The organism is Variovorax sp. WDL1, from assembly GCF_001541225.1.
Classification (GTDB): domain Bacteria; phylum Pseudomonadota; class Gammaproteobacteria; order Burkholderiales; family Burkholderiaceae_C; genus Variovorax.
In genome coordinates, this window is the sequence record NZ_LMTS01000148.1 from 1 (window position 1) to 81,674 (window position 81,674).

At 67.8% G+C, this 81,674-nt stretch carries 85 protein-coding genes; 32 read left to right on the forward strand and 53 right to left on the reverse strand.

What is annotated here, in order from left to right; genetic code table 11:
* Positions 1-88: 88 nt before the first annotated feature.
* Positions 89-1,258, reverse strand: coding sequence for a 5-(carboxyamino)imidazole ribonucleotide synthase (locus APY03_RS19525; protein WP_068679209.1), 1,170 nt, complete (start codon positions 1,256-1,258; stop codon positions 89-91).
* A 91-nt stretch (positions 1,259-1,349) separates the two neighbouring features.
* Positions 1,350-1,892, reverse strand: a complete 543-nt coding sequence (purE, locus tag APY03_RS19530) for a 5-(carboxyamino)imidazole ribonucleotide mutase (RefSeq protein ID WP_068679211.1) — start codon at positions 1,890-1,892, stop codon at positions 1,350-1,352.
* Between the two features lie 36 nt (positions 1,893-1,928).
* Between purE and APY03_RS19535 the strand changes: the two genes are divergently transcribed.
* Both APY03_RS19535 and APY03_RS19540 read left to right on the forward strand, forming a co-directional pair.
* The gene (locus APY03_RS19535) at positions 1,929-2,849 is read left to right on the forward strand and encodes a tetratricopeptide repeat protein (protein WP_068679213.1); all 921 of its coding nucleotides are present in this window, start codon (positions 1,929-1,931) and stop codon (positions 2,847-2,849) included.
* A 45-nt stretch (positions 2,850-2,894) separates the two neighbouring features.
* Positions 2,895-3,335 carry an META domain-containing protein gene (locus APY03_RS19540; protein ID WP_068679214.1) on the forward strand — a complete coding sequence of 147 codons (441 nt, stop codon included), beginning with the start codon at positions 2,895-2,897 and terminating at the stop codon, positions 3,333-3,335.
* A 13-nt stretch (positions 3,336-3,348) separates the two neighbouring features.
* Here the strand turns inward: APY03_RS19540 and APY03_RS19545 are convergent, their stop codons facing one another.
* The 7 genes from APY03_RS19545 to APY03_RS19575 all read right to left on the reverse strand — a co-directional run bounded on the left by APY03_RS19545 (position 3,349) and on the right by APY03_RS19575 (position 10,842).
* The gene (locus APY03_RS19545) at positions 3,349-4,002 is read right to left on the reverse strand and encodes a Crp/Fnr family transcriptional regulator (protein ID WP_068679216.1); all 654 of its coding nucleotides are present in this window, start codon (positions 4,000-4,002) and stop codon (positions 3,349-3,351) included.
* Positions 4,003-4,077: 75 nt separating this feature from the next.
* Positions 4,078-4,740: a helix-turn-helix transcriptional regulator gene (locus tag APY03_RS19550; protein ID WP_068679218.1), complete on the reverse strand. Its 663-nt coding sequence runs from the start codon at positions 4,738-4,740 to the stop codon at positions 4,078-4,080.
* A 124-nt stretch (positions 4,741-4,864) separates the two neighbouring features.
* Complete coding sequence (locus tag APY03_RS19555) at positions 4,865-5,770, reverse strand: phosphoribosylaminoimidazolesuccinocarboxamide synthase (RefSeq protein WP_068679220.1); 906 nt, start codon at positions 5,768-5,770, stop codon at positions 4,865-4,867.
* A gap of 171 nt (positions 5,771-5,941) precedes the next feature.
* A complete protein-coding gene (gene fba / locus APY03_RS19560) occupies positions 5,942-7,006 on the reverse strand; it encodes a class II fructose-bisphosphate aldolase (RefSeq protein WP_068679222.1) in 1,065 nt (354 codons plus the stop codon).
* A gap of 100 nt (positions 7,007-7,106) precedes the next feature.
* Entirely contained in the window at positions 7,107-8,555 is a 1,449-nt protein-coding gene (gene pyk, locus APY03_RS19565; protein ID WP_068679224.1) for a pyruvate kinase, read from the reverse strand.
* Positions 8,556-8,652: 97 nt separating this feature from the next.
* The gene (locus APY03_RS19570; RefSeq protein WP_068679226.1) at positions 8,653-9,846 is read right to left on the reverse strand and encodes a phosphoglycerate kinase; all 1,194 of its coding nucleotides are present in this window, start codon (positions 9,844-9,846) and stop codon (positions 8,653-8,655) included.
* A gap of 84 nt (positions 9,847-9,930) precedes the next feature.
* Positions 9,931-10,842 (reverse strand): LysR family transcriptional regulator, encoded by a 912-nt coding sequence (locus tag APY03_RS19575; RefSeq protein ID WP_068679229.1) that lies wholly within the window; start codon positions 10,840-10,842, stop codon positions 9,931-9,933.
* Positions 10,843-10,932: 90 nt separating this feature from the next.
* On the opposite strand from APY03_RS19575, the gene APY03_RS19580 reads away from it, so the two are divergent.
* The 3 genes from APY03_RS19580 to APY03_RS19590 are packed head-to-tail and all read left to right on the forward strand — an operon-like array spanning position 10,933 to position 14,254.
* Entirely contained in the window at positions 10,933-11,487 is a 555-nt protein-coding gene (locus APY03_RS19580; protein WP_068679231.1) for a VOC family protein, read from the forward strand.
* Positions 11,484-12,605, forward strand: a complete 1,122-nt coding sequence (locus tag APY03_RS19585) for an alpha/beta hydrolase family protein (RefSeq protein WP_068679233.1) — start codon at positions 11,484-11,486, stop codon at positions 12,603-12,605. The genes APY03_RS19580 and APY03_RS19585 overlap by 4 nt, the downstream gene beginning before the upstream one ends.
* Before the next feature lie 8 nt (positions 12,606-12,613).
* Positions 12,614-14,254, forward strand: coding sequence for an FAD-dependent oxidoreductase (locus APY03_RS19590; protein ID WP_068679235.1), 1,641 nt, complete (start codon positions 12,614-12,616; stop codon positions 14,252-14,254).
* A gap of 99 nt (positions 14,255-14,353) precedes the next feature.
* Here the strand turns inward: APY03_RS19590 and APY03_RS19595 are convergent, their stop codons facing one another.
* The 5 genes from APY03_RS19595 to def all read right to left on the reverse strand — a co-directional run bounded on the left by APY03_RS19595 (position 14,354) and on the right by def (position 17,527).
* Positions 14,354-14,704, reverse strand: coding sequence for an AzlD domain-containing protein (locus APY03_RS19595; protein WP_068679237.1), 351 nt, complete (start codon positions 14,702-14,704; stop codon positions 14,354-14,356).
* Positions 14,701-15,441 carry an AzlC family ABC transporter permease gene (locus APY03_RS19600; RefSeq protein WP_068679239.1) on the reverse strand — a complete coding sequence of 247 codons (741 nt, stop codon included), beginning with the start codon at positions 15,439-15,441 and terminating at the stop codon, positions 14,701-14,703. The genes APY03_RS19595 and APY03_RS19600 overlap by 4 nt, the downstream gene beginning before the upstream one ends.
* Before the next feature lie 88 nt (positions 15,442-15,529).
* Positions 15,530-16,483, reverse strand: coding sequence for a methionyl-tRNA formyltransferase (fmt, locus tag APY03_RS19605; RefSeq protein WP_068679241.1), 954 nt, complete (start codon positions 16,481-16,483; stop codon positions 15,530-15,532).
* Between the two features lie 7 nt (positions 16,484-16,490).
* Positions 16,491-16,997 (reverse strand): hypothetical protein, encoded by a 507-nt coding sequence (locus tag APY03_RS19610; RefSeq protein WP_068679243.1) that lies wholly within the window; start codon positions 16,995-16,997, stop codon positions 16,491-16,493.
* Positions 16,994-17,527, reverse strand: a complete 534-nt coding sequence (gene def / locus APY03_RS19615) for a peptide deformylase (RefSeq protein WP_068679245.1) — start codon at positions 17,525-17,527, stop codon at positions 16,994-16,996. The genes APY03_RS19610 and def overlap by 4 nt, the downstream gene beginning before the upstream one ends.
* A 161-nt stretch (positions 17,528-17,688) precedes the next feature.
* Between def and APY03_RS19620 the strand changes: the two genes are divergently transcribed.
* The 3 genes from APY03_RS19620 to APY03_RS19630 all read left to right on the forward strand — a co-directional run bounded on the left by APY03_RS19620 (position 17,689) and on the right by APY03_RS19630 (position 20,640).
* Positions 17,689-18,909 (forward strand): LysM peptidoglycan-binding domain-containing protein, encoded by a 1,221-nt coding sequence (locus tag APY03_RS19620; protein ID WP_068679247.1) that lies wholly within the window; start codon positions 17,689-17,691, stop codon positions 18,907-18,909.
* Between the two features lie 19 nt (positions 18,910-18,928).
* Positions 18,929-20,065, forward strand: coding sequence for a DNA-processing protein DprA (dprA, locus tag APY03_RS19625; protein WP_068679249.1), 1,137 nt, complete (start codon positions 18,929-18,931; stop codon positions 20,063-20,065).
* A gap of 65 nt (positions 20,066-20,130) precedes the next feature.
* Positions 20,131-20,640, forward strand: a complete 510-nt coding sequence (locus tag APY03_RS19630; RefSeq protein WP_068679251.1) for a DUF494 family protein — start codon at positions 20,131-20,133, stop codon at positions 20,638-20,640.
* 9 nt (positions 20,641-20,649) lie between these two features.
* On the opposite strand, the gene APY03_RS19635 is transcribed toward APY03_RS19630, so the two are convergent.
* The 5 genes from APY03_RS19635 to APY03_RS19655 all read right to left on the reverse strand — a co-directional run bounded on the left by APY03_RS19635 (position 20,650) and on the right by APY03_RS19655 (position 30,237).
* The gene (locus APY03_RS19635; RefSeq protein ID WP_068679253.1) at positions 20,650-23,058 is read right to left on the reverse strand and encodes a DUF1631 family protein; all 2,409 of its coding nucleotides are present in this window, start codon (positions 23,056-23,058) and stop codon (positions 20,650-20,652) included.
* 129 nt (positions 23,059-23,187) lie between these two features.
* Positions 23,188-24,138: a protein translocase subunit SecF gene (gene secF, locus APY03_RS19640; RefSeq protein ID WP_068679255.1), complete on the reverse strand. Its 951-nt coding sequence runs from the start codon at positions 24,136-24,138 to the stop codon at positions 23,188-23,190.
* Between the two features lie 15 nt (positions 24,139-24,153).
* Positions 24,154-26,034 (reverse strand): protein translocase subunit SecD, encoded by a 1,881-nt coding sequence (gene secD / locus APY03_RS19645; protein WP_068679257.1) that lies wholly within the window; start codon positions 26,032-26,034, stop codon positions 24,154-24,156.
* A gap of 46 nt (positions 26,035-26,080) precedes the next feature.
* Positions 26,081-26,413, reverse strand: coding sequence for a preprotein translocase subunit YajC (gene yajC / locus APY03_RS19650; protein WP_068679259.1), 333 nt, complete (start codon positions 26,411-26,413; stop codon positions 26,081-26,083).
* A gap of 218 nt (positions 26,414-26,631) precedes the next feature.
* The gene (locus APY03_RS19655; RefSeq protein WP_068679261.1) at positions 26,632-30,237 is read right to left on the reverse strand and encodes an indolepyruvate ferredoxin oxidoreductase family protein; all 3,606 of its coding nucleotides are present in this window, start codon (positions 30,235-30,237) and stop codon (positions 26,632-26,634) included.
* Between the two features lie 269 nt (positions 30,238-30,506).
* Here APY03_RS19655 and APY03_RS19660 point away from each other — a divergent pair, with 269 nt between their 5' ends.
* From APY03_RS19660 to APY03_RS19675, 4 genes are all read left to right on the forward strand, one after another.
* Positions 30,507-31,019 (forward strand): Lrp/AsnC family transcriptional regulator, encoded by a 513-nt coding sequence (locus APY03_RS19660; protein ID WP_068679263.1) that lies wholly within the window; start codon positions 30,507-30,509, stop codon positions 31,017-31,019.
* Between the two features lie 6 nt (positions 31,020-31,025).
* The gene (locus tag APY03_RS19665; protein ID WP_068679265.1) at positions 31,026-32,654 is read left to right on the forward strand and encodes an MFS transporter; all 1,629 of its coding nucleotides are present in this window, start codon (positions 31,026-31,028) and stop codon (positions 32,652-32,654) included.
* A gap of 302 nt (positions 32,655-32,956) precedes the next feature.
* Positions 32,957-33,484 carry an Rrf2 family transcriptional regulator gene (locus APY03_RS19670; protein WP_068679268.1) on the forward strand — a complete coding sequence of 176 codons (528 nt, stop codon included), beginning with the start codon at positions 32,957-32,959 and terminating at the stop codon, positions 33,482-33,484.
* 290 nt (positions 33,485-33,774) lie between these two features.
* Complete coding sequence (locus tag APY03_RS19675) at positions 33,775-34,200, forward strand: GAF domain-containing protein (protein ID WP_232324342.1); 426 nt, start codon at positions 33,775-33,777, stop codon at positions 34,198-34,200.
* A 25-nt stretch (positions 34,201-34,225) separates the two neighbouring features.
* Here the strand turns inward: APY03_RS19675 and APY03_RS19680 are convergent, their stop codons facing one another.
* Positions 34,226-35,008: a hypothetical protein gene (locus tag APY03_RS19680; protein WP_068679272.1), complete on the reverse strand. Its 783-nt coding sequence runs from the start codon at positions 35,006-35,008 to the stop codon at positions 34,226-34,228.
* Between the two features lie 305 nt (positions 35,009-35,313).
* Here APY03_RS19680 and APY03_RS19685 point away from each other — a divergent pair, with 305 nt between their 5' ends.
* From APY03_RS19685 to APY03_RS19715, 7 genes are all read left to right on the forward strand, one after another.
* Positions 35,314-36,135, forward strand: a complete 822-nt coding sequence (locus tag APY03_RS19685; RefSeq protein WP_068679274.1) for a creatininase family protein — start codon at positions 35,314-35,316, stop codon at positions 36,133-36,135.
* 2 nt (positions 36,136-36,137) lie between these two features.
* Positions 36,138-36,944 (forward strand): ABC transporter ATP-binding protein, encoded by an 807-nt coding sequence (locus APY03_RS19690; RefSeq protein WP_068679276.1) that lies wholly within the window; start codon positions 36,138-36,140, stop codon positions 36,942-36,944.
* On the forward strand, positions 36,922-37,806 hold the full coding sequence (locus APY03_RS19695) for an ABC transporter permease (protein ID WP_083944478.1): 885 nt from the start codon (positions 36,922-36,924) through the stop codon (positions 37,804-37,806). Before APY03_RS19690 ends, APY03_RS19695 begins: the two co-directional genes overlap by 23 nt.
* A complete protein-coding gene (locus APY03_RS19700) occupies positions 37,803-39,170 on the forward strand; it encodes an FAD-binding oxidoreductase (protein ID WP_068679278.1) in 1,368 nt (455 codons plus the stop codon). The genes APY03_RS19695 and APY03_RS19700 overlap by 4 nt, the downstream gene beginning before the upstream one ends.
* Before the next feature lie 27 nt (positions 39,171-39,197).
* Positions 39,198-40,217, forward strand: a complete 1,020-nt coding sequence (locus APY03_RS19705) for an ABC transporter substrate-binding protein (protein WP_068679280.1) — start codon at positions 39,198-39,200, stop codon at positions 40,215-40,217.
* Between the two features lie 2 nt (positions 40,218-40,219).
* A complete protein-coding gene (locus APY03_RS19710; protein WP_068679281.1) occupies positions 40,220-41,182 on the forward strand; it encodes a PDR/VanB family oxidoreductase in 963 nt (320 codons plus the stop codon).
* A 62-nt stretch (positions 41,183-41,244) separates the two neighbouring features.
* Positions 41,245-41,928 carry a TetR family transcriptional regulator C-terminal domain-containing protein gene (locus tag APY03_RS19715; RefSeq protein WP_102905012.1) on the forward strand — a complete coding sequence of 228 codons (684 nt, stop codon included), beginning with the start codon at positions 41,245-41,247 and terminating at the stop codon, positions 41,926-41,928.
* Between the two features lie 77 nt (positions 41,929-42,005).
* Here APY03_RS19715 and APY03_RS19720 read toward each other — a convergent pair whose 3' ends face one another.
* The 7 genes from APY03_RS19720 to ltnD form a co-directional block, all read right to left on the reverse strand.
* Positions 42,006-42,227, reverse strand: a complete 222-nt coding sequence (locus APY03_RS19720) for a hypothetical protein (RefSeq protein ID WP_068679283.1) — start codon at positions 42,225-42,227, stop codon at positions 42,006-42,008.
* 274 nt (positions 42,228-42,501) lie between these two features.
* Complete coding sequence (locus tag APY03_RS19725; protein WP_068679285.1) at positions 42,502-42,960, reverse strand: RidA family protein; 459 nt, start codon at positions 42,958-42,960, stop codon at positions 42,502-42,504.
* Positions 42,957-44,147 (reverse strand): amidohydrolase family protein, encoded by a 1,191-nt coding sequence (locus tag APY03_RS19730; RefSeq protein ID WP_068679287.1) that lies wholly within the window; start codon positions 44,145-44,147, stop codon positions 42,957-42,959. The genes APY03_RS19725 and APY03_RS19730 overlap by 4 nt, the downstream gene beginning before the upstream one ends.
* Positions 44,144-44,959, reverse strand: coding sequence for a 2-oxo-tetronate isomerase (gene otnI / locus APY03_RS19735; protein WP_068679289.1), 816 nt, complete (start codon positions 44,957-44,959; stop codon positions 44,144-44,146). Before otnI ends, APY03_RS19730 begins: the two co-directional genes overlap by 4 nt.
* A 20-nt stretch (positions 44,960-44,979) precedes the next feature.
* On the reverse strand, positions 44,980-45,642 hold the full coding sequence (locus APY03_RS19740) for a class II aldolase/adducin family protein (RefSeq protein WP_068679291.1): 663 nt from the start codon (positions 45,640-45,642) through the stop codon (positions 44,980-44,982).
* Positions 45,639-46,901: a 3-oxo-tetronate kinase gene (gene otnK, locus APY03_RS19745; RefSeq protein WP_068679293.1), complete on the reverse strand. Its 1,263-nt coding sequence runs from the start codon at positions 46,899-46,901 to the stop codon at positions 45,639-45,641. The genes APY03_RS19740 and otnK overlap by 4 nt, the downstream gene beginning before the upstream one ends.
* A complete protein-coding gene (gene ltnD / locus APY03_RS19750) occupies positions 46,898-47,806 on the reverse strand; it encodes an L-threonate dehydrogenase (protein ID WP_068679295.1) in 909 nt (302 codons plus the stop codon). Before ltnD ends, otnK begins: the two co-directional genes overlap by 4 nt.
* Positions 47,807-47,931: 125 nt before the next feature.
* Between ltnD and APY03_RS19755 the strand changes: the two genes are divergently transcribed.
* Positions 47,932-48,219 (forward strand): hypothetical protein, encoded by a 288-nt coding sequence (locus tag APY03_RS19755; RefSeq protein ID WP_068679297.1) that lies wholly within the window; start codon positions 47,932-47,934, stop codon positions 48,217-48,219.
* 55 nt (positions 48,220-48,274) lie between these two features.
* On the opposite strand, the gene APY03_RS19760 is transcribed toward APY03_RS19755, so the two are convergent.
* Positions 48,275-49,129: a LysR family transcriptional regulator gene (locus APY03_RS19760; RefSeq protein ID WP_068679299.1), complete on the reverse strand. Its 855-nt coding sequence runs from the start codon at positions 49,127-49,129 to the stop codon at positions 48,275-48,277.
* A 119-nt stretch (positions 49,130-49,248) separates the two neighbouring features.
* Between APY03_RS19760 and APY03_RS19765 the strand changes: the two genes are divergently transcribed.
* Entirely contained in the window at positions 49,249-49,488 is a 240-nt protein-coding gene (locus APY03_RS19765) for a hypothetical protein (protein ID WP_068679300.1), read from the forward strand.
* A 10-nt stretch (positions 49,489-49,498) separates the two neighbouring features.
* On the opposite strand, the gene APY03_RS19770 is transcribed toward APY03_RS19765, so the two are convergent.
* On the reverse strand, positions 49,499-50,428 hold the full coding sequence (locus APY03_RS19770; RefSeq protein ID WP_068679395.1) for a LysR family transcriptional regulator: 930 nt from the start codon (positions 50,426-50,428) through the stop codon (positions 49,499-49,501).
* Positions 50,429-50,505: 77 nt separating this feature from the next.
* On the opposite strand from APY03_RS19770, the gene APY03_RS19775 reads away from it, so the two are divergent.
* Positions 50,506-50,778 carry a YlcI/YnfO family protein gene (locus APY03_RS19775; RefSeq protein WP_068679397.1) on the forward strand — a complete coding sequence of 91 codons (273 nt, stop codon included), beginning with the start codon at positions 50,506-50,508 and terminating at the stop codon, positions 50,776-50,778.
* Positions 50,775-51,095 carry a type II toxin-antitoxin system RelE/ParE family toxin gene (locus tag APY03_RS19780; protein WP_068679302.1) on the forward strand — a complete coding sequence of 107 codons (321 nt, stop codon included), beginning with the start codon at positions 50,775-50,777 and terminating at the stop codon, positions 51,093-51,095. The genes APY03_RS19775 and APY03_RS19780 overlap by 4 nt, the downstream gene beginning before the upstream one ends.
* A 66-nt stretch (positions 51,096-51,161) precedes the next feature.
* On the opposite strand, the gene APY03_RS19785 is transcribed toward APY03_RS19780, so the two are convergent.
* The 9 genes from APY03_RS19785 to oxc form a co-directional block, all read right to left on the reverse strand.
* On the reverse strand, positions 51,162-52,172 hold the full coding sequence (locus tag APY03_RS19785; protein ID WP_068679304.1) for a 2-dehydropantoate 2-reductase: 1,011 nt from the start codon (positions 52,170-52,172) through the stop codon (positions 51,162-51,164).
* A gap of 34 nt (positions 52,173-52,206) precedes the next feature.
* Positions 52,207-52,989, reverse strand: a complete 783-nt coding sequence (locus APY03_RS19790; protein ID WP_068679306.1) for a fumarylacetoacetate hydrolase family protein — start codon at positions 52,987-52,989, stop codon at positions 52,207-52,209.
* Positions 52,990-52,996: 7 nt separating this feature from the next.
* Positions 52,997-53,896 carry a succinate--CoA ligase subunit alpha gene (gene sucD / locus APY03_RS19795; RefSeq protein WP_068679307.1) on the reverse strand — a complete coding sequence of 300 codons (900 nt, stop codon included), beginning with the start codon at positions 53,894-53,896 and terminating at the stop codon, positions 52,997-52,999.
* 1 nt (position 53,897) lies between these two features.
* Positions 53,898-55,064, reverse strand: a complete 1,167-nt coding sequence (gene sucC / locus APY03_RS19800; RefSeq protein WP_068679309.1) for an ADP-forming succinate--CoA ligase subunit beta — start codon at positions 55,062-55,064, stop codon at positions 53,898-53,900.
* A 35-nt stretch (positions 55,065-55,099) separates the two neighbouring features.
* Positions 55,100-55,420, reverse strand: a complete 321-nt coding sequence (locus APY03_RS19805) for a hypothetical protein (RefSeq protein WP_068679311.1) — start codon at positions 55,418-55,420, stop codon at positions 55,100-55,102.
* A gap of 184 nt (positions 55,421-55,604) precedes the next feature.
* Entirely contained in the window at positions 55,605-56,852 is a 1,248-nt protein-coding gene (frc, locus tag APY03_RS19810) for a formyl-CoA transferase (protein ID WP_068679313.1), read from the reverse strand.
* Positions 56,853-56,862: 10 nt separating this feature from the next.
* Positions 56,863-57,288, reverse strand: a complete 426-nt coding sequence (locus APY03_RS19815; protein ID WP_068679315.1) for a PAS domain-containing protein — start codon at positions 57,286-57,288, stop codon at positions 56,863-56,865.
* Positions 57,289-57,420: 132 nt separating this feature from the next.
* Positions 57,421-58,680 carry a formyl-CoA transferase gene (frc, locus tag APY03_RS19820; RefSeq protein ID WP_068679317.1) on the reverse strand — a complete coding sequence of 420 codons (1,260 nt, stop codon included), beginning with the start codon at positions 58,678-58,680 and terminating at the stop codon, positions 57,421-57,423.
* Positions 58,681-58,705: 25 nt separating this feature from the next.
* Positions 58,706-60,493, reverse strand: coding sequence for an oxalyl-CoA decarboxylase (oxc, locus tag APY03_RS19825; RefSeq protein ID WP_068679319.1), 1,788 nt, complete (start codon positions 60,491-60,493; stop codon positions 58,706-58,708).
* 153 nt (positions 60,494-60,646) lie between these two features.
* On the opposite strand from oxc, the gene APY03_RS19830 reads away from it, so the two are divergent.
* A complete protein-coding gene (locus APY03_RS19830; protein ID WP_068679321.1) occupies positions 60,647-61,255 on the forward strand; it encodes a Crp/Fnr family transcriptional regulator in 609 nt (202 codons plus the stop codon).
* A gap of 1 nt (position 61,256) precedes the next feature.
* On the opposite strand, the gene APY03_RS19835 is transcribed toward APY03_RS19830, so the two are convergent.
* The 4 genes from APY03_RS19835 to APY03_RS19850 all read right to left on the reverse strand — a co-directional run bounded on the left by APY03_RS19835 (position 61,257) and on the right by APY03_RS19850 (position 65,300).
* The gene (locus APY03_RS19835) at positions 61,257-62,093 is read right to left on the reverse strand and encodes a cytidylate kinase family protein (RefSeq protein ID WP_068679323.1); all 837 of its coding nucleotides are present in this window, start codon (positions 62,091-62,093) and stop codon (positions 61,257-61,259) included.
* Between the two features lie 13 nt (positions 62,094-62,106).
* Positions 62,107-63,636, reverse strand: a complete 1,530-nt coding sequence (locus APY03_RS19840; RefSeq protein ID WP_068679325.1) for a tripartite tricarboxylate transporter permease — start codon at positions 63,634-63,636, stop codon at positions 62,107-62,109.
* Positions 63,637-63,657: 21 nt separating this feature from the next.
* On the reverse strand, positions 63,658-64,179 hold the full coding sequence (locus tag APY03_RS19845) for a tripartite tricarboxylate transporter TctB family protein (protein WP_068679327.1): 522 nt from the start codon (positions 64,177-64,179) through the stop codon (positions 63,658-63,660).
* A gap of 95 nt (positions 64,180-64,274) precedes the next feature.
* Positions 64,275-65,300, reverse strand: a complete 1,026-nt coding sequence (locus APY03_RS19850) for a Bug family tripartite tricarboxylate transporter substrate binding protein (protein WP_068679329.1) — start codon at positions 65,298-65,300, stop codon at positions 64,275-64,277.
* 236 nt (positions 65,301-65,536) lie between these two features.
* Between APY03_RS19850 and APY03_RS19855 the strand changes: the two genes are divergently transcribed.
* Positions 65,537-65,773 carry a hypothetical protein gene (locus APY03_RS19855; RefSeq protein ID WP_068679331.1) on the forward strand — a complete coding sequence of 79 codons (237 nt, stop codon included), beginning with the start codon at positions 65,537-65,539 and terminating at the stop codon, positions 65,771-65,773.
* A gap of 2 nt (positions 65,774-65,775) precedes the next feature.
* On the opposite strand, the gene APY03_RS19860 is transcribed toward APY03_RS19855, so the two are convergent.
* The 4 genes from APY03_RS19860 to infA form a co-directional block, all read right to left on the reverse strand.
* Positions 65,776-66,102: a hypothetical protein gene (locus APY03_RS19860; RefSeq protein WP_068679399.1), complete on the reverse strand. Its 327-nt coding sequence runs from the start codon at positions 66,100-66,102 to the stop codon at positions 65,776-65,778.
* Between the two features lie 69 nt (positions 66,103-66,171).
* The gene (locus APY03_RS42580; RefSeq protein WP_174262774.1) at positions 66,172-66,342 is read right to left on the reverse strand and encodes a hypothetical protein; all 171 of its coding nucleotides are present in this window, start codon (positions 66,340-66,342) and stop codon (positions 66,172-66,174) included.
* A 34-nt stretch (positions 66,343-66,376) separates the two neighbouring features.
* Complete coding sequence (gene dbpA, locus APY03_RS19865) at positions 66,377-67,798, reverse strand: ATP-dependent RNA helicase DbpA (protein WP_068679403.1); 1,422 nt, start codon at positions 67,796-67,798, stop codon at positions 66,377-66,379.
* Positions 67,795-68,061 carry a translation initiation factor IF-1 gene (infA, locus tag APY03_RS19870; RefSeq protein WP_068679401.1) on the reverse strand — a complete coding sequence of 89 codons (267 nt, stop codon included), beginning with the start codon at positions 68,059-68,061 and terminating at the stop codon, positions 67,795-67,797. Before infA ends, dbpA begins: the two co-directional genes overlap by 4 nt.
* 436 nt (positions 68,062-68,497) lie before the next feature.
* Here infA and APY03_RS19875 point away from each other — a divergent pair, with 436 nt between their 5' ends.
* On the forward strand, positions 68,498-69,556 hold the full coding sequence (locus tag APY03_RS19875; RefSeq protein ID WP_083944479.1) for a S1C family serine protease: 1,059 nt from the start codon (positions 68,498-68,500) through the stop codon (positions 69,554-69,556).
* 1 nt (position 69,557) lies between these two features.
* Here the strand turns inward: APY03_RS19875 and APY03_RS19880 are convergent, their stop codons facing one another.
* Positions 69,558-70,616: a sugar phosphate isomerase/epimerase family protein gene (locus APY03_RS19880; RefSeq protein ID WP_068679333.1), complete on the reverse strand. Its 1,059-nt coding sequence runs from the start codon at positions 70,614-70,616 to the stop codon at positions 69,558-69,560.
* Positions 70,617-70,786: 170 nt separating this feature from the next.
* Between APY03_RS19880 and APY03_RS19885 the strand changes: the two genes are divergently transcribed.
* Positions 70,787-71,668: a gamma-glutamyl-gamma-aminobutyrate hydrolase family protein gene (locus APY03_RS19885; RefSeq protein WP_068679407.1), complete on the forward strand. Its 882-nt coding sequence runs from the start codon at positions 70,787-70,789 to the stop codon at positions 71,666-71,668.
* 2 nt (positions 71,669-71,670) lie between these two features.
* Here the strand turns inward: APY03_RS19885 and APY03_RS19890 are convergent, their stop codons facing one another.
* Both APY03_RS19890 and APY03_RS19895 read right to left on the reverse strand, forming a co-directional pair.
* Positions 71,671-71,853 (reverse strand): hypothetical protein, encoded by a 183-nt coding sequence (locus tag APY03_RS19890; protein WP_068679334.1) that lies wholly within the window; start codon positions 71,851-71,853, stop codon positions 71,671-71,673.
* Between the two features lie 23 nt (positions 71,854-71,876).
* Complete coding sequence (locus APY03_RS19895) at positions 71,877-74,801, reverse strand: DNA topoisomerase III (RefSeq protein ID WP_083944480.1); 2,925 nt, start codon at positions 74,799-74,801, stop codon at positions 71,877-71,879.
* A gap of 142 nt (positions 74,802-74,943) precedes the next feature.
* Between APY03_RS19895 and APY03_RS19900 the strand changes: the two genes are divergently transcribed.
* Genes APY03_RS19900 through APY03_RS19910 form a run of 3 tightly spaced genes read left to right on the forward strand, consistent with a single transcriptional unit; the run spans position 74,944 to position 76,492 of the window.
* Positions 74,944-75,489, forward strand: coding sequence for an SET domain-containing protein (locus APY03_RS19900; RefSeq protein ID WP_068679338.1), 546 nt, complete (start codon positions 74,944-74,946; stop codon positions 75,487-75,489).
* A 2-nt stretch (positions 75,490-75,491) separates the two neighbouring features.
* The gene (locus tag APY03_RS19905; protein ID WP_068679340.1) at positions 75,492-76,286 is read left to right on the forward strand and encodes a biotin--[acetyl-CoA-carboxylase] ligase; all 795 of its coding nucleotides are present in this window, start codon (positions 75,492-75,494) and stop codon (positions 76,284-76,286) included.
* 2 nt (positions 76,287-76,288) lie between these two features.
* Complete coding sequence (locus APY03_RS19910) at positions 76,289-76,492, forward strand: sporulation protein (protein ID WP_068679342.1); 204 nt, start codon at positions 76,289-76,291, stop codon at positions 76,490-76,492.
* Here APY03_RS19910 and APY03_RS19915 read toward each other — a convergent pair.
* Genes APY03_RS19915 through APY03_RS19925 form a run of 3 tightly spaced genes read right to left on the reverse strand, consistent with a single transcriptional unit; the run spans position 76,489 to position 79,180 of the window.
* The gene (locus APY03_RS19915; protein ID WP_068679344.1) at positions 76,489-77,937 is read right to left on the reverse strand and encodes a sensor histidine kinase N-terminal domain-containing protein; all 1,449 of its coding nucleotides are present in this window, start codon (positions 77,935-77,937) and stop codon (positions 76,489-76,491) included. The two genes, APY03_RS19910 and APY03_RS19915, sit on opposite strands and share 4 nt — an antisense overlap.
* A gap of 25 nt (positions 77,938-77,962) precedes the next feature.
* On the reverse strand, positions 77,963-78,634 hold the full coding sequence (locus APY03_RS19920; RefSeq protein ID WP_068679346.1) for a response regulator: 672 nt from the start codon (positions 78,632-78,634) through the stop codon (positions 77,963-77,965).
* Positions 78,635-78,694: 60 nt separating this feature from the next.
* Complete coding sequence (locus APY03_RS19925) at positions 78,695-79,180, reverse strand: MarR family winged helix-turn-helix transcriptional regulator (protein WP_068679348.1); 486 nt, start codon at positions 79,178-79,180, stop codon at positions 78,695-78,697.
* A 149-nt stretch (positions 79,181-79,329) separates the two neighbouring features.
* On the opposite strand from APY03_RS19925, the gene recA reads away from it, so the two are divergent.
* Positions 79,330-80,397, forward strand: a complete 1,068-nt coding sequence (gene recA / locus APY03_RS19930; RefSeq protein ID WP_068679350.1) for a recombinase RecA — start codon at positions 79,330-79,332, stop codon at positions 80,395-80,397.
* A 9-nt stretch (positions 80,398-80,406) separates the two neighbouring features.
* Positions 80,407-80,856: a recombination regulator RecX gene (gene recX / locus APY03_RS19935; RefSeq protein ID WP_068679352.1), complete on the forward strand. Its 450-nt coding sequence runs from the start codon at positions 80,407-80,409 to the stop codon at positions 80,854-80,856.
* Positions 80,857-80,874: 18 nt separating this feature from the next.
* On the opposite strand, the gene argC is transcribed toward recX, so the two are convergent.
* Positions 80,875-81,674, reverse strand: an 800-nt coding sequence (gene argC / locus APY03_RS19940) for an N-acetyl-gamma-glutamyl-phosphate reductase (RefSeq protein ID WP_232324343.1), incomplete at its 5' end; no start/stop codon positions are given.

The following is an 81,674-nucleotide window of genomic DNA, read 5'->3' on the forward strand; positions in this document are numbered from 1 at the left end:
CCGCCCGCCGGGCCGCCCCAAGGGCGGACTGCGCCCCCTCCGGGGGCAGCGAATACATGAAGTGATGAGCGTCGGGGCGCATGTCGGCTTATTCGGAGAGAGGAATCGGCAGCCCGAGCAGCGCGGCTGCGAAATCGGCCGTGCTGCGGATCGCCTCGATGTCGTCGCCGGTGATGGTGAGATGGCCCATCTTGCGGCCGCGGCGCGCCTCGGCCTTGCCATAGAGGTGCAGGTGCGCGCCCGGCAGCGCCAGCACGTCGGCCCAGCGCGGCTGGATGGCCTTGGGTTCGTCCTCCGGGAACCAGAGGTCGCCCAGCAGGTTCAGCATCAGCGCGGGACTGTGCTGGCGCGGCGGATTGAGCGGCAGGCCGGCCAGGGTGCGCACCTGCAGCTCGAACTGCGAAACGTCGCAGGCATCCAGGGTCCAGTGGCCGCTGTTGTGCGGGCGAGGCGCCATCTCGTTGACGACCAGGGACCCGTCGGCCAGCACGAAGAACTCGACGCACAGCACGCCCACGTATTGCAGGCCTTCCGCGATGGCAACGGCGGACTCTATCGACAGCCGCGCGGCCGACTCGGGGATGTTGTTCGCATGCACCTCGGTCACAGCGAGGATGCCGCCGCGGTGCAGGTTGCGCTGCGGCGGGAAGTGCACGATCTGGCCATCGTGCCCCCGCGCGACAATGACCGAGCACTCGAAGTCCAGCGGCAGCAGCTTCTCGAGCACGCAGGGCACCTGGCCGGCGCGGTGCCAGGCGGCGGCCAGTTCCTCGCGGGAGTCGACACGCTGCTGGCCCTTGCCGTCGTAGCCGAGGCGCGCGGTCTTGAGGATGCCCGGGAGCAGGTTGGGGGGCACGAGCGCGACCTGCTCGGCGGACTCGATGACTGCATAGGGCGCGCAGTCCACGCCGCAGCCGACGAAGTGGCTCTTCTCGCGCACGCGGTCCTGCGCAATGGACACGGCGGTGGCGCCGGGCCGCACGGGCCGGGCCACCGCGAGGTGCTCCAGCGAGGCGGCCGGCACGTTCTCGAACTCGGTGGTGATGGCATCGGCCAGGCCGGCGAGCCGCGCGAGGCCATCGACGTCGGCGTAGTCGGTGTGGATGTGATGATGGCTCACGCGGCCGGCGGGGCTGTCCGCATCCGGGTCCAACACCGCGGTGAGATAGCCCATGCGCTGGGCGGCATGCACGAACATGCGGCCGAGCTGGCCGCCGCCCACCACGCCGAGCGTGGAGCCGGGCAAAACGGCGGTCATAAGGCTACCTCCCCCAGGCTCGTCGATTCGTGGAGTTCGCGCATTCCGGCCCCAAGGAGGGGGCGAACGCCTCCGGGCGGCAGGGCGGCGCTCACAGCGCTCCTCCACCTTGGGGAGAGAAGGGGGACACGGCCGGCGCATCGGGCGGCGGCAGCGTCATCGATTGCGCGGCTTCGGTCTGCCTGGCGCGGAAGGCATCGAGCCGCTCGCGAAGCGCCGGGTCGCCCACGGCCAGCATCGCGACCGCGAACAAGGCGGCGTTGGCCGCGCCGGCGTTGCCGATGGCGAAGGTGGCGACCGGCACGCCCTTGGGCATCTGCACGATGCTGTACAGCGAATCCACGCCCTGCAGGTGCCGGCTCGCCACCGGCACGCCCAGCACCGGGACCGTGGTCTTGGCCGCCAGCATGCCGGGCAGGTGGGCCGCTCCGCCGGCGCCGGCGATGATTGCCGCCAGGCCGTGCGCGGCAGCGTTCTCGGCGTAGGCAAACAGTTCGTCGGGCATTCGGTGGGCGGAGACCACCCGCGCATCGTGGGCGATGCCGAATTGCTGGAGAATCTCGACCGCGTTGCGCATCGTCTCCCAATCGGAGCTCGAGCCCATCACCACGCCGACCTGTATGCCTTGCTTCATGGTTTCAATTTTACGTTTCACCCTCAGCTTCCCGCGATGATCGACATCACCCTCGAAAACTTCCAGACCGAGCTGATCGACGGCTCGATGACCACCCCGGTGCTGCTCGACATCTGGGCCGAGTGGTGCGGCCCCTGCAAGCAACTCGGGCCGGTGCTCGAAAGGCTGGAGGCCGAGTATGGCGGGCGTTTCACGCTGGCCAAGCTCGACGCCGACAAGGTGCCGCAGATTTCCCAGCAGCTCAGCCAGATGTTCGGCGTGCGCAGCATCCCGTTCTGCGTGATGTTCAAGGACGGCCAGCCGATCGACGGCTTCGTCGGTGCCATTCCCGCCGACCAGATCCGCGCCTTCCTCGACAAGCATGTGCCTGGGGCGGACGAGCTCGAGGCCGCCGAGCACGAAGAGGCCGCGCAGGACGCCCTGGCCGAGGGCGACACCCAGGGCGCGCTCGAACGGCTGCAGCATGCGGTCGCCACCGATCCGTCCAACGATGACGCGCGCTTCGACTACATCAAGCTGCTGCTCCAGGAAGGCCGCATCGACGATGCCAAGGTGGCCTTCGCACCGGTGATCGCCAAGGCGCCGGCGGTGCGCCGACTCGACGCCCTGCAGCGCTGGATGGATGCGATCGACTTCGCAACGCCGGCCACGGGTGCTGCGCCGACGCTCGCCGATGCCGAGGCGCGTATCGCCACCAGCAAGCGCGACTTCCAGGCCCGCTTCGACCGGGCGCGCCTGCTGATGACCGCGCAGCGCTGGACCGAGGCAATGGACGAGCTGCTGGACATCCTGATGCGCGACAAGAACTGGAACGAGGAGCTGGCGCGCAAGACTTACATCGCGATCCTCGAGATCATCGAGCCGCCCAGGCCCAAGGTGGCGGACGGCCAGATCCCGCCGGACGATCCGACGGTGGCAACGTATCGGCGCCGGCTCAGCAGCGTGGTGCTGAGCTGAATCGCAGACCAGCAGTCACGACATGTTGCAAAGGAAAGTCCGGCCATGCGCTTCCTCTTCTTGACGACAGCCCTCTGCGCATCCCTGCTGGCGAGCGGCTGCGGCAGCGGCATCAACCTCGACGAGCCGATCGAAGGGCCGGTCTGGCAGCTGGAGCAGCTCGGCAGCGAGCTGATCGAGCCGAGCAGTGATCCGCGGCGCAACGCCCAGATCCAATTCGACCGGAGCAGCGGAAGGGTGACCGGCTCGGGCGGTTGCAACCGCGTCACCGGCACCTACGAGCGCAGCGGCAGCACGCTCAGGGTGCGACAGCTGGGCGCGACGCGCATGGCCTGCCCCAACGAGGCAAGCACCATCAACGAGACCCAGTTCTTCGCCGCGCTGCAGGCCACGGCAAGCTACCGGCTGCAGGGGATGTCGAGGCTCTCGCTGCTGGATGCGAGCGGGCGAACGGTCGCGACCTTGAGCAACGGCGGAACACGTTGACCCACCGCCCTGCTCACCATTTCGCCGGCAGGGGTTTGAGCACGACCAGCCGCCGCCCGAGCACCGCCACGTAGCCGCCGCTCTCCAGGTCCTTCAGCAAACGGCTCACCATCTCGCGCGAGCATCCGATTTCGCTGGCTATGGCATGGTGGGTCAGCCGCTCCATCTGCAGGGTGCCGTCAGGCTGCGGCTGCGATCGGTCCTCCAGCAGCGCCCGCAGGCGGCTGTACACATCGAGCAAGGCCATGCTCCTGGCGCTCTCGGTGGCCAGTCTTGCGCGCCGGATCAGCCGCATGATGAGCTCGCGCGCCAGTTCCGGGTCGAGCGCCAGATGCCGGAGCATGGTCTCGCGCGTCACCACCACGCACAGCGTCGGCCGCACGGCCTGAACGCTGGCCGAGCGTGGCCCGCCGTCGAGCGACATCTCGCCCACATACTCGCCCGGCCCGTGCAGGCCCAGGGTCACCTCGCGCCCCCGCGCATCGGAGACGAAGGCGCGCAGCTGGCCCGAGAGCACGATGTAGACGGCGCCGCCCTGGTCGCCCTCCTCGATGAGCATGGCGTGGGCCCGGTAGCGGCGCTGCACGCCGAGTGCGGCGAGCTTCTGGAGCGGCGGCGGCAGTTCGGCGAGGGGGTCGGCGCGGGGTGCAGCAGGCGTCGGCGGCATGCGCGGACTATACGGCCCGCATCCTCTGCGATGCGATCACCGGCGCGACGGGCAAGGCGCGGCGCGCGCCGCCGTTCAGCCCTGCCCGGCGAGCCGCAGCGACGACACGATCTGGGGCATGCGCGACAGCTCGCGGACGATCTCGCGCACGCTGCCGCGGCCGGTCTTCTGCCGCACGTTCTTGATGTGGGTGCGCACGGTGGAAACCCGGATGCCCTGCTCGCAGGCGATCTCCTGGGCGCCGCGGCCCGCGCACAGCTGGGTCAACACGGCCTGCTCCGCCGGCGTCAGCCGCTTGGCACGGGCGAACATCTGCACCGTGAGCGTCTCGCAGTTGGAGCGCCGGCTGCAGATGATCAGCACTGCGTCGACCCTCGCGCTGCCATGCGCCAGCGGCACGAAGGCCAGCGAGAGCGTCTCGCCCTCGGGGTCGAGCTCCACGATGCTGCGGCAGTCGCGCTCCGCGTCCTTCAGCGCCTGGCGCAGCTTGGCCTGCGAAGCGGGCAGCGTCGCGCAGAGCAGGCCGTCGACCGCCCGCAGCGCGCGGCCGCTCGCCAGTTCGCGTCGCGCGGGCTGGTTGGCATGCAGGACGCGGCCGCCCAGATCGACGAGCAGCAGGCCGTGGTCGATCTCGTCGAGCGCGCGCGCCAGCAGGGCGGCCTGCAGCGCATCGGATGCCGGGGCTCCGGCGCGGGCTTCGTCCTGGGGGGCGGTCAGTTCGGCAATGGTCGGGTTCATGGCACTTTCCTCATCCGTTGGAATGAGGACAAGTGTGCGAAATGGTGGCTTCGCCGTGCGGTGACTATTGCCCACGGATTTGTGACTTATTCACCTGATCCGGGAGCCGACCGCCCCCAGCCGGTCAGCCGGTCAGCCGGTCCAGCGCTTCGCGGTACTTGGCCGCCGTTTTCTCGATCACCTCGGCGGGCAGGCGCGGCGCCGGAGGCGTCTTGTCCCAGGGCTTGCCGTTGACCTTGACGCCCTCCAGCCAGTCGCGCACGAACTGCTTGTCGTAGCTTGGCGGGTTGGCGCCCGCGGCGAGCGCGGCCTGGTAGCCCTCGACCGGCCAGTAGCGCGAGCTGTCGGGGGTCAGCACCTCGTCCATCAGCACCAGCGTGCCGGCCTCGTCGAGGCCGAACTCGAACTTGGTGTCCGCAATGATCATGCCCTTGGTCAGCGCGATGGCGGCAGCCGTCTCGTAGATGGCGATGCTGGTTTCGCGGATCTGCTGCGCGAGCGCGGGACCGACCACCTCGACCACGCGCTCGTAGCTGATGTTCTCGTCGTGCGCGCCCGCCGCCGCCTTGGCCGCAGGCGTGAAGATCGGCTGAGGCAGCTTGCTGGCGTTGCCCAGGCCCTCCGGCAGGGGCACGCCGCAGACGGAACGGCTCTCCTGGTATTCCTTCCAGCCGCTGCCCGCGAGGTAGCCGCGCACCACCGCCTCGACGGGAATGGGCTTGAGGCGCTTGACGAGCATCGAGCGGTCGCGCACCTGCGGCACCTCGGCGGCGGTCACGACGCTCTCGGGCGCCTCGCCAGTCAGGTGGTTGGGGCACAGGTGGCCCAGCCGGTCGAACCACCACAGCGCCATTTTCGTCAGGATCACGCCCTTGCCCGGGATCGGCTCGCCCATGATCACGTCGAAGGCCGAGAGGCGGTCGCTGGCCACCATCAGGATGCGGTCCTCGCCGACCGCGTAGTTGTCGCGCACCTTGCCGCGCGCAAGCAGGGGCAGGCTCTGGATGGAGGAAGTGTGGACGGTGGTCATGGCGGATGGTGGAACGGCGGAAACGGGGACGACCGAGATTGTGCGCGTGAAAAATGGCCCCCACGCTCCCTCACTTCGTGTGGTCGCTGCCCCCGGGGGGTTTTCATCTTGGGGCGGCCCGGCGATGAAAAAAGCCACCGCGAGGGTGGCTTCGGCAGGAAAGCGAAGCGCTCAGACGACTTCTTGCGCGAGCTCGCCCTTGGCGTACTTGGCGGCCACCACCTGCAGCGTGTCGCCCTTGATCTTGGGCCCCTGGCCCTCGCAGCCGAATTCGATGTAGCGCTGCTTGCAGATCTGCTTGGCGGCCTCGCGCGCGGGCTTGAGCCATTCGCGGGCGTCGAACTTCTCGGGGTTCTCGGCCATGAACTTGCGCACGGCGCCGGTCATGGCCAGGCGGATGTCGGTGTCGATGTTGATCTTGCGCACGCCGTACTTGATGGCTTCCTGGATCTCCTCGACCGGCACGCCGTAGGTTTCCTTCATGTTGCCGCCGTACTGGCGAATGATGGCCAGCAGGTCCTGCGGCACGGAGGACGAGCCGTGCATCACCAGGTGGGTATTGGGAATGCGGCGATGGATTTCCTTGATGCGGTCGATCGCCAGGATGTCGCCCGTGGGCTTGCGGGTGAACTTGTAGGCGCCGTGGCTGGTGCCGATGGCGATGGCGAGCGCATCGAGCTGCGTCTTCTTGACGAAGTCGGCGGCCTGCTCCGGGTCGGTCAGCAGTTGCTCGCGCGTCATCGTCGCATCGGTGCCATGGCCGTCCTCCTTGTCGCCCTTCATGGTCTCGAGCGAGCCCAGGCAGCCCAGTTCGCCTTCGACGGTCACGCCGACCTTGTGGGCCATGTCGACCACTTTGCGCGTGACATCGACGTTGTAGTCATAGCTGGCGATGGTCTTGCCGTCGGCTTCGAGCGAACCATCCATCATCACCGAGGAGAAGCCCAGGTTGATGGCGCCCTGGCACACGTCGGGACTCTGGCCGTGGTCCTGGTGCATCACCAGCGGGACGTCCGGGTAGGCCTCGATCGCTGCGAGGATCAGGTGCTTGATGAAGGGCTCGCCCGCATACTTGCGCGCGCCGGCGCTGGCCTGCAGGATCACCGGTGCGCCGGTCTCCTTGGCCGCTTCCATGACGGCCTGCACCTGTTCCAGGTTGTTGACGTTGAAGGCCGGAATGCCGTAGCCGTTGGCCGCAGCGTGGTCGAGCAGTTCGCGCATCGAGACAAGTGCCATGGGGTGTACCTCGCGGGGAAAATTAAGAACAAAAAACTACCGCGATTCTACTGAGCGCCCCTGTCGGACGGCTCCGACGCGTCTTCCGCGACGCTGCGCTTCAACCTACTCTGCAGATCTTGAGCATGTTGGTGCCGCCCGGCGCGCCCATGGGCTCGCCGCAGGTGATGGCGTAGATGTCGCCGGTCTGCACGATGCCGCGCTTCTTCAGGTGGGCCTCGGCCTGCAGCAGCGCAGTGTCGCGGTCGCTTTCGGCATCCATCAGCAGCGGACGCACGTTGCGGTAGAGCGCCATCTTGCGCTGGGTGGCCAGGCGCGAGGTCAGCGCGTACATCGGGATGTGGGCCCGGTGCCGGCTCATCCACAGCGGGGTGGAGCCGGACTCGGTCAACGCCACGATCGCCTTGGCGCCGAGGTGGTGCGCGGTGAAGAGAGCGCCCATGGCAATCGACTGGTCGATGCGGCTGTAGGTCTGCCCGCTGAAGTCCGCATCCAGATGCAGATCCTCGGCGGCTTCGGCGGCCTCGCAGATCCGGCTCATTTCCTGCACGGTCTCCAGCGGGTAGCGGCCCGAAGCGGTCTCGGCCGAGAGCATCACCGCGTCGGTGCCGTCGAGCACCGCATTGGCGACGTCGCTGACCTCCGCGCGTGTCGGCACCGGGTTGCTGATCATCGACTCCATCATCTGGGTGGCGGTGATGACCACCTTGTCCATCTCGCGCGCCATGCGGATCATTTTCTTCTGCAGCGCCGGAACCGCGGCGTTGCCGACCTCGACAGCGAGGTCGCCGCGCGCGACCATGATCCCGTCGCTGGCGCGCAGGATTTCCTCGAGCTTGGGGATCGCCTCCGCGCGCTCGATCTTGGCGATCAGCCCCGGCTTGTGGCCGAACTCGGCCGCCGCCACGTTGCACAGCTGGCGCGCCATCTCCATGTCGGTCGCGTTCTTGGGGAAGCTCACGGCCACGTAGTCGGCCTGGAAACTCATGGCGGTCTTGATGTCCTCCATGTCCTTGGCCGTCAGCGCCGGCGCCGTGAGCCCGCCGCCCTGCTTGTTGATGCCCTTGTTGTTGGAGAGTTCACCGCCCAGGCGCACCGTGGTATGCACCGATTCGCTCTTGACGGCATCGACGGTGAGGACGATGAGGCCGTCGTTCAACAGCAGGCTGTCGCCCGGCTTCACGTCGCGCGGCAGGTCCTTGTAGTCCAGGCCCACGGCGGCGATGTCGCCCAGCTCGGTGCGCGCGCCGTCGAGCACGAACCTGGCCCCCGGCTCCAGCCAGACCTTGCCCTCCGCAAACTTGCCAACCCGGATCTTCGGGCCCTGCAGGTCGGCCATGATCGCCACCTCGCGGCCCGCATTGCGCGCCGCCTGGCGCACCATGGCGGCGCGGCCGATGTGGTCCTGCGCCGTTCCGTGGCTGAAGTTGAGCCGCACCACGCTGACCTTGTGGTGGATCATCTGCTCTAGCAATTCGGGCGTGCTCGAGGCCGGACCGAGCGTGGCGACGATCTTGGTGGCGTGGCGGGGAAGGCGGGTCGTGCTCATGCTGCGGGGTCTCCGATTTGTATTCGATACTGTATACACTTTGCGGCGCCGGCGATAGTCCCCCGGGCCGCGACGTCCGCCGCGCCGCGCGCCGGACTCAAGCAGCCGCCCGCTTCTCCAGGATCTCGAAAGCCGGCAGGGTCTTGCCCTCGAGCACCTCGAGGAAGGCGCCGCCCCCGGTCGAGATGTAGCCAACCTGGTCTTCGATGCCGTACTTGGCGATCGCAGCCAGCGTGTCGCCGCCGCCGGCGATCGAGAAGGCGCTGCTGTCGGCGATGGCACGCGCGATGGCTTCCGTTCCCTTGGAGAAGGCGTCGAACTCGAACACGCCCACCGGGCCGTTCCAGACGATGGTCCCGGCCTCGCGCAACTGCGCCGCCAGGATCTCGGCGGTCTTGGGGCCGATGTCCAGGATCAGGTCGTCCTCGGCCACCGCGTTCGCGTCCTTCACCGTGGCGGGCGCATCAGCGGAGAAGGTCTTGGCGGTGACCACGTCGACCGGAATCGGCACCGCGGCGCCGCGTGCGCGCATGGCGTCGATCACGGCCTTGGCCTGGTCCTGCAGGTCGGGCTCCGCCAGCGACTTCCCGATCGGAAGGCCGGACGCCAGCATGAAGGTGTTGGCAATGCCGCCGCCCACGATCAACTGGTCGACCTTGTCGGCGAGGCTCTCGAGGATGGTGAGCTTGGTGCTGACCTTGGAGCCCGCGACGATCGCCACCAGCGGCCGCTTGGGCTGCGCCAGGGCCTTGGTGATGGCGTCGATCTCGGCCGCCAGCAGCGGGCCCGCGCAGGCGATCTTCGCGAACTGGGCGATGCCGTAGGTCGTGGCCTCCGCGCGGTGCGCCGTGCCGAAGGCGTCATTGACGTAGATGTCGGTCAGCGCGGCCAGCTTGCGGGCCAGCGCCTCGTCGTTCTTCTTCTCGCCCTTGTTGAGACGGCAGTTCTCCAGCAGCACGACCTGCCCCGGCGCGACCTGCACGCCGTCGACCCAGTCCGGCACCAGCGGCACCTCGCGGCCCAGCAGCTCGCCCAGGCGTTTGGCGACCGGCGCCAGCGAATCCTCGGGCTTGAACTGGCCCTCGGTCGGGCGGCCGAGGTGGGAGGTGACCATCACCGCGGCGCCTGCATCCAGCGCCTGGCGGATGCAAGGCACCGAGGCGCGGATGCGCGTGTCCTCGGTGATGTTGCCGGCATCGTCCTGCGGCACGTTGAGGTCGGCTCGGATGAAGACGCGCTGGCCTGCGACTTTGCCTTGCGCGACGAGATCGGTGAATCGAAGGACGTTCATGGGTAGGGAAGGAGATGGAAGCGGGGAAGGTGCCTCGAAAACAGGCGAAAGGCCATTGTAGGTTTGGCTGCGCGGCGGCTTGTATCAGCGCGACAGCCCGGGCTCTTGCACGAAGCGCTCCAGGATCCGGACGAAGCCCGCTGCCGCAGGCGACAGCGAGCGACGCGCCGCCGCGTAGACGCAGACCTCGCGATGGAAGTCCGGCCGGTCGAGCTTGACCATCCGCAGCCCGTGGGCCTGCACCAGCGAGGCCGAGTAGGTCGGGCAGACCGTCAGGCCCAGGCCCGACGCCACCATGCCCAGTGCGGTCGTCATGTAGGACACCTCCTGCGTCGAGGCCCGCATCAGGAAGGCGCGCGCGTCGGCCTCCAGCTCGGGCAGCACGCGCTGGCGGAAGTCGCGCGTGGGCGCAATGAAGGTGTAGGGGCCGAGCTCGCTCCAGCGGACCTGGCGCCGGCGCGCGAACGCGTGGTCCTGCGGGCAGATCAGCCAGTGGCGATCGCGGAACAGGGGACGGCGCTCGACAGCCGCGGCATCCACCTCCACGTCCTGGCCCACCGCGAGCTCCGCCTCGCCCGATGCCAGCCCGGCCAGCAGGTGCTCGGGCAGCGTATCGACCAGCCGCACGTCAATGCCCGGATGGCGCTCGCGGTAGGCTGCGATCACGCGTGGCATCAGCGTGCAGGCCATCAGCTGCGGCGCGGCCAGCCGCAGCAGGCCGCGCTTCTGGTCGCGCAGCTCGGTCACGCCGGCCACCGCGCCGGCAAGGTCACCCAGCACGCGCTGCACAGAGGGCTGGAAGGCGCGGCCGACCTCCGACAGCAGCACGCGCCGCGTGTGCCGATCGAAAAGCTGCACGCCCATCTCGCGCTCCAGTTCGCGCACCAACACGCTCAGCGCCGACTGCGTGAGGTGCAGGCGCGCGGCCGCGGCGGTGAAGCTGCCGGTCTCGGCCACGGCGTCGAAGGCGCGCAGCTGGCGCAGGGTCAGATTCATGGCCTTGTTTCATCAATCGATGAATTTATTTCGATTGAATCATAAGAAGAAAAAGGGCCCAATCCGGCCTCTTCCCCACGGAGACAAGCCATGCCCCCTGCCGAGACAGTGCCGCTCGCCCCTGCTCCCGTGCCCGTGCGCGGCCTGCACCACTTCGCCTGGCGCTGCCGCGACAGCGAGGAGACGCGCCGCTTCTACGAGGACCTGCTGGGCCTGCCGCTGGCGCACGTGATCAAGAGCGACCATGTGCCGAGCACCGGCGAGTACTGCCCCTACGTCCACATCTTCTTCCAGATGCGCGACGGCTCGTACATCGCCTTCTTCGACCTGGGCGACGACGTGGCCGCGCTGCCCTCGCCCAACACGCCGGCCTGGGTCAACCACATCGCCCTGCGCGTCGATTCGGTGGCCGACCTGCTGGCCGCCAAGGCGCGGCTGGAGGCCGCCGGCGTCGAGGTGCTGGGCGTGACCGACCACCACATCATCCAGTCGATCTACTTCTTCGACCCCAACGGCATCCGCGTGGAGCTGACCACGCCGACCGTGCCGCAGGCCGAGATGGAGGCACATGCACGGCGCGCCCGCGCCGAGCTCGACGCGTGGACGCTCCGCAAGGCCGAATGGCGTGCAAAGGCGGCAGCATGACGGATCTGCAGCTCGCAGTCATCGACGTGAAGCCGGGCGCGGCGATGGAAAGCCAGTCGGGCCTGCAGATGCTGCGCCCGCGCATCTACGGCGCCTACCGCACGCCCGCCGGCCCGAAGAAGATCGCGGCGTTGGTGATGCACCCCACCAGCAACTTCATGGGGCACTACCTGATCGGCCCGCTGGCCGAGCGCGGGATCTGCTGCATGGGCCTGAACTCGCGCTACATGGGCAACGACACGGTGCTGCTGATGGAGCGTGCGATCCAGGACCTGGGCGCGGGCGTTCAGTTCCTGCGCGGCCTGGGCTACGAAAAGGTGGTTCTGATCGGCAACTCGGGCGGCGCGGCGCTCGCGAGCTTCTACCAGGCGCAGGCCGAGCAGCTGACGGCCCACCACTTTCCCGATGGCGATCCCACGCACCTGCACCCGGACGACCTGCCACCGGCCGATGGCATTGCGCTGTGCGCGGCGCACCAGGGCCGCTCGAAGCTGATGCGCGACTGGATCGACCCGTCCGTCACGGACGAGCACGACCCGCTCTCCGTCGATCCCGCACTCGACATGTACGACGCGCGCCATCGGGTGCCTTACGCCGCCGAGTTCCTCGCGCGCTTCAGCGCCGCGCAGAAGGCGCGCCTCGACCGGCTCGAAGCCTGGGCGCTGGAGCGCCTGCGCGTGTTGCGCAGCACGCCGGGCGCGCCGCGCGACCAGGCCTTCGTCGTCTACCGCACGCATGCCGATCCTCGCTGCGTCGACCTCTCGATCGACGCCAACGACCGCGCCCCGGGCAGCGTCTGGGGCGATGCGCGGCAGGTCAACTATTCAGCCAACGCGATGGGCCGCACGACTTCGCTGACGGCCTTTCTCTCGCAATGGTCCGCGCGCTCGCAAGCCGACGGGCCGTCGAACCTGGCACGCACCCGCGTGCCCAAGCTGCTGCTGACCTACACGGCCGATCAGTCCACATTCCCGAGCACGCGCGATGCATGGATGAATGCGGGCGGCGACCGCATCCGCAATGTCGACATCCCCGGCGGCAACCACTACCTCTCGGGCCAACCCGAGCTGGTGCGCCGCGCTGCCGATGCGATCGCGCAGTGGGCGCGCGCACTGTGAGGACAGCAATGGAGGAGTTCCGCTTCGCACCCGAGTACGAGCTGCCGCGCTGGCCTTTCGTCCCGCCGCCCGAGCTGGACAGCGATGCGGTCCAGCGCCACCCGATCGTCATCGTCGGTGCGGGCCCAGCCGGCCTGACGCTCGCGTGCGACCTCGCGCAGCGCGGCGTGCGAGCCCTGCTGCTCGACGAGGACGACACGGTGGGCGTGCGCGGCGCGTCCTCGCGCGGCATCTGCCATGCGCAGAAGAGCCTGGAGATCTTCGAGCGGCTGGGCATCTACCAGCGCATCGCGGACAAGGGCATCACGTGGTCCTTCGGGCGCACCTTCTCAGGCAATACCGAGGTCTACAACTTCAACCTGCAGGCCAGCAGCGTCTCGGCGCAGCCGCCCTTCATCAACCTGCAGCAGTTCTACGTCGAGTGGTTCCTGGTAGACCGCATCCTGGAGCTGGGCGGTGTCGACCTGCGATGGAAGAACCGCGTGACGCACGTTGTGCCGGGCGATGACGGCGTTCGCCTCGAGGTCGAGACGCCGGCTGGCAGCTACGCGATCGAAGCCGACTGGCTGATCGACGCGACCGGCGCCAACAGCCCGATCCGCACGCAGCTGGGGCTCGAGGCCCACGCCTCGCGCAGCACTGACCGCTGGTGCATCAGCGACGTGCGCTTCAAGAAGCCGCTGCCGGTGGAGCGCTGGACCTGGGTGGATGCACCCTTCAACGAAGGCCGCGCGGTCTGGCAGCACTTGATGGCCGACGGCGTCTGGCGTATCGACTACCAGATGCCCGAGGGTTGCGATCCGGCGCACATCAGCAAGCCGGAAGTCGCAGGCGCGCGGCTGCGCGAGCAGCTCGGGCCCGGCGTGGAGTTCGAGTTCGTCTGGATCGGGCCCTACGGCTACCGCGACCACCTGCTCGAGCGCTTCCGCCACGGGCGCCTGTTCTTCATCGGCGATTCGGCGCATGTGGTGAGCCCCTTCGGCGCACGCGGCGGCAACAGCGGTATCCAGGACGCGGCCAACCTCGGCTGGAAGCTGGCGCTGGTCACGCAGGGACGCGCGGGCGAGGCCCTGCTCGACACCTACGACGCCGAGCGCCGGCCCGCCGCGGCGCAGAACCTGCAGGTCACCAGCCGCACCGCGCGCTTCCTTGCGCCGCGAACGCCCGCCGAGCACACCATGCGCCGCGCGGTAATGGCATTGGCCTCCCAGCATCCATTTGCACGCGCGCTGGTCAACACCGGACGCATGTCGGTGGCCAACGATTATCCGGCCGGACCGCACCTGCCCGAGGGCGGGCGCAGCGTCCAGAACCTGCCGCTGCGCTGGCGCGACGGCCAGCCCTGCACCCTGATGCAACTGCTGGCCGAAGGCACGCACTGCCTCGGGCTGTGGTTCGCGCCGACGCAGGAGCAGGTGCGGGCGGTGGCGGACACGGCGGTCTCGCTGCCGCTGCGGCTTGTCGCCATCGGCGGCGACGGCGGCCTGCCCACGCTCGAGCCCACCGAGGCGCTCGCGAAGCACCTCGGCGCGGACGCCCCGGGAAGCCTCTGTCTGGTCCGTCCCGACGCCTACCGCGCCGCGGTGTTGCGCGACCCCACGCCGGCGGCCCTCGCCGCGGCCATTCACACTGCCCTGGCTCACGACTGAAGCGCCGCACGCGAAGCCGGCAGTGCAGGGTGAGCACGCAGGTCTCCTTTGCCCGGTGACTTCACGCGCACTGACGTCCGCGCACGGTCGGCGGCCGCGCTACCAGCGCAGCATGAGGTGCAGCGGGAGATAGACCGCCATGCCCGCCAGCATCGTGCCCAGCACGCCGCCCCGCCAGAAGAAGTAGGCGGCGCCGGCCGCCGCGCCGTACAGCCGCGCGTCTTGCCAGGTCGAGATCAGGTGACCCTGCGTCATGACGATCTCGGGAATGATCACCGCCGCAAGCGCCGCGATCGGCGCGTAGTGCAGAGCGCGGTGCGCCCAATCCGGCAGGCCCCAGGGACGGTCGAGGATGAAGAAGAAGCAGCGCGTGAGCACAGTCACGCAGGCCAGGCCTACGATCACGGCCAGGGTCCAGGGGTCGGTGGTGCCTCCGGCGCCCAAGGTCATTTGTCGTCCTCCGCGTCGGGGTCGAGCCCGAACTGCCTTTCCAGCCAGAAGCACAGCAGCACCGCCACGCCGATGGCCGCGACGATGTTGAGCTTGAGCGGCAGGGCGTACGCGGCGACGGCAGTGGCGCCGGCAATCAGGGCCGCCAGGATGCGCAGCCGCGTGGTCGCCATCGAGCAGACCACCGCAACGAGGCAGAGCACGCCGGCGAAACCCAGACCCCAGCTCTGCGGAATCAGGTTCGCCAGCAGGACGCCGGTGATGCTCATGCCCATCCACGAACACCAGACCACGCAGTAGTTGCCCGCCAGATAGGCCTCCTGCGCACGCTCTTCGACCGCATTGGCGGGCGGCTTCGCGTACTGCCGGGTGAAGAAGGCGTAGGTCATGTCGGCCGTGAGAAAGCCGTGCGTCATGCGGCGCCAGCGCGGCATGTGCATCAGGTAGGGCCGCAGGTGCAGGCTGAACACCACGAAGCGCAGGTTGACGCAGAATCCGGTGGCCAGGATGACCCAGGCCGGGGCGCCGGCGATCAGCAGCGGGATGGCGGCCAGCTGCGAGCTGCCGGCATAGACCAGCAGCGTCATCGCCACCGATTCGAAGACGCTCATGCCTGCCTTGACCATCGCCACGCCGGTCATCAGGCCCCAGGCACCGGTGCCCAGGGCAACCGAGGACATGTCGAGCGCGCCCTGGCGGAACTCGGGGAGGCGGCGGATGGAGGAAAGAAAGAACATCAGGACTTCCGCGGGGCTGCCCCGAGGGAGGCCTGCGTCCCCTCCGGGGGCAGCGAATACACGCAGTGATGAGCGTGGGGGCAGTCCATCAGCCGAAGACCTGCCCCGGCTTCAGCTCGAAGCCGCGCAGGAAGTCGGCCACCGCCAGGCGCTTGCCGCCCGGGCGCTGCAGTTCCGTGAGGACCACGACGGCGTCCCGAGCCGCCACCGCGACGCCCGCAGGGCCGACCGCCAGCACCGTTCCCGGCGGCTGTCCCGGCGGGTCCAACCGGACCTGCGCCGCCCAGAGCTTGAGCGTCTCGCCATCCAGCGTGCTGCTGGCCCCGGGAAACGGGTCGAAGGCACGGATGCGGCGCACGATGGCGGCCGCGTCGTGCGTTCTCCAATCGATCTGCGCCTCCTGCTTCTCGACCTTGTGCGCGTAGCTCACGCCTTCGTCGGGCTGGGGTTCGGGGCGCAGCGTTCCGGCCTCGGCCTGCTTCAGCGCGTCCACGATCAACCGGCCGCCGAGCCCGGCCAGCCGGTCGTGCAATTGCGCGGTGCTGCCGTCGCCGATCGCGAGCGATTCGCGCAGCAGCATGTCGCCGGTGTCGAGCCCGGCATCCATCTGCATGATGGTGACGCCGGTCTGCGCATCACCGGCCTCGATGGCGCGATGGATCGGCGCGGCCCCGCGCCAGCGCGGCAACAGGCTGGCATGGATGTTGAGGCAGCCCAGCCGGGGCGCGTCGAGCACCCATTGCGGCAGGATCAGGCCGTAGGCCGCGACCACCATCGCGTCGAGCCTGGCATCGAGGATCGCGGCGCGCGCCGCGGCCGCGTCCTCCGGGTACTTGCCATCCAGCCGGAGACTGCGCGGCTGCGCCACCGGCCAGCCGCGGGCTGCCGCGAACTGCTTGACCGGCGAGGCCTGCAGCTTCATGCCGCGGCCCGCGGGGCGGTCGGGCTGCGTCAGCACCAGCACGATCTCGAAGCCAGCCGCGGCGATCGCCTCCAGCGCGACGCGGGCGAACTCGGGCGTGCCCGCGAATGCGATCCTCATGCGACCCTCACAGCGGCGCCAGCAACTCGAGCATCAGGTCGTCGCCCGTGTGGTAGCGCTGCACCACGCCGGCGGGATCGAAGTAGATGTAGAGCAGCCGCGGCGTGTTCTGCCACTTGTAGCGCCAAGTCCAGATGTGGCCGTCGAAGGAGCTCACCTGCGTGATCTCGAGGGGCCGGCCGTAGGTGCGCAGCACGTCGGCCTCGCGCCAGCGTCCGACGCGGGGCTGGATGGTGCGATCGAACAGGCGCTCGTCGAGTTCCTGCCGCACCGAGACCACGTGCCCGCTGGCATCGAGATCGACGTTGTTGACCTCGAAGCCGGCCGGCGCACGCGAATATTGCAGCCGCTCGCCACCGCCGGACAGCGAATAGACGGCGCTCGGTGCGCCGAGCTCGCGCAGCGCCTGCTCGCGCGAGCTGCCCATGGCCAGGCGCGTCGGCTCGCCGGCGCAGCCGGCCAGCAGCGCCGTCGCAAGGAGCGCAGCCGGTGCGGTGCGCAGGGCCAAGGTCAACGCCGGCCTTCCCGCTCATCGAGGCGCTGGTCCTCGCGCTGCTGCTTGAGGAGCTTGCTCTTGATGCGGTTGCGCTTCAGGGGCGAAAGATATTCGACGAACACCTTGCCCAGCAGGTGGTCGAGCTCATGCTGGATGCAGACGGCCAGCAGGCCCTCGGCCTCGATGGTGCGGGGCTCGCCCTCGGCATCGAGCGCAGCGACGCGCACAGCGGTGGAACGCTCCACGCCGTCGTAGATGCCGGGCACCGAAAGGCAACCCTCTTCATTGAGGACTTTTTCATCACTGGCCCAGACGATCTCCGGGTTGATCAAAACCAGAGGCTCGTTACGCTCCTCGGACACGTCGATCACCACCAGACGTTCATGCACGTCGACCTGGGTGGCTGCCAAGCCGATGCCGTTGGCGTCGTACATGGTTTCGAGCATGTCGCCGACCAGGGTCTTGATGCGTGCATCGACTCCCTGCACCGGCTTGGCAACCTTGTGGAGGCGCGGATCGGGATAGCTCAGGATGTTTCTTTTGGCCATGAACGGGAGGAAAAATTGTCGTTATTTTCGCCATTTCCGCGACGCCCGGAGGCTCCGCGACTTGATAAACGTTGCCCGATCAAGGGCTTGAGCGCAAAATTGGTTTCAAATTGTGAGTATTCGTACGCCCTCCTGGCCCCGTGCGCGCACACCATCCGACCATGAAGAAACATCGCATGAACCACAGCCTGCGTCCGAACCTCATCGCCACGCTGGCGGCGATCACCATGTCCGGCCTGGGCGCGACGACAGCCCAGGCGCAGAGCTACCCCGTCACGCCGCAACAGCGTGCGACGGCGCAGCAAGCGGCACAGGCCGGCGTGCCGCTGTCCGAGCTGGCACCGAACGCGCCCGACGAGTACACGGTCAAGCCGCGCGACACGCTGTGGGGCATCTCCCGCCTTTACCTGCGCAGCCCCTGGCGCTGGCCAGAGCTGTGGGGCATGAACATGGGCGAGATCCAGAACCCGCACCGCATCTACCCCGGCCAGGTGCTTTACCTTGACAAGAGCGGCGGCCGAGCGCGGCTGGCGCTGCGCCGCGGCGGCAGCGGCATGGCCGAGGGCGGCACCATCAAGCTCTCGCCACGCACGCGCTACGAGTCGCTGTCGGACATGGCGTTGCCCACGCTGAATCCCAGCGCAATCGAGCCATTCCTGGCCGAGCCGGTGGTGGTCGACGCCGAGACGCTGGCAACCGCGCCACGTATCGTGGCGGGCAATGACAGCCGCGTGGTGCTGGCGCGCGGCGACCGGGCCTACGCGCGCGGCGAACCCAACGCCCCGTTGATGGAAGAGTCCGGCCCGATCCGCACCTACCGCGTGTTCCGCAACGCAACGCCGCTGAAGGACCCGGGCACGGGCGAGATCCTCGGCTACGAGGCGCAATATGTGGGCAAGGCCCAGCTGCAGCGCGGCGAATCAAGCGTCAAGGAAGAGGTGGAGGGCAAGGAGGTCGTGTACCCAGTGCCGGCCAGCATCGACATCGTCGCGGCCCGCGAGGAGATCCGCGCCGGCGACCGCCTGCTCCCCGAGCCACCGCGCCAGCTGCTGAGCTACGTGCCGCGCGCCCCAGCGCACACTATTCCCGACGGCCGCATTGTCTCGGTCTACGGCAACGCAGTGCAGTTCGCGGCCCAGAACCAAGTGGTGGCCATCAACAAGGGCACCATCGACGGCATCGAGAACGGCCATGTGCTGGCCATCCTCAAGAACGGCGACACCATCATCGACAAGACCGGCGCCGTCAAGGAGACGCTGAAGCTGCCGAACGAGCGCATCGGCCTCCTGATGGTGTTCCGTCCCTTCGAGCGGGTCTCGTATGCGTTGGTGCTCGAGATCAACGACGCGCCGCGCATCGGCGACCTGCTCATCAACCCCTGACCCGGCGCCCCGCCCTCGCGTGGAACGAGACGAACTCGCGGGCTGGCTGCGGCTCACGCTGACGGCGGGCATCGGCAACACGGCCGCGCGCAAGCTGCTCGCGGCCTTCGGCCTGCCCGCGCAAGTCTTTGCCCAACCCGCCGCGGCGCTCCGGCAGATCGTGACCGAGGCCCAGGCCAGTGCGCTGCTCGATACGCCGGCCGAGCTCGGCGCGCTGCTCGACCGCACCCTGGAGTGGCTCGGGGGCAACGGGCCGCCGGGCGCGACGCACCGCATCCTCACGCTGGGCGATCCTGCCTATCCGTCCTCGCTGCTCGAGATGGCCGATCCGCCTCTGGTGCTGTACCTGATCGGGCCGGCGCCGCTCAATCTCGCGCAGCTGTCGCGCAGCATCGCGATGGTGGGCAGCCGCAATCCCACGGCGCAGGGAACCTCGAATGCACGGGCCTTTGCGCGCGCTTTCGGCGAGGCCGGCATCGCGGTGGTGTCTGGGCTGGCGCTCGGCATCGACGGCGCGGCGCACGAGGGCGCGCTGGACGCCCCCATCAATCCGCTCTGGCCGGCGACGGTGGCGGTGGTCGGTACCGGGCTGGACCGCGTCTACCCTGCGCGGCACCACGCGCTGGCGCAGCGCATCGCCGAGCGGGGGCTGATCGTGAGCGAGTTCCCCCTGGGCACGCCGCCGCTCAACCAGAACTTCCCGAAGCGCAACCGCATCATCGCCGGCCTCTCGCGCGGCACGCTGGTGGTGGAGGCGGCGCTGCAGTCCGGCTCGCTGATCACCGCGCGGCTCGCGAGTGAACAGGGCAGGGAGGTATTCGCCATCCCGGGTTCCATCCATTCACCGCAGTCGCGCGGCTGCCATGCCCTCATCCGGCAGGGAGCCAAGCTGGTCGAGACGGTCGGCGACGTGCTCGAGGAGCTGCGCTTCGATGTGTCCCCCGCGCCGGCCGCGCCGCCGCAGGAAGAAGAGGCAACCGCGCCCGCGGGGAGCCTGTTGCAGGCTATGGGCTATGACCCGGCAAGCCTGGATGCGCTGTGCGCGCGCACCGGGCACCCTGTTGCCATCCTGCAGGCGCTCTTGCTGGAGCTGGAGCTCGGCGGCAACGTGGCCCGGATGCCCGGCGGCCTGTTCCAGCGGGTCGCCCGAGGCTGATCGCTTCCGGCGTCGCATACGGTCAACGCAACCGCGCGGACGCCGACCTGGGCTATATTGGCCCCATGTTCGAAGTGCTCGTGTACGTGTACGAAAACTACTGGCGCGGCGATGCCTGTCCCGAAGCCGAGCAACTGGGCCGAAAGCTGAGCGCCCAGGGCTTCGACCCCCAGGAGATCCGCGATGCCCTGCATTGGCTCGATGGCCTGAGCCTCGCCACCCAGGGAATCCAGCTCACCCTTCATGCCGAGGGCACCAGCGCCACGGTGAGCCTGGAAGGCCCGGCTGCGATGCCCGAATCGCCTGGCTCGATGCGCATCTACTCGATGGCCGAGCAGGAACACCTGGGCGCCGAGTGCCTGGGCTTCATCAGCTTCCTCGAGTCCGCGGGCGTGCTTCCGGCCGGACTGCGCGAGATCGTGATCGATCGCGCCATGGCCACGACAGGCGATCCGCTGGAGCTCGGCGAGCTCAAGATCATCGTGCTGATGGTGCACTGGAGCACCGGCGTCGAACCCGATGCCCTCGTGCTGGACGAGCTCTGCGACGACACGGTAAACCGCGTCGCGCATTGAGCGCCGGTCTCAATTCAAGAGGCGTTCCGGATTCGCGTCCAGCTTGGCCAGCGCTTCGCGCGTGGCGCGCACGGTGAGCGTCTCTTCCTCGGCCGGCACCAGCAGCCCGGCCTGCAGGTAGGAAGCCAGCCGCCCTACCTGGATCAGGAAGCTGCGCCCGTCGCTGGAGGCGAACAGGTGCAATTGCTTGCGCTCGCTGCGCCAGACGAACTGGACCTGGCTCACCCGATCATTGTGGTCGAGCATGAACCAGGTACCGACCTGCAACTCGTGAGCCCACTGGAGCATGTCCTCGCCGACCTTGGTGCCGGTATCGGGCACGACTTCGAGCGAGGCAGCGTCCACGCCCAGCAGCAGCTCGATGCTGGCTGCATCCAGCGGCAGGTCGGTGGCGTCACCCTCATCGGTGACGAAGTCCTCGAGGTTGGCCAGGCGCTTGGCCATCGCCTCGATCTTGGCTGGCGGAATGGCCTCGGTCTTGGACAGGAAGGCATCGGAAAGCGTCGAGCCGATGATCTTGATCTGCGCCTCCTGCGGCTCGCCCTCGATGCCCAGCAGGCTCATGCCCTGGCGCAGGCGCTGCAGCAGCTGGGGCAGGTCCTGGATCACGCGGGCGCGGTCGTTGCGGTTGGGCTTGGCGCTGGCGGCCCACACCAGATCGGAGGCGGCGCGCTTGAGGGTGACGGTCTTCTCGTCCTGGGCGCCGTATCGCAGCGCCGCGATCGCCAGCACCTCGGCCCAGATCTTGAACAGGAACTCGCGGATCTCCTCGCGCACCGGCATGTCGTTGAGCATCTTGCGCAACTCGATGGTGTACTGGATCGCCATCGTCTCCTTCTGCTCGACCTGCTGCGCCACGCTCATCACGCGCTGGGTGGCGTCGCTCTGCGTCAGGTACTTGTTGAGGAAGGCGACGAATTCGTCGAACACCAGCTTGAACACGCGCTGGCCGGTCTCGGGGTATTGCTCGATCACCTGCACGACGCGCCGGATCTCGCCCTCCAGCGCACTGCCCGAGATGGCGGCGGCGTCGAAGCCCATCACGCATGAGCCCATGCGGTCGATCAGCATGCGCGCCGGGTGTTGCAGCGTGCCGAAGAACTCCGGCTCGGCGATCGCCACACGCAGCACCGGCATCTGCAGGCGCGCGAACCAGACGCGCGCCGAAAATGGGATGCGCTCCTCGGCCAGGATGGCCTGGAACATTAGCGCCACGATCTCGACCGTGGCCTTGTCGGCGGTGGTAGGCGCCTTCTTCTTGAGTTCGCTGGTGCGCCGGCGCAACTCGGCCGCGGTCTGGTGCATGGCCGTGGCCTCGTCGCCGACCACGTACTGCGACGCCATCGCCTGGTACGCGGCCTCGGCGTCGGCGATCGCAGCGGCGAAGGCCGGCGCGGCCAGGCCGACCCCACCGCCACGGACACCCGAGCCTCCTGGGGCGCCGGCACCGGGAGCCTGAGCGCCCGGCATGCGCATCTGGCCCAGGTCGCCGCCAATGCGAGCGGTCACGAAGCGCTTGAGGTTGAGCAGCACGCCTTGTGCGCGCTGGCGTGCCAGCACCAGCGGGGAGCCGCCGGTGGCGACCAGGGTGTCGCCGCCCGCGGTGCCCGACCCGCGCCCCGCACCCACGCCGATCGCGGCCGGGGCGAAGCTGCCCGGCGGCGCGCCGAAAGCACCCGGCACCGCCTGGCCGCCGCCCATGCCGAAGGAGGCGCTGCCGGGCTGGGACGGGCGCGCAAAGGAGCCGCCCAACGGCACGCTGTTGGAGCCCGCGCTTCCGGTTCGCTTGACAAAGCTCTTGAGATCGATCTCGGGCATCACGCCGCGTTCAATCAGGAAGGTATTGGCATCCTTGTAGGCCGCGACAACGGCATCGACCAGCCGCCGCTGCACCACATCCTGCACGCGCGCCCAGGTCTCGCGGCTCAATCCGGCGGCCAGCCACTGGTCGACCAGGGTGCGGGCCAGCGCCTCGGGCTTGAGCACGTCCTTTGCGTCCAGCTCGGCGGTTCCCTCCAGGAACTGGATGCGCAGGCGCAGGTCGTTGAGCTCGAATTGGGCCTTGTCCTGGATCGACTGCGCCAGACGCGACGACAGGATGTTGGTCTCCACCACCTCGTCGCCGATCAGCTCCAGGCGCAGGCCACCGGTGGAGCCGCTCGGGACGCCACCACCCAGCGCCTTGCGCCATGCGGCCTGCGACATGGGCACCCAGCTGGAGCCCTGAGCCTGGAAGGCCAGATAGTCGTCGCGGTGCTGCTGCATCTCGCGCACGCTGGTCGTCATTCCGGCCAGCGCCGCCAGTCGTTCGCGGACCGCAAGAGCGATCGGCGCGATCGCCCCCTCCGTGGCAGCCACGAAACGCTCGCGGGTCTCGCGCGCGAGCTGCTGGGAGGAGGCGGGTGACCGCGAGATCATGTGAGGGACGAGGACGCTATTGAAACGATTCAGCAAGTCCGAGCTTGCATCGTGAAGCGTAACCGCACAAGGGCACCCGATGCATCTCGGCAACCCGAATCGCAATTGCCCGACCAGGGGCCGCGTCGGTCACACCGTGGCGCCGGCGTTCGGATCGTCCGGATCGCCCTGCTTGGGTGTCGTCTTGACCAGGTCCTCGCGCTTCACGCCCAGCCACATCGCGATCGCTGCCGCCACAAAGGCGGAAGAGTAGATGCCGAAAAGGATGCCGATGGTCAGCGCCAGCGCGAAATAATGGAGCGTCGGGCCACCGAAGAAGAACATCGACAGCACCACCAGCTGCGTGGAGCCGTGGGTGATGATGGTGCGGCTGATGGTGGAGGTAATGGCGTTGTCGATCACCTCGCGAGTCGTCAGCTTGCGGTAGCGTCGGAAATTCTCGCGCACACGGTCGAAGATCACGACCGACTCGTTGACCGAGTAGCCCAGCACCGCCAGCACCGCCGCCAGCACCGCCAGGGAGAACTCCCACTGGAAGAAGGCGAAGAAGCCCAGGATGATGATCACGTCGTGCAGGTTGGCCAGCACGGTGGCAAGCGCGAACTTCCATTCGAAGCGGAAGGCCAGGTAGATCATGATGCCGACCACCACCATGCCCAATGCCTTGAGGCCGTTGGTGGTGAGCTCCTCGCCCACCTGTGGACCGACGAATTCGTTGCCGCGCAAGGTGGCGGAGGGGTCGACCGCCTTCAGCCCCGCCATCACCTGATCGCTTTGCTGGGCTGAGGTCTGGCCCTTCTGCACCGGCAGACGAATCTGGATGTCGCGCGAGGTGCCGTAGTTCTGGACCTGCACGTCGGGATAGCCGAGCTTGGCCACGGTCTCGCGCACCTTGCCCACGTCTACCGACTGCTGGTAGGCGACCTCCATGACGGTGCCACCGGTGAACTCCACCGACAGGTGCAGCCCGCGGTGGAAAAGGAAGAAGACCGCCAGCACGAAGGTGAGGACGGAGATCGCGTTCAGCACCAGCGCATAGCGCATGAACGGGATCGTGCGGTGAATTCGGAAGAACTCCATGGTTTCAGTGCTCCCTTACTTGGCGCCGGCCGCGACCTTGTCGGCGTCCGGCTTCCACACCGTGCCGATGGACAGGCTCTTGAGCTTCTTCTTGCGGCCATACCAGAGATTCACGAGGCCGCGCGAGAAGAACACGGCCGAGAACATGGACGTGACGATGCCGATGCAATGCACCACCGCGAAGCCGCGCACCGGCCCGGACCCGAAGGCCAGCAGCGCAATGCCGGCGATCAGGGTGGTGACGTTGGAATCGAGGATGGTGCCCCAGGCGCGGTCGTAGCCAGCATGAATGGCCGCCTGAGGCGAGGCGCCGTTGCGCAATTCCTCGCGAACGCGCTCGTTGATCAGCACGTTGGAGTCGATGGCCACGCCGATCGCCAGCGCCATGGCAGCGATGCCGGGCAGCGTCAGCGTGGCCTGCAGCATGGAGAGGATGGCTACCAGCAGCAGCAGGTTGACGGCCAGCGCGATCGACGAGAACAGGCCGAAGAGCATGTAGTAGACGCACATGAACACCATGATCGCGGCGAAGCCGTACATCACGCTGTCGAAGCCCTTCTGGATGTTGTCGGCACCCAGGCTGGGGCCGATGGTGCGCTCCTGGATGATCTCCATCGGCGCGGCCAGCGAGCCGGCGCGCAGCAGCAACGCCAGGTCGTTGGCTTCCACCACGTTCATCGAGCCCGAGATCTGGAAGCGGTTGCCAAGCTCACCGTTGATCGAAGGCGCCGTGAGCACCTCGCCCTTGCCCTTCTCGAAGATCAGCATGGCCATGCGCTTGCGGAAGTTCTCGCGGCTGACGTCGCGCATGATCCGGCCGCCCTTGGCGTCCATGGTCAGGTCGACCTTGGGCTGCTGGGTCTGGGAGTCGAAGCCCGGCTGGGCATCTGTGAGGTTCTCGCCGGTCACCAGCACCTGCTTCTTGACGATGACGGTACGGCCCTCGCGGTCGAGGAATTTCTCGGAGCCGAAGGGCACCGGACCGCTGCCTGCCTCGGCCGCGCGGCCCTCGGCGGACTCGTCCACCAGGCGCATCTCGAGGGTGGCTGTGCGGCCCAGGATGTCCTTGGCCTTGGCCGTGTCCTGGACGCCCGGCAACTGCACCACGATGCGGTCGAGCCCCTGCTGCTGGATCACGGGCTCGGCCACGCCGAGCTCGTTGATGCGGTTGTGCAGCGTAGTGATGTTCTGCTTGAGGGCCGCGTCCTGCAGCCGGCGCGCCGCCTCCGGCTTGATGGTGGCAGTGAGCCTCCACTCGTTGCCCTCCTTGGTATCGGTGGCCGCAAGATCGGGAAACTGATCCTGGATCAGCGCCTTGGCCGCCTCCAGCGCAGCTTCGTCCCGGAAGCGCACCTCGATGGTCTGGCCATTGCGGGTGACCGCGGCGCCGCGGACGTTCTTGTCGCGCAGGCCCGAGCGCAGGTCGTTGGCGAAGGACTCTGCCTTCTTGTCGATGGCGCCCTTCATGTCGACCTGCAGCAGGAAGTCCACGCCGCCGCGCAGATCCAGGCCAAGGTACATGGGATAGGCATGCAGCGCCGTCAGCCAGGCGGGCGAGCGCGACACCAGGTTGAGGGCCACGATGTAGGGCGGATCGCTCGGGTCGGGCACCAGCGTGCGCTGCAGCACGTCGCGGGCCTTGAGTTGGTCGTCGGTGGTGGCGAAGCGCGCCCGCACCGAATTGGCGTCGAGCGTCATCAGGTCCGGTGTGAGGCCGGCCGTCTTCAGCGCCTCGGCCACGCGGGCCTGGGTCCCGGCGTCGATCTTGACGGTTGACTTGCCCGAGGACACCTGCACCGCAGGCGCCTCGCCGAAGAAATTGGGCAGGGCATAGATCAGCCCCACGAGCAGCACGACGACGATGATCGCGTACTTCCAGACCGGGTAACGGTTCATCTAGTCAACCTCGAAGGACGGAGTGCGAAGCACCCGCGTCGTCTCCTTACTTAATCGCACCTTTGGGCAGGACCTGGACGACTGCGCTGCGCTGCAGCTGCACCTCGACGCCCTTGGCGATCTCCACTGTCAGGTATTGCTCGCCCAGTTGCGTGATCCTGCCCAGCAGGCCACCCGCGGTGGCCACTTCGTCGCCCTTGGCGAGGGCTTCGATCATGGCGCGCGCTTCCTTCTGGCGTTTCATCTGCGGGCGGATCATCACGAAATACAGCACCACGAACATCAACACCAGCGGCAGCATGCTGCCGAGGGAGGACAACATGTCGCCGCCACCGGCAGCAGCGGGCGCGGTCTGGGCGAAAGCGGAGGAAATGAACAAGGGAAGTCTCCAGCAGAGAGGGAAGGTATTGAGTGCGGCCCCCTGCGGGGTTCGCGATTCTGCGCAGTGCATGGCAGGTGGCCATGAAACAGGCGCGCTAGGGCGGGGCCGGGCCCCGCACAGCATCGCGCATTGTATTCGGCGGCGCCCGCCCCGCCGCAGCTAAGCCGGCGGGGCGGGCGGGGCTTTCAGGCCCGCCGCGTCGGCGGCCGGAAGTCTCATGCCGCCACGCGGGCGGCTTGCGGGTTGCGCCACTTGGCCATCAGCTCGGCCCAGCGGGTGCGCGCCGCCTTGAGGTTGCGCTCCTTCACATGGCCGTAGCCGCGGATCTGCTCGGGCAGGCTCGCGATCTCGAGGGCCAGCGCATGATTGCCGGCCTCGAGGCCGGACAGCAGCTCCTCGATGCTCGCGCGGTACTCGCCGATCAGCGCACGCTCGGTCTTGCGTTCGTCGGTACGGCCGAAGGGGTCCAGCGCCGTGCCGCGCAGCCCCTTGAGCTTCGCGAGCAGGCGGAAGCCGGTCAACATCGCCGGGCCGAACTTCTGCTTCTGCAGCTCGCCCTTTGCGTTGCGCTGGGCAATGATGGGCGGGGCAAGGTGGTAGTTGAGCTTGTAGTCGCCCTCGAACATGCCCGCGACGCGCTCCAGGAAGCTGCGATCGCTGTGCAGGCGGGCGACCTCGTACTCGTCCTTGTAGGCCATCAGCTTGAACAGGTAGCGTGCGACCGTCTCGGCGAGGCTGGTCTTGCCCAGCGCCGCCTCGGCCTGCTGCACCCTGGCGATGAAGGCCTTGTACTGCCCGGCGTAGGCCGCGTTCTGGTAGGCCGTGAGGAACTCGACGCGCCGCGCCACCAGGTTCTCGACCGTATCGCGCTTCTTGAACTCGACGACCTGCCCGGGCGAGACGCGCTTGCGCAACTCCTCGGGGCGCTGCGCCGCCTGTCGGCCCCATTCGAAGGCAGCCTTGTTGTTCTCGACCGCTACCGCATTGAGCTCGATGGCGCGCATCAGCGATGCGTGCTCGAGCGGGATCCAGCCCTTCTGCCAGGCATAGCCCAGGATCATCGGGTTGACGTAGATGCTGTCCCCCATCAGGGAGGTCGCGGCGGCATCTGCATCGAAGGCACCAAGCCCCTCGGCGCCGACCGCGCGTGCGATCTCGACGGCGCAGGCGTCCTGCGGGTTCTGCCAGTTGGCGTTGCGCACGAAGGCCGCGGTCGGCGTGCTGTGGCTGTTGAGTGCCACATGGGTGCGGCCCTCGCGCATGCGCGCCAGGGTCTCGGCGTTGACGCTGACGAGCGGGTCGCAGGCCAGTACCAGGTCGGCGGCAGCGGTGCCTACGCGGGTGGTGCGGATGTCGTCCTGCTTGTCGCCGATCAGCACATGGCTCCAGGTGGCGCCGCCCTTCTGCGCGAGGCCTGCCGCGTCCTGCGTGACGACGCCCTTGCCCTCGATGTGGGCAGCCATGCCCAGCAGTTGGCCAATGGTGATCACGCCGGTGCCGCCGACGCCGGCGACCACGATGCCCCACACCTTGCCGCCGGCGAGCGAAGGCAGCGCCGGCTCGGCCAGTGTGCCGAGTTCGACCGGCGTGGACGCCTTGTTCTTCGCCTTCTTCTTGAGCTGCCCTCCCTCCACGGTCACGAAGCTCGGGCAGAACCCCTTGAGGCAGCTCATGTCCTTGTTGCAGGTGCTCTGGTTGATGGTGCGCTTGCGGCCGAACTCGGTCTCCAGCGGCTCTACCGACAGGCAGTTGCTCTTCACGCTGCAGTCGCCGCAGCCTTCGCACACCAGCTCGTTGATCACCACCCGCTTGGCCGGATCGACAGCGGTGCCGCGCTTGCGGCGGCGGCGCTTCTCGGTGGCGCAGGTCTGGTCGTAGATGATGGCGGTGGTGCCCTTGATCTCGCGGAACTCGCGCTGGATCTCGTCCAGCTCGTCGCGATGGCGCACCTTCACATCCTGGCCGGGGATGTTGACGCCTTCGTACTTCTCCGGCTCGTCGGTCACCACCACCACCTTGGCCGCGCCCTCGGCATGCAGGCTTTCCGCGATCTGCAGCACCGAATGGCCCTCGGGCCGCTCGCCGACCTGCTGGCCGCCGGTCATGGCGACCGCGTCGTTGTAGAGGATCTTGTAGGTGATGTCGACGCCGGCCGCGATGCTCTGGCGGATCGCCAGCAGGCCGCTGTGGAAGTAGGTGCCGTCGCCCAGGTTGGCGAAGATGTGCCGCTCGGTGGTGAAGGGCTGCTGGCCGACCCACGGCACGCCCTCGCCGCCCATCTGCGTGAAGCCGAGCGTGGACCGGTCCATCCAGGTCGCCATGAAGTGGCAGCCGATGCCGGCCATGGCGCGCGAGCCCTCCGGCACCACGGTGCTGGTGTTGTGCGGGCAACCCGAGCAGAACCAGGGCTGGCGCGCGGCGTCGGCCACGCCGACGGCCTGCGGTGCCGCCATCGCGCGTTCCTTGGCCTCGAGGATGGCGAGCTGGGCATCAATGCGCGCCGCCATGTCCGCCCCGGCCGCAGCCAGGATGCCGGTCTTCTTCAGGCGGGTGGCGATGGCCTTGGCGATCAGCGCGGGGTTCAGGTCGGCGTTGGCGCGCAGCAGCGTGTGCGCCGTCGGATTGGGCATCGACCATTCGCCGCCCGAATAGCCCTCGGCTTCATGCACCTCGCCCTCGTCGAACTTGCCGACCACGTTGGGCCGCACGTCGGCGCGCCAGTTGTAGAGCTCTTCCTTGAGCTGGTACTCGATGACCTGGCGCTTTTCCTCCACCACGAGGATCTCCTGCAGGCCGGTGGCGAAGTCGCGCGTGAGCTGGGCTTCGAGCGGCCACACCACCGCCACCTTGTGCAGCCGGATGCCCAGTTGGCGACAGGCGGCGTCGTCCAGTCCAAGGTCGAGCAGGGCCTGGCGGGTGTCGTTGTAGGCCTTGCCGCTGGCCATGATGCCGAAGCGGTCGTTCGGGCCCTCGATCACGTTGTGGTTGAGCCGGTTGGCGCGGATGTAGGCCAGCGCGGCGTACCACTTGTAATGCATCAGCCGCGCTTCCTGCTCCAGCGCGTGGTCCGGCCAGCGGATATGCAGGCCGCCCGGTGGCATCTGGAAGTCGGTGGGCACCACGATCTCGACGCGCTCGGGGTCGATCATCGCGGTGGCGCTGGACTCGACAATCTCCTGGATCGTCTTCATGCCCGACCAGATGCCGGCGAAGCGGCTCATTGCGAAGGCGTGGATGCCCAGGTCGAGGATCTCCTGCACGTTGGTCGGAAAGAAGACCGGCGTGCCGCAGGCCTTGAAGATGTGGTCGCTCTGGTGCGCCGCGGTCGAGCTCTTGGAAATGTGGTCGTCGCCAGCCACGGCGATCACGCCGCCCCACGGCGTGGTGCCAGCCATGTTGGCGTGCTTGAAGACGTCGGAGCAGCGGTCCACCCCCGGACCCTTGCCATACCAGATGCCGAACACCCCGTCGTACTTGTTGGTGCCCTGCGGCGCGAAGCCCAGCTGCTGCGTGCCCCAGAGCGCGGTGGCTGCGAGCTCCTCGTTCACGCCCGGCTGGAACACGATGTGCTGTTCCTTCAGGTACTTGCTGGCCTTCCACAGCGCCTGGTCGTAGCCGCCGAGCGGCGAGCCGCGGTAGCCGCTGATGAAGCCGGCGGTGTTCTTGCCGGCCTGCTGGTCACGCAGCCGCTGCAGCATGGGCAGCTTGACCAGCGCCTGCACACCGCTCATGAAGGCGCGGCCGTAATCCAGGCTGTATTTGTCGTCGAGCGTGACGGTTTCGAGTGCCTTGCGGATGTGCTCCGACAGCGGTGCGTTCATGTCATGCCTCCCGACGAGCCGCCTCTAGGGAGGCATGCGCCCCCTCGGGGGGCAGCGAATACGCGAAGTGATGAGCGTGGGGGTCCATGTGTTTTTGTCTCCGTGGCTGTGCCTCGTGGGCGTGGCGGTTGGGGGCGAGGCATCCGGGTAGGAACACTCCCCGCAGCCATCATGCTCGCAAAGTGTATGCCTGGCGCCTTGATAGGTGTTTGCGTTCTTTGCCCGTTCAAGGCCCCCGTTTGAAAGGATCTTGCTTAAGATGCCATTCCATGGAAAGCATTGACAAGTTCGATCTCGCGATCCTGCAAGAACTGCAGGCGGATGCCCGGCTCACCAACGCCGAGCTGGCCCAGCGCGTGGGCCTGTCGGCCGCACCGTGCTGGCGCCGGGTCCGTGCGCTGGAGGCGGCCGGCTACATTCGCGGCTACCACGCCGAGATCGACCGCCACAAGATCGGCCTGGGCGTACTGGCCTTCGTGCGCCTGGACACCGACCGCGCCACCGGCGAGGTCACCCGCAAGATCGAGGAGGCGATCCGCAAGCTGCCCGAGGTCGTGGCCTGCCACTACATCAGCGGCACCGGCATGTTCGAACTGCAGGTGGTGGCCGAGGACCTCGACGGTTTCTCCCGCTTCGCACTCAACAGCCTCATGCACCTGCCGAACGTGAAGGACCTGCACACCAGCTTCTCGCTCGGGGAGGTCAAGGCGAGCCGCGCATTGCCGCTGGGTCATCTTGCGCGCAAGACTGGCAAGCCCGGCCGGCCGGGGACCGGACAATAGCGGCACATGCCACCGATCTCGACCGAGGAAACCCCCGTCGCCCCGAAGCGCGTGCAGCCGCAGCGCATCGGCCCTTTCGAGCCGCTCAAGCTGGCCGTGTTCCGCATGCTTTGGAGCACCTGGCTGGTCGCCAACATCTGCATGTGGATGAACGACGTCGCAGCGGCCTGGATGATGACCTCGCTCACCACCTCGCCGATGTGGGTCGCGCTGGTGCAGTCGGCTTCCACCCTGCCGGTATTCCTGCTCGGACTGCCCAGCGGCGCGCTGGCGGACATCCTGGACCGGCGGCGCTGGCTGGTCGCCACCCAGTTCTGGCTTGCCGGCACTGCGATCGTGCTGTGCGGCGCGGTGGTGATGGACCTGATCAACGCCCCGCTGCTGCTGGCCCTGACCTTCGCCAACGGCATCGGGCTGGCGCTGCGCTGGCCGGTGTTCTCGGCCATCGTGCCGGAGCTGGTGCCGCGCAGTCACCTGCCCGCCGCACTGGGCCTCAACGGGCTGGCGATGAACGCTTCGCGCATCATCGGACCCCTGCTCGCCGGCACGCTGATCGCGAGTGCCGGCACGGTCTGGGTCTTCGGCCTCAATGCGGTGCTGTCCCTGGCCTCGGGCTTCATCGTGTTGCGCTGGCGGCGCGAGCACAAGCCGAGCCCGCTGGGGCGTGAGCGGCTGATCAGCGCGATGCGCGTGGGCGTGCAGTTCGTTCGCCAGTCTCAGCGCATGCGCGCGGTGCTCACGCGCATCTCGATCTTCTTCCTGCACTCGACCGCGCTGCTGGCACTGCTGCCGCTCCTGGCGCGCAACCTGCGCGGCGGCGGGGCCGGCACCTTCACACTGCTCCTGGCCGCCATGGGCGCGGGCGCGATTCTCGCGGTCATGTTCCTGCCGCGGCTGCGCCAGGCGCTGTCGCGCGACCAGCTGGTGATCCGCGGCACGATGGTGCAGTCCGCCGCCACCGCGGTGATGGCGGTGGCGCCCACGGCCTGGGTGGCGGTGCCGGCCATGTTCCTCGCCGGCATGGCGTGGATCACGGTCGCCAACTCACTCTCGGTCTCGGCCCAGCTGGCGCTCCCCGACTGGGTGCGCGCGCGCGGCATGGCCACCTACCAGATGGCCATCATGGGGGCCAGCGCCTTCGGCGCGGCGCTCTGGGGCCAGGTGGCCGAGCTCTCCTCGCTCTACATCAGCCTGGGCATCGCGGCGGCGAGCGGCACCGCCTTCATGCTGCTGGCAATCCGCCATGTGACCGATGGCGTGGGCGAGGACGACGACACCACGCCCGCCCACAAGGGCTGGACCAAGGGCCCGCCGGCCGAAGCGCCGGGCGAGGAAGGCCGCGTGGTGGTCACCATCGAATACGTGATCGATCCGGCGCGCGCCGCCGCCTTCCACGTGGTCATGCAGCAGACCCGCCGCGCCCGCCTGAGCCAGGGTGCGATCGGCTGGGAGCTGCTGCACGACATCGCCGAGCCTGGGCGCTATGTCGAAGAGGTCGTCGACGAATCGTGGACCGAGCACCTGCGCCGTTTCCACCGCGCTACGGCTGCCGACATGGCGCTGCGCGACCGGCGCCTGGCCTTCCACCAGGGCGAGACGCTGCCCGTGGTGACGCGCTACGTGGTGCGGCGCTAGCCTGCTGCCCGCGGTCACGCTGAAGCGCTCGACAGCTTCCTGCGCCCCGGCCCTGCGGCATCGCGCCTTTGACAGCGACATGGAGACAGGCGTGAATGACCCATCGCGCCCGGCCCCTGTCCTGACCCAGGTCAGGGGGAGTTGGAGGCTGCGGCGCAGGGCGCGGTAGCATCGGGTGCCTGCGGGGCCGGGAACCTAATCCGGAGCTCAGACTCCCAAGGCATGATCGGCTGCATAAAAGGACCTTGCGTCCACGACGACAACAGCAGCCCGCACCGCACAACACACAGGAAGCCCTTTCAATGCGACTCACCACCAAAGGCCGTTTCGCAGTCACTGCCATGATCGACCTGGCGCTGCGTGAGCGCGCGGGACCGGTGACGCTGGCCGCCATCAGCCAGCGGCAGCGCATCTCGCTTTCCTATCTGGAACAGCTGTTCGGCAAGCTGCGCCGCCACAAGCTGGTCGAGTCCACTCGGGGCCCGGGCGGAGGCTATTCGCTGGGCCGAAAGGCGGCCGACATCACGGTGGCGGACATCATTTTCTCCATCGAGGAGGAGCCCTCCCACAAGAGCGAGCCCGAGCCCGGCGCCGACGGCCGCTGCAGCACAGATGAACTCTGGGCCTCGCTGAACCGCCGCACGGTGGAGTTCCTCGACTCCGTCACGCTGCAGAGCCTTGTCATGGAACAGCTGGCCAAGGGCGTGAAGGTCGAGGACGGCCCGGCCGTCAGGCGCGTGCCCGCCGCCGCGACGGCCCCCAAGCGACCGCGGGTGAACGCACCCAACTCGGTGTTTGCGCTGGGCCGTGCGCTCGCCACCAAGCGCTGAAGCCCCCCTCGCTTCCGCTCACGGGCAGGAGCACGCGCAACGGCCCGCGCGCGCCGCCGGAATGCGAGCGCAGGCGTTGTCCGCCGGGCCGGGGCCAACTGCTGCTGGCCAGGATCGGCCCAGCAGGTCCGTCGGCTTCGACGCATTAGGATCGGCCCCAGCCAAGAGGAGCGAACATGCGCAGGAGCGAGGACAGCATCGGGTTCGGCAGCAGCCCATCGGATGGCGGCGTGCCGGTTTTCGGAACGCTGGACTGTGACGGCCCGCTCGTGGTCCAAGCCTTGGCATCGATGCTGGAGCTGATCCGCGAACAGCTCGGCATGGACGTGTTTTTCATCTCCGAGTTCGTCGAAGGGCGCCGCGTGTTCCGGCACGTCGCGACGGCCCCGGCGATGGGCATCATCCACGTGGGCGGTTCCCACGCCATGGAAGACAGCATCTGCGAACAGGTGCTCGACGGGCGCGTGCCCAACCTTGCGCACGACCTGCGCGTCCTGCGCACCCGGCAGCCCCTGCCCGAAGTGACGAAGCCCATCGGCACCCATATCAGCGTGCCGGTGGTGATGCCCGACGGAAGCATCTACGGGACGCTGTGCGGCTTCGCGGTCGAACGCACCGTCGACCTGTCCGCGCGCGACGTGCGGCGCCTCGAAGTCGCGGCCCAGGCGACGGCGCGGGTGCTGGCGCAGGCGGCCGGGCACGCCACGGCTGGCTGACCCACCTGCCGCCCGGACCACCGCATCAGCCCATCAACTTGGGATTGCGGCGCGCCTCGTCCAGCCTTTGCTGGCGGACCGTCTCGACACATTGGGCGCTGCGACGCATCTCGGGGCGAGCGCACTGGTTGTTCATGCAGACCGCACGGGCGACGAAGTTCAACCCTCCGCACCGGGCGACGGGCCTCTCGACGCCGGCACTTCGCACCGGGCGCGGCTTCGCAGCCGGCGGGGCGGACGTGCGCGCCATCCGAGAGGCGATGGGAGACTCCGGGACGAAGTTCATGGCGGCGGCCTCCGGTGTCAGCACCGGCGGCGGTCCATCGGCTTGGGTTGCGGCCACCGGCACGAGGCCCTGTGCAATGCGCGTGGTCTCGGCGGCAGCCGGCGGATCGACCAGGGCCACCACGCGCTCGATGGGCGCCGGCAGTGCAGCACGCTCCAGCGGCCGCGAAGGCACACCCGCATCGCGCGGGCCATGCGCCAGGAGCAACGTAACCGCGGTCACTGTGCCCCATAGCCCGACCAGTGCGATGAGGGCATAGCGGGAGTGACTCGCTTGGGTATCGCCCCCCGGGATCAGCGGCGAATGATGGGTTTCACCGTCCACCGTTGCGAAATAGGCCGGCAGCTTGCCGTCGCAGCCTTTGCAGAAGCGCGCGTGGCACGCATTGATGGTCTGGCACGCTTCGCAGACCTCGGCTTGCGCAGGTTCGCTGCGCCAGCGCACCAGGTCCAGCAGGCTTCCGAAGGCAACGGCAGGCAGGGGCCTCTGCCTCGTCGCCTGCACGGGCATGGGAATGTACATGTCGGACTCCTTGCGTCAGCAAAGCTCCGGGGCGTCTGTGCTGTTTATCCGGGCAGCCCGAAGCCTTCGAAAGCGGAAGTTCTCCTTGTTGAGCCAGGTACGGCGCGCGCTTGTCGGACAACACCTGATGCACCCGTCATCGTCACTTCAGGTGCTTGAACAAGCAGATCAGCGCGCACCACTGGGATCAACCAAACGATCAAATTTGATCTGAATTTTCCTTTTTGTTGGGGAAAACCATGGCTTAGTTTTTTTGTCCATGTGGATAATTTTTCTATCCACCACTTTGCGGACCGGCCTGTCTCATGAACACCACACGTCCCCCCAGCAGGTACTGGTCCGACTTGACCAGCGAAGCCTTCTCGCACCTGGATCGATCGCGGCTTATCGCGGTGCTCCCGGTGGGCGCGACCGAGCAGCATGGCCCGCACCTGCCGATGTCGACCGACACCGCCACCATCGACGGCATGGTGCGCGCGACCCTTCCCCATCTGCCGCGCGACTTGCCCGTGTTGTTCCTGCCCACCGTGGCCTACGGCAAGAGCAACGAGCATTCCCGCTATCCGGGCACGCTCACCGTGTCGGCGGCCACGCTGATTGCGATGTGGATGGAGGTCGGTGCCTGCGTTGCGCGGGCTGGCGTACGCAAGCTGGTGCTCTTCAATAGCCACGGAGGCCAGATGTCGGTGATGGATATCGTGGCGCGCGATCTGCGCGAGCAACACGACATGATGGTGGTCGCCGCCAACTGGTACACGCTGGGCTTGCCCGAGGGCCTGTTCACCGCGCATGAAGGACGGCACGGCGTGCATGCCGGCGATCTCGAGAGCTCGGTCATGCTGCATCTGGCGCCCGATCATGTGCAGCCGGCGCAGTTCCGCCATTTCCGCTCGATGACCGAGGACATGGCCGAGGACAACCAGTTCCTCTCGATCACCCCGAGCGGCAAGCTGGGCTGGCAGATGCACGACATCAACCCGCAGGGCGCCGCCGGCAATGCCACGCTGGCGACTGCCGAGAAGGGCGCCGCCGTGCTCGACCACGTGGGCCGTCGCTTCGTCCAGTTGCTGCAGGAAGTCGACCGCTTCCCACTGGAGCGCCTGGCCAACCAGCCGGCATGGCAGTAAGCATGCAGCAAATCACGCCTTCCACTGCTGCAGCCGCGCTGGTCAGCCTGCGCAATGTCGGCAAGCGCTTCGCCAACGGCACCCTGGCGCTGCAGGGCATGACGCTCGATTGCGGCGAACACGACTTCATCAGCTTCCTCGGCCCCTCCGGCTGCGGCAAGAGCACGGCCCTGCGGCTGATCGCCGGCCTCACGCGTGCCAGCTCGGGCGAGCTGCGCTGGCCGGCTGCGCAGCCGCGCCACTCGAACCGCGACCGCGAGCTCGGCTTCGTGTTCCAGGAACCGACGCTGATGCCCTGGGCGCGGGTCTTCGACAACGTCTGGCTACCGCTGAAGCTGGCCGGCGTGTCACGCGACGCTGCGGCGCCGGTGGTGAAAGACGCGCTGGAGCGGGTCGGGCTGTCGCGCTTCGCCGAGGTCTACCCGCGCGAGTTGTCGGGCGGCATGAAGATGCGCGTATCGATCGCGCGGGCGCTGGTCACGCAGCCGCGCCTGCTGCTGATGGACGAGCCCTTCGCCGCGCTCGACGAGATGACCCGCATCAAGCTCAACAACGACCTGCTGGCGATCTGGCGCGAGCACCGCTTCTCGATCATCTTCGTGACGCACAGCGTCTACGAGTCGGTCTACCTGTCCAACCGAATCGTCGTGATGGCGCCCCGTCCCGGCCGCGTGGTGGAGGAGATCCGCATCGACGAGCCCTATCCGCGCGGAGAAGCCTTCCGCACCTCCTCCCGCTACAACGCGCACTGCAGCGCGGTGTCGCAGTCCCTGCACGGAGCTCTCCATGGCATCGACATCGATCACTGAGAACCCTGCGCTGGCCGAGCTGCAGCAGGCAGCGCCCAGCGCCGCCGAGCTGCAGGCGCGCGAGGCGCGGCTGCAGCGGCGCGAATCGCTGCTGCGGCTGGCGGTGCCCACTGCGCTGGTAACCGGCCTGCTGCTGCTTTGGGAAGTGCTGGTGCGCGTCAACGACGTGCCGCACTACATCATCCCCGCGCCCTCCCTGATCTTCACGACGCTCCTGGACAACTGGGGGACGCTCTCGTCCGCACTCTGGTTCACCGTCAAGCTCACGCTGCTGGCGCTGGCGGCCGCGATCGCCGGTGGAGTGCTGCTGGCGATCTGCTTTGCGCTGTTCAAGTGGGTGGAGATCGGCTTGTTCCCCGTCGCGGTGATCTTGCAGGTAACACCCATCATCGCCATCGCGCCTCTGATCCTGATCTATGTCTCGAGCACCACCGCGGCCCTGCTGCTCTGTGCATGGATCGTGGCCTTCTTCCCGATCCTGTCGAACACGGTGATCGGCCTGAAGAGCGCCGACAGCAATCTGCGCGACCTGTTCCAGCTCTACAAGGCATCGCCCTGGCAGCTGTTCCGCTACCTGCTGGTGCCCAGCGCGCTGCCTTACTTCATGGCCGGGCTCAAGATCGCCGGCGGCCTGAGCCTGATCGGCGCGGTGGTGGCCGAGTTCACCGCCGGCACCGCCGGGCGGGAGACCGGCCTGGCCTCGCGCATCCTGGAGTCGAGCTTCCGCACCGAGATCCCGATGATGTTCGCGGCGCTGTTCCTCGTGTCGCTGCTGGGCATCGCGATCTTCGTCGTCTTCGCGGCCCTGTCCCGCATGGTGCTCGGCCATTGGCACGAGAGCGAGATGCGGAGGGAGCGATGAGAGCGCCCGAGGTGGACTGGGACGCCGTCGCCCGCGAGCTGCGAGGCCTCAACGTCATCGCCTCGCCCGGCCAGCGCAAGCAGCTGTCCAGGGATTTCCATTGGTACAGCCCGATCCTGGCGGGGCAGCTCGCCGGCTGCGTGGCCGACCTCGTGGTCAAGGTGAGCACCGAGGACGACGTTCGGCAAGCCGCCGCCGTCGCGGCCCGGTGGAAGCTGCCCCTGACCGTGCGCGCCGGCGGCACCGGCAACTACGGCCAGTGCGTGCCGCTCGCGGGCGGGCTGGTGCTCGACGTCACGCCGATGTGCAGGGTGCTGGAAATCGGCCAGGGCCGGGTGCGCGTGCAGGCCGGCGCGCGCATGCACGACATCGAGCAGGCGGTCGCCGAAACCGGACAGGCGCTGCGCATGTGGCCATCGACCTGGCAGGTGGCCTCGATCGGCGGCTTCATCGCCGGCGGCTTCGGCGGCATCGGCTCGATCCGCCACGGCATCCTGCGCGACCCGGGCAACCTGCTGCGCGCGCGTGTGATGACGGTGGAGCGCGAGCCGCGCGTGATCGAGCTTCATGGCGACGAGATCCAGCAGGTGCACCATGCCTACGGCACCAACGGCGTCATCCTCGATGTCGAGGTGGCGTTGAGTCCGGCGGTCGACTGGGTGCATTGCATCGCCCTCTTTCCCACCTACCGACAGGTCCTGGAGTTCGGCGTAGCCGCCAGCACGCCGGCCATCGACCTGTTCCTGCTCTCGGCCGTGGATGCGCGCTTCTCGCCCTACTACGCAAGCCTGGGCGACCACTTCCCGCCCGACCGCCATGCCATGTTCGCCATGGTGGCGCCAGACTCGATGCCGGCTTTTCGCGCACTCATGGCCCGCCATGGGGGCTGCATCTCGCTCGAGGGCACCGAGGCCGCCCTGCATGCGGCCGGCCTGCCGCCCGCTTACGAATGCGCCTACAACCACACCACCCTGCAGGCGCTGAAGGTGGACCGCAGCTGGACCTACCTCCAGGTGGCCTATGCCCAACCCTTCGACCCGGCCGTCGTGGACCGCCATATCGCCATCTTCGGCGACGAGGTGCTGCAGCACCACGAGTTCGCGCGCGCTGGCGGCGAGTACGGCACCTTCTCGATCCTGCTCGTGCGCTGGAGGGGCGAGGCGCACCAGTACGAAGTCATGCGCGAGATCGAGTCCCAGGGCGGCTGCGTGATCTTCAATCCGCACGTGGTGACCATCGAGGACGGCGGCATGAAGACCATCGATACCCGGCAGATCGAATTCAAGCAGCGCAGCGATCCGATGGGCCTCATGAACCCCGGCAAGACGCGCGGCTGGACCGCCGACATGGCCCGCGAGGCCTGACAGACACACCCACGAAAGGAACCGACCATGCGACTGCAAGCCCTCTTCTTCGCCCGCCCCGTGCTCGCTACCCTCCTCGCCGGCAGCGCCTTCGCTGCCGGCGCCCAGGACAAGGTGGTGCTAGCCACCAACTGGCGCGCCCAGCCGGGCCACGGCGGTTTCTACCAGGCCCTGGCCGACGGCACGTACAAGAAGTACGGGCTCGAGGTGGATATCCAGCAGGGCGGTCCGCAGGTCAACAACCGGCCGATGCTGCCCGCCGGCAAGGTCGACTTCCTGATGACCGGCAACATGCTGATGGCTTTCGACAACATCAAGCAGAAGGTGCCCACGGTGGTGGTGGCGGCCTACTTCCAGAAGGACCCGCAGGCGATCATCGCCCACCCTGGCCAGGGCATCGAGAAGTTCTCGGACCTCACCAAGGCCAAGACGGTGCTGCTCGCGAAGGATGGCCAGATCAGCTATTGGCAATGGATGAAGAAGGCTTACGGCATGCGCGACGAGCAGGTCCGCCCCTACAACTACAGCCTGTCCCAGTTCCTGGCCGACAAGCAGTCGGTGCAGCAGGCCTATGCGACTTCGGAGCCCCTGGCGGTCGAGAAGCAGGCCGGCTTCAAGCCCGTGGTGCTGTCCCTGGCCGATGCGGGCTGGTCGACCTACGGCATGGTCATCGAGACGCGGCAGGAGCTGGTGAAGAACAAGCCCGACCTGGTGCGCCGCTTCGTCGAGGCCTCGAACATCGGCCACTACAACTACCTCTACGGCGACCGCAGGGCCGCCGACGCGCTGATCAAGAAGATCAATCCCGACATCAGCGACGACTACATCGAGAAATCGATGCCCATCCTTCGCGCCCACATCGACGTCGGCGACGCAACCGCCCAAGGCATCGGCGCGATCAGCGACGCGCGGATGAAGGACTTCCACGACAAGACCGTTGCAGCGGGTCTCTACAAGCCCACCGACTTCAACTACGCCGAGGCGTACACCACGCAGTTCGTCAACAGGGGCACGGGGCTGGAGTTGCGCAAGGCTGCGGCGAAATAGCGATGCCCGAGCGCACCCTCACCGTGCGCGTGGCGCGCATCGCGCGCCAGACGCCGGAGATCCTGTCCTTCGAACTGGCGCATCCCGCAGGCCGCGCATTGCCGCCCTACCAGGCGGGCGCGCACATCGACGTGCACATGCCCGGCGGCTTCATGCGCCAGTACTCGCTGGCGCGCGCCCACGCGGAAGCCGCGTCCTCCACGTACCTGATCGGCGTCAAGCACGAGGCCGAAAGCCGCGGAGGCTCGGCCTCGATGCGTGCTCGCGTGCGAGAAGGCGATCTGCTTCCTGTCAGCGTGCCGCGCAACACCTTCCCGGTCCACGCCGAGGCCCGGCGCCACCTGCTGCTGGCGGGCGGCATCGGCATGACCCCGCTGCTGGCCATGGCGCAGGCGCTGGCGCGCCGCCGTGCCGACTTCGAGCTGTGCCTGTTCGTGCGCAGCGAGGACCACCTGGCCTTCACCGAGGCGCTGCGCGCACCCCTCCTGGCGCCGCATGTGCGGCTGCATTTCGACGCCGAAGGCGCGGCGCAGAAGATCGACCTGCGCCAGCTCCTGGCAGAGTACCGCGAGGGCAGCCACCTTTACGTCTGCGGACCCGGCGGCTTCATGCGGGCTGTGCGCGCGGCGGCGGCTCACTGGCCCGAGGAGGCAATGCATGCCGAGTACTTCGCCGCGCCGGCGGAGGCGGTCGCCGGCGGCGGCAAGCCCTTCCAGCTGCGGCTCGCCCGGCGCGGCATCACCTTGCCGGTGGCCGCCGACCAGAGCGCGGTCGATGCACTTCACGCCTTCGGAATCGACATCCCGGTTTCGTGCGAACAGGGCCTCTGCGGCACCTGCGTGGTCGGTGCCGAGGGCTCGGGCGCGGAGCACCGCGACTTCTGCCTGACCCGCAGCGAGCGCGCGACCAAGGTGGCGCTGTGCTGCTCGCGCGCATGCGGGGAGGAGTTGGTCCTCGACCTTTGAGCCACGACGAACCGAGCCACGATGAACCCCGTGCACCGATGCTCTGGCACCATGCAGTCCCCATGACCCGCCGACCCAGCGCCACCGCCAAGGACTCCGCCATCGCCATGGCCGAGGAGCCCGATGCTCCAGCCACCCGCGGGCGGGCACGCAAGTACACGCAGATGCTGGGCGTGATCTACCAGGCGGCCATCGAGGTCTTCGCTGCGGATGGCCTGGCAGGCGCCTCGACCCAGGCCATCGCCGACCGTGCCGGCCTCTCCAAGGCACAGCTGCACTACTACATCGAGAGCAAGGAGGCGCTCTATCGGCAGGTGCTGCAGGACATCATCAACGACTGGATCGGCGTGTTCGGGTTCAGCGAGGAGGCCTTCGGACCGCGCAAGGTGCTGACAGATCTGATCCAGCGCAAGATGCTTTTCTCCTTCGAGCATCCGCTGCGCTCGCGCATCTTCGCCGCCGAGATGATGCGCGGGGCGCCGGTGATCCGCGACTTGATGGGAACGAGCAAGCAGCGCACCCAGCAGGCTGCCGCGGTCATCCAGAACTGGATCGGGCGTGGACTGATGGACCCGGTGGACCCGCTGCTGTTCCTGTTCCATCTCTGGGCCGTGACCCAGTTCTATGCCGATCATGCGGCCCAGGTGGCCTTCTTCCGGGAAACGCCGGCCAGCGACGAGAAGGACCGCCGCTACCTCACCGAGCAGGTGACGGAGTTCCTGCTGAAAGGCGCCGGGGTCCGCTGAGGGCAGCATGCGCCGCCCCCGTGGCGCCATGGGATCGTCAAATCGCGTCAGCGACTGACCATTTCGTCACTCACCGTTCAATGAGGCTCGAGAGGCTGCACGAAGGGCGTCGCGTACTCGCGGCCGATCATCCCGCGGGCGAAGAGATAGTTGTTGCGGGCCTTCTCGCTCATTGCGTCGAGGTTGACCATGCCCGTGCTGTCGCACGGGAAGGCCAGCGCGCGGCCCTGGTTGAACAGCGACTGAAACCGGATCTCGAACGCGGCTGCAGTCTGCATCGAAGAAGAACTGTGCGACATGATCGTCTCCTGCTGGCGCCAAGAACTTGACGCCTGAATCCAAAAAAAAGCTGGCGCGGAATCCCGCTCGCCGATGGCCTTGCATCAATCGTGCCGGGCTCACCTGGATAACGATCCGCGCCGCGCGGGGGTCTCACGGGATTACGCAAAAAGGCGGGCACCGGTTGTGCGAAATGCCACGATCTGCGAGATTTGCGCGCCACATTTCCACATGGATCAGGCCGGGCGCTCGACGCGCAGCGCCGGCTCGCCCCCCGCGGCGCAGTGCCGCGGCTCAGTGCCGCGGCAGGTACATCGTCGCCTCGACCTCCACCAGCACCTCGTCCGACGGCAGGAAGCGCGACACCTCCACCACCGTGCTGACCGGCGGCTCCCCGGCGTAGAACAGGCCGCGCACGCGGTTGTAAAGCGCATAGTCGGGCAAGCGGCGAAAGTACTGGACCAGCTTGACGACGTCGTCCATGGTCCCGCCATGGTCGGCTGCGATCTGGCGAATGCGCTCCAGCACGAACCAGCTCTGGGCCACGACCGGCGCTTCGAACACGTCGACCGACATCTGGCCCGTGGCATAGCCGAGGCCGTGCAGCGCCTCCCGCGCCTCGTCCGGGATGTCGTCGTAGCCCATCACGGCGCGCCGGGTCGAAGGATCGACCGCGACCACGCCACTCATGAAGACGAAGTCGCCCACGCGCTTGGCGGCAGCGTAGTTGGCCATCGGTTTGCCCATGCTCATTCGCTTTGCTCCAGGGGTTGACCGGCGCGGATGACGGTGCGTCGCCGTCCAGCCGCGTCCAGCAGTTCGTATTCGTCGCGCGCGGCCAGCAGCACCAGGTCGGCCGGGCAGCCCGGCGCGATGCGCCCGTCCCAGGGCAGCGCCAGCGCACGGGCGGGGCTGACGGTGACCGCGTCCAGCCAATCGGCGGCCGGCGCCAGGTGCGCCATCTGAACACCGAGGCCGAAGGTTTCGAGCAGGTCGTAGCCGCCATAGGGATAGAAGGCGTCCTGCACGTTGTCGGTGGCCAGGCTGGCGCGCACGCCCAGCGCCGCGGCCTCTCGCATGCGCGTGATGCCGCGCGGCACCGGCGTCCGGTCCCACGCGCCCTGAAGGTAGAGGTTGGTGCTGGGCAGGGCCACCAGGTGCAGGCCGGCTTCGGCGCACCTGGCGAGCGTGTCGCGCGCCCAGCCCTCGTCCTGGACCGACAGCGAGCAGGCATGGCCGCAGACGACGCGCCCGTGCCATCCGCGCGCGATCGCCAACTGCGCGATGCTGCGCAAGCCGGTTGCGTCGGCATCCAGGCCTTCGTCGACGTGGAAGTCCAGCGCCAGCCCGTACTGCTGCGCGAGGTCGAAGACGCGCCCCAGCTTGTGGACGATGCCCTCGTTGCGATAGACGAAGGCGCCCAGCACGCCGCCCGCGCCGTGCACAGCCTGCGCGATGCGCTCGCCGGTGGCCGCATCGGCATAGACGTCGAGCGGCACCAGTGCGACGAACTGCAGCGCGACGCGGTCCTGCCACTGCGCGCGCAGCGCCTCGAAGACGGCGAGCGAGGCCGGCGCCTCGTCGCCAGTCCAGTCCAGGTGCGTGCGCAGCGCGCGCGTGCCGGCGCGCCAGGCTTCGTCGAGCGCGCGCGTCATGCGCGCACGCAGCGCCTCGGCGGTCCAGCCGGCGCGGTGCGCGGCCATGCGCTCGATCGCCGCGAAGAGATTGCCCTCGGCCGCACCGACCTCCCGCACGGTGTAGTTCTTGTCGATGTGCGCGTGCGCATCGACCAGGGCACTCAGCAGGATGCCGCGCGCAGGCTGCGAGCTCGGCGCGATGGAGACGACCCGGGCACCGGCGAGCACCACGTCGAAGACTTCCGCCTCGTCGGCAGCGAAGCCCCGCAGGCGTGCCGGGATCCGTACCGCCTCGAGCTTCATGCGCGCGGCAGCGTGCGCAGCCAGCCCAGCCCGTCGGAAGTACCACCGGGCACGGCGCCGCGCGCGGGCCTGTATTCGCAGCCGACCCAGCCCTCCCAGCCGCATTGCGCCGCCACCTCGTCGATCACCCTGAACAGGTAGGGATGGTTCAGCTCGCCGACGTCCGGCTCGTGGCGCTCGGGCACGCCCGCGATCTGGAAATGGCCGACGCGGCCGGTCGGCAGGTACTTGCGGATCTTCATCGCCACGTCGCCCTCGACGATCTGGCAGTGATACAGGTCCATCTGCACCTTGAGGTTGGGCGCGCCCACCGCTTCGGCGATCTCGTGCGCATGGTCCTGGCGGTTGAGGAAGAAGCGCGGGATGTCGCGCGTGTTGATCGGTTCGATCAGCAGATCGCGCCCGGCCTTGCCCGCCTCGGCCGCGGCCCAGCGCAGGTTGTCGATGTAGGTGGGCTGCACCACCTCGCGCTCCACGTCCGCGGGCACCAGGCCGGCCATCACGTGCACGCGGGGGCAGCTCAGGGCCTCGGCATAGTCCAGGGCCCTCAGCAGGCCTTCGCGGAACTCGGCCTCGCGCCCCGGGAGACAAGCCAGGCCGCGCTCGCCCCCCTCCCAGTCGCCGGGCGGGCCGTTGAAGAGCACCTGCTGCAGGCCGTTGGCCGAGAGCCGGGCCGCCAGTTCGCGCCGTTCGTAGGGATAGGGAAAGAGGTACTCGACGGCCTGGAAGCCGTCTTTCGCGGCGGCTTCGAAGCGGTCGAGGAAATCGAGCTCGGGATAGAGCATCGAGAGGTTGGCGGCAAATCGCGGCATGGGGATGGGTCCTCGTTTTCTTACCAGCGTGCACCGAAGTAACGGCGCAACTCGTCGATCCGTGGCGGTGCCAGCGGCTGCGCCGACTGCTTGTTCAGCAGCCACAGCCGGGCGGTCTCCTCGAGTTCCTCCAGCACGGCCATGGCGGCGGCGGGCGTCTCGTGCCAGACGTTGGGGCCCAGGCGCTCCAGCATCACCGCGCGGATGGGCGTGCCGCGCTCGCCGTAGCGCCCGATGGCGTGTGCCACCTGCTCGGCCGCTTCGGGCGCGCCGGGACGGTGGTAGGGGATCACCGGCACGTGGCCGACCTTCATCACGAAATAGGGCGTGAGCGGCGGCAGCAGCTCCTCGCCCGGCGCGTCCAGCGTAAGCGCGACGCAGTGCGTGCTGTGGGTGTGGATCACGTAGCGCGTGCCCGGGTCGAAGCGCGTGGCGGCGGCGTGGATGCGGGCGTGCAGCGCGATGGTCTTGCTGGCGCGGTCGCCGCCGGCCTGGTTCAGGCCGGCGTCCAGCCGGGCGAGCTTTGCAGGGTCGAGGAAACCCAGGCAGGCATCGGTCGGGGTGATGAGGTAGCCGTCGTCCAGCCGCACGCTGATGTTGCCGGCGGTGGCATGCACGTAGCCGCGCTCGAACAGGCTGCGGCCGATGCGGCAGATCTCTTCGCGTGCCTGGCTTTCGGTCATCCGAGCAATGTAAATGCTTTCGTGAAGAAGTCGTCGGTGCCGAAGTTGCCGGACTTGAGCGCGATGTGCAGGCCGACGCCGCCTTCGGCCTGCGCATGGCACCAGGGGACGCCGGGATCGATCTGCGCACCGATCTGCAGTTGCTCGATGCCGAGCGCCTGCACGCAGGCGCCGGAAGTCTCGCCGCCCGCCACCACCAGCTGCCGCACGCCCTGCGCGACGAGCCCGCGGGCGATGGCGGCGATGGTGCGCTCCACCATCGCGCCGGCCTCCTCGACCCCGAGCCGGCCTTGGACCGATTGCACGGCCCCGGCCTCTGCCGTCGAATAGACCAGCACGGGGCCGTCCTCGATCAAGGGCGCCGCCCAGGCCAGTGCCTCGGCCGCGACGTCCACGTCGGCGGCGATGCGCAGCGGATCGATCGCCAGCGCCGGCCGGCCTGATCCGATGAAGTGGCGCACCTGCCGGTTGGTGGCCGGCGAGCAGCTGCCGGAAACCACCGCCCGCAGGCCGGCCGCAGCGGGAAGCGCGCCGGCGTTCGCGCAAGGCGCGATGCCGAAGTTGGCCGGCAGCCCGATCGCCACGCCCGAACCCGCGGTCACCAGCGGCATGTCCGCCAGGGCCGGGCCGAGCCGCAGCAGGTCCTCGTTCGAGACCGCGTCGACGATGGCGATGCCCACGCCCTCGGCGCGCAGCGCGCCGATGCGCTCGCGAACTGCATCCGGGCCGCGGGCGACCACCGCATGGTCGACCAGCCCCACCTTGCGGCGCGTCTGCGCCTGCAGCACCCGCACGAGGTTGGGGTCGGTCATCGGGGTGAGCGGATGGTTCTGCATGCCGCTCTCGTTGAGCAGCACCTCGCCCGCGAACAGGTAGCCCTTGAACACGGTGCGCTTGTTGTCGGGGAAGGCCGGCGTCGCGATGGTGAAGTCGGTGCCCAGCGCCTCCATCAGCGCCTCGGTGACCGGGCCGATGTTGCCCTGCGGCGTGCTGTCGAAAGTGGAGCAGTACTTGAAATAGATCTGCCGCGCGCCTTGCGCCTGCAGCCAGCGCAACGCGGCGAGCGACTGCCCCACCGCCTCGGCCGGTGCGATGGTGCGCGACTTGAGCGCCACCACCACGGCATCCACATCGGCCGCGAGCGGCGCGCTCGGCACGCCGATGGCCTGGACCACGCGCATGCCGGCGCGCACAAGGTTGTTGGCGAGATCGGTGGCGCCGGTGAAATCGTCGGCGATGCAGCCCAGCAGCAGGTTCATGGCTTGTTCTTGTCGGCGTTGGATGGCGTGGGCAGCTCGATGCCCGGGAAGATCTTGATGACGGCGCTGTCGTCCTCCCGGGCAAAGCCCGCTGTGGAGGCCTGCATGAACATCTGGTGTGCGGTGGAGGCCAGCGGCAGCGGAAACTTGCTGGCCCGCGCCGTGTCGAGCACCAGGCCGAGGTCCTTGACGAAGATGTCGACCGCGGACATTGGCGTGTAGTCGCCGGCGAGGACATGGGCCATGCGGTTCTCGAACATCCAGCTGTTGCCCGCGCTGTGCGTGATGACCTCGTACAGCGCCTCGGCCGCCACGCCCTCCCGCAGGCCAAGCGCCATGGCCTCGGCCGCCGCGGCGATGTGCACGCCGGCCAGCAGCTGGTTGATGATCTTCACCTTGCTGCCGGCGCCGGCGCGGTCCCCGAGGCGGTACACCTTGCCCGCCATGGCCTCGAGCAGCGCGTCGGCCCTGGCATAGGCCTCGGGCCTGGCCGAGCTCATCACCGTCATCTGGCCGCTCGCGGCCTTGGCAGCCCCGCCCGAGATCGGCGCGTCGACATAGTGGATGCCGGCGGTGCCCAGGCGCTCCTCGAGTGCCATCGACCAGTTCGGATCCACGGTGGAGCACATCACGAACACGCTCCCGGGGTTCATCGCGGCAGCCGCGCCTTGCCCGCCGAACAGCACGGCCTCGGTCTGCTCGGCGTTGACCACGACCGACACGAGCAGTTCGCATTGGGCCGCCACCTCCGCCGGCGTGGCCCAGGCCACGCCACCCTGCTCTGCAAAGGCGAGGGCGACGCCGGGACGCGCATCGCACACATGCATTTCGTAGCCCTTGCTGCGCAGCGTGGCGGCGATGCCCGCGCCCATGGCGCCCAGGCCGACGAGTCCTGCTTTTTTCATGGGATTCCAAAGAGAGTGTCGAGAGAAGGCTGGGACGTTGTCTCCAGAAGCGCATGCTAGCAACTGCTCTTGTCCTCGGCCCACCCGCATGATAAGAATCGGCAGCGCCTCAACCAAGGAAAACCATGGACAAAGTTGGAGACAAGGGCGACCTGGGCGACGGCTTTGCGCGTGCCGACGCGCGCGAGCGCTGGACCACCCTGATGCGCTACGCGCTGGAGGGGGTGATCGCCATCATTGCTCTCGGCGCGGCGCTCGCGTCCATCCCGTATTGGGGCGGAGCGGACTTCCCCGTCACGAGCCTGGTGATCTATGTCGCGGGCATGGTGTTCATCGCCATGCCGCTGTGCATGTACTACGAATCGCTGCTGCAGTCGCAACGGCAAAGCCTGGCCGTGCCGGGCGCGCACTAGAGCCACAGGCGTTCCCGGTCCGGCACGTCGCTGCCGCCGGCGTGGAACGTCGTCCTCATCGACCAGGGCTCGTGCTCGCCACCCGGCGCAAACCTTCGAGCGCGGGCTCGACGATGCACGCATCGGCACCCACTGCATAGACCGCATAGGCCGGATACAGGAACTCCGGAGTGCGGGGCACGCGCTTGAGCTGGCCGGATTCGAGATGCCCGCGCACCACGTCGAGCCGGAAGTAGCCGGTGCCGCCGGCCGCCAGCAGGTACTCGCGCCCGAGCGGCCCGAGCCCGGCCATCACCGCGGCGCTGGACAGCTCGGGAAAGGCGAGGCCGTGCTGCGCCGCGAACTCCGGCCCCCAGTCGACATACACATAGTCGGCCGGCTCCGGCACGCGCGGCCGCTTCGCGGTGGTGACCATCACGAGCTTCTCCTCGATCAGCAGCTCCACGCGCAGCCCGGGCCGCTGCTGCGGCGCGTAGGCGACGGCGATGTCGAGCACGCCCGCGGCGACCTTGTCGAGCAGGTCGGGCGGCTCGCCGACTTCGGTGCGAAGCGCCAGCGCCGGATCGGCGGCGCGCATCCACAGCAGCCATCGCAGCAGCAGCGGGTCCCACAGGCTGACCTCGCAGCCCATCGCGATGACGGCACGGCTGCCGGTCGGCACAGCCACCTGGTGGCGCGCACGCGCCCAGACCTGCACCAGCGTGGTCGCGTGCGGCAGGAACTGCTCGCCGGCCGGTGTGAGCACGGCGCCCGCCTTGTTGCGCACGAAGAGCTTGCGGCCGAGCAGCTGCTCCAGCGTGCGCACGCGCGCGCTGACAGAGGTCTGCGTGACGTGCAGGCGCTCTGCCGCGCGCTGGAAGCTGCGCGTCTCGACGATCTCCAGGAAGGTCCGGGCCAGGTTGATGTCCACGGAAGCAGCGGTTGGTTGGATGCATCATTTTTGCATTCAACTGGCAATAAATCTCGTTGTACTTGTTGGAAAGGCGAGCCGAAGATCGATGCATCTCCATCCATTCCAAGGAACTCGCCATGTCCATCCTCCAACGACCCTCGGACTCCAGTCGCGCCGTTGGTGCCCGGGCCCGCTTGCTCGGGGCGGCGGCCGCAGAAGCTCGTGAACTTCTCAAGGCCTTGCTCAGCCCGAACACACTGGTCGAAGAGGTCGAGCAGATGCGCACCCTGCAGCTCGCGGCGGATCGCGTCGAGCCCAGCAACCCGGCGCGCGCCGCCTGGTTGCGCTCGCGCGCCTCGCGCATCGGCCTTCGCTGAACGATGCCGTTCAGGCCGTCGGATCGAGCGGCACGATCTGCGCGATCAGCGACGCGCCGTCGCTCACCAGGAAGTCCTTGAAGGCCTGCGCCACCGGCGGCAGGCGCTTGGTGCGCAGGTGCACCACGTACCAGTTCAGCATCAGCGGAAAGCCCTGCACGTCGAGCACGCGCAGGCTGCCGGCCTTCAGCTCCTGGCTGATGGTATGCGCCGACAGGAAGCTGACGCCCATTCCGGCGATCACCGCCTGCTTGATGGTCTCGGTGCTGCGGATCTCCATCGCGATGTTGAGGCCGCGCAGGTCGCCGCCGAAGCCGTCCTCCATCGAGTGCCAGGTGTCGGAACCCTTCTCGCGCACGACGAAGGGCTCGCGCATCAGCCTGGCCAACGGAATGTCTCTCGCGCCGACCATCGGATGGCCCGGGGCCGCGACGATCACGTACGGATGCGGCGCGAAGGGCTGGTGGACGGTGTCCATGCCGGTGGGCGGGCGCACCATGATCGCCAGGTCGGTGAGGTTATCCGCAATGCGGGTCAGCAGGTCTTCGCGGTTGTGGACCGTGAAGTTCAGCGTTACGCCGCGGTGGCGGCCGGCAAACTCCACCAGCAGGCGCGGGAAGAAATAGTCCCCGGCGCTGATCACGCCCACGTTGAGCCGGCCGCCCGAGACGCCGCGGAACTGCGTCATCGCATGCTCGGCCGCCTCGAACTGCTGGATGATGGCGCGGCTGATCGCGAGCAGCTCGGTGCCGGCCGGCGTGAGGTAGATCTTCTTGCCGAACTGTTCGAACAGCACGTTGCCGGCATGCTCCTCGAGCTTGCGGATCTGGGTGGAGACGGCCGGTTGCGTGAGGTGGAGCTCTTCGGCCGCGCGCGAGAAGCTCAGCAGCCGCGCGACCGCCTCGAAGACCTTCAACTGGCGCAGGGTCGCATGCTTCATCCAGGAAATGTAAGCGCGCCAGCGCGCCTGAATGTAGAGGTACACTGATCGAATCGCATTTGCAACGCATTGCCATCATGAAGACCGCAACCTTCCCATCCCTTCGAGTCGAGGCCGAACTGCGCGAGGCGGCCGAGAGCGTACTTCGCGAAGGCGAGACGCTGACGAGCCTGATCGAAACCGCGATGCGCGAGACCATTCACCGCCGCCGGGCGCAGGCCGAGTTCCTTGCTCGCGGCTTGAAGTCGAGCGAGGACGCCAAGCGCACCGGTGTGTACCACTCTGCGACGGCTGTGCACGGCGAGCTTCAGCGCAGGCTGGATGCCCGGCGCAAGCAGGTGCTTGGATGAAGGGTGACTTCGAGGTTCGCTACACCGACACAGCCCGCGACGATCTGCTTCGTCTCTTCGATTTCTTGCTCCACCGTGCGCAGACCGCCGAAGATTTCGACACTGCGCAAATCGCGATCGACACCATCACGGCAGAGGTAGAAGGCCACCTGTGCCGCGCTCCCTTCATCTTTCGGAAGGCTGGCCAAAGCCCTTTCTTGCGGGAACTGGTCATTCCATTTCGCAGCTCTGGATACGTCGTCCTCTACGAGATTGAAGATGGAACGACCATCAACATCCTGGCCGTTCGACATCAGCTCGAAGACGACTACCACTGAAGAGTTGCAGCCAACGTAGACGCGTCGGGAAGAGGGCGCAGCGGGTGCGTCTCATGTCGAACGCCATCAGGCCATCTCGTGGAGACGAACCCGCCCGCGCTGGTCTTCCATGGTCCGCGCGAGCAGCTTGACCAGCGAGTACACCGTGTCGATGTGAGGCGTGGCGGTGTCGGTGAGCCGCGCCAGCTCCACCACCGCGCCAACCAGCGCATCGATCTCCGGCGCGCGCCCGGCCTCCACGTCCTGCAGCATCGAGGTCTTGTGCTTGCCCACCTTCTCGGCGCCGGCGATGCGCTTTTCCAGCGACACGCGGAACTCGATCCCCAGCTTGTGGGCGACGGCCTGGGCCTCGCGCATCATCGCCGCGGCCAGCTCGCGCGAGGGCGGGTATTGGCAGATATCGACCAGCGTGGAATGCGACAGGCTGCTGATCGGATTGAAGGTCAGGTTGCCCCAGAGCTTGAGCCAGATCTCGGCGCGGATGTTGTCGAGCACGGGCGCCTTGAAGCCCGCCTCGCCGAAGCAGGCAGAGACGCGGTTCACGCGGTCGCTCGCGGTGCCGTCCAGCTCGCCGACGGGGAAACGGTCGCCTTCGATGTGCTTCACAACGCCGGGCGCCACCAGCTCCGAGGCGGGATAGACCACGCAGCCGATGACCCGCTCCGCCGGGATGTTGGCGGCAACCACGCCGTGCGGATCGACGCTCTTCACTGTCGTGCCTTCGAGCGGTCCACCGTGCTTCTGGAAGTACCAGTAGGGGATGCCGTTCTGCATGGGCACCACGACCGTCTGCGGGCCGAAGAGCTTCGGCACTTCGCGCGCCACCGCTTCGACCTGGTGGGCCTTCATCGCGAGGACGACGATGTCCTGCGCGCCGGCCTGCTCGTAGCGCTCGGTCGCCTTCACGCTGCGCGCGACCTGCTCCTCGCCCTCGGCCGAGATGAGCCGGATGCCGTTCGTGGCGATGGCGTCGAGGTTGGCTCCCCGCACGATGAACGTGACGTCCTCGCCGGCCAGCGCGAGCTTCGCCCCGACCAGGCCGCCGATCGCGCCGGCGCCTATCACTGCAATCTTCATGTCCGATCCTTGAAGTGTTGAATCTCTTGCGAGCTCAGCCGTCGCCGAAGCGGTTGCTCAGCCTCCCGATGCCGTTGATCTCGACCTCGACCAGGCTGCCCAGCTTCATCGAGCCGACACCGACCGAGGTGCCGCACAGGATCACGTCGCCGGGATGCAAGGTCATGTCGAGGGAGATCAGGCTGACCAGCTGCGGCACGGAAAAGCGCATGTCGCTGATCGGGTAGTGCTGCCGCGCCGCGCCGTCGAGCAGCGTGGTGACGGTGAGCGACGCGGGGTCCAGGCCAGTGGCCACTGCCGGGCCCATCGGGCAGAAGGTGTCGAAACCCTTGGCGCGCGCCCATTGGGCAAAGGAGGCGTCGCGGTGGAGGATGTCGGCCACCGTCACGTCGTTGGCGCACGTGTAGCCGAACACGTGTTCCAGCGCCTGCGCTTCCTGCACCGCGGTGCAGGTCTTGCCGATGACGATGCCGAGCTCCCCCTCGAACACCACCTTGCCCTCGCACAGCGGCTTGCGGATGGGCTCGCCGGCGGCGAGGAAGGAGTTGGGCGCCTTCAGCAGGTACAGCGGTTCGGCCGGCACCGGCAACTGGAGCTTCTCGCCGAGCGCATGGAAGTTGTTCCATAACGCGATGACCTTGCTGGGTTGGCTGGGCGTGAGCAGCCTGAGCCCGTCGAGCGCGAACACGCTGCCGGTCGGCTCGGGCGCAGCGAACATGTCACCTCGGTGCTCGCGCACATGCTTGCCCTCCAGCGTGCCGAAGCCCGTCTTGCCGGCGCGTTCGAAGCGGACCCATCGTTGTTGCGGTTGCTGCATGGCTTTCTCAATCGAAGGGAAGGTAGTCGGGGACGACCAGCGAAGCGAGCAGCTTCCCGATGTCGGCGGGATTGCGCGTGACGTGGATGCCGCAGTCCTTCATCACGGCCAGCTTGGACTCCGCCGTGCCAAGTCCGCCGGAGACGATCGCGCCTGCATGGCCCATGCGCCTGCCGGGCGGCGCGCTGGCGCCGGCGATGAAGCCGACCACGGGCTTGCGCATGTGGTCCTTGATCCAGCGTGCGCAGCGCTCCTCGGCGTCACCGCCGATCTCGCCGACCATGACCACGGCGTCGGTGTGCGGGTCGTCGTTGAAGAGTTTCAGCACATCGATGTGCGCGAGCCCGCCGACCGGATCGCCGCCGATGCCGACCACCGTCGACTGGCCGATACCGAAGGCCGCGAGCTGGCTGGCGGCCTCGTAGGTCAGCGTGCCGGAGCGCGACACCACGCCGATGCGGCCGCGCTGGTGGATGTGGCCCGGCATGATGCCGATCTTGATCTCGTCGGGCGTGATCAGGCCCGGGCAGTTGGGGCCCAGCAGCAGGGTCTTGCGGCCGAGCATGCGGTGCCGCGTGCGGATCATGTCGCGCACCGGGATGCCCTCGGTGATGCAGACGACCAGGTCGAGGCCGGCCTCCACCGCTTCGTCGATCGCGGCGGCCGCGAAGGGCGGCGGCACGTAGATCACCGAGACGGTCGCGCCGGTCCTCTCCTTCGCCTCCCGGACGGTGCCGAAGACCGGAATGCCGTCGAGCGCCTCGCCCGCCTTGTGGGGGTTCACGCCGGCAACGAAGCACTTCCTGCCGTTGCCGTACTCGCGGCACGCCGCGGTGTGGAAGCGCGCGGTCTTGCCGGTGATGCCCTGCGTGATCACGCGGGTGTTCCTGTTCACGAGGATCGACATCTCATCGGCTCCTTGCGGCGGCAACCACCAGCTCGGCCGCATCCGCCATGTCGTGGGCGCTGACGATCGGCAGGCCCGACTGCGCGAGCAGGGCCCGGCCCTCCTTCTCGCGGGTGCCCTTCATGCGAACGACCATCGGCACCTTGAGCCCGGCCTCGCGCGCGGCGGTGATCACGCCTTGCGCGATCAGGTCGCACTTCATGATGCCGCCGAAGATGTTGACCAGGATGGCCGCGAGCCTGGGGTTGCGCAGCATCAGCTTGAAGGCCTCGGCCACTTTCTCCGTCGTTGCGCCGCCGCCCACGTCCAGGAAGTTGGCGGGCGCGCCGCCGTACAGCCGGATGGCGTCCATGGTCGCCATCGCCAGGCCGGCGCCGTTGACCAGGCAGCCGATGTTGCCGGGCAGCGAGATGTAGGAGAGCTCGAACTTCGCGGCCTCGAGCTCGGCCGGGTCCTCCTCGTCGAGGTCGCGCAGCGCGGCGATCTCCGGATGGCGAAAGAGCGCATTCGCATCGAAATCGAACCTGGCGTCGAGCGCCAGCACGCGGCCGTCGCCAGTGAGGATCATCGGGTTGATCTCGACCAACGAGGCATCGCATTCGTCGAAGGCCCGGTAGAGGCTCTGCATCAGGGCGCGCGCCTGCGGGATCGCCTTTTCCGGCAGGCCGATCCCGCGCGCGACGGCGTCAGCCTCGGCTGGCTTCAGGCCGGTGGCCGGATCGATGCAGAGCTTGTGGATCCGATCCGGCGAACGGGCCGCCACGTCCTCGATGTCCATGCCGCCCTCGCCCGAGGCCATCATGGCGACGCGCTGCGCCTCGCGGTCCACCACCAGGCCCAGGTAGAACTCGCGGCCGATGTCGACGCGCTCCTCGACCAGCAGGCGCTTGACGATCCGCCCTTCGGGACCGGTCCGAGTCGTCCTCAAGCGCATGCCCAGCAGGTTGCCGGCGTGCTGCCGGACTTCTGCGAGCGACCGGGCCACCTTGACGCCGCCACCCGGGCCGCGGCCGCCGGCGTGGATCTGGGCCTTGAGGATCCAGGTCCCGCCGCCCAGCTGCATGGCCACCTCCGCCGCCTCGTCGACCGAGCCGCAGGGAAATCCGCGCGGCGTGGCTACGCCGAATTTCCGCAACAGCTCCTTGCCCTGGTATTCGTGGATATGCATGGCAGGGGCGACTATTCGGGCATGGGGCGAAAAATTCAGATGCCGAGCTCGCCGCCGCCCGCCTGCGCCCAGTCGAAATACCTCGACGCGGAGGCACCGCAACGCTGTATGTGCTGCGCCTTTTTCTGCTGGATGACCTCGGCAAGAAAAGCCGCGTCATAGGACTTCAGCAAATGCGGCTGGTGCGTCTGCAAGTAGTGGCAGATGCGCTCGGCCGGGTCCCTGCTCGCGCCCATCAGCGCCTCGTAGGTCCGGCTGTCCCAGTGCCACCGCAAGCCCAATTCATAGAACGCGGCGTTGTAGGCATTGCGCTCCACTTCGTCATTCCGGTATTGAATTGGCAAATCATTGATCATGACCTTCTCCTGTGAATTGAATGCCGTCGTCAGCTCGATTGAATATTCACGGCATGTTCAAAATGTAGAAGTACTGATCAATAAATAACAGTGAAACTATTTTATTGATTGCATTTGCTGGAGGTTATGGATGGGGCGCGCAAGAAGCCGCTTGCGCGGCCTGCCGAGGCTCAGCCCGCGCTGCTCAGATCACGCCCTCCTGCCGCAGCATCGCCAGGTCGTCCGTGCCGTAGCCCAGCTGCCGCAGCACTTCCTCGGTGTGCTCGCCCAAGAGCGGCGAGCGCGTCACCTCGGTCGGACTGTCCGACAGCTTGATGGGATTGCCGACGGTCAGGTACTTCCCCCGTGTCGGGTGCTCGACCTCGACGATGGTGCCGCTCTCGCGCAGCGATTCGTCCGCAGCGATCTCTTTCATGGAGAGGATCGGCCCGCAGGGAATGTCGTACTGGTTGAGGATCTCCATGGCCTCGAACTTGTCCTTGGTCATGGTCCACTGCTCGATGCGCGCGAAGATCGGCTTCAGGTGCAGCAGGCGCGCGGCCGGCGTGGCGTAGGCCTCGTCGTTGATCCAGCCCTCCTCGCCGATCACCTTGCACACCGCCGGCCAGACCGCGGCCTGGGTGATGAAGTAGATGTAGGCGTTGGGATCGGTCTCCCAGCCCTTGCAGCGCAGGATGGAGCCCGGCTGGCCACCGCCCGAGGCGTTGCCGGCGCGCGGCACCGCGTCGCCGAACTTGCCGTCGGGGTACTGCGGGTATTCGTGCAGGGTGCCGGTGCGCTCCAGGCGCTGCTGGTCGCGCATCTTCACGCGGCAGAGGTTGAGCACGGCGTCCTGCATCGGCGCCAGCACCTTCTGGCCGCGCCCGGTGGTGTTGCGCTGGTAGAGCGCCGCCATGATGCCGAGCGCCAGGTGCAGGCCGGTCCCGCTGTCGCCGATCTGCGCGCCGGTGACGACCGGCGGGCCGTCCTCGAAACCGGTGGTCGACGCCGCGCCGCCGGCGCACTGGGCGACGTTCTCGTACACCTTGCAGTCGGCGTACTTGCCCGGCCCGAAGCCCTTGACCGAGGCCACGATCATGCGCGGGTTGAGGTCCTGGATATGGCTCCAGGTGATGCCCATGCGGTCGAGTGCGCCGGGCGCGAAGTTCTCGACCAGCACGTCGCAGGTCTTGATCAGCGTGTCGAGCACCTGCTTGCCCTTGGGCTTCTTGGTGTCCAGCGTGATCGAGCGCTTGTTGTGGTTCAGCATCGTGAAGTAGAGGCTGTCCACGCCCGGAATGTCGCGCAGCTGGCCGCGCGTCGCGTCGCCCTCGCCCGCGCGCTCGACCTTGATCACGTCGGCGCCGAACCAGGCCAGCAATTGGGTGCACGTGGGGCCGGACTGCACGTGGGTGAAATCCAGGATGCGGACGCCTTCGAGGGCCTTGCTCATCGTTTGTCTCCTAGGTCTTCGCTTCGACTTCTGCCAGACGGGCGCGCAGCTTGCGCTCCTCGGCGAAGCGGGCCGTTTCGTCGCGCACGATCGCGACGATACCCGTGACCTTGCGATCCTCGGAAAACAGCATCGACACGGTGAAGGCGATCGACAGCGTGCGGCCCTCCTTGTGAAGCGCCGGAACGCGCAGCAGGTCGGCGCCGTATTTGGTGATGCCGGTGGCCATGGTCTTCTGGTAGCCCTCCCAGTGCCGCCCGCGCTGGCGCTCCGGGATGATCAAATCGAGCGAACGACCCAGCGCCTCGGCTTCGGTGAAGCCGAAGATGCGCTCGGCGGCCCGGTTCCAGAGCACGATCGCGCCCTCGGCGTCGCACACCATGATGGCGTCGCCGGCGCCTTCGACGAGTTGCTTCAGATCGATGTTTGATTGCAAGCGTATCTCCGGGATTTCAAGCGGACCTGTTCCAGGAACACCGCGGAACCGGCTTTGCCGGGCCGCTGGTGTTGCCCCCCGGTGAGGGGGTGGGCGGCCACACGAAGTGGGCCAACCTGGGGGAGAGCGTTATTACACTGCCTTCGCTTCGCGCAGGTTGATGATCTGCTCCTGGCTGTACCCGAGCTCGGCCAGCACCTCGTCAGTGTGCTCGCCCAGCAGCGGCGACGGAGTGATCTCCGGCTTCAGGTCGGAGAACTTGATCGGGCTGCCGACGGTGAAATAGTTGCCGCGTTCCTTGTGGCCCTTCACCTCGACGATCGATCCGCTCTTGCGCAGCGATTCGTCGTGCAGCAGTTCCTTCATTGTGAGCACCGGCGAGCAGGGGATGTCGAACTTGCGCAGGATGTCCACCGCCTCGAACTTGGTCTTGTCGGCCAGCCAGTCCTCGATGGTCGCGAAGATCGCGGTGATGTGCGGCTGGCGTGCCTTGGCCGTCATGTAGTCGGGGTCGGTCTTCCACTCGGGCTTGCCGATGGCGTCGCAGATCGGGGCCCAGGCGTGGCCCTGCACCGTGAAGTAGATATACGCGTTGGGGTCGGTTTCCCAGCCCTTGCACTTCAGCACCCAGCCCGGCTGGCCGCCGCCGCCGGCATTGCCGCCGCGCGGCACGACGTCGCTGAAGGTGCCGTGCGGGTACTGCGGGTACTCCTCGAGGTAGCCGAGCCGGTCCAGGCGCAGCTGGTCGCGCATCTTCACACGGCAGAGGTTCAGCACCGCGTCCTGCATCGCGCAGGCCACGCGCTGGCCCTTGCCGGTCTGCTGGCGGCCGATGATGGCGGTGAGGATGCCGATCGCCAGGTGCATGCCGGTGTTGCTGTCGCCCAGCGCGGCTGCGCTCACAGTCGGGGGGCCGTCCCAGAAGCCGGTGGTCGATGCCGCACCGCCGGCGCACTGCGCGACGTTCTCGTAGACCTTCAGGTCGTCATAGTGGTGGCCGTCGCTGAAGCCCTTGACCGAGGCGACGATCATCTTCGGGTTGAGCTCCTGGATGCGCTCCCAGGTGAAGCCCATGCGGTCGAGCGCGCCGGGGCCGAAGTTCTCGACCAGCACGTCGGATTCGCGGATCAGCTTCTCCAGCACCACCTTGCCTTCCTGCTGCTTGGTGTCCAGCGTCAGCGAGCGCTTGTTGCTGTTGAGCATGGTGAAGTACAGCGCGTCGACATCCGGAATGTCGCGCAGCTGCGTGCGCGTGACGTCGCCGGAGCCCGGGCGCTCGACCTTGATGACATCGGCCCCGAACCAGGCCAGCATCTGCGTGCACGCCGGACCGGCCTGGACGTGGGTGAAGTCGATGATCTTGATGCCGTTGAGGGGTTTGTTGCTGCTCATGCGATAGCTCCTGTGTTGCCTTGGATTACTTCTTCTTCGCCGCGCTCGGGTTGAGGCTGGTGATGCGGCCGCTCTCGGTGCCGGCGGTCTCGTCGATGACGGCGTTGATCAGGGTCGGGCGCCCGCAGGCGATGGCCTCGCTCAGGGCCTTTTGCAGCTCTTCCGCGGTGGTGGCGTGCACGCCGACGCCGCCGAAGGCTTCCATCAGCTTCTCGTAGCGCGCGTCCTTGACGAACACGGTCGGCGCCACGTCGGCGGTGCCGCTGGCGTTCACGTCGGTGCCGCGGTAGACGCCGTTGTTGTTGAAGACGACGACGCAGACCGGCAGGTTGTAGCGACAGATGGTCTCGACCTCCATGCCGCTGAAGCCGAAGGCGCTGTCGCCCTCGATCGCGATCACCGGCTTGCCGGTGACCACGGCCGCGGCGACGGCAAAGCCCATGCCGATGCCCATGATCCCCCAGGTGCCCACGTCGAGGCGCTTGCGCGGCTCGTACATGTCGACGATGCTGCGCGCGAAGTCCAGCGTGTTGGCGCCCTCGTTGACGACGATCGCATCGGGCCGCGCCTTCACCTGGTCGCGGATCACGCTGAGCGCGCTCTGGAAGTTCATCGGCGATGGGCGCGCGGCCAGCGTGGCCGCCATCTTCGAGAGGTTCTTGTCCTTGCGCTCGGCGATGCCCCCGGTCCAGTCGGCCGGCGGCTTGGCCCACTGGCCGTCGATGCCCGCGAGCAGCGCCGACACGCAGGAGCCGATGTCGCCGATCACGGGCGCAGCGATCGCGACGTTGCTGTCGATCTCGGTCGGCGCGATGTCGATCTGGATGAACTGCTTGGCGCCCTTGTCCTGCCCCCAGGTCTTGCCCTTGCCGTGGGACAGCAGCCAGTTGAGCCGCGCGCCGACCAGCATCACGACGTCGGCTTCCTGCAGCACGTAGGAACGCGCGGCGGCGGCCGACTGCGCATGGGTGTCGGGCAGGAGGCCCTTGGCCATCGACATCGGCAGGTAGGGGATGCCGGTCTTCTCGACCAGCGAGCGGATGTCGGCGTCCGCCTGCGCATAGGCCGCCCCCTTGCCCAGCAGGATCAGCGGCTTCTTCGCTCCCTTGAGCAGATCGAGCGCGCGCTTCACCGCGTCGGGCGCCGGGATCTGGCGCGGGGCCGGGTCGACCACCTTGATGAGCGACTTGCGGCCGGCCTCGGCATCCATCGTCTGCGCGAACAGCTTGGCCGGCAGGTCCAGGTACACGCCGCCCGGGCGGCCCGAGAGGGCCGAGCGGATCGCCCGCGCGATGCCGACACCGATGTCCTCGGCATGCAGCACGCGAAACGCGGCCTTGCACAGCGGCTTGGCGATCGCGAGCTGGTCCATCTCCTCGTAGTCGCCCTGCTGCAGGTCGACGATCTCGCGCTCGCTGGAGCCGCTGATCAGGATCATCGGGAAGCAGTTGGTGGTTGCGTTGGCCAGCGCGGTCAGGCCGTTGAGGAAGCCGGGCGCCGACACCGTGAGGCAGATGCCGGGCTTTTGCGTCAGGAAGCCGGCGGCGGCGGCGGCGTTGCCGGCATGCTGCTCGTGGCGAAAGGAGATCACCCGCATGCCCTCGGCCTGCGCCATGCGCGTGAGGTCGGTGATCGGGATGCCGGGCAGGCCGAAGATGGTGTCGATGTCGTTCAGCTTCAGCGCATCGATCACCAGGTGGAAGCCGTCGGTCGTCTCGCGGGCCGGCGCATCGTCCGTCATGTTCTTGAGGGTCCGCGCGACCAGCTCGTCGGCGGTCGAGTCGGCCTGTTTGGCGGTGCTGACTGAGGACATGTCTCTCCTTGTGCTTGGATATGAAGGGCCGGGGGCCGAGCCACGACTATGATTCGAGGCCAAGCTGCAGCCGTTGACCTTGGTCAACTTTCCGGAAAACGACACCGGCTCGATGAACCGGCGGTCGTCGCGACATCGAGCAAGACGGGACCCATGACCCTGTTGGAAAACCACCCGGAGAAAAACATCATTCGTGCCCAGCTCCGGCAGAACATCCTTCTCAAGGACCTGGGCGAGAGCGACCGCGCCGAGCTGGAGTCCCACCTTGCCGTGGTGGACGGCAACAAGGGCGACTTCCTGCTGCACCAGGGCGTGCGCGAGATGGAGCAGTACTTCATCCTCGACGGCATCCTCAAGCGGGTGGTGAGCAATCCGGCAGGCAAGGAGATGATCCTTCGCTTCGCCGACGAGCACGACATGGAGACCAGCTACGCCGCGCTGCGGCTCGGTACGCCGACGCCGTACGGCATCGTGTGCGTGACCAAGGCGCGGGTGGCCAGCCTGCCCTTGAAGGAGTGGATTGCCTTCCTCGACCGCCACCCCGACACGAAGGAGCTGTTCGAGTTCAGCGTGATGCGCGGAATGAGCGAGATCATGGCGCACACCATCACGCTGCACCTGCTGGACGCGCCGGGCCGCGTGCACCGCTTCATGCGCAAGCATCCGGAACTGGTGGATCGGATTCCGAGCAAGGAACTGGCCTCCTATCTCAATCTGTCGGCCGAGACGCTCAGCCGATTGAAGAAGCGCGGAAAGATCTGAGTCAGGTCTGCTTGGCCGAGGCGAATCGGCGCGTACCGGTCATCAGTCTCAGTTCGTTGGTCACGCCCGAGACACCGGGCACCGCGGTGGCCACGTGCTCGGCCTGCTCACGCTCCTCGGCGTCAAGGACGATGCCGCGCAGCCTCACTTCGCCCTGATTCGCCTGGATGGTGATGCTGATGTCCTGCGTCTGCGCATGCTCCTTGAGCGCGGCGCGCACGCGCGCCTCGAGCGCCATGTTTGCCAGCAGGGCGCGCGACTCGGGCGTCTCGGCGAATTCCGGGCGTTGCGTCATCAGGCGGATCAGCTCGACGCAGCTCTCGACCGAGACGCGATCGGTGTTGAGCACCAGGTCGTAGAGCACCGGGTCACCCCACGTCACGCCGAACTGCTCGTGCATGCGCGAAGCGTGCGCGTGGTCGCTGCGCCGGATCTCGGTCTCGGCGAACTCGGCATCATCGGTGCCGAGGTGGGCCATCAGCCATTCGACGCGCTTCCTGAGCGAACGCGTGACGCGCACGCACAGCACGTGCGGCACCGGGCGCAGCAGGCAGGTTGCGCCCCAGCCGCGCAGCACCACGTTGCCGCCGTCGGCCAGCGAGAACACTTCTTCCGCGGTGTAGAGCGCGACGCTGCGGCGGTCGGTGGTCAGGCGCTCCACCAGGCCGGCCTTGCCGTCGCGCAGCCGGCCGATCAGGCTGGTTGACACCTGCGCCCGGTCGGCCACGCGCTCGATGGCTTCATGGCGCATCACGGCCAGTCCGAGCGCGTCGGCGAGTTGCAGCGACACGTCCTTGGCAAGGGAACCCATTTCCTGGGTCATGGCGATGACGGGCATGCGGTCTCCTCGATCAGTCCACCGGACGTTCGGCAGCGAACTCGTCAGCTTTTTTTGGCTTGATCATCGCCAGCACTTTCGAGATCAGCGGCCAGAAGAGCATGGTCAACGCCAGCGTGGTGATGCTCCCCACCAGCGGGTTCGCCCACATGATCCCGATCTCGCCCTGCGAGACCAGCATGGCCTGGCGGAAGGAGTCCTCGGCCTTGTCGCCGAGCACCAGGGCCAGCACCAGCGGCGCCAATGGGAAGTCGAGTTTCTTGAAGATGTATCCGACCACGCCGAAGCCGAGCATGAACCAGATGTCGAGCATCGCGTTGTGCACGGTGTAGGCGCCGATCGCGCAGATCACGATGATCACTGGCGCGATGATCGAGAAGGGGATACGCAGGATCGAGGCAAACAGCGGCACTGTGCTCAGCACCACGATCAGGCCGACGATGTTGCCCAGGTACATGCTGGCGATCAGGCCCCAGACGAAGTCCTTCTGCTCGACGAAGAGCAGCGGGCCCGGCTGCAGGCCCCAGATCAGCAGGCCGCCCAGCAGCACCGCCGCGGTCGGCGAGCCCGGGATGCCCAGCGCCAGCATCGGCAGCAGGGCGCTGGTGCCGGCGGCATGCGCCGCGGTCTCGGGTGCAACCACGCCCTCCATCTCGCCGGTGCCGAACTTGGGACCCTTCTTCGACATCTTCTTCGCCAGGCCGTAGCTCATGAAGGAGGCCGGCGTCGCGCCTCCGGGCGTGATGCCCATCCAGATGCCGATCAGCGAGCTGCGCAGCGAGGTGACCCAGTACTGCGGCAGCTGCTTCCAGGTCTGCAGCACCACCTTGGGATCGATCTTGGCGCTCTTGCCGGAGAACTTGAGCCCCTCCTCCATCGACAGCAGGATCTCGCCGATGCCGAACAGTCCGATGACCGCGATCAGGAAGTCGAAGCCGCGCATCAGCTCGGGCTGGCCGAAGGTCAGGCGCAGCTGGCCGGTCACGGTGTCCATGCCGACGCTGGCGAGCGCGAAGCCCAGGGCCATCGAGGCCAGGATCTTGAAGGGCGAGCCCTTCCCCATGCCGACGAAGCTGCAGAAGGTCAGCAGGTAGACCGCGAAGAACTCGGGCGAACCGAACTTGAGCGCGAACTTGGCCACCAGCGGCGCGAGGAAGGTGATCATCACCACTGCCAGGAAAGCCCCGACGAAGGAGGAGGTGAAGGCGGTGGTGAGCGCCGCGCCCGCCTTGCCCTGCTGGGCCATCGGGTAGCCGTCGAAGGTGGTGGCCACCGACCAGGGTTCGCCGGGGATGTTGAAGAGGACGGAGGTGATCGCACCGCCGAACAGCGCACCCCAGTAGATGCACGACAGCATGATGATCGCCGAGGTCGGCGACATCGTGAAGGTGAGGGGCAGCAGGATTGCCACGCCGTTGGCGCCGCCCAGGCCGGGCAGCACGCCGATCAGCACACCCAGGATGATCCCGACGAACATCAGCACGATGTTCATGGGCGTCAGGATCACGGCGAAGCCCTGCATCAGGGCGCTGATTTCATCCATTTCGGGTTCGCTCCGTGAGATTCAGTAGCCGAGGAAGCGAAGCGGATCGAGCGAGCCCTTGAACAGAGGCACCTTGAACCAGACTTCGAACATGAGAAAGAAGAGCGCGTTGACGGCGAACGCGATGATCGAGCTCTTCACCCAGGAGTACTTGCCGAGCACCACCATGAAGAGCGCGATGTAGAGCGCCGAGGCGACGTACAGGCCGAGGAAGGTGACGGCCAGCACGTAGACGGTGGCCGGCACAAGCACCGACAGCACGCGCTTGAGCTGCTCCGAATCGACGAAGACCTCGGTGTTCCTGTTCTTGCCGAGCAGCGCCTGGTAGAGAATGCCGGCGCCGGAGACGACGATGATCACCCCGATGTAGAAGGGGAAGTAGCCGGCACCGGGACCGTCGGTGGTCCAGCCCGCGCCAAGGCGGCGGCTCTCGAAGACCACTCCGAGGCCGATGATCAGCAGGACCGCTGCCACCACCGCCTCGACGATGTTGGTGCGCACGCCGATGCGCACCGGGTTGTCGGAATTCTCGTTGTGCTCCATGGAGCCCCCGTCGTGTGTGTCGAGAAGATCGGAGGCGGAACTCCCGCCCTCCACCCGGCCGCGCTGGCGCGCGGCGTTCTGCCGCTCTTCGACGGCTACTTGGCGCTGGCGATGAAGCCGGCGTCGGTCATCAGCGTCCGGTGCGTGGTCTCGGCCGTCGCCAGCCACTTCGTGAAGGCATCGCCGGTCATGAAGGTCGGGTTGAAGGCGCCCTTCTCCATGTATTCCTTCCACTCCGGCGTTGCGGCCACCTTGTTCAGCAGGTCCACATAGAAGGCGAGCTGGTCGGACGTCACGCCGGCGGGCATGAAGATGCCGCGCAGCATGGTGTAGTTGGTCGGCACGCCAGCTTCCTTGCAGGTCGGGATGTCATTCCACGACTGCGTGTCGGTGACCTTGGTCTTGAAGGGCATGCGCTCGTCGTCGAACACGCACAGCGCGCGCAGCTTGCCGGCGCGCCATTGGGCAACCGCCTCGATCGGGTTGTTGACGGTGGAGTTCACATGGCCGCCCACCAGCTGCACGGCCACCTCGCCGCCGCCCTTGAAGGGCACATAGATGAACTTGGTGCCGGTGGCCTTCTCCAGCGCGACCGTGATGATCTGGTCTTCCTGCTTGGAGCCGGTTCCGGCCATCTTGAACTTGTTGGGGCCCGCCGCCTTGACCGCCGCGATGTACTCGCTCGCGTTCTTGTAGGGCTGCTCGGCGTTGGTCCAAAGCACGAACTGGTCGAGCGCCAGCATCGCGACGGGGGTCATGTCCTTCCAGTTGAAGGGCACGCCAGTGGCCATGGGCGTAGTGAACAGGTTCGACAGCGAGATGATGATCTTGTGCGGATCGCCCTTCGCCTCCTTGACCGCGAGGAAGCCTTCGGCACCGGCGCCGCCCGACTTGTTGACGACGATCAGCGGCTCCTTCATCAGCTTGTATTTGATGACGATGCCCTGCAGCAGGCGCGCCATCTGGTCGGCGCCGCCTCCGGTGCCGGCGGGGATCACGAACTCCACCGGCTTGGCCGGCTCCCAGGCCAGCGCTGGCGTGGCGCCTGCCAGTGCGAGGACGGCGGCGGCAAGCGCCTTGGTGCCATGGGTCCGGGCGCGCGAAATGATGCTGTCGATCATGTTGTCTCCTGTTGAAGCTTCGCTCTTCTTGAATGGAATCGCAGTGGAAATCCCAGTGCGGCAATGCTGCGCGCCGGCCGCAAAAGGCGGCTTGACCATGGTCAACTTTTCACAGATTCCGTATTCGGGTTAGCCCGCGAACGGGCGCGCGAAGGCGTCTGCATCGAAGCCCGGGAGGGTTGCGGGTAAACCCTTAAAATCGGTGCATTCCCCACTCGCAACCCAGGAGTACCCGCATGTCAGCCCTTGACCGCTCGTCAGGCTCGCGCGCATCCGGCGGCTTGATCGGCGCCTTCAAGGCCTTCGCCGTCGAGGCCGGCGCGCTGCTCGATGCCTTGTTCAGCCCCGGCAGGATCATCGAAGAAGTCGAAGAGATGCGCGCGCTGCACCAGCGCGCGAACGGCCTCGAGGCCACCGACCCGCAACGCGCCGCAGTGTTGCGCTGGCACGCCTCGCGCGTCGGGCTGCGCTGAGCTCAGCGGCCCGCGGGCTGCTGCTCGAAGGGCTCGCCGTTCCAGCCGAGCAGCTCCGCCAGCCGCCTGACGATCCACCGGGCTTCGGCCGCGGAGACACCGGCCTCGGGGGTGTTCAACCCATCGTGGATGCGCATGAGGATCTCCGCTTCCGATGGCACCTCGACATGGTTCAGCACCTGCGCGTGCGAAACGAGGTGATTGGCAAGGTCCTCGCAGACCTCGTAGCGCGCCCGCACTGTGGCGATGGGCTCGACCAGCCGCTGCCGCGCGTCGGTATGGAGCGCGAAGAAGGAAGGCGGGATGTGGATCTGGTAGTCGTCGGACATGTGCTGGCGTCCCAAGAAAAACGCGCCCGAAGGCGCGTCGTTCGTGCGAGGAAAGGAAGCCGGCCGGGCTCAGCCGCCCTTCTTGGCCCGCTTGCCCGGGTTCTTCTTGCTGCGGGTCGCGGTGCCGCGCTCCAGGCTCACCTTCTGGCCTCCGCCCATCTTGGGCAGGGTGTAGCCGGACATCGGAACGGGCTTGGGAGTGGCCTTGCGGTCGGCCTCGGTGCGGATCTTCTGGGTCATGGAGGGCTCGGTCAAAAAAGGGGGAAGGGCGACATTAGGCCACATCGAGCAGCCGTACCTTGACGGAGCGGCCCTTGACGCGACCCGTTGAAAGCTTGTGCGCGGCCTCGCGTGCGATGCGCCGGTCTACCGCGACGTAGGTCGAGAATTCGTTGATGCTGATCTTGCCGACCTGCTCGCGCGTGAAGCCGGCCTCGCCGGTCAGCGCGCCCAGTACATCGCCGGCGCGGATCTTGTCCTTGCGTCCGCCGGTGATCTGCAGCGTGGCCATGGGCGGCTGCAGCGGACCTTCGGCGTCGCTCGCGGCGGCGGCCAGCTCGGCCAGCGGATGCCACTCGGAAGCGCGGCCCTGGAGCTGCTCGATCCTGCCGACGCGGCCCATCTCGTCGAGGCTGGCCAGGTTGAGCGCCAGGCCCTCGGCGCCGGCGCGGCCGGTGCGGCCGATGCGGTGGACGTGGACCTCGGGGTCCGGCGTCACGTCGACGTTGATGACAGCCTCGAGCTGAGCGATGTCGAGCCCGCGCGCCGCCACGTCGGTGGCGACCAGTACCGAGCAGCTGCGGTTGGCGAACTGCACCAGCACCTGGTCGCGCTCGCGCTGCTCGAGCTCGCCGTAGAGGGCCAGCGCGCTGAAGCCCTGGGCCTGGAGCACCTGCGCCAGGTCGCGGCACTGCTGCTTGGTGTTGCAGAAGGCGAGCGTGCTCTGCGGCCGGAAACTGTTCAGCAGCAGGCCGACTGCATGCAGCCGCTCGCTGTCGTCCACCTCGTACCAGCGCTGGCGGATCTTGCCTGCCTCGTGCTGCGTCGTCGCCACCGCGATCTGCTGCGGATTCTTCATGAATTGCGCAGCGAGCTTGGCGATGCCCTCGGGGTATGTGGCGGAGAACAGCAGGGTCTGGCGCTCCTTCGGGCATTGGCGCACGACCGTCGCGATGTCTTCGAGGAAGCCCATGTCGAGCATGCGATCGGCCTCGTCGAGCACCAGCGTGCCGAGTGCCTCGAGCTTCAGGCTGTCGCGCTCCAGGTGGTCGAGCACGCGGCCGGGCGTGCCGACCACGACGTGGGCGCCGTGCGCGAGGCTGGACAGCTGGCCGCGCAGCGCCACGCCGCCGCACAGCGTGACCACCTTGATGTTCTCCTCGGCGCGGGCCAGGCGGCGGATCTCGGCCGTCACCTGGTCGGCCAGCTCGCGCGTGGGGCACAGCACCAGGGCCTGCACCGCGAAGCGGCGCGGGTCGAGCCGCGTCAGCAGCGGGAGCGCGAAGGCGGCGGTCTTGCCGCTGCCGGTCCTGGCCTGGGCGATGAGGTCCGCGCCGCCGAGCGCCGCCGGCAGGCTGGCCGCCTGGATCGGCGTCATCTGCAGGTAGCCGAGCTGCCGCAGGTTCGCCAGCATGGGCGGCGATAGCGGCAGCGTCGAGAAGTCGACGGCGGGGCCGGTCACGGGGGCAGTGCTCAGCGGCGGGGGCCGTTGTTGCCGCCGGTGGGCGGCGGGCCGCGGCGTTCCAGGTGCCGGAACGTGATGCGGCCCTTGGTCAGGTCGTAGGGCGAGAGCTCCAGCGACACCTTGTCGCCGGCCAGGATGCGGATGTGGTGCTTGCGCATCTTGCCGCCGCTGTAGGCGATCAGTTGATGACCGTTGTCCAGGGTCACGCGGTAGCGGGAGTCGGGCAGCACTTCGGTGACTGCACCGTTCATTTCGATCAGTTCTTCCTTGGGCATGAGGACCTCTGAATGTTGCGTGGATGATTTCGAATCGGGCGCCTGCGCAGGGCGACACCGCCTTGCGCCTGAAAACAGTGAGAAGGGCGCGGGCCCGCCGGATCTGGCGCCCACCGGAGCGGACAGCGCGCTCTATTCGCTTCAATGGAGTACGAAGGCAGTGGCGGCATTCATGGGCACCCGGTCTGGCGCACCAACACACTGCGTGAGCCGGCCGAGAGAGAGCCTGAGGAACCCAGGTCGGCCGGGGAGTGACGAATGCTTCGTCGACTATCGAAGCGAACCCCGCATTCTAACCGCTCTGGCATGACTGTTGCTCGGCGCCGCAACGCCATCGGCAAAGCCCATGGGCCCGGAACGACATCGCGGAGCAGGCTTGCGGGCGCGCGGACTGCGGCGCACCATCGCATCAACCATCGTTCCGAGGAGCGCGGCCATGAAAGATCCAGCGTCGTCACGGCGGCTCCAGATGCTTGTCGCTGGGGTCTGCTGGCTGCTCCTGCTGGCCGCGGTTCCGCTGACCCTGGCCGCCACTCCGCCCCGGCCCGATGCTTCCTCCCGCCAGGTGCAGGCGCTGCAGCGCGCGGGCGACGCGGTGGTGGCGCTGCGCGTCACCGCGACCGACGGCGCGACCTCGGCCGACAGCCTGGGCGTGCGACGCTCCGGCTCGGGCGTGGTGATCGGTCCCGACGGGCTGATCCTCACCATCGGCTATCTGTTGCTCGAGGCCGAGACCATCGAGGTCATCACGCAGGACGACCGCACCCTGCCCGCGCGCCAGGTCGCTTATGACCTGGCGACCGGCTTCGGCCTGCTGCGGCCGTTGGTTCCCTTGCGGGGCATCGCGCCGGTGCCGTTGGTGGGGGTGGCCGGCCTGAGCCCAGGCGAGCCCCTGCTGGTCGCCACCGGCAGCAACAGCGGCACCGAGGTGGGCTTCACCCGGCTGCTGGCCGTGCGGCCCTTCTCGGGCTACTGGGAGTACCACATCGAGTCGGCATTGTTCACCAGTCCACCAGTGCCCAATCACAGCGGGGCGCCTCTCTTCAACCGGGATGGCGAGCTGCTGGGCATCGGCAGCCTGTTCGTGCTGGAGGCAGGGGACGGCAAGGAGCAGCGGGTGATCCCGGGCAACATGTTCGTACCGGTCGAGCTGCTGCGGCCCGTGCTGGACGAGATGCAGGCCACCGGCCGCAGCAGCGCCAGCATCCGGCCCTGGCTGGGCCTGTCCTCGTCGGAGCGCAACGGCCAGGTGCACATCGTGCGCGTCGACCGCCAAGGGCCCGCGCTGGCGGCCGGGCTCCAGCCGGGAGACGTGGTGCTGGAGGTGGACGGCATCCAGGTCGCCACACTCGAGGCCTTCTACAAGCAGCTCTGGAAGCTCCCGGCGCCAGACGCCGAAGTGGAGCTCACGGTGCAGCAGGGCTCCGAGACGCGCAAGGTGCGCGTCCATGCAGTGGACCGCATGAAGACGCTGCGCAAGCCGGCCGGGATCTGACTCAGCGCCGGATGCCCAGCGTCCGGCGGTTGGCCGCGCTATCGATGGCGCCGGCCGCGAAATCGTCGAAGGCCCTGTCGGCCACGCGGATGATGTGGTCGGCGATGAACTGCGCGCCCTCGCGCGCCCCGTCCTCCGGGTGCTTGAGGCAGCACTCCCACTCCAGCACCGCCCAGCCGGGGAAATCGCAGGCCGCCATCTTCGAGAAGATGGCGCCGAAGTCGACCTGGCCGTCGCCCAGGGAGCGGAAGCGTCCGGCCCGGTCGATCCAGGGCTGAAAACCGCCGTAGACGCCCTGCTTGCCGGTCGGGTTGAATTCCGCATCCTTCACATGGAAGATCTTGATGCGCTCGTGGTAGTGGTCGATGTACGCGAGGTAGTCGAGCTGCTGCAGCACGAAGTGGCTGGGGTCGTACAGCAGGCAGGCGCGCGGATGCTGGCCCACGCGCTCCAGGAACATCTCGTAGCTCACGCCATCGTGCAGGTCCTCGCCCGGATGGATCTCGTAGCAGACATCGACGCCGGCATCGTCGAAGGCGTTGAGGATCGGCAGCCAGCGCCGCGCCAGTTCGTCGAAGGCCTCCTCGATCAGCCCGGGCGGGCGTGGCGGCCAGGAATAGAAGTAGGGCCAGGCCAGCGCGCCAGAGAAGGTGGCGTGCGCCGTGAGGCCGAGGTTCGCCGAAGCCTTGGCCGCCAGGTACAGCTGCTCCACGGCCCAGGCCTGGCGCTTCATCGGATCGTTGCGCACCTCGGGGACCGCGAAGCCGTCGAAGCCCGCGTCGTAGGCCGGGTGCACCGCCACCAGTTGGCCCTGAAGGTGGGTCGACAGCTCGGTCATCCGGATGCCGTGCCGCGCGAGCGTGCCCTGCACCTCCTCGCAGTAGGTCTTGCTCTCCGCGGCCAGGCGCAGGTCGAAGAGCCGGGGGTCCCAGCTCGGAATCTGCACGCCCTTGAAGCCCAGGCCGGCAGCCCAGCCGGCGATGGCGTCGAGCGAATTGAAGGGGGCGCTGTCGCCCGCGAACTGGGCCAGGAAGACGGCAGGGCCCTGGATGGTCTTCATTCGATCACTCCTGTCTGTCGAGTCGCACGCCAAAGAGGAGGATCCTATCGCCGCGGCGCTGTCCGACGCAGCGGCGGGGTGTGCTGTCCACTGCGAGGGGCTTTGGAACGTTTCACAATGCTTGTACCGTTACAGAAGGCGCGCGGCCCCAGCGCGGCGCCTTGATCGCGATGCCACAAACCGTTTCCGGCCGATTGAAGATCGGCCTGTCCGCCTGTTTTTCCCACGCCGACCCGGCGCGCTCGCTGTTCACCAACAAGACGCTGCAGTACGTCGAGCAGTCCATCACCCATTGGCTGATGTCGGCCGGCGCGATGGTGGTGATGGTGCCCTGCCCCACAGGCGAGACGGCGCGCGGCGACACCAAGCTATCGCACTACGCGGAATGGCTCGACGGCGTGGTGATGCACGGCGGCGCGGACGTCTGGCCCGGCAGCTACGGCGAGGTGCCGCTGAAGGACGCCTGGGTCGGTGACCGCGTCCGGGACCTCTACGACCTCGCGCTCGTCGAGGCCTTCGAGGAGGCCGGCAAGCCCATCTTCGGCGTGTGCCGCGGCCTGCAGCTCATCAACGTGGCCTTCGGCGGCACGCTCTACCAGGACATCGAGGCGCAGCATCCCAACGCGCTGCGGCACCGCGATCCGGTGACCTACGACCAGAACTTCCACGAGATCGGCTTCGCGCCCGGCTCGCGGCTGGCGAAGCTCTATCCGGGCATCGAGCGTGCGCGGGTCAACAGCATCCACCACCAGGGCGTGAAGGACCTCGCGCCCGGCTTCGAGGTCGAGGCCTGGAGCATTCCCGACCGTGTGCCCGAGGCCATCCGCCGCAAGGACGGCCGCGGCCGCAGCTACATCGCCGCCACCCAGTGGCATCCGGAATTCCACAAGTACGGCAGTACCGAGACGGTGGACGACACACCGATCCTGGAAGACTTCCTCTGGGCCTGCGCGACCGCGAAGGTGAGCCCCAGGGGGCCGCTGCGCACCGCGCCCGGCCGCATCCGCAACCGTGCTGCGCGGCTGCTGCGCCAGGCGCTGCTGATGCGCTAGCGCTAGTCGCGCGAGGAGCGGTTGTGCGTGCCGGTGACGGCCGCGTCAATGGTTCCGAACACCGTCACCCCGCTGCTGCTGCCGATGGTCGGACGCTCGCCGTTGGCGGCCCCGGGCGACGACGCACACCCCGCGACGGCGCCCAGCGCCACGATGAAGCACAAGGCGGAAACGAGCTTCTTCACTGGATCTTCCTTTCGTCGTTTGGTCAGCTCAGGTGCTTGCCCACGATCCCCGCGATCTCGAACATGGTCACCTGATCCTTGCCGAACACCGGCCTGAGCTTGGCGTCGGCGTTGATGGCGCGCTTGTTGGCCGCGTCCTGCAGGCCGTTGGCCTTGATGTAGTCCCACAACTTCTTGATGACCTCGGTGCGGGCCACGGGTTCCGCGCCGATCACCGCGGCCAGGGCGCCGCTCGGCGTGAGGCCTGCTGCCGGTTTGCGCGGCGCCTTGGGTGCTGCGGCTTTCTTCGCCGCGGGCGCCTTCGCCTTGGCCGGCGAAGCAGCCTTCTTCGCGGCCGCCGGCGGCGCCTTGCCAAAGCTCTTGCGCGGCGGGAACTTGCTGTCGCGCGGCGCGAACTCGAAGCTCACCTTGCCCTCCTCGGCATTCCAGGCCAGGAAGGCCTTGAAGGGCCGGCGCGTGCGCATCGAGACGAACTTGTCCAGCAGGTCGGTCTTGCCGGTGGCCAGCAGCTTCTCGATTTGCGCGCGCTCGACCGGCTGCTGCAGGATGATCTTGCCGGTCTTGAAGTCGCAGCTCGGCGTCGGCTGGGCCTCGGTGGGCACCGACTTCTCGCAGACGTAGTTGCTGGCGTTCTCGAACACGCGCGCACTGCACTTCGGGCAGGGCCCCAACGGGTGCTGGTCGCTGAAATCGACGATCTCGCCGGTCTCGCCGTTCTTGTCGTCGCCGAAGTCGAACTCCAGCTTCCAGTTCTGCGCCTCTTCGTCGTACTTGAGGATGATCTCGGAGGTGAAGGGCCAGCCGGCCTTGGAGCGGAAGCCTTCCAGCGGGCCAACGTGCTTGTCGCGCAGCAGCTGCTCGGCCTCCGCCACCTCGAAAGTGCGGCCGGCCGGGGACTTGCCGAAGGAGAAGCCGCAGCCCTCCTGCCCCGCCTTGCCGGTGCAGGCATAGCGGCGGTAGTTCTCCCTCACAACGCCGCCGCAGTTCGGGCAGGGCGTGGACAGCGTCGCGTAGTCCCCCGGCACGGTGTCGCGGTCGTATTCCTTGGCCTTTTTGACGATGTGCTCCGTCATTTGGGCGATCTCGCGCATGAACGCGGCGCGGCTGAGCTTGCCGTGCTCCATCTGCGCGAGCTTGTACTCCCATTCGCCGGTGAGCTCGGCCTTGGAAAGCTCCTCCACGCCCAGGCCGCGCAGGAGCGTCATGAGCTGGAAGGCCTTGGCGGTCGGGATCAGCTCTCGCCCCTCGCGCAGGATGTACTTCTCGGCCAACAGCCCCTCGATGATCGCCGCGCGCGTGGCGGGCGTGCCCAGGCCTTTTTCCTGCATGGCCTCGCGCAGCTCGTCGTCGTCGATGGTCTTGCCGGCGCCTTCCATCGCGCCGAGCAGCGTGGCTTCGGAGTAGCGCGCCGGCGGGCGGGTCTTGAGGGCCTTGAGCTCCGCCGATTCGACCCGCACGATCTCGCCGGGCTTGACCGGCACCAGGCGCTTGCCGTCCTTGTCGTCTTCCTTCTCGTCGTCCTGGGCTTCCTTGCCGTAGATCGCGAGCCAGCCCGGCTTCACCAGCACCTTGCCGTCGGTGCGGAAGGGGTACTTCTTGCCGCCCTGCTCCACCGTGCTGATGCGCGTGGTGACCTGGTACTCGGCGCTCGGGAAGAACACCGAGAGGAAGCGCCGCACCACGAAGTCGTAGAGCTTCTGCTCGGCGTCCGACAGGCCACTGGGCGCCTGCAGCGTCGGGATGATCGCAAAGTGGTCGCTGACCTTGGCGTTGTCGAAGATGCGCTTCGAAGGCTTCACGTAGTTGTCGTCCAGCGCCTGCCTGGCGAAGGGGGCGAGGTGCTTCATGCCGCTGTTGGCGAGCATGCCCATGGTCTGCTTGACCACGGGCAGGTAGTCCTCGGGCAGCGCGCGCGAGTCGGTCCGCGGGTAAGTCAGCGCCTTGTGACGCTCGTAGAGGCTTTGCGCCAGCGCCAGCGTGGTCTTGGCGCTGTAGCCGAAGCGGCTGTTGGCCTCGCGCTGCAGCGAAGTCAGGTCGAACAGCAGCGGCGAGGCGGTGGTGGTGGGCTTGCTCTCCTCGGTGACGCTGGCCGGCTTGCCGCGTGCGGCCTCGGCAATCTCCCTGGCTTCGCGTTCGCTCCAGACGCGATCGGCGCGCTGCTCGGGATCGGCCAGGCCGTCGGGTCCGGGCGGCGGCTTCTTCCAGGCCGGGTCGAACCACTTGCCGAGGTAGGCGCCGGCCTCGGCCAGGAAGCTGCCGTGCACTTCCCAGTAGTCGCGGCTCACGAACTTGCGGATCTTCTCCTCGCGCTCGACCACCACCGACAGCGTGGGCGTCTGCACCCGTCCGACCGTGGTGAGGAAAAAGCCGCCGTCACGCGAGTTGAACGCGGTCATGGCCCGGGTTCCATTGATGCCGACCAGCCAGTCGGCCTCCGAGCGCGAGCGCGCGGCATCGGCCAGGCCCTGCATCTGCTGCTCGGTGCGCAACTGCTCGAAGCCTTCGCGGATTGCTTGCGGCGTCATCGACTGGAGCCACAGGCGCTTGACCGGCTTGCCCAGCGGCGCCTTTCCGCCCGCGTACTGCTCGATCAGGCGAAAGATCAGCTCGCCCTCACGGCCTGCGTCGCAGGCGTTGATGAGCTGCGTCATGTCCTTGCGCTTGGCCTGCTTGACCACCGCGTTGAGCCGGGTCTTGGTCTTGTCCACCGGTTTCAGGTCGAAGCGCGGCGGGATCACCGGCAGGTTGGCGAAGCTCCACTTGCCCCGCTTGACGTCGAACTCCTCGGGCGCCTGGATCTCGACCAGGTGGCCGACGGCGCTGGTCACCACGTAGCGCTCGTTCTCGAAGTGTTCCTCGTGCTTGTCGAACTTGCCGGCCACCGGCGTGAGCGCGCGCACGATGTCCTGGGCCACCGACGGCTTCTCTGCAATTACCAAAGTCTTCATCAACAGTTTCCTCGTATCAGGCCGACGCCGGCCGCCGACGATACGCAGTGCGGGAGCGTGGGGCCCACATCTACAATCTGCGGCTTCTCGCGTGCGCACGCGCACGCGCATGCGTACATATTCAAACTAACAGACTTCGGCGATGCCTTCCAAATCCCCCACAACCGGCGGTCGCCGCATCCAGACGCGACGCTCCGGCGTTCACGGCAATGGCGTGTTTGCCGTGCAGGACATCGCGGAAGGCGAAACGCTGATCGAGTACAAGGGCGAGCTGATCTCCTGGAAGGAGGCCCTCCGGCGCCATCCCCATGATCCCTCCCAGCCCAACCACACCTTCTATTTCCACATCGATGACGAGCGCGTGATCGATGGCGGGGTCAAGGGCAATGCCGCCCGCTGGATCAACCACTCCTGCGAGCCCAATTGCGAGGCCGACGAGGACGAGGGGCGGATCTTCATCAAGGCGCTGCGCAACATCGCGGCCGGCGAGGAGCTCAGCTACGACTACGGGCTGATCATCGACGAGCCGATGACGAGGAAACTCAAGGCCGAGTTCCCCTGCTGGTGCGGTTCCGACCAGTGCCGCGGCACCCTGCTCGCGACCCAGGAGGGCGGGAAAAAGGACAAGAAGAAGAAGAAAAAGGACAAGAAGGCGAAGAATGCCGGGAAGAAGGACGACAAGCACTGACCATGGCCCCCTGGTTCGAAGAGGAGATCGCCGCCGCCGTGTCCCCCCTGCTGCCGGGGCTGGCGGTCGAGGTCGTCGACGAGATCGACTCGACCAGCAGCGAGCTGATGCGGCGCGCCCGCGACGGCCACGCACGGCCGGTGCTGCTGGTCGCCCAGCGGCAGACCGCTGGCCGCGGCCGCATGGGCCGGCCCTGGCAAAGCGCGCAGGATGCGCACGAGCCCGCCTCGCTCACCTTCTCGCTGGGCCTGCCGCTGATGCCGCGGGACTGGTCGGGGCTTTCGCTCGCGGTCGGCGTCAGCGTGGCAGAGAGCCTGGATCCATCGAACCGGGCCCGCCTCGCACTCAAGTGGCCCAACGACCTGTGGGTCGATGACCGCAAGCTGGGCGGCATCCTGATCGAGACCGCCGTGCCCCAGGACGGCACGGCCGAGCGCTACCTGGTGATCGGCATCGGCATCAACATCGGCGCGCGCGAGGCCGCGGGCATGAGCGTTGCGCCGGCCTGGATCGCGCAGTGGCGCCCTGAGGCCACCGCCCCCCATCTGCTGCGCGAGATCGTCCCGCCGCTGGTGGCGCACGTGCTGCTGTTCGGCGACCGGGGCTTCGTGCCCTTCGCCGAGCGCTTCGCCGCGCGGGACGCCCTGCGTGGCCGCGAGGTGCAGCTCAGCGACGGCAGCGCCGGGCGTTGCGCAGGCGTCGGCTGGGGCGGCGAGCTTCTGGTGCAGACGGCGGCGGGCATGAAGACCATCACCAGTTCCGAGGTCAGCGTGCGGCCGGCGCCAGCGAACGGTTGACCATGCGACTGCGCGCACTCGTCGTCCTCCTGCTGCTGGCGAACCTGCTCTACTTTGCCTGGGCGCGCGGCGGGCTCGCCCTCTTCGGCACCGTCCCCGCGCGCCTGAGCCAGCGCGAGCCGGAGCGGCTGGGTCAGCAGATCCGTCCGCAGCTGCTGCAGATCCGCAGGGACGAGAGCCCTGCGCCCGCCAGCCCCAGGCCCTAGGCCTGCCCCCGCTCGTTGGCGTCGAAGCGCAGGCTGAAGCGTGCGCCGGGCGGCTGCTGGCCGGGGCGTGCGTCTTCCAGAACCACCGTCGCATAGTGCTGCCGCGCGATCTCGAGCACGATCGGCAGGCCCAGGCCGGAGCCGTCGGCCTCATTGCCGAGCACGCGGTAGAAGGGCTCGAACACCAGCTCGCGCTCGTTCTCGGCAATGCCTGGGCCGTTGTCCTCCACCTGCAGCACGATGATGCGGCCGAAGGGGTCGCCCAGCACGCGTGCCGTGATCACACCCGGCCGGCCCGGCGCCGAGGGCGTGTAGTTGATCGCGTTGTCCACGAGGTTGCGCACCAGTTCCTTCAGCAGCGTGGGATTGCCCTCCAGCACCACGCCCGGGGCGCCCGCCTCTGCCCCGTCGTAGCCCAGGTCGATCCGCTTCTCGATCGCGCGCGGCACGGCCTCGCGCACCACCTCGATGGTGAGCCTCGCCAGGTCGCACGGCTGGCGCGCCACGGCCGCGCCGCTACCCTCGGCGCGTGCCAGCGACAGCAATTGGTTCACCGTGTGGGTGGCGCGCACGCTCGCCCGGCCGATCTGCTTGAGCGACTGCTTGAGCTCGTCGGCATTGGCCCCCTCGCGTTGCGCCAGGTCGGCCTGCATGCGCAGCCCCGCGAGCGGTGTCTTGAGCTGGTGCGCGGCATCGGCCAGGAAGCGCTTCTGCGTGCCGATGGAGTCGTTGAGCTTGTTCAGCAGCTCGTTGACCGACAGCACCAGCGGCACCACCTCGAGCGGCACCGAGGACTCGTCCAGCGGACTCAGGTCGCCGGGACGCCGCTCGCGTATGCGGGCCTCGATCACCGACAGCGGCTTGATGCCGCGCACCAGCGCCAGCCAGATCAGCAGCACGGCCAGCGGCAGGATCGCGAACTGCGGCAGCAGCACGCCCTTGATGATCTCGGTGGCGAGGACGGATTGCTTTTCGCGCGTCTCTGCCAGCTGCAGCAGGGCCGGTGGCGCTTCGGGCGTGCCGCCGGCGATCCACAGCGAGGCCACGCGCACCGGCTGGCCGTGGATGTCCCCGTTGTGCAGGTACACCACGCCCGGCGTGGGCAGGTCCTCGGTATTGGGATGCGGCAGGTCGGGCTCTCCGGCGAGCAGCCGGCCGTCGCCGTCCTGCAGCTGGAAGTACACGTGGTCCGCGTCATGTGCGCGCAGGATCTCGCGCACCGAAGGGGTCAGCACGAAGCTCTCGCCGCGTAGCGTCGCATCCACCAGCTTGGCCAGCGCGCGAACGTTGTATTCGAGCGTGCGGTCGAAGGGCGCATTGGCGATGCCCTGCGCCACCAGCCAGGTCACGCCGATGCTGACCGGCACCAGCAGCAGGAGCGGCGTGAGCATCCAATCGAGGATCTCGCCGAAAAGGGAGCGCTGCGCGCGCTGGAAGAGCTTCACCGAGCGCTTTGGGAAGGAGGACGGATCAGGGGATCTTTTCGAGGCAGTAGCCGAGGCCGCGGACGGTGGCGATGTGGATGGGGCCCTTCTCGATCTTCTTGCGCAGGCGGTGGATGTAGACCTCGATCGCGTTGAGGCTCACCTCTTCGCCCCACTCGCACAGGCGCTCGACCAGCTGGTCCTTGCTCACCAGCCGGCCTGCGCGCTGCAGCAGCACCTCGAGCAGGCCCAGCTCGCGCGCCGACAGCTCGATCATCTTGCCGTCGATGGTCGCCACCCGCCCAGCCTGGTCGTAGACCAACGGGCCGTGCTTGATGGAATTGCTCGTGGCGCCCATGCCGCGCCGGGTGAGCGCGCGCACGCGCGCCTCGAGCTCCTGCAGCGAGAAGGGCTTGGCCATGTAGTCGTCGGCGCCGTAGTCCAGGCCCTTGACTCTTTCCTCCACGCTGTCGGCGGCGGTCAGCACCAGCACCGGCAGCTGCGAGCCTCGGGCGCGCAGGCGCTTGAGGATGTCGAGGCCATGCATGTTGGGCAGGCCCAGGTCGAGGATCAGCAGGTCGAATTCGCTGTTGGTCATCAGCGCGGCGTCGGCTTGCGAGCCGGTGGCCACGTGGTCCACCGCCGAGCCCGAGGTGCGCAGGCTGCGCAGCAGCGCATCGGCCAGCACCTGGTCGTCTTCCGCAATCAGTATTCGCATGCCGCGTCTCCAGACATGGCGGGCTTGCGCGGGCCGCCGGGCCGTCTCCCCTCGCGGATTCTAGGCCGCCGCATAGGCTTCGAGCCCAATGGAAACCACGGTGGCGATGTCGTTGCCGACGCTGGCGCGGAATTCGCGTTCGGCCTGCGCCACCGCCTTGCGGAAGGCCTCGAGCCAAGCCAGGCCGTCGGCGGTGAACGCCACGCGCCGCGCCCGGGCATCGTGCGCATCCGGGCCGCGCGTTACCAAGCCCCAGGCCTCGCACTGGTCGACCAGCTTGCCCATGGCTTGCTTGGTCATCCCCGCGCGTTCGGCCAGCTCGGTCAGCCGCGAACCCTCGCGCGCCAGATGGCGCGTGATATGGATGTGGGCAGCGCTCACCTGTTCGCGCGCCGCGAGATTCGACAAGGCGAGCGGCACGTCGGCGTCGTGCGCCATGAGAGCCAGCACGCGCTCGTCGAAGCGGCGCATGGCATGGCCAAGCAGGCGGCCCAGGTGGGTCTGGCGCCAGGCGTCGGAATCGATCGGGAATGCAGGGTCTGCCATCGGCTGTCGATAGTAAGGCAAGCTGACCAAAAAATAGGTTTACTCGAACCCATCGGCCCCTACACTACTGTTCAGACATCCAGGCTGTCTTTAAAAGCAGTCTCGATGAATCCCCCTACAACCCATTGATCCCCCAGGAGATTTTCCGCATGGACGCACTCGTCAAAGGCAGCAGCATCTCGGTCGCAGGCAGCGAAAAGGCCAAGGCCCTCCAGGCCGCCCTGGCCCAGATCGAGAAGCAATTCGGCAAGGGCACCATCATGCGGCTTGGCGAAGGCGAGGCGCTGGAGGACATCCAGGTGGTTTCCACCGGCTCGCTGGGCCTGGATATCGCCCTGGGGGTCGGTGGCCTGCCGCGCGGCCGTGTGATCGAGATCTACGGCCCGGAATCCTCCGGCAAGACCACGCTCACGCTGCAGGTCATCGCCCAGATGCAGAAGCAGGCCGGCACCTGCGCCTTCGTCGATGCCGAGCATGCGCTGGACGTTCAGTACGCGCAGAAGCTGGGCGTGAACCTGTCCGACCTGCTGATCAGCCAGCCCGACACCGGCGAGCAGGCCCTGGAAATCGTCGACTCGCTGGTGCGCTCGGGCGCGGTCGACCTGATCGTCGTCGACTCGGTGGCCGCGCTCACGCCCAAGGCCGAAATCGAAGGCGAGATGGGCGACTCGCTGCCCGGCCTGCAGGCGCGGCTCATGAGCCAGGCGCTGCGCAAGCTCACCGCCACCATCAAGAAGACCAACTGCATGGTCATCTTCATCAACCAGATCCGCATGAAGATCGGCGTGATGTTCGGCTCGCCCGAGACCACCACCGGCGGCAATGCGCTGAAGTTCTACGCCTCGGTGCGCCTGGACATCCGCCGCATCGGCACCATCAAGAAGGGCGACGAGGCGATCGGCAACGAGACCAAGGTCAAGGTGGTGAAGAACAAGGTTTCGCCGCCCTTCAAGACGGCCGAATTCGACATCCTGTTCGGCGAGGGCATCAGCCGCGAGGGCGAGATCATCGACATGGGCGTGGCCGCCAAGATCGTCGACAAGTCGGGTGCCTGGTACGCCTACAACGGCGAGAAGATCGGGCAGGGCCGGGACAACGCGCGCGAGTTCCTGCGCGAGAACCCGACGCTCTCGCGCGAGATCGAGAACAAGGTGCGCGAGTCGCTGGGCATTCCGCTCCTGCCCGAGGACGCGGGCGAGGGCGCATCCGGGGCCTGATCACCGGCGATGGCTTTCAGTGCACCTTCCCTCAAGGGTCGCGCACTGCGACTGCTCGGGCAGCGCGAGCACTCGCGCAGCGAACTCGAGCGCAAGCTGGCCAAGTACGAGGAAGAGCCCGGCTCGTTGGCACGCGCGCTCGACGAGCTGGCCGCCAAGGACTTCATCAGCGAGGCGAGGGTGGTGCAGTCGGTGTTGCACCAGCGCGCGGCTCGTCACGGGGCGGCGCGCGTACGCCAGGAACTGCTGCACAAGGGCGTCGCGCCGGAGGCAGTGGCCGAGGCGGTGGCCAGCCTTGCGGCCAGCGAGCTCGACCGGGCGCGCGGAGTCTGGCGGCAGCGCTTCGGCACGCCGCCGCAAAACGCGGGCGAGCGGGCCAGGCAGGTCCGATTCATGTTGGCGCGCGGCTTCGCCGGGGCCGTGGTGGCCAAGGTGCTGCGCCAGGACTTCGAGGACTGAGGCCGAGACAGGCGCGTCTCAGAGGCCCAGCATCAGCTTCAGGTTCTGCACCGCCGCGCCGCTGGCGCCCTTGCCCAGGTTGTCCAGGCGGGCAATGACGACCGCATGGCGGTGGTCCTCGTTCGGGAACACGCGGATCTCTAGGTTGTTGGTGTCGTTCAGCGCCAGCGCGTCGAGCTTGCCGTCCTCGGTGGGCGGCAGCACCTTCACGAACTGCTCCGGCGTGTTGCTCTTGGCGTAGTGCGCCGCCAGCGCCTCCTGCAGCTCACCGGCCCTGGGCTTGCCGGGGAGATCGTCCAGATGCAAGGGCAGCTGCACCAGCATGCCCTGCTTGAAGTTGCCCACCGAGGGGATGAACACCGGCCGGCGCGTCAGGCCTGTGTACTTCATGATTTCGGGGATGTGCTTGTGCTTGAGGCCGAGGGCATAGGTCTCGAACAGCGGCGCTTCGCCCTTTTCGTAAGCCTCGATCATGGTGCGGCCCCCGCCCGAGTAGCCACTGACGGAGGGCAGGGCGATGGGATGGCCGGGCGGCAGCAAGCCCGCGTCGACCAGCGGGCGCACGATGGCGATGGCACCGGTCGCATAGCAGCCGGGATTGGCCACGCGCTCGGCCTTGGCCACCGCGTCCTTCTGCCCGGCCACCAGTTCGGGAAAGCCGAACACCCAGCCCGCGGCGGTGCGATGCGCTGTCGAGGCGTCGATGATCTTGGGACGGCGGCCCTGGCCTTCGAGCTGGTCGATGAGCGCCACGGATTCGCGTGCCGCGTCGTCGTGCAGGCAGAGCACCACCAGGTCGACGCCCGCCATCAGCTCCC

What these genes read in the sequence shown, in the direction of transcription:
- APY03_RS19525 (WP_068679209.1), bottom strand. Translation starts at nt 1,258, where the DNA reads ATGACCGCCGTTTTGCCCGGCTCCACGCTCGGCGTGGTGGGCGGCGGC.
- purE (WP_068679211.1), bottom strand. Translation starts at nt 1,892, where the DNA reads ATGAAGCAAGGCATACAGGTCGGCGTGGTGATGGGCTCGAGCTCCGAT.
- APY03_RS19535 (WP_068679213.1), top strand. Translation starts at nt 1,929, where the DNA reads ATGATCGACATCACCCTCGAAAACTTCCAGACCGAGCTGATCGACGGC.
- APY03_RS19540 (WP_068679214.1), top strand. Translation starts at nt 2,895, where the DNA reads ATGCGCTTCCTCTTCTTGACGACAGCCCTCTGCGCATCCCTGCTGGCG.
- APY03_RS19545 (WP_068679216.1), bottom strand. Translation starts at nt 4,002, where the DNA reads ATGCCGCCGACGCCTGCTGCACCCCGCGCCGACCCCCTCGCCGAACTG.
- APY03_RS19550 (WP_068679218.1), bottom strand. Translation starts at nt 4,740, where the DNA reads ATGAACCCGACCATTGCCGAACTGACCGCCCCCCAGGACGAAGCCCGC.
- APY03_RS19555 (WP_068679220.1), bottom strand. Translation starts at nt 5,770, where the DNA reads ATGACCACCGTCCACACTTCCTCCATCCAGAGCCTGCCCCTGCTTGCG.
- fba (WP_068679222.1), bottom strand. Translation starts at nt 7,006, where the DNA reads ATGGCACTTGTCTCGATGCGCGAACTGCTCGACCACGCTGCGGCCAAC.
- pyk (WP_068679224.1), bottom strand. Translation starts at nt 8,555, where the DNA reads ATGAGCACGACCCGCCTTCCCCGCCACGCCACCAAGATCGTCGCCACG.
- APY03_RS19570 (WP_068679226.1), bottom strand. Translation starts at nt 9,846, where the DNA reads ATGAACGTCCTTCGATTCACCGATCTCGTCGCGCAAGGCAAAGTCGCA.
- APY03_RS19575 (WP_068679229.1), bottom strand. Translation starts at nt 10,842, where the DNA reads ATGAATCTGACCCTGCGCCAGCTGCGCGCCTTCGACGCCGTGGCCGAG.
- APY03_RS19580 (WP_068679231.1), top strand. Translation starts at nt 10,933, where the DNA reads ATGCCCCCTGCCGAGACAGTGCCGCTCGCCCCTGCTCCCGTGCCCGTG.
- APY03_RS19585 (WP_068679233.1), top strand. Translation starts at nt 11,484, where the DNA reads ATGACGGATCTGCAGCTCGCAGTCATCGACGTGAAGCCGGGCGCGGCG.
- APY03_RS19590 (WP_068679235.1), top strand. Translation starts at nt 12,614, where the DNA reads ATGGAGGAGTTCCGCTTCGCACCCGAGTACGAGCTGCCGCGCTGGCCT.
- APY03_RS19595 (WP_068679237.1), bottom strand. Translation starts at nt 14,704, where the DNA reads ATGACCTTGGGCGCCGGAGGCACCACCGACCCCTGGACCCTGGCCGTG.
- APY03_RS19600 (WP_068679239.1), bottom strand. Translation starts at nt 15,441, where the DNA reads ATGTTCTTTCTTTCCTCCATCCGCCGCCTCCCCGAGTTCCGCCAGGGC.
- fmt (WP_068679241.1), bottom strand. Translation starts at nt 16,483, where the DNA reads ATGAGGATCGCATTCGCGGGCACGCCCGAGTTCGCCCGCGTCGCGCTG.
- def (WP_068679245.1), bottom strand. Translation starts at nt 17,527, where the DNA reads ATGGCCAAAAGAAACATCCTGAGCTATCCCGATCCGCGCCTCCACAAG.
- APY03_RS19620 (WP_068679247.1), top strand. Translation starts at nt 17,689, where the DNA reads ATGAAGAAACATCGCATGAACCACAGCCTGCGTCCGAACCTCATCGCC.
- APY03_RS19630 (WP_068679251.1), top strand. Translation starts at nt 20,131, where the DNA reads ATGTTCGAAGTGCTCGTGTACGTGTACGAAAACTACTGGCGCGGCGAT.
- APY03_RS19635 (WP_068679253.1), bottom strand. Translation starts at nt 23,058, where the DNA reads ATGATCTCGCGGTCACCCGCCTCCTCCCAGCAGCTCGCGCGCGAGACC.
- secF (WP_068679255.1), bottom strand. Translation starts at nt 24,138, where the DNA reads ATGGAGTTCTTCCGAATTCACCGCACGATCCCGTTCATGCGCTATGCG.
- secD (WP_068679257.1), bottom strand. Translation starts at nt 26,034, where the DNA reads ATGAACCGTTACCCGGTCTGGAAGTACGCGATCATCGTCGTCGTGCTG.
- APY03_RS19655 (WP_068679261.1), bottom strand. Translation starts at nt 30,237, where the DNA reads ATGAACGCACCGCTGTCGGAGCACATCCGCAAGGCACTCGAAACCGTC.
- APY03_RS19660 (WP_068679263.1), top strand. Translation starts at nt 30,507, where the DNA reads ATGGAAAGCATTGACAAGTTCGATCTCGCGATCCTGCAAGAACTGCAG.
- APY03_RS19665 (WP_068679265.1), top strand. Translation starts at nt 31,026, where the DNA reads ATGCCACCGATCTCGACCGAGGAAACCCCCGTCGCCCCGAAGCGCGTG.
- APY03_RS19670 (WP_068679268.1), top strand. Translation starts at nt 32,957, where the DNA reads ATGCGACTCACCACCAAAGGCCGTTTCGCAGTCACTGCCATGATCGAC.
- APY03_RS19675 (WP_232324342.1), top strand. Translation starts at nt 33,775, where the DNA reads ATGCTGGAGCTGATCCGCGAACAGCTCGGCATGGACGTGTTTTTCATC.
- APY03_RS19680 (WP_068679272.1), bottom strand. Translation starts at nt 35,008, where the DNA reads ATGTACATTCCCATGCCCGTGCAGGCGACGAGGCAGAGGCCCCTGCCT.
- APY03_RS19685 (WP_068679274.1), top strand. Translation starts at nt 35,314, where the DNA reads ATGAACACCACACGTCCCCCCAGCAGGTACTGGTCCGACTTGACCAGC.
- APY03_RS19690 (WP_068679276.1), top strand. Translation starts at nt 36,138, where the DNA reads ATGCAGCAAATCACGCCTTCCACTGCTGCAGCCGCGCTGGTCAGCCTG.
- APY03_RS19695 (WP_083944478.1), top strand. Translation starts at nt 36,922, where the DNA reads ATGGCATCGACATCGATCACTGAGAACCCTGCGCTGGCCGAGCTGCAG.
- APY03_RS19700 (WP_068679278.1), top strand. Translation starts at nt 37,803, where the DNA reads ATGAGAGCGCCCGAGGTGGACTGGGACGCCGTCGCCCGCGAGCTGCGA.
- APY03_RS19705 (WP_068679280.1), top strand. Translation starts at nt 39,198, where the DNA reads ATGCGACTGCAAGCCCTCTTCTTCGCCCGCCCCGTGCTCGCTACCCTC.
- APY03_RS19710 (WP_068679281.1), top strand. Translation starts at nt 40,220, where the DNA reads ATGCCCGAGCGCACCCTCACCGTGCGCGTGGCGCGCATCGCGCGCCAG.
- APY03_RS19715 (WP_102905012.1), top strand. Translation starts at nt 41,245, where the DNA reads ATGACCCGCCGACCCAGCGCCACCGCCAAGGACTCCGCCATCGCCATG.
- APY03_RS19720 (WP_068679283.1), bottom strand. Translation starts at nt 42,227, where the DNA reads ATGTCGCACAGTTCTTCTTCGATGCAGACTGCAGCCGCGTTCGAGATC.
- APY03_RS19725 (WP_068679285.1), bottom strand. Translation starts at nt 42,960, where the DNA reads ATGAGCATGGGCAAACCGATGGCCAACTACGCTGCCGCCAAGCGCGTG.
- APY03_RS19730 (WP_068679287.1), bottom strand. Translation starts at nt 44,147, where the DNA reads ATGAAGCTCGAGGCGGTACGGATCCCGGCACGCCTGCGGGGCTTCGCT.
- otnI (WP_068679289.1), bottom strand. Translation starts at nt 44,959, where the DNA reads ATGCCGCGATTTGCCGCCAACCTCTCGATGCTCTATCCCGAGCTCGAT.
- APY03_RS19740 (WP_068679291.1), bottom strand. Translation starts at nt 45,642, where the DNA reads ATGACCGAAAGCCAGGCACGCGAAGAGATCTGCCGCATCGGCCGCAGC.
- otnK (WP_068679293.1), bottom strand. Translation starts at nt 46,901, where the DNA reads ATGAACCTGCTGCTGGGCTGCATCGCCGACGATTTCACCGGCGCCACC.
- ltnD (WP_068679295.1), bottom strand. Translation starts at nt 47,806, where the DNA reads ATGAAAAAAGCAGGACTCGTCGGCCTGGGCGCCATGGGCGCGGGCATC.
- APY03_RS19755 (WP_068679297.1), top strand. Translation starts at nt 47,932, where the DNA reads ATGGACAAAGTTGGAGACAAGGGCGACCTGGGCGACGGCTTTGCGCGT.
- APY03_RS19765 (WP_068679300.1), top strand. Translation starts at nt 49,249, where the DNA reads ATGTCCATCCTCCAACGACCCTCGGACTCCAGTCGCGCCGTTGGTGCC.
- APY03_RS19770 (WP_068679395.1), bottom strand. Translation starts at nt 50,428, where the DNA reads ATGAAGCATGCGACCCTGCGCCAGTTGAAGGTCTTCGAGGCGGTCGCG.
- APY03_RS19775 (WP_068679397.1), top strand. Translation starts at nt 50,506, where the DNA reads ATGAAGACCGCAACCTTCCCATCCCTTCGAGTCGAGGCCGAACTGCGC.
- APY03_RS19780 (WP_068679302.1), top strand. Translation starts at nt 50,775, where the DNA reads ATGAAGGGTGACTTCGAGGTTCGCTACACCGACACAGCCCGCGACGAT.
- APY03_RS19785 (WP_068679304.1), bottom strand. Translation starts at nt 52,172, where the DNA reads ATGAAGATTGCAGTGATAGGCGCCGGCGCGATCGGCGGCCTGGTCGGG.
- APY03_RS19790 (WP_068679306.1), bottom strand. Translation starts at nt 52,989, where the DNA reads ATGCAGCAACCGCAACAACGATGGGTCCGCTTCGAACGCGCCGGCAAG.
- sucD (WP_068679307.1), bottom strand. Translation starts at nt 53,896, where the DNA reads ATGTCGATCCTCGTGAACAGGAACACCCGCGTGATCACGCAGGGCATC.
- sucC (WP_068679309.1), bottom strand. Translation starts at nt 55,064, where the DNA reads ATGCATATCCACGAATACCAGGGCAAGGAGCTGTTGCGGAAATTCGGC.
- APY03_RS19805 (WP_068679311.1), bottom strand. Translation starts at nt 55,420, where the DNA reads ATGATCAATGATTTGCCAATTCAATACCGGAATGACGAAGTGGAGCGC.
- frc (WP_068679313.1), bottom strand. Translation starts at nt 56,852, where the DNA reads ATGAGCAAGGCCCTCGAAGGCGTCCGCATCCTGGATTTCACCCACGTG.
- frc (WP_068679317.1), bottom strand. Translation starts at nt 58,680, where the DNA reads ATGAGCAGCAACAAACCCCTCAACGGCATCAAGATCATCGACTTCACC.
- oxc (WP_068679319.1), bottom strand. Translation starts at nt 60,493, where the DNA reads ATGTCCTCAGTCAGCACCGCCAAACAGGCCGACTCGACCGCCGACGAG.
- APY03_RS19830 (WP_068679321.1), top strand. Translation starts at nt 60,647, where the DNA reads ATGACCCTGTTGGAAAACCACCCGGAGAAAAACATCATTCGTGCCCAG.
- APY03_RS19835 (WP_068679323.1), bottom strand. Translation starts at nt 62,093, where the DNA reads ATGCCCGTCATCGCCATGACCCAGGAAATGGGTTCCCTTGCCAAGGAC.
- APY03_RS19840 (WP_068679325.1), bottom strand. Translation starts at nt 63,636, where the DNA reads ATGGATGAAATCAGCGCCCTGATGCAGGGCTTCGCCGTGATCCTGACG.
- APY03_RS19845 (WP_068679327.1), bottom strand. Translation starts at nt 64,179, where the DNA reads ATGGAGCACAACGAGAATTCCGACAACCCGGTGCGCATCGGCGTGCGC.
- APY03_RS19850 (WP_068679329.1), bottom strand. Translation starts at nt 65,300, where the DNA reads ATGATCGACAGCATCATTTCGCGCGCCCGGACCCATGGCACCAAGGCG.
- APY03_RS19855 (WP_068679331.1), top strand. Translation starts at nt 65,537, where the DNA reads ATGTCAGCCCTTGACCGCTCGTCAGGCTCGCGCGCATCCGGCGGCTTG.
- APY03_RS19860 (WP_068679399.1), bottom strand. Translation starts at nt 66,102, where the DNA reads ATGTCCGACGACTACCAGATCCACATCCCGCCTTCCTTCTTCGCGCTC.
- APY03_RS42580 (WP_174262774.1), bottom strand. Translation starts at nt 66,342, where the DNA reads ATGACCCAGAAGATCCGCACCGAGGCCGACCGCAAGGCCACTCCCAAG.
- infA (WP_068679401.1), bottom strand. Translation starts at nt 68,061, where the DNA reads ATGCCCAAGGAAGAACTGATCGAAATGAACGGTGCAGTCACCGAAGTG.
- APY03_RS19875 (WP_083944479.1), top strand. Translation starts at nt 68,498, where the DNA reads ATGAAAGATCCAGCGTCGTCACGGCGGCTCCAGATGCTTGTCGCTGGG.
- APY03_RS19880 (WP_068679333.1), bottom strand. Translation starts at nt 70,616, where the DNA reads ATGAAGACCATCCAGGGCCCTGCCGTCTTCCTGGCCCAGTTCGCGGGC.
- APY03_RS19885 (WP_068679407.1), top strand. Translation starts at nt 70,787, where the DNA reads ATGCCACAAACCGTTTCCGGCCGATTGAAGATCGGCCTGTCCGCCTGT.
- APY03_RS19895 (WP_083944480.1), bottom strand. Translation starts at nt 74,801, where the DNA reads ATGAAGACTTTGGTAATTGCAGAGAAGCCGTCGGTGGCCCAGGACATC.
- APY03_RS19900 (WP_068679338.1), top strand. Translation starts at nt 74,944, where the DNA reads ATGCCTTCCAAATCCCCCACAACCGGCGGTCGCCGCATCCAGACGCGA.
- APY03_RS19905 (WP_068679340.1), top strand. Translation starts at nt 75,492, where the DNA reads ATGGCCCCCTGGTTCGAAGAGGAGATCGCCGCCGCCGTGTCCCCCCTG.
- APY03_RS19910 (WP_068679342.1), top strand. Translation starts at nt 76,289, where the DNA reads ATGCGACTGCGCGCACTCGTCGTCCTCCTGCTGCTGGCGAACCTGCTC.
- APY03_RS19920 (WP_068679346.1), bottom strand. Translation starts at nt 78,634, where the DNA reads ATGCGAATACTGATTGCGGAAGACGACCAGGTGCTGGCCGATGCGCTG.
- APY03_RS19925 (WP_068679348.1), bottom strand. Translation starts at nt 79,180, where the DNA reads ATGGCAGACCCTGCATTCCCGATCGATTCCGACGCCTGGCGCCAGACC.
- recA (WP_068679350.1), top strand. Translation starts at nt 79,330, where the DNA reads ATGGACGCACTCGTCAAAGGCAGCAGCATCTCGGTCGCAGGCAGCGAA.
- recX (WP_068679352.1), top strand. Translation starts at nt 80,407, where the DNA reads ATGGCTTTCAGTGCACCTTCCCTCAAGGGTCGCGCACTGCGACTGCTC.